The following is a 115343-nucleotide window of genomic DNA, read 5'->3' on the forward strand; positions in this document are numbered from 1 at the left end:
ATGCTTTTTCTACATCAGACAGATCAATCAATATGTTGGAGGTAGCTGGCATAGGCTACGCTTCGGCAAAGCTGGCAAAACCGTTTTCAATAGCTGCCTTGTGCATTCTAGAAAGCTTTTCGTAGGAAATTGGATACTTAACTTGATCCTTTTCCACTTCAAAAACCTTGTTTTCAATAGAAACATTTTCTTTCTCTGTTTTGCTAGAATCCTTCACGCAAAGATTAGCTAGAGCAGTTAAAACAGGTGCAAGCTTTCGTCTTGATCCGTGCAGTTTGGGAAGTAGTTTTTGGACAATAGCGATATCCAACTTAGCATCTTCATCCAAGTTCATGTCAATCTTACCCAAGCGGTCGATTAGTTTGAGAATTTCCGTGGCTGGTCGATATCCGAACTCGGCTCCTACTTTTTTCAGTTCAACAAAGAAATTACCCAATTCTTGCTTGACCACTTCCATTCCCTTTGAAGGAACTGATTTATCCATGGCCTTTTCCAAAAAGCTAAATGCCATTTTTGCACCTTTCGATTCTAGTTCTTCAATGTTTACTTCTCCGACTTGATCCAAGAAAGAGTTCATTTCCTCAGGAGTAATCCGGAATTCAATAGTATTGGCCCGATCCAGAACTTTGGGGCTAAACATATGAGTGGTCTCATCAATATTTACAGTGCCAATAATAAAAAGATTCTTAGGTAAATCTATTTTTGAATTAATTCCGCTGATGGGATTATTTTCTTTATGTATTGGAATTTTCTCACCCGACTCCATAACACTTAGAAAATCAGCAAAGTATCTTTCAACATGACTTAGGTTCATCTCATCTAAAATCAAAAAATATGGGAGGTCTGGATTTTCATTTGCTTCAATAAAGAGATCCAAAGCACCATTTTCTGGTTTTACATACTCTTTTCTATCAAGTGCATTTGGGTAACCTAATAGTGGTTCGCGATTGGTCCAGTCAGCACCAACAGGAACAACTTTATATTGATTTTTTGCTTCACATATCCATTTTACAAAAGCTTGTGCAAGTTTGGTTTTTCCGGAACCAGAAAGGCCTGTGAGAATCAAGAATGATTTAGCCATTAATGATCCAACGAATCTTGTCACCAGTTTCTTTTCAAATATTAATTTTCCTTTTTTTAAATAGGAATGAAATGCATTCAAATCAAACTCCTCCTGTGATTTATCGTATTCTGCATTGATTTTTTCTCCTTTAATTAGTCGATAGAGTCTTTCCGGACAAGGTGTCAAATAAGCTCCTTGTCTCAACTCTAAATTGGAAGTGTAAAAAACCTCTGAATCCTCAGATATTTCTCGTAAAACCTTTGCATTCAAATCATTTAGAATTCGACTTCGATGAATTTGATTCTCAAAAATCTGGAATTGCTTTAATGGGATTAAATATGCCGGACCCTCCCAATTAGTTCCTTCAATTCCTTTGGTTTCAATAACGTTTGAACTCGCCACACTTTGACCGATAAAAGCCTTATTATCCACCAAATGGAGGATGATATCTCCTTCCCGAACCAACCTCATGTTTTTATAAATATCAGCACCTCGTTTATCTTTTGTTGGCGACCACAATGCTTTTCCTAAAGAACGATCACCTTTTGTTCTATCAGGTCGATCCTTCACAATAGTTTTTTCAATCCAAATATTCATGGTTTCTGGTTTAATGTATTTTTTTGGTTGGATTAAAAAATCATTCTCGGTAAGAATTTTAAAAGGGATTTCGACATTATTTCCAAAGTCTTCTAATGTTAAATCTTTCCCACCTTTAAGTTGATTTGCAATCGAAAGAACTAAAATTGGAGGGTATTTTTTTTCTTCATAAATCAAATCGTAGGTAGATGAATGTCGTCCCTTTTTAAGTGCGGGATTATTATTTATTTCTCTAATTGCTTTAATTAATTCATCTCTAGAAAAAGACTGTCCCATAATATTTTATAAAAGTTTTTAAAAAGTGGATTACCTTAAGCCAACTCCCTTAAATCCACAGGCACCACTCTAGAAACTCCTGCTTCAATCAAGGTAATACTATAGATAATATCCGTGCTGGCTAGGATTTGCTTGTGTTGAGAGATGATGAAAAGTCATCTTTTTTTTCAACAAGCTTAAAGATATATGGAAACCTAAAAACTTAAGGTCCATTTATCAGAAAAACTAAAAATTAGTTACTATTTCAAATATAATCACTCGGATTTCCTTTTAATTAACTCCTTCAATCCAATTCCACCTCTCTAGAACCTTCAGCCTTTATGTCATTATAAATTTGTACCTTAAACTTTCTTTACTGTTTAGCGGGTAAGGGTAAGTAAATGAGGTGTTTAAATTCGTTTTATAGAGTGGGAAACCTCCTTTTTTTGCCCCACTTGGTGAATCCTCTTTTGTGCCGATTAAGAAATTATCAGCCATTCCCAAACAATAAACCGTGGTGTGCAACGACCACTCAAAGAAAACGGGGCGACACTTTAATTTTTAAGAGTAAAAACAACTAAACTTTAACCATGACAGAATCTAAAATAATTACAGTATTTGGTGCCACTGGAGCACAGGGTGGAGGGCTTGCAAGAGCTATTTTATCTGATTCCAACTCAGAATTTAAAGTGAGGGCAGTTACCAGAAATGCTGATTCTAACAAAGCAAAAGCTTTGGCCGAATTAGGAGCCGAAATCGTAGAAGCAGATATTGATGATGCTGTAAGCGTTAAAAAGGCGGTTGAGGGAGCTTATGGAGCCTTCTTTGTTACTTTTTTCTGGGAACATTTTTCAGCCGAAAAGGAATATCAAGAAGTAGCTGATTTCGCCAAAGCGGCCAAGGAAGCTAATTTGAAACATGTCATTTGGTCTACGCTGGAAGATACCAGAAACTGGATTCCTCTGGATGACGACAGAATGCCTACCCTACAAGGCAAATACAAAGTGCCTCATTTTGATGGAAAAGGTGCTGCGGATCAACTCCTGGTAGATGCTGGCTTACCTGTTACTTTGTTAAGAACATCTTTCTTCTGGGATAATTTTATCCATTTCGGGATGGGCCCACAAAAAGGAGAGGATGGAAACTATTACATCGCTTTCCCATTGGATGACAAGAAGCTATGTGGTATGGCTGCTGAAGATATTGGTAAATGTGCCTATAGCATATTCAAAAATGGTAATGGAGCTGTTGGAGAAATTATCGGTATTGTAGGAGAGAAGTTAAGTGGTGATGAGATGGCTGCAAAACTTTCAAAAGCATTGGATATCAATGTGATTTATAATAATGTAAGCCCAGATATGTATCGCAGCTTTGGCTTCCCAGGAGCTGATGATTTGGGCAATATGTTCCAGTTTAAAAGAGATTTTAATGAGGATTTTAACGCGGTACGTAGCGAAGAAGTGTCTAAGGAGCTAAATCCGGAATTGCAGAACTTCGACGAATGGCTTTCTGTAAATGCTTCAAGCATTCCGGTAGAATAATCGTTTGATAAAATTAAAGGCTGGCAAGGCTATTCCTCTACTTCATAATGTTAGGAAGGTTCTTGCCAGTCATTTTTTATGATACATTCAGGGTCGTGATAGCGGATTGATTTTTATGGACATTGGATCCTATCTGGGTGGATTTTATGAATTTTCTTTATAGGTAGTTATTGTCTTTTAATCCCAAAGGGATTTCATGTTTATAGGAAATAGGGTGTGAGATTGTATTCGACCCCGACGGGGTCGCATTTTCAAGAATTGACATTAACTATAAACATTGGACCCATTCTGGGTCATGGTAGGCGTTTGATTGTTATGATCATTGAATCAGTTCTGAATTTCAATCATTCCAATCAAATAAATATTCATCCTTAAATACTATTTGAAAATTCTTTAAAAACTCCTTGTATTCTTCTTGAAAGGATCGTTTCTGATGATGTTCCTTTTGATTTTGGATGTATGCAATCACATTATTCAAAGAAGATTGCGAATAAGAAAATGCGCCATATCCTTCCTGCCATTGAAATTTGATTTTATTTGGAAACTTTCAGTTTAACCAATCATTGGTAGATTTTTTAATTTCTCTTACCAAATCCGATAAACAACAATTAGGCTTCATACCTATAAGGAAATGGATGTGATCAGGCATTCCATTTATGGCGAGCATTTTCTGACCTTTATTAGAAACTATTCCTGTGATATATTTATACAATTCCTCCTCCAAACTATTAGAAATAAGAGAATTTCGACCTTTAACCGCAAATACAACCTGAATATAAATTTGTGAAAAAGTACCAGCCATTTTAATGTAACTTCTAAAGTTCAAAAAATTCAAAAATTTCTTATCAACAATATCCTTTAATAGTTAAGCCAACTCCCTTAAATCCACTGGCACCACTCTAGAAACGCCTGCTTCGATCATGGTAATGCCATAGATAATATCTGTGCTGGCCATGGTGCGCTTGTTATGGGTCACGATGATAAACTGGGACTCTCCACTAAAGCGCTGGATAATCTGGTTGAACTTATCAATGTTGGCATCATCCAATGGGGCATCCACCTCATCAAAAATACAGAATGGGGCTGGTTTCAATAGATAGATGGAGAAGAGTAGGGAAGTGGCAGTCAATGTCTTTTCCCCACCGGAAAGTTGGTTGATCGTCAATGGGCGCTTGCCCTTCGGCTTGGCCATGATCTCAATGGCAGATTCCAAAGGGTTATCTGGGTCTACTAACGTCAAGTCACAATCATCCTGCTCAGTAAAGAGGGAACGGAACACCTTGATAAAGTTCTCCTTGATCTTGCCAAAGGCATCTAAGAAGGTTTCCTTGGCTACCTGATCTATTTCCTTGATGGTATTCAAAAGCGATTCCTTGGCCTTGATCAGATCTTCCTTTTGAGTGGTAATAAAGTCATGTCGAATCTTAATCTCATCATAGGCTTCCATAGCCATTGGGTTGATCGGTCCAATTTTCTCCAATTTCTCTTTTTGCTTGCGTACCAGCTCTCGTAAATCATCCTCTTTGAAATCCAGAAACTCCTCGTCCAATTTGGGATTTTCCTCCATCAGCTGATCCAGGTCCAAATCAAATTCCACAGAAAGACGTTCTTTCATCCCGCTCATTTTGAGCTTGATTTCATTGATCGAATTTTGAAGCTCATGCAGGTGTTCATCATGCATCTCCTTGCTCTTTTGCAGACTTCGGATTTTTTGATCAGTTTCATCGATCAGCCCTCGATGGGCATAATAATCTTTTTCGGCTTCCTGAACGCCTTGTTCTATCCCTTCTTTTTCAGAATACAATTCAATCAACTCATCGTCTTTGACTTCGTTGTTTTGAAGTAAACCTTTGATTTCAGAATCCAAAGAACTCAATTCCGCCTGTGATTTTTCTATTCGTTCCTTACTGCTTTCATAGGCATTCTGCTTGAATTCAATTTCCTGATCCAAGGAATTCACACGATTGAGTTGCTGGTGATAGAGAATGTTCTCCTGATTGAATGCCTGGGATTTCTCAGTCAATCGAGCGGACTGTTCTTCTAGGTTTTCATTTAGGATTTCCAAGTCTTCATGAGCAGATTCATATTCAGCTTTTTCCTCGAATAATTGAGGTTGAATCTCGGTCAAACTTTCTTCCAAGCTGGCAATACGGTCTAAAATATCCTCGCGCTTATTCGCATTAGAGCTGAGTAGTTCTGCCAGTTGTTCTTTTTTGGTGCGAACGGAAACGTAATTCTGGTTGATCTCATTGATCTGTTGCTGACTTTCTTCCAAGACCTTTTTGTAGCTGACTTCTTTCAGCTTCATCAGATCCGAAAGCTTTTGATCCAAATTATTACGGGTAGCAGAAACCTTTTTGTTTAGATCCTTAATTTCCTTGTCCAGTTTTTCCAGATTTTTGGCTCTACCGATTCTCTTTCCTTCAAATAAGCCAACGGATCCTCCGGAAAGGCTGAATTTACGTTTCGTGAACTTTCCATTTTCAGAGATAAAAACTGAATCATTATCCTGAGGAAAATCCTTGTAATCTCCTTCCACAATGTAGACATTGTCCAAAATGAAGTTGATCAACCGACTGTATTTGACATCAAATTCAATGATCTCAGTCGCAGCAATAGCATTGGAGAATAGCTTGGTTTGACTTGGCTTAAAACGTTCAAAATGCTCCAAGACAAAGAAATTGGCCTTTCCTCTGGCGGCATCACTTAATAAGTGAATGGCAGCGATGGCTTGGGCTTCGGTTTCCACTACATAGTAGTTCATATAGCCCTCCAGGTAATTCTCAATAGTCACCCGGTATTTCTCATCCGTGGTCAATAAATCGGAGAGGAGCGGGGTGTCCTTACCCCATGAGTTGTTTTTCTTCAGGAATTTGATTGCCTCCGGAAAACCTTCCAAATTCTCCACCAAAGACTTGGTGAGGTTGTATTCGTTTTGTTTGGAGTCCAGCTTTCTGGAAGAAGTGGTCAATTCCTCCCGGATCATTTCGATGACCTTATTAGTGTCTTCTATCTTTTGATCCAGGTCTTCCTGCTTGGCTTTCTTACTTTCGTATTCCTGGGTAGCAGCGTCCAGTTCACCTTTCAGGGAAATCAATTTCTCCTCAAAGTCTACCAAGTTGGCTTCCTGGGAAGAATCATCAGAGGAAGTTCGTTCCAGTTCCTGTTTTAAGGTGGATAGTTGAATCTGCTTGATTTCCAGTTCCTTGGTGAGTTGGTATACTCGCTCCTTTAGACGCTCAAACGTGGCGTTTAAGGTTTTTTGTTTCGTTTGATGCTCGGTATGGACTCGCTTTTGGTTCTCGTAGGCTTCTCGAAGTTCTCCCACAATCAATTCCTTTTCTGCCAGCATTTTGGCTGCAGACTCCTGTTCGTGTTTCAGGGAACGAATGGAAAAACCTGCCCGATCATTGGATTTTCGATCTACTTCGATTTGTTCCCGAAGTTTTTGCGATCGATCCTCTAAAAAGCGGAGACGCTCATTTTTGATCTTTTTCTCCGATTCAAAAGTTCGGATTTTGTTGACATGATCATTCAAGGTTTTCTGACGGGAAGCCAGTAATTTTTCCTTGTTGATCAAATCCGATTTTAATTGATTCAACAGTGCTTCTTGATCCGCAATTTGAGTTTGCAACTGAAGCTTTTTGTCGCTTTCCTGCTCGATGTCCTTGGTGGTGGAAAGGAGGGAATTGGTGTATTTTTCAATACTTTTTTTGGCCAGATTGATACTGGCTGTTTTATAATCTTTTTTGATCTCAAAGTACTTAGCGGCTTGTTTTGCCTGCTTTTCCAAGCTCTTTAAGTTCTTTTCAATTTCATATAAAAGGTCTTCTACGCGATCCAGATCTCCATCGGTATCATCCAGTTTTCGCAAGGTTTCTTTTTTACGGTTTTTGAATTTGGAGATCCCTGCTGCCTCTTCGAAAAGATCCCTTCTGGAGTTGTTTTTGTCATTCAACAACTCGTCAATCATCTTGAGTTCGATGATGGCGTAGGAGTTGGAATTGATCCCTGTATCCATAAACAGGTTGGTGATATCCTTCAGGCGGCAGGTCACGCCGTTGATTTGGTATTCACTTTCCCCGGAGCGGTAGTAACGACGGGTAATCGTCACATGGGTATATTCGGTAGGAAGGAGGTTTTTGGTATTTTCAAAAGTGAGTGAAACTTCGGCCAAGTTAGAAGGCTTTCTGTTTTTGGTGCCATTGAAAATAACATTTTCCATCTTGTCAGAGCGGAGCATTCGGGTTTTTTGTTCACCCAACACCCAACGGATGGCATCGACCACATTGGACTTTCCACAGCCATTTGGTCCTACTACGCCAGTGATTCCTTTATCAAAATGAATCACCATTTTATCCCCAAAACTCTTAAATCCCTTGATCTCCAGCTTACTGAGCAGCATCCTTTTTTATTAATCTGAAATAAGGAACAAAATAAGATCATTTGGCAGATTGTCCAAGGATTTGAGGAATCTTGAAGGATGTTTTTATTGCAGTAGGTGGGTTCGATGAACAGTAGGCAGTCTCAGGTGACAGTGGTCAGTTCCAGTTGGTGGTGAGAAGTTAGAAATCGTAATTTTTTTCATCATTGCCTGCCAAGAGTCAGGCAAGCGAGGGAGGCACGACCGAAGCAATCTCGACGTATGAAACATCCTTGGAATAAATACATGGTGTTTATCAGGAAATCTCATTGTAAGATACCGGGATTGCCACGCTCCTTCGTCGCTCGCAATGACGGTGCGTGGCCAATTATATCAATAAAAAGAATTCGACTGAAATTAAAACGTCATTGCTACTAAATCATACATCAAAATCATATATCCTAAATCAATCCGTCTTTGTCCTCCAGCGAGATCTTATCAATCCCATAGGCTTTGTTGCGCTGAAGGGAAAAGGTTTTTGATCTTTTAAACCATGGGTTCCGCTAATCGCTTCGCCCATGTAGGCCCCGTTGGGGTCCTCTCGCAATCAACGGTAGTCTGCCTTTGGTAGGCAAGCTGTGAATTAAAACATATTTCCTACAAAATCCCCCTTGCCCCCTTTGTATTTTGAATCTGCTTCCATTTTTGATCCTTCTTCAAGGGGGAGTTGTTCGGCATTTCAAAAATTGACCAGTAGATCTGTTTCAGCTTTATGGTTTAAGCCTTCTGCTTTTACTCACCACTGCGACTGCTCACTGCGACTGAATACTGACCACTGGTTCAGTTTCAGCTTTCTAATTGAAGCTTTCTGCTTTTACTGACCACTGGCTACTGAACACTATGATCCCTTTCAGCCTTCTGATTTTCATGTTGCTTCGGCCTCCCTTAGATTGAAAAGCTGACAACTGCTTACTCTCAAAAAGTACCATCGGCACGAAACCTAAATCATACATCAAAAATCATAAATCCTAAATCAATCCGTCTTCGTCCTCCAGCGAGATCTTATCAATCCCATAGGCTTTGTTGCGCTGAAGGGAAAAGGTTTTTTGATCTATTATACCATGGGATCCGCTAATCGCTTCATCCATGGCTAATAAGCTTAGACCCCGCTGGGGTCCTCTCGCAATCAACGGTAGTCTGCCTTTGGTAGGCAAGCTGTGAATGAAAACATATTTCCTACAAAATCCCCCTTGCCCCCTTTGTATTTTGAATCTGCTTCCATTTTTGATCCTTCTTCAAGGGGGAGTTGTTCGGTGTTTCAAAAATTGACCTGTAGATCTGTTTCAGCTTTATGGTTTAAGCCTTCTGCTTTTACTGACTACTGCGACTGCTCACTGCGACTGAATACTGACCACTGGTTCAGTTTCAACCTTCTGATTTCCTAAGTCACTGCCTGCTAAAAACTGTCAACTCCAAAAAATATATTATCTTCCCTTATGGATTTAGGAAACATCATCTATCTCGTTGCGGTCATAATATATTTTATCTACCAGATCAGCAAAAACAAAAAATCAGGAGAGCCAACGGAGGAACAAGGAACATCTAAGGAAAGTCCCAAAGCTCCAACGACTTTTGAGGAATTGATGCGAGAAATCCGGGAAGCGCAAAACCCAAATCGTCCAAAACCTGCTCCTCAACCGAAAGCCCAACAAGTGGAAGTTGAGGAAATCAAGCCAGAACCTGTTAAAAAGAAATGGTATGAAGAGGCTGATGATGAGATTTCCTATTACGATGGTGCTTATGAAAAAGCAAAAACTGCAGCAGAGAAGGCAATTCCAATTTCCCAATTAGAGTTTTCAGAAATTGGAAAGCAAGCTTATAAATTACCAGAACGAAAAGTAAATCGATATGCTCAACTGATGAAAGACCCGCAGTCTGTAAAAGATGCAGTGGTCCTTTCAGAGATTTTAAATAGAAAGCATTTTTAAGATTTTACCAATCAATGGATTGGGATGATAATAAGATTGAGATCCTAAAGGTTGACTTTAAGCTTATTGATCCAATCTTTAATTTTTTTTTATTTCCAACGATCCAAAAAACATCTTGCTATCGTAAGTGTTTATATCTAAACAAAATCAGAAAACTATGGATCAATTATCAACCAATCAATCTGGTAAACTTACCAAATCAAGAAGAGAATTTATTGAGAAGTCTGGCTTGACAGCTGCCCTTACTATGTTTGGGATCGGGTTTTTTACCTCCTGCTCAAATTCTGACGATATGGAGCCAACAGGGAACACAGGTACTCCAACGAACCCGGGTACTGGAAGTGGAACTGGGATATCGGTGTCTGGTAATAAGATTACAGTTGATTTAACTATTCAAAAGGACTTGAATGCCGATGGAGGTTGGCTATTGATTACCAATGGGAAAACGTTGGTTTCTAAAGTGGGGAATGAGTTTTTCGCTCTTACTTCTGTTTGTACTCATTCAGGCTGTGATACCAATTGGAGTTTTACCAACTCTATCTACAATTGTGCTTGCCATGGATCCAAGTTTGATACACAAGGAAATGTGATTTCAGGTCCCGCTACTCAACCTTTAAAAGTTTATGAGACGGCAGTTTCCGGTAATATATTGACCATTACCAAGTAAACTACGGGGTATTAAATTGAAATTTTCTGATCCATAGATTTCCGATTTCCTCTTCAGATTCTAACTGATAGTTTTTTATTTTCAGCCAACTTTCCAGAAGATCCACATCAGCTTGCTCTTTAGGGTAAGCATGTTTGTAATACCCATAAATCAAGACCTCGATTTCCTTTGGAAGTTTCTTGTTCAGCTCCTGTAAAGACTCTATTGGAAAGAGCCGCTCTTGACTTACTTTATTTTCTGGCAACAAAATTTCACGGGAAAAATAGATAAAGTTATTTGTAATTATAATTCTCTCTTCATCAGCACCTTGTGTTAATTCATTTAGAGTGTTAGTTAAGTTTTGGTATTGTTTTAATTGTTTTTGATAATAAATTGAAAATAAAGCAGGTAAGGCCAAGACTATTCCCAATAGCGCAAATTGGAACGATCTTTTTTTAATCCATATCACAGGTATCAACGCAACTAAAAACAGCACTTGTTTAGCATCTTCCTGAATGGCAGAAATAATAATCCCTAAGCCAATCAAACTGATCAACGTAATTTTCCATTTTTTAGAGTTTTGCCAAGAATTCCAACCCAAAGTAATGAGACAGGCAAGGATAGGAATAAGGATGATCAGATGCCTCGGATTGAGATAAATAGGGTTATAAAATTCCAGCGTTGAACTCATCAGCCAGAACCCCAAGAGAAGACAAAGAAAAGCAAGTGCAAACTCAAGTTCAACAGATATTCGGAACTTCAATCCTTGATAGATGCCTGGAATCGCAAATATCAACCAAGGCCAATAAGCACGTTCTACAAAAGTAATAATCGGGGTAATGGTTAAGCGCTCTACAATTGCCCCTATACCTTTATCGGCATAGGTGTATTCAGAAATATAATGTCCCGCATTGATAGATGTAATTCTATAGAAGGGATCTCCAAATTGAATCCAAAAATAAGTGAGGTAAAGGCTAGCCAAAACTAGTCCGGAAGCAACCAAACTGATATAGAAAGAGGAAGGAAGGAATTTGTTTTTTAGATCGAAGAGGAATAAAAGGATCACAAAAGGAGCCAAGAAAATAATGGTTTCTTTCGTCAAAAATCCTACAAAAAGAGCTAGAACAAGAATTAATCCTGCTAGGACAGGTTGTTGTTTCCTATAGATAGCCGCAACTGGTATGATCGTGACCCACAGTACCAAAGAAGAATCAGGGTACACTTTTGTGATAAAGTGCATGAAATAAACTTGCGTACAAAACCAAATTGTGAGGAGCCAAGTCCAGGTTTTATCAGGTAAAACCTTGTATAAAATGAAAAGAGTGATCAGGTAGCTAAGCAGAGAATAACCAGAGATGATATGGGGATCCAGTCCAAAGAAGTATCTCAACAACCCAGCAGGGATATATGCTCCCCATCGACTGGAAAAATGGTAAGAATTGACCTCCATAGTTCCTTCCCAAAAGCTTTTGCCTGCTAAGATGTAGTAGACATCATCGCTGAAGGTAATCCCATCAAATCCTACCCACCAAAATCCAATCAAGAACAACAACCCCACAATTAGCGGTAGGTTTTGTTGTCGATTAGTAAGTAAGGTGACTGTTCTCATGGAGGGCTAAAAATAGGGAATTTTGTATACCAAAGCTCCTAGGTATTGAAGTATTGGAATTTATCCTTTTATAGACTGTTTGATAGATAGAGATTTAAAATTCAATAATTATAGTGGTCTGCTAGTTTTTAATTTTTGGGCAGAATTAACTCCCTCTTAGCAAGGGGGAGTTAGTTAAGAATTCCAAAATCAATTTTAGGAAATATTTAAATGTTTAACTTATAAGACTTTATGTCTAAAGACCTTGAATAGAATTCAAAATACTTTTTTAAAATTCGGATTTAGTAAACTCTTTGAATGAATCCTTTCTTATTGTTTGTGTAGGAACGACTCCCCCTTAGCAAGGGGGCTAGGGGGATTGTTTTCTTTCGACAATAACCGTCAAAAACTTTTTCACTTAGCGTGCTTTCTTTAGCTTTAAATCTAATTCTTGGAACAATGGCTCAAGCGGGAAAAATAGAACAACAAAAAATCTTACGAGTATTTAAACTCATCAACCTCCTTCAAGGGAATATTGGGAAACCAGTTCACCGACTAGCAGAGTTACTGGAGACGGATGAACGCACCATCTATCGATATTTTAAATTGTTGGAAGCATTGGGCTTTGAGGTTGTCAAAGAGTTCAGCAAATATAAAATCCAACAAAGACCAGGCATTGATCAAACTCTAAACTACGGCACCTTCTCCCAAGAGGAGAGTCAATGGCTGAAATCCATGATAGAAAGTCAAGGGAAAGGAAACTTGTTACATGATTCAATCCTACAAAAACTTCAAGTGCGGTCTGAAGTAAAAAAAGGATCCGAACAGCTATTTAAAGCGAATTTGGGACGTTTTGTAGATGAATTGGGTAAAGGGATACAACGTAAAACACAGGTATGGCTCAAGGACTATTATTCCTTAAGTAGCGATACGACCAGTGATCGATTGGTGGAGCCAGTTGCTTTTTCTTCTACCTATGAAAGCATCCATGCCTTTGAGCCGGAAAGTAAAACCATGAAGGTGTTTAAAATCGAACGAATAGGAGAAGTGGTGATATCTACCATGCCCTGGAAATTCGAAAGCAAACATCAGGTACCAGGCGCACAATTATTTGGTTTTTCTGGGAAAAGTAGGTTTAAGGTCAAATTGAAACTCTCCAAAAAGGCCTATCAGTTAATGATGGAGGAACATCCAAATGCTAGACCTTTTATGGATGTAAAGAATAGGAATCAATATTACTTTGAAGGTGAAGTGCCCCAGTTGCCTGGTTTAGCAAGATTTATATTGGGATTACCCGGTGAAATTAAAGTAGAAGAAGGAGAGGAGTTGAAGGCTTATTTAAAGGAGCAATTGGAGCGAGCTCCCTATTAAATAATACCTCAAAAACCATTTTCCCCCGCAAGGTCAAGCAATATTCCAGCTACATTGGGAGGTTGGATGGGAAAACTACAATGAGGGAACAGCTTTGAGAGTTTATTAATAGGCTAAAAGGCAATTGAATAGTCAAGCAGAGTGGAGTAAAAAACTCAAAGTCCTCGAATCCGCTTGGACTGACAAAAAGAATAGATATTATATCGCCGAAGGCCTATTTCAGCAACCGAATGAAGCTGTATTTCGCTCAGGTTATTTAAAAAACAAAAGCCCTGAATCATCACAATTGATTCAGGGCTTTTTTCAATATCTAAGTCTTAAAGTGACTTTGTAATCTTATTTATTTTCTTACTCAAATTAGAAATTGCTTTTGCATAACGTCTATCCCATTCTTCTAATTTTTCTGTCCGGTTGATGGCTACTTCATATTGGATACCTGGCAAGATCCAAGAAGCATAACCTGAGAAAGGATCATTACATACATATAAGGATTTGTACCATTCTCCATAGTACATCCCTTTCGGGTCAATCCAGCTTTTTTCTAAGCCAATCAACTTTTCATTGATTTTCTTCAACTTTTTATCAGAAACAGATCCTTTGGCCAATGCAGCATTCAAGGCTTTTTGATAAGATGTAGAACTTACTTCAAGTTGTGCCAAAGCGGCATTTGCCTGATCAAATTCTTGAAAATCTGGAGCGATGGTTTGCACATTTTTCACAGCATTTTCGAAATGCCCTTTAAGATCCTGTGCATATCGAGGTACATCATAAGGAATCACATCTCCATTGGCTAGTCTTAAAGCTACCAGACCAAATACCTGAGCAACAGTACCCCCCATTTTAAAGCTAGGATCCACGAATTTGCTGTAGTAGTGGAAATTATCATAGTTGGAATGGTAGGGAGTCATTCCTCCAGTTCCACCACCTAGACTTGGTACGCCCACATGCATGTAAAAGGCAATATGGTCAGAACCACCACCCAAATTACCCATTCTAGGCTCTTTATTTTTTCCTGCCCAAACTTCATAAACTGTTTTGGAAGAATCTGGATAAGCTACATCTTTCGCTGCATCCATGATGATTTTCTTTAAGGTAGGAGCAGCGGAGGCACCAAAGTTTCTTCCATTCACTCCACCGTCAAAATTCATATAGGCTACTGCATTTGCCTTTAGCTCATCTCTCATATGTTCCACCCATTCGGTAGAACCAATCACTCCTTGCTCTTCTGCATCCCAATGACCGATCATAATGGATCTTTCTGGAGCTTTTCCTTCTTTCACCAATTTGCCTATGGCCTCAGCTAAGGTAAGTAGCATAGCAGTACCTGAATTCGGATCAGTAGCTCCAAAGCTCCAAGCATCAAAATGGGCACCTAAGATGATCCATTCATCAGGATATTTAGAACCTTTGAATGTTCCCACCACATTATTCGCTCGGATAAAATCAACTGGTTGATCCACCATTACACGAACTTTCAAATCAGAACCACCTTCGATCTTATAATCAAAAGGTAAACCACCCTGCCAAGCTTCAGGAACAGCCTGACCTTTCATTCTGGACAAGATTTCTTTGGCAGCACCATATCCTATAGGTGTTACTGGGATGGTATGAAAATCAACCTCTTTTGGATCTAATCTTTTTACTTTTTTATCGCCGTCTAAAGGCAAGGCTGGCTCATTGGGAGTCAATGGATCTCCAGTCCAGTCCAAGGTCAACATGGATCCTCTTTGGATGGTAGTTTCATTGTAATAAGGACCATCTGGATAAACCTCTCCTCTTACAAAACCATTGTCTTTAGGATCAGTGTAGACCACTAGCCCAATAGCTCCGGCTTCTTCTGCATATTTGGCTTTATATCCCCGGAAGTTGCCCCCGTATCTAGCGATCACCACTTTTCCTGTCAAGTCAACACCCATTTCTTTGAGCTTCGCAAAGTCTTCTCTTGTACCATAGTTGACATACACCACTTCGGCTGTAACATCACCGGAACCAGAGAACGCGTTGAAACCTAAGTACAATCTCTTATCTGCTGAAAAAGGATCTTCATCTAAAATAGCTTCCTGTTGAGAAAGTGTCATTTTCACAGGAGATACAATTTCCAAATGAGATTCTCCCGGGTGATTGGGAAGGTATACATCATAAGGATACAATTTCGTATCCATACCTGCTTCAGTCATTACCTTGGCCATGTACTGCTGAACCAGTTCGTTTTCTGGTGTCCCTGCAATGTGCGGATTTTTAGTAATTTCTTTTAAGTGTACTTTGAAACTGCTAAAATCCACAGCATCCAGGTACTCTTTTTCAATGGCCTTTTGCTTCTCCAAATGACTTTGAAAAAAACCATCTTGGGCTTGAGCTGAAAGCGCCAAAGCCAAGCTTCCTAAAACCAAGGATTTCTTGGGGTTGAATTTAAATTTACTCATTGGTTAAAAGTTCTGAGACGGAAATAACCCCGTCAGATTTTTGGTTGATAATTCGTTTAGTTCTTAAATATCGATTGAGTTCGTACTCATCGAAATTGGGGCTATTTGGGTCAAAACTTGAGATTCTTACTCTACCTCTGGAGTGGATAAATTCATTGTTTCCAATCCACATACCTACATGGACCACTCGCTCTTTTTTATCTTCAGAGGCTTTCTCTCCAAAGAAAAGGAGGTCACCTACTTCTAAATTTTCCCAGTTTTTATCGGTATCTACTTCTTCTCCTTCATGAACTTGTTGAGAAGCATCTCTTGGAATTACCTGTCCGTTGAGGTAATAAATGGTTTTGGTAAATCCGCTACAGTCTACTCCTTTGATGGAAGTACCTCCCCATAAATAGGGCACGCCCAGCATTTGCTTGGCTGTAGAGATCAATTGGTCCGGATTGGTACTTCTAGTAGCCAACCAATCTTCCAGCAACAGACTTTCTTTAGACGGAATATAACCAATTCTACCATCCGGTAAGCTAACTTCCAGGTAATTATGATTTTCTCCTTCCAAGTTCAAAATATCTCCAGCTACTACATCCGAAACCATTTCCTCTTGTGCAGGACTGGTCCAAACATGGCCAGTTAATTTGGTATAAACTACTTTCGGTTGAACATGCCATTCTTCCAACTCTTCAGGACTCATCAATTGAATTCCGGCCCGATCCACCCATGATAAGTAGCCATCTGGAGTTTGAACCAAAAACCATCCTTCTGACTCTTTCAATACATTCAAAGGGGTGCCCATTAATGCTTGGGTAGCCAATTCTGCTGAATGCTTTGGGTTACTTCTGATATTGGCAACTGAAATGGTCACCAATGCTTTGGTATTATTTCCTAAAGCTTCTTCTGGTAATTGTTTGACTGCATTTACATATTTAATTTCCTGCTTGTTTAATTCAGCAAGAAAGTTTCCCAAACCTTCTATTTGATCCGTTTCACCTTTCAAAGAATCATTTTCAAATTGAATGTCCCAGAGTGCAACTCTTTTGTCCGGAGCTAATTCTGAGCGGTAAGTTTCAATTAAATTCTGTACTTCTTTGTCATGATTTTCTTGACAGGCAAAAGCAAGGGAGAGTAGGGGAATTAGTAAAGAATAATTTTTCTTCATGTGGGAATATAAAGCAAAAAAAAACTACAAGAAACCCCAACCTGACAGTTGGGGCTTAATGTAGTTTTATTGGAAACAATAGATCTTAATTAGCCTTTAGTCCAGGAGAACGATCCAAAAACTCTTGGTACAACCTGATATGTCTATTGGACAATGGAATTTTATATCCATTGATGAATACATGCATAATTTGGGCTTTCGTCTCAAATGGATCCTCGGTAGAAACGATCAAGTTGGCTACTTTACCAGCTTCCACAGAACCATACATATCTGATAAACCAAAGATTTCAGCTGGATTAATGGTTACTGCTTTCCAAGCTTCCTCTTTACCCATTCCATAAGCAGCAGCAAATGCAGCATGGAAAGGAAGATTTCTTACGTTTTCTTCTTCGTTGGTTCTAATTGCTACTTTCACACCAGCCTTCGCCATTTTGCCTGGATTGGTATATGCAGCATCATAACGATCCGACTGACGGGTAGGAAGTTCCTGTACAGGGCCTGCCAAAACTGGAATCCCTGCCTCGGCAATTTCACCCGCAACTCTCCATCCTTCAGCTACACCTGAGAAGATGAATTTTGCATCTTTACCTTCAATCCACTTCAACGCATTTTGGATGTCACCAGCAGCATTAACTTCGATCATCATCGGTAATTCACCAGAAATTACTTTTGCCATCTGGTCCATTTCTGGATAGTATTCTAAAGTAGCGCCTGCACTTTTAAGCTGATGATAGGTTTGGGCTTTTTCCCAAACCTCATTTGCTTCTTTTAGTGCTTTTTCATTATCCTTTTTGATGTCCTCATCAGATCTTCTATCAAATCTTCCTCTTCTAGCAGAAGAAGGGAAGTTCATCACTACAGCTTTGAAACCAGCATACATTTGATCCGGAGTATATCCTACTAAATTGATCAATGCAGCGGTACCAGGAAACAGACCCCCAGATGGGATGGTCAGGGTGGTAGTAACACCAGAAACTCGGGTAACCGGGATGGCTTCAGAATTAGGGTTGACTGCCGTCAAGGCCTGCATATTAGGAGATACATTCCCGACTTCAGAATAATCATTGGTTTCTGCTACTGAGCTTACTTCCACCAAACCAAGTCTGGTGCCACTGTCAATCATACCTGGATAGATAAACATTCCAGTACAATCGATCACTTCAGCTCCATCTGCGGAGATATTTGTGCCCACCTGGGCAATTTTTCCATCTTCTACCAATACCGAAGTATTGGACAATGTGCCTTTGGTGATGGTCACCACGGTTGCATTCTGCAACAAGAACTTTCCTGAGCGAGGTTTTACAAATTCCCCATCAATTTGAGCCATTGCCATTAGTGGCAAGAAGGCCATCAGGAAGGCGAAAAAGGCTTTAGTCATTCTTTTCATGTCTTCTATTGATTTTGGAGAATTAATAATTGGTGTTAAATAAAGTTTTAGAAATGTCAGAGAAATACAATTCGGTTCCCTGCATACACTGATGATCTTCTTCAATCATAAAGATGGGCTCTACCATTTCAGTAGGACTTACTCTAAGGCGTTGATCGTCTTCATCTGTTTCGATATCAAAGTATTTTACTCCATCTACGTAGGTTTGTTGAGGTTTTGCATATACTGATAAAGGATGGCCTTCAAAAATGACCAAATCAGCCTGCTTACCTACTTCAATGGAACCTACTTTATCAGCTATTCCCAATTGTCTCGCAGGGTTGATGGTGATCATTGAAAGCGCTTGCTCATCAGTCATTCCTCCATAACGTTGGGTTTTTGCTGCCTCATGGTATAGGTGACGGATTAATTCAGCTGAATCAGAGTTAATGGAGGTAATGGCTCCATTCTCAGTTAAGATAGCCGCGTTGAAAGCAGTAGAATAATACACTTCAAACTTGTAAGCCCACCAATCTGCAAATACAGAAGCTCCCATGGTGTATTCTGCAATTTCAGGAGCTACTTTAAAGCCTTCATTGGTATGCTGGAAAACCAGTTTGTCAATGCCAAAATCTCTAGCCACGTTAATCAACATGTAGATTTCATCAGCTCGGTAGGAGTGACAGTGAATGATGATTTTTCCTTCCAAAATATCTACCAAAGTCTGAAGACGCTCATCGTATTCTGGAGCTACCTCTGTATTTCCTTTTTGAGAGGAGGCTTGATTGTAATCTTCCCAAGCTTTCTTGTATTGAAGTGCTTCGTTAAATCCATTTCTTAGAATGGCTTCCACACCCATTCTTGTTCTTGGCTGGGTTCCTTTTCCTCTACCATGGACTCTGGTTGGGTTTTCACCTAAAGCAAATTTGATGGTTCTTGGAGCATCTTGCATGATGATATCAGCAGGATCTTCAGATCCCCAACGATGCTTTAAAGTAACATTTTGTCCACCCACCACATTGGCGGAACCATGCATTGCGTGGGAGATGGTTACACCACCTGCCAAAGCTCTGTAAATTCCTACTTCAAATGGGTTGACTACGTCTCTCATTCTTACCTCTGCCACAATAGGAGCAGTGGCTTCATTGACTACATCTAATGCTACGTGAGAGTGTGCGTCAATGATACCTGGCATCAGGTATTTTCCAGTGGCATCCACTGTCTCCACTCCGGAAGGAGCAGAAAGGTTTTGACCAACTTGCTTGATGATTCCGTCTTGAACCAAAACATCGGAATTTTCTAGAGTTCCTTCAGTTACGGTCAATACGGTTGCATTTTTTATCAGAACGCTACCTTTTTTGGTTTGAGCTGAAGCATAAGTAATACTCAGTCCCAACAAAGCAGCAAGAAAATAATTGAATTTTTTCATGTCTTTACTTGATTGCGATTAAGGTTGGGTTAAGTGTTGCTTTAAAGGGGAATGAACCGAATTGAGCTACCGACATGGTACCATCGTAACTTTCTCCTTCTACTTCTCCAGATACGTTAATGGTAATATCATTTCCTCCCGCATCAATATTGAAAGAGAATGTCAAGTTCTTTCCATTGACATTAATATCTTCTAAATCAGTATTTATTTTACCAGCTCCGGCAGGGTTGTCCAAGGAGATGGAACCTGAATAATTGGAGCCATCCTGTACAATTTCAAAAGTGCCTCCAGAGCTTCCAGCTGGTGATTCAGTTTCATAATTCCAGTTGCCAGCTACTTTAGCAGCACCTTCAGAATCTTCGTTGCCAGCTTTTTTCTTAGGTTTGGTATCAAACTCAAAAATATATCCATCAACCACCACATGTTTGATTTGGCTGTCCTTGGCAAATAGTTGATCAGTGGTAATCACCAAGTTGGCCATTTTACCTTTTTCTATGGTGCCTGCCACTCTGCTCATTCCCAATACACTTGCTGCATTGGTGGTTAATGCTGCAAGAGCACCTTCCTCACTTAGTCCATGCTCAATCATAGAGCTAAGAACCTTCATCACCTCACCAGACTTGGTGCCTTTGGTAGTGAATGCAAATGGCACTCCTGCTTTTTCTAATAATCCAGCCTGTTTGATCGCATTGTCATAAGCTTCCTGGACTCTGGAATATTGAGCTTTGGTAGCCTCATCTACTTCCTCTTTTTGAGCTTTGATCGCTTTATCATCAGGAATTTCCAAACTGATTAATACAGGTACGTTTGCTGCTTTAATCACATCGATCACATTGGCATAATCATTTAAGCCAGTTAAAATCAATTGGAAGCCCAATTCCTTCTGTAAGCTAATAGCTCTTCTAACTTCCAATTCAGACGGGGCAGTATACATCACTGGGATTTGTCCATTGATTACTTCCATCATCGCTTGGTAGGTAGGATTGAATTCAGGCCTCACTACCCCAGAAGTCGTCTGGTATTGATTGCTTCTTCCTTGCGTTAATTTCGTGTTTTGATAGATGTCTCTGAATTTGGCCATAACACCTACAGCAGTGCCTGGATACATTCCTCTTGCCCCTCTAAAACTAGAAACCAAGGCAGTATTCGTTTTCAATACATTGGTAGAGTATTCAGATCCAAAAACTACCACAGCAGCTTTTCCAGCTATCATTCCACCATCAGGTAAAATTTGAGCGATCGTAAAACCAGCTTTTCTGAAGTCTTCTACACTTTTGTCGTCAGCAGCATACTGATCCACAGCAGATCTCCATGGAGTTATACCAGCAATTTCATCAGGAGGGTTGGCCGAGACAAAATCTTTGGGTCTTTCTGGATCCTTAGGTGCAGTGATTCCTGCGTCACTTCCTCCATCTATAAATCCAGGGTAAATGAATAGTGAATCTCCCGCGATAACCTGTGCTTCTGATGGTAAGTTCAAGTTGGATCCTACTCCTTGAATAACTCCGTCCTTAATCAGAACCGTAGCTTTCGTTCCAGATGCGCCAGGTGCTGTGATTACTGTTGCGTTTGTAATTGCATAGGTGCTGGTGACGGGTTTTTTACCAGTAGGATCACTTTGTGCATAAAGAGAGTTGGTAGAAAACCATCCAGCGACCAATAAACCTAGAACACCCGCTTTAAGTAGTGTTTTTTTCATATTGATTGATGGTTAAACATATCTAGCAAGCTAACAAAAGGCTTCACAGAATCCTTTGTTAATTATTTTTTATGGCTATTTTTTTGATTAATGGCTATTCGAGGCGTTTGAAATACTATTTATTAAACTCCAAATACAATTGCAGTTTGAAAAAAATATTTGAATGGTGAATCCTTATTGTAATTAGTTTGAGAATATTATCTTTAACCACCAGTTCACCCTGATTATTATGAAAAAAATCCTGATTATTGAGGATGATTTATTGATTTCTAGCTTAGTGGAGTTTAGGTTGAAAAAAGATGGGTATATCACTCATCTTGTTCAAGACGGTAATGAGGGTACCAAAGCTATTGAGAGTTTTGATCCCGATTTAATCATTACCGATGTAATGATGCCTTTTAAAAGTGGTATTGAAATCATTCACTACGCTAGAAAAAATAAACCAGACACTCCCATCATTGTATTAAGTTCATTAGGGGAAGAGGAAAAGATTGTATTGGAAGCATTTAATCTCGGTGTTGCCGATTTTATTCCCAAGCCATTTAATCCCAATGAATTAGCAATTCGGGTAAAACGTATTATCAGGTAATATATGGGAAAACGGTCTACGCTAGTTTATTTTATTGTAGTATTATTTACGATTAATCTTGGAGAATCTTTCGCCCAAGACAGTTTGCCCTATAGGGATTCTACTAGCTTTTTTAAATTTTTAGAGCAGCAAGAGGAAATTCCTGCCTTGGTATACAGGTTTAAATTGGAACTGAAGGAAGGGTCGGAAGCCTTATTAGCAGATTCGACTTTCCAATTCAGTCAACTGGATAATTCTACATGGATATCCAAAACCTATCCTAATTTTTCATCTTGGTATGCTGCAGGGGCAGAATACCTTGCGTCTGACCCACCCTTACTTCAACCGGAATTTTTGGTATATGAAGAAGTTTCGGATTACCAAGCTACGCTAGATTATGTAAGTAACCTTTTGAGGAATCAAGATATTTTTATTCCTGAATCCAGTCTTGAAGTAGGTGATGAATTAGTGATGCTGGCCAATTTGGTTCCTTATGAGCCCATGGTAAAATATAGGTTTCATTTTTTCTCTGATTACAAATTGGTGATCGTGGTCAGTTTAATTGTATTCTTTTTAATTATGGCCATCGGAATGATCCTATTCATGGTGGTAATCAAAACCAGACATTCCAAAATCGAAGCCTTAAAAGAAAAATATGAAGCTCAAATCATCGGCCCTTTGTCCGAAGTGCTTTTTGAGAAGTCGGAAGAGGAGATTAATTTAATGACAGATGCTGATATCTATGCAATTTTTCCAGAAAAGGATTTTAAGAAAAAACTGTTTAAAGAAGTATTGATTGATAAAATCATCTCTTTAAATAAAAAGATGAAAGGGGATTTTAAGGATAAGCTAAAATCACTGTATAAAAAATTTAAACTGGATACCATCTCTTACAATAATCTTAAAAGTAAACGGTGGGATGTGGTGACTAGAGGATTGGTTGAAATTAATGAAATGGACGTGGTCGAAGCCTTACCAGTGGTGAGGGATTTGACCAATGCTTCCAATTTTTACATCCGATCTCAATCGATCGCAACGCTTTTAAATTTGTCAGAAAAGGTTGACCTCTCCACGATAAAAAAACAGTCCTACCCACTATCAAGATGGCAGCAAATGAATTATTTGCGGATAATCAAATACCTGCAAATTCAGAAATCCTTGAATATCGACACCCTTTTTTATGGTGAGAATCAAACGATTCGATTATTTGGATACAAGCTGGTAAGAATGCTTGGTAGGGTAGACTTGATAGGACAGTTAGCTGAAATTGCCCCAAATGTGGATGATGTGGAAAAAATAGAGATTTTAAAAACCTACAAAATCATAGGGATTCACACAGAGGCTACGTTTGTAAATCAATGTCTTAGGTCAGAAAATCCTGAACTCGTCGTAGCCGCAGCAAAAGCTTCCGGGGTAATTGGGGATCAAGTGTCCGCCCATATATTAATTGAGTTATTGAATGATCAACCCAGTTTCCAATTAAAGATGTTATTCTTAGATAATCTGATGAAGTTGGATCAAACCATGTATCAGGAATATATCTCCAAATCAAATGACTTGGAATTGAATCAAATACATGCTCACCTTATAGACCCTCTTTTACAGCATGTATAGTTTCCTATTTTATTTTCTGTTAGAAGTACTTGGGATTTTTTTCCTAGTAGTCAGTTTTTCGGTAATCATTATATACCTGACTACCATGTTTTTGAGTGCCTTAGAGTTAAGAGATCATTTACGAAGAAATCGATTTGCTGATTATCAGGACATCATTACTTCCCCCATAGCTCCAGGAGTTTCCATTGTGGCACCTGCCTTTAATGAAGGACAAAATATAGTTCAGAATGCTAAGAGTTTGATTTCCTTGCACTATGGTAAATTTGAAGTAATCATCATCAACGATGGTTCGAAAGACGATACCCTTCAAAAGTTGATTGATGCCTTTGAGTTGGTTAAAACCAATTATGCTTACAATTACCAAATTGAATGCAAACCAGTAAGAGGTGTTTATAAGTCAAGAAATGAATCCTTTAGCAAACTGTTGGTCATTGATAAGGAAAATGGAGGGAAGGCTGATGCATTAAATGCAGGGATTAACGTGGCTTCAATGGAAATCATCTCTTGTATTGATGTGGACTGTATTCTTTCCCATGAATCAATTACTAGGATGGTCAGACCTTTTATGGAGGAAACCAACAGAAAAGTAATTGCTGTAGGAGGAGCCATCGGTATTGCAAATAACTGTGACGTACAAGATGGGACCGTAACCAAATATCGGATTCCAAATACCCTGCTAGGAAGATTTCAGGTGATAGAATATTTCAGGGCATTTTTGATGGGAAGGATGGCATGGACAAGAATCAATGGACTTATGCTTATTTCCGGTGCTTTTGGATTTTTCAAAAAAGACTTGGTACTAGCCGTGGGTGGATATTTTCCTAAAACTGTTGGAGAAGATATGGAATTAGTGGTAAGAATACGTCGCTACATGGAAGAGCGGAAAATCCCATATAAAGTAGGGTTTGTTCCTGATCCGTTGTGTTGGACGGAAGTACCCGAAGATGAGTCTGTTTTGTCCCGACAGAGAAACCGATGGATTCGAGGTACTATCGAAACCTTACAACTTCATAAGGTGGTGAAACTTAACCCAAGGTATGGAGTATTAGGATTACTTTCTTATCCCTATTGGAGTGCATTTGAGAAATTCGCCCCCATTGTGGAGCTCTTGGGAGTTCTATACACCTTAACCTTGATCGTAATTGGGGATTTTAGTGCTTTTTATTTTATCGCACTGTTTTCCATGCTATATCTACTCTCCTTGTTGGTTTCCTCTTTTAGCATATTATATGAGCAAATTGCATTTCATAATTACAAGGATAAAAAAGACCTCAATAAATTAATATTCACAGTATTAATTGAACCATTTATCATTCATCCAAAGGTGGTTTTGTGGGGTTTGAGAGGCCATATTGACTTTATTAAAGGTAAAGGAGGGTGGGGCCAGATGATCCGGACCGGATTTAAGAAATCTGAAGACCGAAAGAATTTTGAACCAGAAACGAATGCCTAATCCATGAAAAAAAATGTATTCCTACTTCTTATTGCATTTTTAGGTTTCGGTTCTCTAATGGCACAGGATTCATTTGATCCTGATGAGTTACTGAAAGAAGCGAGAACGCTCATATTTGACAAGAAATATCAGGAGGGAAGAAAAATTGCATTTAGGGCTTTGGATAAATATCCAGATTATGCAGATATTTTGATTCTCGTGGGAAGAAGTTATGCCTGGGAGGGAAAGAATGATTCTGCATCTATTTACCTGGAACGTGCGATAATTGCGTCTCCTACTTATTCAGATGGGTATTCTGCCTATTTGGATAATTTGATGTGGGCAGGAGACTATGATCAAGCCGATGAAGTGCTTACTAAAGCAAAATCAAACTTCAATGAACAATTACCGGATGATTTGAGGTATAAAGAGTCTCGTTTGTATTATTTCAGAGAGTCTTATGATGAAGCCTATGCCATTGCAGAGGAGCTTTTTGAAAAGGACTATAATCAAGAAGGATTATTGGGTTATATGAATAACCTACAACGCCTAAGAAGAACCAATGCTGTCGGAGTCACTTATGATTACGATAACTTCAATGGTGCTATTTCCCCGTGGAATACCTTTTCATTTTATGGAAGAACAAGAACTAAGCTGACGGGGTCTTTAATTGCAAGGGTAACACAATCTTCAAGATTTGATTCTCAAGGAACCTTATACGAGTTGGATGCTTATCCCTCTTTGGGAGAAAAGGCTTATGCCTATATTAATATTGGAGGTTCTGGAGCAAGTTTCTTTCCTAAGTTCCGATTCGGAACTTCCATCTATTTCAATTTGAATAAAGCTTGGGAATTAGAAGGAGGGTATCGTTATCTTGGCTTCTCAGAAGCCACCCATATTATCACGGGATCACTGGGTAAATATGTAGGAAATTGGTGGTTGAATTTACGTGCCAACGTAATTCCTTATGACGGAAAAGTAAGTACATCAGCTAATTTTCAAGCCAGATACTATTTCAAAACTGCTGAAGACTTTTTCAGCATTCAATTGAGTTCTGGAGTATCACCAGATGAAGAGAATAGAGATCAAAGCCAATTATTAAATTCCTATCGTGCCAGACTGGGGTATCAGCAATTGATTAGCCCTCGTTTTTTGATCTCTGCTTTTACTGGATACAGCAAGGATGAGATCAGTTCGGATAACTTTCGAAATGACCTCAACTTCACCTTAGGTTTGGAATATAGATTTTAAGGAACTCTTATATGATCTCAGAAGAATTAAAAATCTATCTAAAACGCACCCTGCCTATTATTGGCATTTTTGTGTTGTTTCCATTGATTAGTTATGGAATTTGGGAATTCTACCCAAAAAGAAATCTGAATTTACTAATCATTGACAAAACCGTTTTAGGGCCTGGATTAGTTGAACATAGCAGTTTGTTTTGGGTACTAAACCATCAGAAGTATACTAAAAGGGATCAGACTTTTTATGATAGGAAAGTAGATTACTTGGGTTATTATCCTGCTGGAGAGAAACCTAAACCAGAGATCAAAGATCTTTCCAAGTATTCATCTCAAATGATTCAGGATAAAGTATCTAATCTGGATTTGATTTTCATTACTGATACATATGGAGTAATGGAGGCGACAGAAAAAGTAGATAACAATTCAATCACTTTAGTTCCAAAGAAGATCTATGGAGGATTAGATGAAAAAGATATTGAGTTGATACGAGAGGCAAAAGATCAGGAGAAAACCATTGTAGCTGAATTCAATACCATGGCAAGTCCTACTTCCAAGGAGAATAGAACCGAATTTGAAAACTTAATGGGGCTTCAATGGACTGGTTGGATCGGGAGATATTTTGATGAAATGGACACCTTGTTGAATACAGAGCTTCCCAATTGGATGAAGTTTCAATACAAAAAACAGCATGATGGGAATTGGTTGCCCTCTGGACCCGGATTGATATTCATTCATGAAGACGGAAGGATAGAGGGGCTAACCTTTAAGGAAGATTTTCAGAATAAAATACCTCTTATTCGCTCCCAAAAGATTAATCCATTAAGTGAATTACTCCCTGAAGTAGTTCCCTATCCGGATTGGTTTGATGTGGTTTTGATTGAGCGGGATTATAAAGTCATTTCCTATTACGATATCAACCCCACATCTGAAGGGTTGGAAAAATTGAGAAGTATGGGGTTGCCAAGATTTTTTCCTGCAGCTGTAGTCAAAGACAATGGTAAAGGAAAGTTGTATTATCTGGCAGGTGATTATTCAGATTTACGTGTGGATTTAGGTTCCTCCCAGTTTACTGGTCTTCCATTTTTTTGGAAAGGTCTGCACTTGGTAACTGATTATACCGATAGAGAGAGCTTCTTCTGGAATTATTATTATCCTCTAACTTCGAAAATTCTGGAGGATGCCTATAGCTCCAAAAATTAATTCTCCGGAAAATCTTCAGGTAACAACTTATTAGTCTGAATCAGGTAATTATTCCGGTTTTTGAACTCTTCAAACTCTCCGGTCATCCTGTTGAGATTTTGGGTATCCACGATCGGATCAATATTCAATCTATCTGATATAAGGAATAATTGTCCGTCTGACAAGAAGTATTCTCCATGAATATAATCGAGTAGTTGATTTTTATTTCTCATCAAAGGCATGGCGATGTTGGACTGAAATGTTCTGGCGGTATCTAATACTTGACCTTGCCAGATCAACTCTTCCGGAAGGTTTAAATCTACTTGTTTCTCCAGGAAGGATAAGATCGATGGTGTGATTTCCCAATGTGAAACCACTCCTTTAAATGATTCTGGTCCTTTTAATTTTGGTGAATAGATAATTAATGGAACATGGAAGCGATCCAAACGAGTAGACATGGGAATTTCAGGAAGTCTGTGGTCACCCGTGATGATGAAAATGGTATTTTCAAACTCTGGCCTTTTTCTATATTCATTGAAGAAATCGCGAACTGCGTCATCCGCATAGAGCAAAGTCATATAAATATTCTCATAGGATAAATAGTCATTGACTTTGGAATCGCTGAAACCCAGTTCATTCGAAAGATAATTCCGTAGTTTAGGTTGATAGATTTCGGGATTGGGAACGATATAAGGGTCATGAGAGGTTTGAGTCTGAAAAATCCTTAACTGAGGAGAATCATCAGATTCTGGTAGTTTACTCAATCCATTAGAGAACATGGCTTTATCAGGGTAACCCCAAGAAAAACCAGATTCAGAAGGCGTTTTTTCATATTCAGGACCATAGCTCTGTTGATCCACAATTAAATCCACCTCTTGATAATCCAAGAAACTCCCTTCGTTATCGAAGTTTTGGTCTGCTCCAATAAAGAAATTCAATTCATATCCATTTTCTTTCAAAATACTAAGAATGGTTTCGTGTTTAGGATAGTTGGGAGAGAACTCCAAAAATCCATTTTTCCCAAAAGGCAAACCAGCCATGGTGCCAGGAAGTATACCAAATGTTCTACCGGTGGATGAAATTGCATTTTCCCATACTAAACTGGATACCGCCAAAGAATCCAAGAAAGGAGTGAAGCTCCCTAAATAGGCATCTCTACCGGAATAGGCTCTTCCTAAACTTTCAAATAAAATGAAGACGATATCTGGTTTGGACTCTAAGCTATCGAAAAAAGGACTTAATACATCAGGATATTCTGCTCGATGCACAAAAGGATAGATGTCATCAAAATAATCCTTTTGCACAATCAGATCATTGCCGGAAGGTCTCAGGTAAAAATCAAAGTAATAATTATCATCAAACATGAAGTAATTGAATGATGCTTGGGATAAAAAATGAGTTTTATTTACCTGAACATTGCTTTTATTCTCATTGGCTGAGCTGTTATCTGTAATAGGGAAGAATACATAGAAGAAAATAAACACATAGGTAACGCCACTGACTACCAAATAAGTTTTAAGTGATAGCTTGATGAATCGGTAACCTAAAGAAAGAATCAATCCAAGTACAACGGCTCCAAATACCCCTAAGAAAACCGTAAGAAAGTTTAATTGTCCTGAAGCTTGCACTGTAGCTAGTAAGTCTTCTAGACTATATGCGTAAACATCACTTCCTAGAGGGAGTAGAGTTTTTAGGAAATAAGATATGAGTGCTACATGGATGATGATGGTTAACACAAAAATCAATAGCGTTAAGCCCCTTCCAAGTTTAGGTGAAAATAAACTTACTACTAGATGAACCATAAGCAGCAAACCCATAAAATAGAGATACCATCCTACATCCTCCAGTAAGCTTTCTATGATTACATCAGATATGGTAAAATTTAATAAGTGATTACTAAAGACTAGTTTTAATTCTAAAATCCTGATAATCAGCATTATAAATAAAAACATAATTCCCATTCCCCAGAAGAATCTTAAGATGGTTTGGATTTTCAGGGGTAAATTGGACCTGATTTCGGCTTTTTGGGCCATAATTGATCTATAACTTTTTGAGTGAAGACTGAAAAGATAGGGCAAAATCGGGTATCTTCAACCTGACAAATCAATTATATGAGTAAAACAGATCTTCTATTTGAACTTTACAGCAATTTGAGCACAACTGGTGCGTTGACTTTTAGTTCAAAATCGTTAGTAAATAAAATGCTTTCATATTCTGATCTTTCAGATGCAAAACTAATTGTTGAAATGGGAGGTGGGGATGGAAGCATTACACAAGGAATTGTGGACCGATTGGCTCCTGATGCTGAATTGTTGGTATTTGAAATCAGTACTTCTTTTTGCGATGCTATGAAAAAGCAATTTCCTCAGGAAAATGTGAAAATCATTAACGATTCTGCAGAGAATATTCATCTATATTTAGATGGAAAAAAGGTGGATTATATTTTTTCATCCTTGCCCTTTAGTTTTATTTCACCAGAAATCCGAGATGAAATCTTAAGGCAAAGTAGAAGTGCGCTAAACAGCAGTGGATATTTCATTCAGATATGCTATTCCTATTTATTGAAAAGCCTATTCAAAAAGCATTTCAATTCTGTGAAATCAAGTTTTACTTTAAAGAATCTGCCACCGGCTTTTGTGATGATCTGTAATTAATAGAAATGGATATCCTGAAGACAGCCCTTATGGAAATGTGCAGGAAAAAGAAAAAGTCCTTCTTTTATCCAGATTTGATCATTCAAGAAATGTACCCGGAAGACTGGACACATTTCTATCCTGAGTTAGCGTTACTTATAGCATCTTTACTTCAGGGAAGCACAATTGAACTAGAAGGTCAACCATCCGAGGACTTATTTAAGGACATTGTTAACCGAACAATTAAAATAAGATGTTTGGGTAAACCTAAATCCTAAATCATCTGTTCTAATTCAAACATAAATGAATCATGGATAAGGATTTGAAATTGCCAGAAACAGAAGTATCCATTCCCGAAGGTTTGGAATTAATTACATTAGGCGCAGGTTGCTTTTGGTGTACAGAAGCAGTTTTTCAGAGATTAGAAGGAGTAAAGTCTGTAGTTTCTGGATATTCAAATGGTCTTATAGCTCAACCTACTTATGATCAAATCTGTACAGGTACAACAGGACATGCAGAAGTGGTACAGGTTTATTTTGATCCTAAAATCATCAGCCTACATAAGATTTTAGAGGTGTTTTTTGCCACCCATGATCCAACTACACTAAATAGACAAGGAGCTGATTCTGGTCCTCAATACCGCTCTGCCATTTATTATATTAATGAAACTCAAAAGTCTATAGCAATGGATCTCAAATCACAATTGAATGAGTCAAATGTGTTTGAAAACCCTATCGTGACTGAAATAGCTCCATTGTTAAGCTTTTATCCAGCAGAAAATTATCATCAGGATTTTTATAATCGAAATGGGCATCAGCCCTATTGCCAATTTGTGATCAAACCTAAAGTGAACAAACTGGAAAAATTCTTTAAGGAAAGTTTGAAATAATTATTAAAGTGTAAATATGCTTACAATGAAGCGAACAAGAGCCCAGGAATCAAGATCCGCCATTGAAAAGATGTATATCACCATGAGGCATCTATTCACTAGAGGTAGTTACAAGCCTATGGGGATTTCTGGTGAGAGTCTTGTCAATGCATTAATGGTGTTGAGCCCTGAAATCTATGGGACCATTACTGACACTGAAAAAATAGAATTGGATGGCCTGCTTTACGTGATGGAACGACTTCCTCGAGGTATTGAAGAGTGTCGCTATGTTCGCCTAATAAGCAGAGAAGGTTATGAAACTTCCCATTTGACTCCAATTGTCCCTCCAAAAAGAAAGAGAAACTGCTATCGATTAGATGATCATGTAATGTATGTGGAGATGACCAGAGGGAGATCAGATATCTATGATATTTTAACCCACCTGACTTTCTTGTACATTGAGTCGAAAAAAATTCTTAATAACAGTACGGATCCAAAAGGCAAAATCTCCCAAAACTGGATCATGTTAGAAGAATTGGTTAAAAAAGAAGATGCTGGTGAGCCATTTGAAAAAGAAGCCGCCAGTGCTTATTTGAGTCATTTAATAGGAAGGACGTTCGAAGAGACCATAAGTGCTGTGGATAAATTTGAAAAATCCTCCAACTCCAATAGTCTTTTTAGCATAGTCTACCACATGGGTAGACTTGCTTTAGAGGAACAGACTAAAAACTTGGATAGGGAAATTTCTTTTTCGGCCACTTTGAGAGAACGGGTAGGACACCATGTATATGGTGAACTTTGGGCAAGGAGAATAAAATTAGCCCTAGATGAGCATGAACTCCTCAAAAGACCTATTCATGTTATTTCGGCTAATCTTCATTCGGTACTGAACACCATTTATGGACACCAGCTATTAAGCCTAAAGAACTATGAGGAAATAGAGAAAGTGGTGATGGATATTAGTGTAAATGCCAAATCCAATAAAGGTAAAGCCATTATTGATTATGCCAAAAAGCATGGTTTCATTGATTTACCAGATGAATCTGGGACCAACATTGGCGTTCAAATTATTGATACGGCATTACTGGAGAAGGATGAATTGATCCCCGGAGTCAAATTACCGAAAGAGGAGGAGAAAAAGCCTGTTTTTGTGGTCATGGATTATGCATTTGGAGAGCAGGCTTATGAATGTTTCGATGAACTCTTAAAACCGTTTAACAAAGGAAAAAAATCTATTCCCTTAAACGTAGAGTCTACCAGTATCATGGGAAAAGCAGGAATTCTTTATGGGGGAAAAGGTGACCTAATGATTCCTAATTCACATATTTTTGAGGGCACAGCCGATAATTATCCTTTCAAAAATGAATTGAAGAAATCTGATTTTGAAGGCTATGGTCTGGGTGTTTACCAAGGGGCTATGATAACAGTGCTGGGTACTTCTCTTCAAAACAGGGATATTTTGACCTACTTCATGAAGTCTAGTTGGAGTGCAGTAGGACTAGAAATGGAAGGTGCCCATTATCAAAAAGCCATACAATCTGCCTCTAAAATCAGGAGGAGTATCAAATCCAATGTGAAAGTGCTTTATGCTTACTATGCTTCTGATAATCCTTTGGAAACTGGAAGCACCTTGGCTTCGGGTGCTTTGGGAATGGAAGGGGTAAGGCCCACTTATCTGATTACCTATAAAATTTTAGAAAAACTTTTCGGCTAATTCCAAACATAAAGTTAACAGTCCCTTGCGATTTTCGTCTTGGATGTATCTCGTAAACTGATCGGATAAGCAATGGGTAAACTCAGAATCTTTCTACTTCTTTTCACCGTTGTTTTTGTTTTTCAAAGTTGTCTTGAGGGCAATGAAAACAGAAAAGAGTTTTACTGGAACCAAACAGGGTGTGCGGATCCATGGCTGGCAATTAATCCAGAGGGTGGTTCCGAAAATCAGATTAGTAAAGACCTGGTCAATTATTTGCAAACTGAGGGAATTAAGAATGCCCGAGTACTCAAGTTTAAATCTGAGGATCCCATAGCTGTTTGCTTGGCATGTACCTGTACCACAGGAGTTCGTATTTATGTAGAAGTTCCCACCAAGTACAGTTCAAAAATGATTGATTTAGGTTTTGTAGAGGCATAAAAAAAGGTTGTCTAATACGCTTTGAATTGTCATATTGAACTGAGTCGAGCTATGAGAAATCCAAGGTAGTAAATAGACAACCTCTTTTAGATTTTATTGCAAGTTTGAATTAATAGGAGGAGGCCCAGCTGGAATCATACCTTTGTAGACATAATCTCCTAAATGTTCTTTAAAATCTGCTTTTACTGATTCCACCAATTCTGGATTTTGGAATAAATCAACCATGGTCATCGATAAAGCTTTCGCAGCGTAGGCCATTCCTTTGTGTCCTATGGACATTCCTCCTGCAGCAACTACCGCCCATGAATGCCATGGAGTTCCATTGGGAGCTGTTGTCGCTGACAATCGAATGGTCGGTACTACATAGCTTACATCCCCAACGTCTGTACTTCCTCCCATGCTATGTTCTGCAGTTTCTTCCATCGGTTCAATTGTTGAAACCAATCCAATTTGAGGTTTTCCGGTAGCTTCTTGGATTTTCTTAGCAAATTCCTGCTCTTCTTCTGTATAAGAAATAGGCCCTAAAGTCTCCAGATTCTTTTGAAGTGCAGCGGATCCTGTTCTATTCACCAAAACCTCATGTACACCTGAAATTAAACTTACCTTGTAATCTACATTTGCCATGATTGCGGCTCCTTCAGCCATTTTCTGCACTTGCTCATATACTGGCATCAATCCATCACGACTACTGTCTCTTACCCTTACCCAAATTCTGCTGTAATCTGGAACCACATTGACTACCTGACCGGCATCCTGGATATGGTAATGAATTCGAACGGTAGGCTTAATATGTTCTCGGTAATAGTTTATTCCAGTGGTGTATAGTTCTAATGCATCGGAAGCACTTCTTCCGTTCCATGGATCGGCAGCAGCATGAGCCGATTGCCCGGTAAATTCAACTTGGAAATCTACTAAAGCCAATCCTTTTTGAACTGCTGTTTTTGTTTCAGCAGCGGGATGCCAGTCCATCACCACATCTACATCTTCAAATAGTCCTGCTCTGATCATCCATAATTTACCGAAGAATTTCTCTTCTGCAGGAGTACCATAGAATCTAACGGTACCCTGAATTTTTCCTTCTTCAATCAAATCTTTGATAGCCGCAGCAGCTCCAAGCGAGGCAACTCCGAATAAGTTATGTCCACATCCATGCCCAGGAGCATCTTGATGTAACGGACTTTTATAGGGTACTTTATTTTGAGAAAGTCCTGGTAATGCATCAAATTCTCCTAGGATTCCAATAATAGGAGATCCGGAACCATATTCAGCTACAAATGCGGTTGGTATTTCTGCCACTCCTCTAGTGACTTTGAATCCTAAACTTTCTGCATAATCGGATAGAGCTCCTGCAGACTGGGTTTCTCTAAATGCGATTTCCTCAAAAGACCAGATTTTATCACTTAAGTCTGTAAGATCTACGTACCGCTCATCCACAGACTGGATTACCTCTTGTTTTAAGGGATTTGGTTTTGATTTTTTCTGTCCAAAAGCAGCACCTCCTACCAATATGACTGGTATAAGTAAGAGGTTTATATAGTATTTTTTCACTGTTCTAAATTGATTGGTTGATAAAAATTGAAAGGCTATAATGGGCTTTGTTTACCAGGCGATGCCATAATCATCGCCGTAGTCACTGGATCCTCCCCAAAAACTACCATGTTTCCAGTCAAACCAGATGGCATTTAAGGGGCCTGAGGTTTTATTCCATAATTCCAGTTTATATCCTTTTTTTGAAAGCTCCTTACTAATCCAATCTGGGGTATCTTTTCTAAGCACCATGGCCCCAGGTCTTACCTGGTGATCTCCAAAAGAACTTTGCATTTGGTAAGAGTTGAAGTTAGCTGCTTCTGTTGCTTCTTGTACATCCATATCAAACTCTACGATGTTCAAGAATAATTGTAAAAGATTTTGATCCTGAGAATCGCCGCCCTGCACCGCGAAGGCCAACATAGGTTTTCCATCTTTCAATGCCAAGCTTGGCGTTAACGTCACTCTAGGTCTCTTTCCTGGTTCAGGTAGGTTGTATGGATTTAGGTTTTCATCCAATACGAAACTCTGCATTCTTTGTGATAATCCAACCCCCGTATTGCCAGCTACAACAGCAGGAACCCATCCACCACTTGGAGTAACGGATACTACCCAACCTTCTGCATCAGCAGTTTCCACTGAAGTCGTTCCACTTTGAAAATCTGCTAAAAACTGTTCATCCAAAGTACTGTTGAATTGAGAGGGTTCAAGTGCTGCAATGGAAGCTTTGTTTTTATTCAAAATGTCCAAATAGGGATTGGTTTCCCCTTGAAATGGATAAGGGTCTCCCGCAGTAATGCTCGGATCATTTACATCTCCGATAAGCTTTGCTCTTTCTTTGGCATATTCTTTAGATAATAAACCTTCCATAGGAGAATCTACAAATGCTGGGTCACCGTAATAGAAATCTCTGTCTGCAAACGCTAAATTCATCGCTTGGTAGACCGTATGAATATAATTAGCCGAGTTATACCCCATTGACTTCAAGTCAAAGTTTTCTAGGATGTTCAAGGATTGAAGCAACGCCGGGCCTTGAGTCCATTCCTGCAACTTATAAACATCAATTCCTTTGTAATTTACATGCAAAGGTTCTTCAATCTTTACAGTCCAGTTAGCCAAATCTTCCTCAGTAAAAAGTCCTCCTTGTTCTCTAGTCCCTCTTACAATTTCTTTAGCAATATCTCCTTTATAAAATCGGTCGTAAGCAGCATAAATAGCTTCTTTTCTAGATTTACCTGCTGCTAAAGCTTCTTTTTCTGCTTCAACCAATTTGGATAGGGTCTGGTACAAATCTTCTTGGACAAAAATCTCTCCTGGGGAAGGAGCTTCTCTTTCTTCCCCAAGGTGAGGTAAGAAAATCTTTTTAGAATAAGGCCATCCTTTGATTCTAGCCTTTTGCGCTTCCATCGCATTGGCTGTTTGTGCCTCGATTGGGTAACCTTTGGCTAATTCCATGGATGGTTTTAAGATTTGTTCCAAGCTCATGGTTCCATACTCAGCCAACATAGTCATAATTCCACCTGGTGTTCCTGGAGTGGTTGCAGCCAAAGGACCATACTGAGGAGGATAATCCATTCCTTGGGATTTATAAAAATCAACAGTCGCCCCAGTAGGAGCATATCCAAGTGCATTAATAGCAATAACTTTCTTTTCAATAGGATGGTAGATTAGCGCTTGAGTTTCTCCGCCCCAAGACAAAACATCCCACATTGTAGAAGTTGCCGCAATCATGGCGCAAGCTGCGTCCACGGCATTTCCTCCTTGTTGGAATATGCTAGCTCCAGCGGTAGCTCCTAATGGCTTACCCGTAATGGCTACCCAGTTCTTTCCATGCAGAATCGGTTTATTGTTAGGTGTAGTGCCGGCTCCTAATCCGGGAAGGCCCTGTCCTCTCACATTCAATGAAGTGAAAATCAGAGCAATCAAGTATAACTTTTTCATGAAATTTGATATATGTATGTTGATTTAATTGGTATCTGTATCTTCTAACAATTGAGTCATAATAGGTCTAAATCCAGGGAATTTAGAATTGTAATAGGTGAATAATTGAAATAATCCACTGGGTTCTTTCAAGTCAATGCCGTTTTCGTTGGTATAATTAGCCATCTCATCTGCTAAATCTCCAAACAAGGCAAATATTTTTTTACGTCCTTTTGGGACTTCTATTACATCCTCGCCTTTCAGGAAATAGTACACATTTCTTTTGATGATTTGATCATTTCTATTTCCAACCATCAAAGCTGAATTATAATTAGATTCTTTGAAAACTGCCATCGTTCTTCTCATGAGCGGTAATTCTCCATCCACTAAAACTTCAAAAAAGCCAGCAATTGGAGCACCTTCATCTTTGAAATCCATTCCATTGACAAAATATCGGGGTACTTTATAAGTAGAATCCACCCAGACGAAATTTTGGATCCGGAGTCCAGGCATGACTGATACAAGATTGTTCTCAGGCTCCATCAATTCAAACATGTTGGATACTATATTATAGCGTACTCTAAACCCTTCCAATACCTGTTGATCCCTGTAGAGCAGGAGGGAAGCGCTATTCCATTTCAAGTCTAAATAATTATTGCCTTCCAGTTTTTTGGGTTCAGGAGGAATTCCATACACCATATTCCCTCCAATCATATTGGGCCGGTCATTAAACAGGTTGGTGATATTGTTGGCTCGAATCGTTTTTTGCAAAGCAGCACCTGAACCTTCAGCTCCAAATTTGACCATGTAAAGATCTCCTAAATCCAGATCCTTAGTCAGGTTAACGTTCTGCTCAAACTTGTTATAGCCTGGTAGATTTAAAGCTAAGGTGTATTTATCTCCCACTATCTGGTCAATCATAAAATTCCCACCTTTACTTGAAATTTCCCCAAAGGCTGTCCCACGCAGCGTCACACTTACGCCATCTAAAAACTCTTTGGTATCAGCATCCATTATTCTTCCTTTTATATGAAAAGTCTGACCAGTCACAAGGATGACATGGAAGAAAGACATGAGTACAAATAAGAGCTTAGGTAATAGCTTTATTAGGAAGGTATTCATGATTTGGGTTTTTAGGGATTTATTAGAAATATAACTCAAATTGATGTAATGATTTCAGTTTTTCACTGGATACAATTTATATTTTAAGAATTCAAGAAGAATGTAAAGTAAAAAGCCTATTTTGCCTATATGCCTAATATTGGCTTATATTTACACAAATTAAACTGATTGTTTACCAGTTTTTTACACTTTGAAAATCACACCAACCATTGGATTTCTCTTCTTTTAATTTTGAACCTTCCTTGCAGGAAGGCCTAGATGCCATGGGTTTTGAAAACCCCACACCGATTCAAGAAAAAGCAATACCTGTTATTTTAGAAAATAAAGACCTGATCGCTTGTGCGCAAACAGGAACAGGGAAAACTGCAGCTTTTATATTACCGGTACTTAATAAAATTTCTAAATCCGGTTCAGATAAGCTTAATACGCTTGTATTAGCTCCCACCCGAGAATTAGCGATTCAAATCGATCAACAAATTCAAGGCTTTTCCTATTTCCTTGGTATAAGCTCTATTCCTATTTATGGTGGGGGAGATGGGATTGTTTGGGAGCAGCAAAAGAAAGCCCTAGAGACAGGAGCAGAGATAGTAGTGGCTACTCCTGGAAGGTTAATTGCTCTCCTTGCAGGTGGCAAGATGGACTTAAGTTCACTGCAACATCTTATTTTAGACGAGGCAGACCGCATGATGGATATGGGCTTTTCGGATGATATCTTAAAAATAGTCAATTATCTTCCTAAGGATCGGCAGACAATTCTTTTCTCTGCAACCATGCCTTCCAAAATCCGCCAATTCAGTATGAAAATATTGAATCAACCTGAAGAAATTTCTATTGCATTAGGTAAAACTGCGGAGGGAGTTTCCCAATCCATGTATTCTGTTTACGATTCACAAAAAGAAGAACTCGTCAAACATATACTTTCCCAAAAAGCCTTTGAAGCTGTGATTATTTTTGCTTCTACCAAAGAAAAAGTAAAGGGGCTGTATAAAGCTTTACGAAAGCATTTTGATGTAGAAGCATTTCATTCTGACTTAGAGCAAGTAGACCGGGAGAAAATAATGTCTGCTTTTAAAAATAAAGCAGTGAAGATTTTAATTGGAACAGATATTATTTCCAGAGGCATAGATGTAGTTGGAATAGAATTAGTCATCAACTTTGATACGCCAAGTGATCCCGAGGATTATGTTCACAGAGTAGGAAGAACTGCCAGAGCGGATAAAGAAGGAGAGGCCATCACCTTTGTTAACCCAAAGGATCAGCAAAAATTTGCTAGGATTGAGAAATTGATTGGAATGTCCATTACTCAAAATCCATTACCTGAAGGTTTTGATAAAGGTCCAGAATATAGTGGTGAATCTTTTAAATCCAATAGGAAGTTTGATAAACCAAATAGTCCCACATTTAAGAAAAACTCTGGCCACAAAAAGAAATTTCCACCCCGTCAAAAGCCTAAAAAGGAGTCTACACATGGTAAGTTACCATCTGGGCAGAAAGTGGAATCTCCAAAAGCTAATGAAGCTTCTGGAACCAAACCTTCCCATGAAAAATCGAATAATGGTAAATTTGGTAATAGAAGAAATGTAATTGACCCTTAAGTTCTTGAATTCAGATTGTATTTCTAAAGTACTTCAGGTAAATTGAAGTACTTTTTATTTTTAAAGGCATCATCATGCAATCTGTTAAATACAAGTCTAGGGGACCTACTGTTTCATTTTTACAAGAGATACTAGGAAAACTGGGATTTCAACTTCCTAACACTGGATATTTCGGCTTAGAAACTGATCAAGCTGTAAAAGAGTTTCAGTCTAAAAACAACTTGGTGGTAGACGGTAAGGTTGGTGTTAAAACTTGGACTTTGTTACTAGCCAAAGCCAATCCAAATCATGCTTTTGGGAATAAGTTTTTAGGAGAGCAAGACCTAATGCAGTTTGCTCAGCAATATGGATTGGAACTATCCTGTGTCAAGGCCGTGAATGAAGTAGAAAGTAGTGGGAGAGGCTTCCTGATCAATGGGATGGCAAAAATACTTTTCGAAGGCCATGTGTTTTGGAGACAATTAGAGGCAAGAGGGATAGACCCTTCGGAGCTTTCCAATATTGGTAATCAGGACATTTTGTATAAAAAATGGACAAAAAAATTCTATTTATCTGGTACACGGGAATATGATCGTTTAGAAAAAGCAATCAACTTAGGGCCAGACCCCAGAATAAAATCAGCTGCTTTATCTTCTGCTTCCTGGGGTAGTTTCCAAATCATGGGATATCATGCCACAAAGCTTGGGTATCCTAGTGTAGAGGTTTTTGTGGATGAAATGCAAATACATGAACGGAATCATTTAGAGGCTTTTGGGCGATATCTTAAGACCTATGGTTGCCTACAGTTTCTAAAAGAAAAAAACTGGGCTGGGTTTGCTAATTGTTATAATGGATCAGGATTTGCAGAAAATAAATACGATGTAAAATTGGCAGCTGCCTATGAAAAATATTCTTAACCAAAATCCAATTAAATGTTATTGAATGAATTAATTAAACTTTTTGAACGGGATATAGATAGACTTTACAAGGAAATAGATGCTTATTCTGATGAAAAAGTCCTTTGGGAAATTGAGAATCAAATAAGTAATTCAGCTGGAAATCTTTGTCTTCATTTGTTGGGGAACCTTCAGGCTTTTGTTGGGCATGAGTTGGGAGGTTTCGACTACTCGAGAGATCGTGAGTTTGAATTTGCAGGAAAGGATGTTCCTAAGTCACAATTATTAAGCGAAATCACCAAATTAAAGCGAATTATGGTGAGTAGCTTAGAAGGAATGGATGAAGCCTTGATTGATAAAAATTATCCTATTGAGGTTTTTGGTAGACCTATGACAAACGAATACTTTTTAATCCATTTGTATGGACATTTTAATTACCATTTAGGGCAGATAAATTACCATAGAAGGATCTTACAACCCTAAAAAAAGGCCCCAAACGTTCATTCGGGGCCTTTTTGATTGATAGTGGTTATTATTTTTTAATACAAGGTTCTAAATCTGATCGTACCTGGAATTGTTTTCAATGCATCTATAGCATCCGGAGAATAAGCCTTATCAATGTCGGTAATCACATATCCTATCTTCTCGTTGGTCTTTAAGTATTGCCCTACAATATTGATTTCATAATTAGCCAACACTTGATTGATTTTTGCCAATACACCAGGTTCGTTCATGTGGATATGAATAAGCCTGTGTGCATCCTGCAAAAATGGGAGTTGAATATTTGGGAAATTCACAGAGTTATAGGTATTGCCTGTATTGATGTATTCCATGATTTTTCCAGGAACAAATCGTGCGATATTTTCCTGAGCTTCCAGCGTACTTCCTCCAATATGTGGCGTTAAAATGGTGTTTGGCAAACCAATTAATTCAGAAACGAATGGTTCTGAGTTGTTTTTAGGTTCTTCAGGGAAAACATCTACTGCACAACCTGCCAAATGACCGGAAAGAATGGCTTCTTTCAAAGCAGCTATTTCTACCACATGACCTCTACTAAGGTTCACAAGAATCGCTCCTTTTTTCATTTTAGCGATTTTCTCCTTATTAATGATGTTTTTATTGCTTTTACGCCCATCTACATGCAGGGAAATCATATCACAAGTACTCAGCAATTCATCCAAAGAGTCTAATTTTGTTGCGTTTCCTAGTGCTAATCTTTCAATTACATCATAATAGAACACATTCATTCCCATACTTTCGGCAAGGACAGAAAGCTGGGCTCCAATGTTACCATAGCCAACAATTCCCAATTTTTTTCCTCTTATTTCAAAACTACCACTGGCAGATTTATCCCATTTTCCTTGATGCATGGCAACGGATTTATCTGCAAAATTCCGCATTAGAAATATAATTTCTGCAATGGCCATTTCTACTACGGATCTGGTATTGCTAAATGGGGCATTGAATACAGCAATCCCCTTTTCCTGACAAGTTTCCAAATCAATTTGATTAGTGCCAATACAAAAAGCACCAATGGCGATCAATCGATTAGCATTCTCCAAGACCTTCTTGGTGATGTTGGTTTTGGATCGAATACCGATGATCGATACATTCTTGATTTTCTCACAAAGCTCATCTTCGCTCAATGCAGAACTGATGACTTCTACATCGTAGCCTTCTTCTATTAACAACTCTACCCCGATTGGGTGGACATTCTCTAAAAGAAGGACTTTGATCCTACTTTTTGGGTATGAAAACTTCGTGTTCAATTTATTGATATATAGTATTTCATCTAAACTTGGTGCAATATGATCTGCTTGGCTAGTTACTTTTGGTCGGGATACATTTTCGGTAAAAGCATAAAACTTATTTGCTAATCCAGAAGCTTTGATTTCATAATCAGTATAGCCATCACCAATCACATAAATATCTCCTTCTAAATTAATTCTTTTGATGGTTTCTGCCTTTCCTTTATTAGATGAAAGAGGATTTTCTCGATTGAAATCAACGATATTTCCTGCATCGTCGTAGACAAATTCATTGGCAAATACATTCTCCTTTTTGATGCCATAATCCCCTACAATAGGAATAATGAAATCCTTGAATCCATTGGAAATAATAAAGATATCTTCTGCATTTTCCTGAAGAAACTCTTTATTCCTTTCAAAAGACTTAGATACTTTTTTCTTTAAAGCATCAATTAAGTCATCTATTTGGGATTGTGTCGCATTTAAAATTTCAAGACGCTGAATTAAACTATCACGAAAAGTCAAGGAACCATCCATTCCTTTGTCAGTGATGTCTTTAATTGCTTGGAGTTTACGATCTCTTTCTGGATCATTTTCCAAGCTTATTTCACCTAGAATGTCCAATGCTTCCACCTGTGTGAAAGTACTGTCAAAATCAATGATAAATTTTTTGGTTTGAGGCATGAGCAGGGTCGATTTTTGAATCAGGCAGTAAAATTACAGTATTGTTAAAATTTTAGAAGCTTTATTGGAAAAATTGTTTCTATAAGTTTCACTTATAAATAGTATGGCAATAATTTTTAAAAGCAAAAGGCTATTTGGAGAGGGTTCAAATGATTGAAATCATCATTTAATTCTTTTTCGCTAGCATTGAATCCTTTATTTTTGATCAGATTAAATACTTGATGTTATGAAAATACCTTTAACCATTATTGCATTTTTAGCTTTATGTATTGGTTTTTCTTGTTCCTCTCCAAAAACTGATCGATCTGATTTGAATCCACAGGATACTGTAGCAGGAACCTATGGATCGGAAGTAATAGAAAGTAATATTATCAGTACTTCTGAAATGGTTCAAATCGTACAACATGAAGGAACATTTGAAGGGAAAATTTCAGGAGAAATTACGGAGGTATGCAGTCAAAAGGGCTGTTGGCTTAAAATGGATTTGCCCAATGGGAACAGTATGAGAGTGACCTTCAAGAATTATGAGTTTTTTGTACCTAAAAATTCTCAAGGATTTCCCATGATCTTGGAGGGAGTGGCGACGCTTACAAAAACAAGTGTGAAGACCTTACAGCATTACGCAAAAGATGCAGGCAAGTCGGAAGAAGAAATAGCAAAAATTACTGAGCCTAAAATGGAGATTTCCTTTGAGGCTGTGGGAGTAAAAATTAAAGATAAAGCCTAAGATGGCAATAGCATTAGACAATCTAAGAGTAGGTAGGGTATATAAGATGGTCAATTTAGGAGAAGTACGAAAGCTCGAGATTATTGATCGATTAAGTGACCAAAATTTCAAAGTAAAGGATCTGGATACTTTGGAATACTATACCATATTTGAATTGCTCCAGTGGGGCAAAGGAAAAGATTATGACCTGGATGAGCTCCGGTAATTCATCTCCCAAATTTCAATATGTGATTTTCAACACAGATTTTTTTTAAACGAAGGGATACCTTTATCCAAAACTATTATAATGAGTAATAAAAGTGGTTTCCAGGCAATGCTTGGAGCAAAATGTCCTCAATGTAGAACTGGAAATATTTTCCCTGTTTCCCCATTTAGTTTCAGGAAGCTTTCAGCCATTCATAATACTTGTCCACATTGTCAAGCCAATCTCAATCCTGAACCGGATTTCTACTATGGAGCAATGTATATAAGTTATGCATTTTCAGTAGCATTGGTTATTACCGCGCTTACTGCAATCAATGTACTTGTTGAAGAACCAGAGCTTTGGATGTATCTCGCTACGGTGGTGGTAGGAAACCTGCTATTATTTCCAGCCATGCTCCGGTATTCAAAAGTATTATATCTCTATGGCTTAGGGAAACTGAAATACAAAGGTGATTAATCTCCTAAATATTTTTTTGGATTAAGCACCAATAGAAAAAGGCTTACCGTAACGATTAACAGGAAAAACAGTGCAGGAACTCCAGCGATAACAGACAAAATCCTGACACCATCGATGCCTGAAAATAAAATCATGATCCAGGCTAGGAATGCGATCAGTGTTCCCCATATAATCTTCAAATTGGTATCTGACTGGAATGGATCTTTATTGATTTTCTTCATGCTCAGACTTGCCAAAGCATCCGTACTGGAATCAGCTGCCGTAACGTAGGAAATGAAAATAGCTAAAATAAACAGGTAGGAAAACAGCTTGAAATAGCCTAAGTCCTCAAAAACCTGATAGATAATGGATTCTGGTCCTGAAGTTTGAAATAGGTTTTGATAAAATTCAGGTTTGAGAATAGCAAGATCTAAAGTTGTTCCTCCAAAAACTCCCATCCATATCAAACAAAATAACACTGGAAGGAACCAGTTGAAAATTAGAAATTCCCGAATAGTTCGTCCATACGCGATTTTACCTAGAAAAATAGCTGTAACTGGCGCCCAAGCCATCCACATAGCAAAATTAAAAACAGACCAATCGTAGGTCCAAGAAGATCCTGCTCCATTCCACTGTAAACTCAAATCGAAAAAATTCTTTCCATATTCGATAAAGCCCATTTTTAATGAACTCAAAATCTTTCCTCCTTCTCCGAGAAAAACGAAGAGCAGTGCAATTAGAATAAAGAAGAAGAGATTGATTAAGGAAAGATTTTTGATCCCTCTTTCAATCCCTGTAGAAGAGGAAATCACAAATGTCAATAGTATTACCAGAGTAATAACTCCAGACAAAATCCCCATATTCCAATCAGGAAATAGTTTGAGAAAGCCGCCTGATAAACTTAAGATACCTGCCCCTAATGCTCCCGCCATTCCAGCAACTAAAGAAAACAAGCTAATTCCATCAATAATATTTTCCCAGCGCTTGTTAAGGTTCGAACCTAACAAAGGTCTCGCAGCCAAGCTAATGGAGGGTTTATTTTTATTCTGATAAAAAAATAAACTAAAGGTCAGAGCTGGGACAACGTAGATAGCATAGGGTGTAAATCCCCAGTGAAAGAATAATGCACCTAGAGAAAAATCTGCTGCTGCGACAGACTTGCCTTCGAGATTTTTGAATTCGGGAGGAAACAAAAAATGGGATAGTGGTTCTGCACTTCCCCAAAATAGAATCCCAACGGCAATGGTGGTACATAAAACGATGGCAAACCAGCTCAATCTAGGTAATCGCGGCTGGGCATGCTCTCCGCCTATCCTTCTATTCCCTATGGGTAAAAAGAAGGTGACCAAGACAATGATCGTCATTGCAAAGGATACCCAGCTGAATCCTAAACTAAAATTAGACAATAATGCTTGTTGAATCTGTTCAACAAAATTGATAAAGGAATCAGGAAATAGGATGCTGAATAATACTGCTAGGATTAATAATATGAATGAAGGCCAAAATACCCAAAAACGGATGTTGAATTGAAAAAATTGTTTCACCTTCCTCATAGACTCTTAAGGTAGTAGATTTTGAATAGAAATGGTTTTACAAAAGTGGATAATCCCAGAAAAGATTTAGGGGAATTTATAAAAGTTCTAAATTTATTTTTCAATTAAAAATTGAAATAAAACACCATAAAACATTGTATTTAAATGTTTTATATATTTTTAAAATACTCCATCAAAAAAATATTGTGAATATTACTAACAAAAACGTATGTTTTACTAAACAATAATTACTGATCATCCGTTATTTCAATCTATTAACAAGGAAAATGGAAAACATTTTACGAAAATTAAAAGTTGAGGTAAACGAAAATTTATTCGTGAAGGACCCATATAGCTCGGAGTTAGGTAATGCCATTTTACAAGTAGGTTCCAAACTTATGTTAGAGCTAGGTATGGAGGATTTTACATTTAAAAAATTAGCTACAGAAATTGGGGTTTCAGAACCGGCAATCTACCGGTATTTTGAAAACAAGCATAATTTTTTATTGTACCTAACTGCTTGGCATTGGGCATGGACAGAACATAATTTAGTATATGTAACAGCCAACTTGAAGAATCCGGAAGAACGCCTAGAAATAGCCATAAAACTATTGGTTGAGGGGCCCATGTTTGTGGAAAATGAGTTTTTGAACCCTATTGAAATTCGAAAAATTGTTACCAACGAATCTCTGAAAGGTTATTTAACTAAAAGCGTGGATTCAGAACATGAAAATGGAATTTATGCTCAATTGTATACCCTAGGGGAAAGAATCGCACAAATTATTAGAGAAATAAACCCTGCCTACAAATTTCCTATAACTTTGGTTAATATAGTTATGGAAGCTAGCCTACTTCAATCTTTCCATGCAAAACATCTTCCAGGAATGACAGAATCAAATTTAGATAAAGAAGGAAGATTTCAATTCTTTCATCATTTGGTAGCAAAAACCATTATTCATGAATAGCACAGGATCTATGACTCCCCTGAAGAGGTTTTTTAGTCTTCTTCAAGAAGAAAAGAATCAGGTCTACGGGATCTACTTTTACGCCATTTTAAATGGGATAGTGGCTTTATCGCTTCCTTTAGGAATTCAAGCTATTTTGAATTTCATATTAGGAGGAAGGATCACCACTTCATGGGTACTATTGGTAATTGTAGTAGCCATTGGAGTTGCTTTTGGCGGGTTTTTACAAATCTCTCAACTACAAATAACGGAAAAACTTCAACAAAGAATTTTTTCCAAATCTGGGCTTTCATTGGCTTATAGATTACCAAGGGTAAAGACTGAAGTACTTCATGGAGAATATGGCCCGGAAATAGTCAATCGATTTTTTGATACTGTAAACCTTCAAAAGGGAATATCAAAACTGTTGGTTGAATTTACTACGGCAGTGTTGCAAATGATTTTTGGACTCTTACTCTTGTCCTTTTATCATCCCACTTTTATTCTCTTTGGAGTCATTTTAATTGGAATTCTAGTATTGATTTTCTATTTCACCAGCCCGAAAGGCATGGCGACAGCACTAAAGGAATCTTCCTATAAATATCAAACAGCTTTTTGGCTTCAAGAAATAGGAAGAACACTCAATACCTTCAAATTAACTGGTAATACCAGACTCCCGATTTTGAGGGCAGATAAGTTGATTCAAAAGTACGTTGATTTTAGAACGAAGCATTTTTCGGTATTGATTCTTCAATATAAAATCATGATCGGCTTCAAAGTCCTTATTATAGCCAGTTTATTAGTAGCGGGGAGTCTTTTGTTGATTAATGAACAAATCAGTATCGGACAATTTGTTGCAGCTGAAGTCATCATCATTTTAGTAGTCAACTCTGTAGAAAAAGTGATTCTTTCTCTTGAGACAGTTTATGACACCTTGGTAGCTGTAGAAAAGTTAGGAGTGGTGATGGATCTTGACTTAGAGAGAAGTGAAGGCACAGATAAATTAGTAGTATCAAAACCAGAGGGTTTGAAGTTTGGAATGGAGCATGTAGTATTTCAACCTTATGATGCCATTAAGCCCATTATTAATGATATTTCTTTGACCATTAACCCAGGAAAGAAAATCGCAATTACCGGTAGAAGTGGAAGTGGGAAAAGTGCGCTATTAGCTTTATTAAATGGCTTGTATGAAGAATATCAAGGAACGGTTATGATTAATGACCTTTCAATGGATATGATTCAATTGGATAAATTCAGGGCAATGATTGGTGATTGTCTTCAATTTGGAGAGTTGTTCCATGGGACTATTAAAGAAAATATCTTGGTCGGAAGGGATGTAGACCCAATACAATTTGAAGAAATCATCGAATTAGTAGGTCTTAAAGAATACCTCTATCAATTACCGGACGACCTAAATACCGAATTGCTACCGGAAGGAAGAGGTCTATCAAGGTCTGTGGCCCAAAGTATTTTGATCGCAAGAAGTTTGGTAGGGAGTCCTAAGGCAATTATTATGGAAAATGCCCTTCGACATGTTAATCCTGAAATCAAACCAAAAATTGTAGATTATTTAATGTCAGGAAGTTGGACTCTATTAATGGTGACTGAGGATCCTTATATTTTACAGAAATTGGATGAAATAATTATTTTGGATTCCGGCAAAATCCTAAAACAGGGATCCTATGAAGATTATATACAATACACGAGAAATAATTAAACTATTATGCTGAATATTTCCAGCAGTAAAATCAAAGATCGGATTCCTTTTAGCGGTGCTAAAAGTTTGATTATGACTTTACCAGAAAAGCAAAGTCAAAAGAGAATACGCTTACTAGCGTGGTTGATTGCTGTCGTATTTATATCTCTATTTCTTCCCTGGACTCAAAGTATTCGATCCAAAGGATATGTAACAGCTTTAAGACCAGAACAGCGGGCACAAACCATTCATTCAATCATAGCGGGTAGAATTGAAAAATGGTACGTGACGGAAGGGGCTTTTGTAAATAAAGGGGATACCATTCTGAGAATTTCTGAGATAAAAGACGAGTATTTTGATTCAATGCTTTTACCGAGAACTCAAATGCAAGTAGACGCGAAAACCCTTTCTGCAGAGGCTTACAAGGAAAAGGTTGGAGCGCTCCAAGCACAACTACAAGCATTGCAAGAAAATAATGTTCTGAAAATTCAACAAGCAGAGAATAAGTACAAAATGGCTGAATTGAAAGTTCAGTCAGACAGTATCAAGTTCCAGCAAGCGAAGGTTAATTTTGATATTGGAAAGCAACAGTTGGATAGGGCGGAGCAACTATATGCAGAGGGATTGCGATCTTTAACTGATTTAGAATCAAGAAGGTTGAAGTTCCAAGATGTACAGGCAAAATTATTATCGGTAGAAAACGACTATTTAATTAGTCAAAATGAGATGATATCAGCTAAAATTGAGCTGAATACCATTGATAATGAATTTAGAGATAAAATAGCAAAAACTCGATCTGAGATTTACACAGCCATGTCCTCACAATATGATGCTGAGGCTACAACCACCAAGTTGGAGAACCAATATTCCAATTATGAGGCAAGAACTGGGTTTCGTTATATTCTAGCCCCACAGAATGGTTACCTGGCGAAAGCAATTCAGGTCGGAATAGGTGAAACAATAAAGGAAGGAGAACAAATCCTGAATATTATTCCTTCGGATGCAGATTTAGCAGTGGAGATGTACGTCCAACCTGTAGATTTACCATTAGTAAGGGTTGGCAATAAAGTAAGGTTTATTTTTGATGGCTGGCCTGCGATCGTATTCTCTGGATGGCCAAGAATATCAAACGGTACTTTTGGAGGTGTTGTAGTAGCGATTGATCAATATGCAGGAACAAACAATCAATACAGAGTATTAGTCGCTCAGGATCCTGAAGAAGAAGCATGGCCAGAAATGTTAAGAATAGGATCTGGTGCTGATGGAATTGCTCTCCTAAACGATGTTCCAGTTTGGTATGAACTCTGGAGACAATTGAACGGATTCCCTGCGGATTATTATACGAGAGATCAAAAAGAAGCTGTTGCTTCAGAAGGAAAGAAAAAATGATGAGAATTATACTTTTCACCTTCCTTTTCAGTACCTGCTTTTTCCGTGCTTATTCACAGACCACGGATACCTTAAATTATGACTCCTTTTTAGCTTGGGTAATAGAATATCACCCAATAGCTACGCAAGCTGAACTTCAATTACTCATGGGGGATATGGAGGTTAGATCTGCAAGAGGAGGATTCGATCCTTTGGTATATGGAAATTTAGATAAGAAGTCCTACAGTGAAACCTTATACTACAATAAGCAAGAAGCTGGAATCAGTATTCCCACTTGGGCTGGAATTGAATTAAATGGTTCTTTTGAAAGAAACAATGGGAAATATTTAAACCCTGAGTTTAATGTACCTTCAGATGGATTATTTGCAGCAGGGGCTTCAGTTAATCTAGGTCAGGGTTTAATTTTGGATCAAAGGAGGGCTACATTAAGACAAGCCCAGATTTATCAGGAATCCACAGAGTCACAAAAGCAAAAATTACTGAACAACCTATACCTTCAAGCAACTGATATGTATTGGAGGTGGTCCTTGGCTCATACGAACCTAGAAGTATTAAAGGAGGGTGTCGAACTTGCTGAATTTCGATATGAAGCAGTAAAATCAAGTTTTAAGTATGGAGATCTGCCAGCAATTGATACAGTTGAAGCATTTTCTCAAGTTCTAAATAGGCAATATAAATTGCAGGAAGCTGAAAACACGTTGTTTTCTGTTACCCAGGAGCTGAACACGTATTTATGGGATGATGAAGGCAATCCCATAAATTTAAATGAAGGGATTGTACCTGAACCTTTGGAGACAAATAGTTTAGGAATTTTGAATGTGGAAGAACTTCGGACTTTTGTCGCCAATCACCCCGAATTGCAATTAGTAGACTTCGAGTTGGCCAGTTTAGATGTAGAAAAAAGGTTAAAAGCTCAACAGATTATTCCAGTAGTCAAATTGAAATATAATTTCCTCACCGAAAATCTAAATGATTTTGAAGGAGCAGGATTTTTTGAAAATAATTATAAATGGGGGCTTTCCGTTTATACGCCTTTACTTTGGAGAAAGTCTAGAGGAGCAGTAGGTTTGGCTAAGGCAAAAATTTACTCCAAAGAAAATTCTAGGGATTTAAAAGAAATTCAACTCAGGACCAAATTAGAAAGTGAAATAAATAATTTTTCTAATTTGAATAGACAAATTACCACCTACCAACAAAATGTAATCAATTTGGAAACCTTACTACAAGGTGAAATGAGACGTTTTGAAATAGGAGAGAGTAGTTTGTTTTTAGTGAATGCCAGAGAAGTATCTGTATTTAATTCTATTTTGACTTTGAATGAATTAATCAGTAAAAGAAAAATAGCCTATGCAAAAACAAGATATGCTGCTGGCTTAGGATTTGAATTGTAATTATTTGATAATTAATAATATATGGCAGCTTTTGTATTGGTGGAAGTAGATATTCACGATCCTGAAAAATATGAAGAATATAAAAAATTGACTCCGGAATCAGTCAAAGATTTTGGAGGAAAATTCATAATTAGAGGTAATCCAATTCATGTATTAGAAGGTAAGTGGAATCATGACCGTTTTGTAATGTTGGAGTTTAAAGACAAGGAAACTGCAGAAAAATGGTACTATTCTGAGAAGTATACAAAAGCTAGAAAAATTAGAGAAAACGCAGCCTCAGCAAACTTTTTTATTGTAGAATCGTAATGTTTGGCATTTTTATTGGTATGAAATACATATTACTATTCATTATCTAAAATTTATACAATTTTAAACCAAATTTTAGGTGATTAATTATGTTACTAATTATGTTTTTACCCACTACCAATTCTTAAAAATATGAAAAATTCAATGTGGTCTAAACTAGGCCTAATGAGTCTTGCCGGCTCCATGTTCGTGAGTGCTTGTACTTCTGTAGAAGAACCCGCACTAGTTCAACCAGCTTCCCAAACGGAAGTATTGACATCTCCAGAAACTCTAACGGATGGAAATGCTAGAAAAAGAGTAGAAAGAAATTACTTTGAAAGATTTACCAATCAACTCTTTGCCGTACCTATAAATGAAGATCCTAGTTTGCCATTTCCCGCCTATTTTCCAGGTTCTGGGGAAGGCAATTCCAGCCATATGGGTAAAGCATACACGTTTTTGAATCAATATGCCTTTTTTGGTCCAGATGGTTTGCAAACAATTGGTGCCCCTGTCACTCAATATTTTGCTGAAGAATTGGAAAACATGGGGATTTTTGTTGACAATGACGAAGTAAGTTCCATTACTACTGATGGAAAAGGAAACTCCGTATGGTTTAAAAACATCAATAATGTTGTAACTCCAGTTAGTGATGAAAGAAGTGAATTTATAGCTGAAGTAGAGATTATCGGCGGAACAGGTAAATTCGAAGGTGCTACTGGGGAAGGTACTGTAGTAGGAAATTTCAACCCTCAGACTGGTGCAGGTTCAAGTACCATTCAAGGTAGAATAGAATTTTAATCACCCTTAGTTTAGTTAAAAGGGCGGCCATGTGGCCGCCCTTTTTGCTTATAAGGAAACTCCTCTTTTCCAAGGGATGAAATCGTAGTTTTTCTTTTGTTCTGCTTTTGTTTTGATCTTACCTGAAGCTACTTCAATAATTAAATCCAACAGCTTCTCGGCACAGCTTTCGATAGTTTCCGCTCCAGAAATTATTCCACCAGTATTAAAATCAATGATATCCGGCATTCTAGCGGTCAGTTTATCATTGGTAGCCACTTTGATTACTGGACAAACTGGATTTCCTGTTGGGGTTCCCAAACCCGTTGAGAATAGGATAATGTTGGCTCCACTTCCAGCCAACCCAGTAGTGCTTTCAACATCATTGCCTGGTGTACATAATAGATTCAAACCAGGGACTTTGACATATTCTGTATAATCCAATACATCAGAAACTGGTGCTGTTCCACCTTTTTTAGCGGCTCCACAAGATTTGATGGCATCAGTCAGCAAACCATCTTTGATGTTTCCAGGACTTGGGTTCATATCAAATCCACTGCCGACGCGTTCGGCAGCATTGGCATATTCATCCATTAATCTGATGAATTTTTTTGCAACAGTAGGATTTACACATCGATCGATGATAGGTTGTTCAGCACCACATAACTCCGGAAATTCTGATAAAATTGCCGAACCTCCTGAAGCCACCACCAAATCTGAAACACGTCCTAAGGTAGGGTTGGCAGAAATTCCAGAAAAACCGTCTGAACCCCCACATTCTAATCCAATAACCAATTTTGAAATGGGGGCAGGAGTTCTCTCGATTTTGTTGGCCTCTATCAAGCCTTTAAATGTTTCATTGACTGCTTTTTGAAGCAATTGGTCCGTAGTGCCTTCGGTTTGTTGTTCGCAAACCACCAATGGCTTCTGAGACCCTTTTTGAATTTTGTTCAATCTATCCTGAAGGATAGCAACTTGTGCATGTTGACATCCTAAACTCAAAATCGTAGCACCCGCTACATTTGGGTGATTAATATATCCAGCCAGTAAAGCACAAAGTGTGTCAGAATCTCCTCTAGTACCACCACAACCACCATCATGAGTTAAAAATCGAATGCCATCAATCTGTTCAAAAACCCTAGAATTTGTATCAATTTTTGACTCCGAAAGCGATTCCGTAATTTTTTCATTTTGATAAGCTGCAACCAGGTTCCTTACTTGGTTTTCATAGGGATTTGTAACAGCAAAACCTAAGGCTTTTTCAAAGGCATCTTGCAATAATTTCACATTGGTATTCTCACAAAAAACCATCGGCAGAACGAGCCAGTAATTAGCTGTACCTACTTGACCATCAGATCTTTGGTATCCTAAAAATGTCTTTTCTTTGATTTTTTCTGTTGTTGGCTTATTCCAATTATAAGTAGTTCCTTGTTCCCTAAATTCACGAATTTTATGTTTAATATTATCTAAGGTAATCGCTTCTCCTACCTGAATTGATTTTGTAGATTCACCTACAATGGTTCCATACATTAAAACCTCTTCACCCGAATCAAATTCTTTTAATGCAAATTTATGTTTTGCAGCTACTTCGCTGATTATGTTTCCCTTATACCCGTTTAGATCAAATGTGTCACCTATTTTCAAGTCAGTTAATGCTACGCCGACATTATCCACAGGGTCTAAACAAAGTGCTTTGTTTATCATATTTTTATTTCATTAACTTAGTTTCCAACAATGAAATTATAGAAAATTAATTCTTCAATGAAAAAAATTGTTTCTCTAGGCGAAGTGATGCTTCGTCTTTCGCCGCCATCAAGTCAGCGGTTTTTTCAGGCTCATCAACTTGACTTGGAATTTGGAGGTTCAGAGGCAAATGTTGGAGCAGCATTAGCATTTTGGGGACATCACGTCATTCATCTAACTACATTTCCAGATCATGAAATAGGGTTGGCTGCAGCTGCTAGTTTAAGGCGTTGTGGGATTGATACTTCATTTATCCAATTTACCGAAGGAAGGATCGGAGTTTACTTTTTGGAACAAGGAGCCATGCAGCGAAGCTCAAAAATAATCTATGATCGAGCGGACTCTGTCTTTACTAAAGTCGATTCAAGCAAATTTGATTGGGATAACATTCTGAAAGATGCGGATGCTTTGCATTGGTCAGGAATTACTCCTGCTTTATCCCAAGAATGTGCGGATTTTGCTTTACGTGCTTTAGAAGAGGCAAGCAAGCGAAACATCACGGTTTTTGGAGATTTAAACTATAGAAGCAATCTCTGGAATTATGGTAAAAAGCCTCATGAAATTATGCCAGAATTGATGACTTTTACCAATGTGATGATTGCAGGAACCCGTGACTTTAATAATTGTCTCGATGAAAATTATGAAAAATTTGGGGAAGCAAAATCTGAATTATTCAAAAAATTTAAAAACCTTAAATACATTGCCAACACCAAAAGAGAGTCTTTGAGTTCTTCGCACAATAAAATGTCAGCTAAAATTTATTCACACGATCAAACCTTTCCTTCCAAGGAATATGATTTGCCTCAAATCGTGGATAGAGTAGGTACAGGTGATGCATTTGCAGGAGGGTTAATTCATGGATTATTGACCCATGACCCATTACAAGCCATAGAATTTGGTATGGCTGCTGGCGCATTAAAACACAGTGTTCCAGGTGATGTACTTTTATGTTCAGAAGACGAAATACAGGAATTAGTAATTGGAGAGTCCATTGGAAAAATTAAACGATGATATGAGAAACCCGAGTCCTTTTATTAAAAAAATGTATGCAGCAGGTGTCATGCCGATATTTTTCACACCTGATGAAACAAAATGCCTTAAAATGCTGGAAGTAGCCTATGAAGGTGGAATCAGAGTAATCGAAATGGTGGATCGTGGGGCAGAAGCAAAAACAATTTTCCCTGCTATTAAAAAAGCGGCTGATCAAATGCCTGGTTTGAGCTTAGGCGTAGGAACCATCTATGAGCCAAAACAGGCAGAAGTTTTTTTAGATTTGGGGGCTGAATTTATTGTTGCTCCAGTGATGAACCCCAAACTAGGGGAGTTTTGCAGGAATTTGGATATCCCGTGGATTCCAGGATGTGGCACAGTTTCCGAAGTGTACTTTGCTCAGGAACTTGGAGCAGAGTTGGTGAAAATATATCCTGCTAATATACTAGGAACTGATTTTGTGAAGGCAGTTCATGCAGTTTTGCCTAAAATTGAATTGATACCCACAGGAGGCGTAGAGCCTACTGCAGAAAGCTTAAAGTCCTGGTTTGATGCAGGAGTTTGTTGTGTAGGAATGGGATCACAATTATTTAGAAAGGATTTAATTCAAAAAGGAGATTTTGAACAAATCAAAAAAATGATTCAGTTTACCACAGGATTAATCGAAACCATCAGGTCATAGAAAAGGGGATTTAAAATCCCCTTTTTTTATTATAAATCCGGTTGAGGTGTCATTCTCAAATATGGTTTAATCACTTTGTGTCCTTTAGGGAATTTTGCAGGAATGTCCTCATTTTTGATCGCCGGAGCAATCACTACATCTTCTCCTTGCTTCCAGTTGGCCGGTGTGGCAACAGAATAGTTTGCTGTCAATTGAAGAGAATCGATCACTCTCAATAATTCATTAAAATTTCTTCCTGTACTTGCTGGATAGGTGATGATCAATTTGATTTTTTTATCATTTCCAATCACAAAAACAGACCTCACTGTGAAATTTTCATTTGAATTGGGATGTATCATATCGTAGAGGTTTGAAATCTTTCTGTCTTCGTCCGCGATGATTGGAAAATTGACTTCAGTGTTTTGGGTTTCATTGATATCAGAAATCCATCCTTTATGACTTTCTAAACCATCGACACTCAAGGCCATTACTTTTGTATTTCTCTTTTCAAACTCTTTTTTAAGCTTTGCTACAGTGCCTAATTCAGTTGTACATACTGGAGTATAATCGGCTGGGTGAGAAAATAAAACACCCCATCCATCTCCCAAATACTCGTAAAAATTGATTGTTCCTTCAGATGTTTCAGCAGTAAAATTTGGTGCTACATCTCCTAGTCGTAATGCCATTTTGAAAATAATTTAAGCTATTGAAAATTGATATATTTTTAAAACGTCACTCAGAATAGTTACGTTCACCTAATTCAACTTTTCTTTATTAAACATTTTTAATGCATCCACTTTGTTCTTTCAATACGTAAATAAGGTGAGTTTTGAAGTAAGACATTTCTGATACAAACAGTTCTGGATCGTTAAGAATTGATAATTAGAACATATCTTTCGGGTGCTTGTTTAACTTATGTATAAGTTTGATTGGCTAAAAGATTTAATTTGATTTGATGAAAAAAGGAATAATAATATTTCAAAAGAATTTAATACCTGGTAGAGTAAAGTCCCGAATTGCAGAAATGGTAGGGGATCAAAAAGCATTAGAAATTTACCAAGTATTGGTGAATTATACTCACCAACAAGTAGAGCATTTGGAATGTAAAAAGTTGTTGTATTTTTCAGATTATGTGGAAAACAGCTTCGAAAATGATAAGGAATACCAGGTTTTTATCCAGTCTTCCGGTGATTTAGGTCAAAAAATGGGAGATGCTTTTAAAGATCAATTTGAAAATGGTTTTGATCAGTTATTAATTATTGGAACGGATTGTGCTGAAATTACTTTGGAAGTAATAGAAAAAGCCTTTGAAAAGCTAGAAAACTCCGAAGTCGTGATTGGTCCTGCAAAAGATGGGGGGTATTATCTTTTAGGAATGAAACGCTTTATCTCAGGACTATTTTATGATATTCCCTGGAGTAGTGCAGAGGTTTTCAATCAAACTTGTAGCTACCTTATTACTCACCAAATCTCTTTTGATTTATTGCCTACACTTTCTGATGTAGATTATTTAGAGGATTGGGTAAAAGTAAAAGAGAGACTGATGCACCCTCAATCAAAATAACTAGTTAATCCCTTTGAGTTCTTAAGAATGATCTTCAAACACCCAATTTCCAAAGCTCCCTTAGTTTTCATTATATTCCTATTTCTTTCATCATCCGCATGGGGTCAAGAATCGACTGTCAGTCAAAACTATGATATTGTTGTCGCTGGTTTTCGAATAGGGGGTATGACTGCCCAAAAGATTCAAAGTCCTAAAGAGACAAAGTTTGAAATCAATAGTCTGGTAGATTTCTGGTTTTTTGGAAGAGTTCATGTTGATTTTTTACAAAAAGCAGAATACTTGAATGGTCAACTTCATGAAGCCTCAACTGTTTCCAATTCAAATCGAGGTAATTTCCAAACAAATGTAAGCTGGAATAATGATCATTACGTGGTAGATGCCAATACTTATAAATATGAGAATAATGAACCGGTCAACCAACCGATTTATTCCAGTCCTGCCAGGCTATATTTTGAGGAACCCAAGCATGGAGACATTCTCCTATCAGAGAATTTTGGTTTAGTAACCACTGTGGTTGAGGATGAACCAGGAGTATATTCAATTGAGGTAAATGGGAACACCAATACTTTTTATTATGAAGAAGGTGTATTACAAAAAGTGGTTTTAGAAAACTCCATCAAAAATTATGTGATTAGAAGGTCTGATGATTGATGAGGAAACCATTTCTGTTATTATCCCTACTTACAATGAGGCGGGTAACTTAAAAGAATTAATTCCATTAATCAGGAGGGAAGAGGATCCAAAGATTTTAGAAATTATTGTGGTGGATGCTCAGAGTTCTGACGAAACACAACAAGTGGCTGAAAATTTAGGAGTTAAGATTTTTAAATCAAAGAGGCGTTCAAGAGCACATCAAATGAATTTGGGAGCGAAGCATGCAAAAGGCTCTATTTTTTATTTTGTACATGCTGACACCCGACCGTTCAAAGGATTTGCGAAAGATATCTATGAAAATTATTTAAGGGGTAAACTTGCTGGTTGTTACCGATATAGTTTTGATAGCACTCATATCTCACTAAAGATTAATGCATGGTTTACACGTTTTAATGGAATTTTTGCTGGAGGTGGAGATCAAACCCTTTATATTACAAGCAGTCTTTTTGAGGAATTGGAAGGATTTAATGAAAAATACACCATTATGGAAGATTTTGACCTTAATAGAAGGATCAGAAAAATCTCCGGTTTCCACGTTATCCCAAAAGAAGTAATCGTTTCTGCGAGGAAATATGAGGAAAATGGATGGTTAAGAGTTCAGCTTGCAAATTTGGCTGCATTCATACTTTTTTTATTGAATTCAAATCCAGAATCAATCAAAAGTCTATATTGTACTTTATTAAAACAACAGAAGACTTAGTAATTAAATCGGAATGAGCAAAGCAACCATTAATGGCATTCAACAAGTAGGTATTGGAGTAAAGGATGCTAATGAAGCATGGAAGTGGTATAGGAAAATTTTTAAAATGGATGTTCCGATTTTCCAAGACAGTGCCGAGGCAGCATTAATGACTCGATACACAGCAGGGAAAGTTGAAAAAAGACATGCCATACTTGCTATGAATATGCAAGGAGGAGGTGGTTTTGAAATTTGGCAATTTACATCCAGGACTCCTACTGGTCCAGCAAAGAAAGTTTCATGGGGTGATTTGGGAATTCTTGCAGTAAAAATCAGATGTAAAGACATCCAAGAGACCTATGATTTTATGAAGTCTGAAGGAGTCAACTTACTTGGAACACCATCCAAAAACCCAATCGGCGTTCGGCATTTTTATTTGAAAGACCCTTATGATAATGTTTTTGAGATAGAAGAAAACCAATCTTGGTTCAGCAAAAATAAAGACTTAACCGGAGGCGTTTCCGGAGTAGTAATTGGAGTAACTAACATTGAAAAATCCCTTCCATTATATCAGAGTATTTACCAGCATTCTGAGGTCTTAATTAATGAAACCAAAGAATGGGAAGACTTTGCTCCTTTAATAGAGGAACAAGAATCTTTTTCAAGAGTGATTTTAAGAAGCTCTGAGAATAGAACAGGGGCTTTTGGAAAATTACTATGCCAAACCACTGTTGAATTGATTTCTGTCAATAATTCAGCTCGAGAAAAGATTTATGAGGGAAGATTATGGGGTGATTTAGGTTTTATTCATGTTTGTTTTGATGTCAATGGAATGAAAACCCTCCGAACTAACCTAACTGATTCAGGATTTCCATTTACGGTAGATAGTAATAATGGGTTTGACATGGGAAAAGCAGCTGGGCATTTTGCATACATAGAAGATCCTGACGGAACATTGGTAGAGATGGTAGAAACCCATAAGATCCCAATTATGGAAAAATGGGGATGGTACCTTGATCTGAAAAAAAGAAAACAAGGGAAAACACTTCCTAATTTTATTGTGAAAATGCTTTCCCTCAATAGAGTCAAATCCTAACTAGGATTTAGTAATTTTCATCAATAGGTCGAGCAATCTGTTAGCATAGCCGGCTTCATTGTCATACCAGCCTACTACTTTGACCATAGATCCCTTGGCAGAGGTTAATTCCGAGTCAATGATACAGGAATGAGGGTTTCCTATGATGTCCATAGATACGATGGGGCTATCTTCTACTTCTAAATAGCCATTTAAATAGGAATTACTTGCTACTTTGAAAGCTTGATTGACTTGAGCCACTGTTACCTCTTGTTGCAGTTCCACGATGAGATCAGTCAGAGAACCATCGGGAACAGGAACCCGCATGGCAGAGGCTTCTACTTTTCCTGCAAGCTTGGGAAGCACAATATCTAAAGCTTTACCCGCATTAGTGGTAGTAGGTATAATAGAATAAGCTGCTGCTCTAGCCCGTCTTAAATCACGGTGTGGTGCGTCGTGTAGATTTTGATCGTTGGTGTAGGAGTGGACGGTGGAAGCAAAGCCTTTTACCAATCCAAATTGTTCATCTAAAACTTTGACCATAGGAGCAAGGCAGTTGGTGGTGCAAGAGGCATTTGAAATGATGCGTTCTTCTCCTGTTAGAATCTCATCATTCACTCCCAATACGACCATTTTGATACTTGGGTCTTGTGAAGGAGCTGAGATAATTACTTTTTTTGCACCTGCTTTTAAATGTTTTTCCGCTCCTGACCGATCAGTGAATCTTCCCGTACATTCTAAAACCAGATCAATTTCCAATTCTTTCCATGGTAATTTTTCTGGATCAGATTGTCCAAACAGTTGGATAGTTTTGCCATTTACCACTAATTTGTTTTGATCCAAAGAGATTGAAGCCTCTGTTTTACCATGGACTGAGTCGTACTTCAACAAATGTGCGATCGCTTGGGGATCTGCTAAATCGTTAATTGCGACTAAATTAAGAGATTTGTTTTCTAGGATTAATTTGGCAGTGTATCTACCTATTCTGCCAAAACCGTTGATGGCTATTTTTTTTCCAGGAGTTTGGTTCATGGATCTGATTTGAAATTAAACCTAAAATTAGTCAAAAGACTGTAATCCCCTCGAAGAAAAATTTTATTCCTTTTAACTCAGGATTTTAGCAAAAAACCAAAGAAATTTTGGAGGGGGAATTGGGATTATAAAATGAACCTTCTATATTTGCAAAACCATTTCGGAAAGCAGGTATTTCAGCAATCAAAAATGGTCCGTTCGTCTAGGGGTTAGGACGCATCCCTTTCACGGATGAAACACGGGTTCGATTCCCGTACGGACTACAAATAGTTGAATATCAATAAGTTATCAACTGTTTTTGAAATACCTTGCTGAATGGTCCGTTCGTCTAGGGGTTAGGACGCATCCCTTTCACGGATGAAACACGGGTTCGATTCCCGTACGGACTACTAAGACCAAAAGCTCAATCCCCGTATGGTCTAAATCCATTTTTGTTTTATGGTTGTTAGTGGTTAAAGTGAACCAAAATCCCGGTCTATGATCGGGATTTTTGTTTTTATAAGGATCATTTTTTGAACGGAGATGTGAGCTCATTGATTTTCATTATTTTGTGGCATTGTTCAAATTTTAATGCCTCAACCCAAGATGAAAAATACCTATGCCAAATACCTATTGGCGGCTGCTATTCCTGGTTTTTTTGCATGTCAAAGAGAAAAAGTAGACTTGCGCGAAAAAACACTTACGAAAGAAGAAATAGCGAACATGGCCCAAGTGGCTGAAACACAAATTAGTCCCACCCTTGCCGAAGGGCTTGAACTCAAACTTTGGGCTGTAGATTCCCTGGTATATGACCCTATTTCAATTCAAGTTACGGATGATGGTAGTTTGTACTACACACGAACAAACCGTCAGAAGAACTCTGAATTTGATATTAGAGGGCATCAAGATTGGGAAATCGAATCTATCAGTTTACAAACTATTGAGGAAAAGAGATCCTTTTTGCAAAAGACTTTGTCTCCTGAGATGTCTGATAAGAACACATGGCTTGCTGATGTCAATGGTGACGGTTCCCATGACTGGCGAGACATGACGGTAGAGCGTGAGGAGCTTTATAGGTTGGAAGATAAGGATGGAGATGGATTTGCAGATTATTCTCAATTGATGGTTCAGGATTTCAATGATGTGACTACAGACGTTGCAGGTGCTTTATTGAAATTAGAAGACAATTTATTTATTGGTGTAGGACCTGATTTATGGAGACTTTCCGATACCAATAATGATGGGATTATGGATGAGAAGGAGTCTATTTCACATGGATACGGAATCCATATCGGGTTTGGAGGCCATGGGATGTCAGGGCTTGAATTAGGTCCTGACGGAAGAATTTATTGGGGAATCGGTGATATTGGATTTAATGGGAAAGGTCCAGATGGGAAAGAGTGGAAATACCCCAACAGAGGGGTGATTGCTAGAGCCAATCCTGATGGAAGTGATTTTGAAATCTTCGCCATGGGAGTGAGAAACACCCATGAATTTACATTTGATCAATACAATAACCTGATCTCCGTGGACAATGATGGTGATCATGGTGGAGAAAGTGAACGCTTGGTTTACTTGGTAAATGGTTCAGATACTGGCTGGAGAACCAACTGGCAATTTGGAAAGTACCGGGATTCTGAAAACAATACCTATAAGGTATGGATGGATGAAAAGTTGTATTTACCAAGACACGAAGGCCAAGCAGCTTATATCACTCCACCGATTCAAAATTATGTCAACGGACCAACCGGAATGGTATTTAACCCAGGTACTGCTTTGGCGCATAAATGGAAGAACACATTTTTTGTAGCTTCTTTTGTTGGAAATCCAACGGCCTCGGGAATACACGCTTTTAAACTGGAGCCTGATGGAGCCTCTTTTAAAATGTCCCAAACTGAAAAAGTGATGGGGGGAGTATTGGCCACTGGACTTGATTTTGGTCCGGATGGATCCTTATACTTTGCGGATTGGATACAGGGTTGGAATACCAAGAATTATGGTAGAGTTTGGAAACTGGATGACCCATCCGGAAAAAATTGGGAAGCTAGAAAGATCACTGCCCAAGTAATCAACACTGATTTTAAAACGCTTACCGATGAAGCCTTAGGAGAATATTTGGGTGATGAGGATATGAGAATTAGGAGAAAAGCCCAGTTTGAATTAGCTAAAAGAGGGGAGAAAGGCTTCCAGATATTTGAAGCAGCTATCAATCAGAAAAACAATCAGCTTGCCAGAATCCATGCCATTGTAGGTATCAGCCAACTGGCTAGAATGGATAAAATGGATTATGCGGAGTCTCTAGTTGCTTTATTGCAAGATTCAGACCCCGAAATCAGAGCCCAAGCTGCAAAATGGATAGGAGATATTAAATTTAAAGAGGCAGGAAATGCCTTGATGCCTTTGTTAAGCGATTCAGAAATCAGAGTTCGATTCTTTGCTTCAGAGGCATTGGGAAGAATAGCATATGAACCTGCGATTGAGGGTTTGATCAATGTATTAAAGGAAAATAATGATGAGGATGCTTTTTTAAGGCATGCAGCGAGCTTGGCATTGGCTAGAATCAATAAAAAAGAACCATTGATCGCCTTGGCCTCTAATCCATCTCCTGCGGTTCGTTTAGGTGCTGTTTTGGCATTGAGAAGAATGGCTGAGCCAGGCATAACTGCATTCCTTTCCGATTCCGATGAGTACATCGTAACTGAAGTTGCCAGAGCCATTAATGATGATTTTTCTATTGAGCCAGCTCTTCCTGCCTTAGGCGATTTATTAGTGACTACTTCCTTTCAAAATGAGCCATTGATCAGAAGAGTCATAGGAGCAAACCTTCGTGTGGGAACTGAGAAGTCTCTGGAAAATTTAAAAACTTACATCTCTAAGCCTAGAATTAATCCGGTTTTGAAAGCAGAAGCTATCGCAACTATTGGTACATGGGCCAAACCATCCGTTTTGGATAGAGTAGATGGAAGAAACCGTGGAGCAGTTGAAAGAGATTTAGCACCTATTCAAGCTTCTGTAAGTAACTCATTAATAAGGTTGCTTTCTGACCAAAGTGATCTTATTAGAGTAGAGGCAGTAAGGTCTATTGGTAAATTGAAAATTTCGGAGGCTGAACCTAAACTAATATCTATTCTAAAAAATGACCCGATAGATCCTGTTCGTGTTGAAGCTATTCTAGCATTAGCCAAAGTGAGCCCAGAAAATATTTCTGGTCCAATCGAATTGGCAATGAATGATAAATCTAAAGCAGTAAGGGTGGTAGGATTGGACTTATTGACCAAAACCGATATCTCTGATGATTTAATGGAAAATCTATTGAAAGATGTGATTCAAAATAGAACCATAGAAGAAAGACAAGCTGCGTTGCTAAGTTTAGGAAATCTTCCAAACTCTGCTAATCTAGAAATTTGGAATTCCTTATTGGATGATCTGAAAGCCAATAAACTTCCTAATGAAGTGATGATTGAATTGGAGGAAGCTATCGCAGAAACAGGATCAAAAGAGCTCAAATCAAAGTATGATCAAATCCAACAAGAAAGAACCGGAGGTGATCTTGTCGCTCTATATAGTGGAGCTCTTGAAGGGGGGAGTGTTCGATCAGGCCGAAGAATTTTCTTCCAAAATCAAACGGCTCAGTGTATCCGATGTCATGGATATGATGACATGGGAGGAACTGCAGGGCCACATTTAAATGGGATCGCAAATAGACTCTCTAGAACACAAATCCTAGAAGCTTTGATTGAACCAAGCAAGCGACTTGCCCCTGGATATGGATTCGTTCAACTTACTTTGAAGGATGGTAGCGCAGTCAATGGAACCTTGATGGAGGAAACTGAGGAGGGATTGGTAATTAAAGAAGCCTCAAAACCAGAGCGATTAATTCCCAATTCTGAAATTTCTGAGCGAAAAAATTCTCCTTCCAGTATGCCGGATATGAAAGCAATTTTGAGCAAAAGAGAAATCCGGGATTTAGTAAGCTTCGTGAGTACGATGACAAAAGAGTGGGAGTAATCCGCTCGATTGAATTTATAGTAAAAGAAAAGGAGGCAGAATCTGCCTCCTTTTCTTTTTAGTCGCCTAATTGTCACTGTTTATTTCTGATCTAGAAGTACGTTTCACATTTCAACTTTGCTCGATATGACATTAGGAACGCTTCACAATCAGAGCTTGGAGTAATAGTCGAAAAGGCTCTTCATATTGATTTTGAACCAACTCCTTTAGTTAATTTGTGTCTTTATTAATTCAAGAATTCATCAAATGTCAAGCTCACGAAATACATGGTTCCAATGGTTGGATTTCCCCAAGCTTGCGTATATCCATTACTAAACAAGTTGGAACCACCTACTTTTAGGATCGATTTGATGCTTTTCAATTTATAGCTTACTTGAGCATCCAAAGCGCCATATGCTGGCACCACAGATAGTTGTTGGCTTGAAACAGGAGCATTTACAAATGAAGATTGCCAAGCAAACTCACCTTGCCATCTATAAGTGATAGCAAATCCCAAATTGTCAACTACCTCTCTGTTTCCAAAATTAAGCACATATCTATACTCTGGAGTGTTAAAGCTTGGTTGGAAGCCAGTCTCCGCTAATTCCTCTAAATTAGATAGGGTATTGTAAGAAACGTTACCTCCAATGGTGTAGCCTTTTGGCAGTTTATAATCCAAACTGGCTGCCCATCCCCAAGACTCAATAATCTCGGTCCTATTTACTGGAAGCCCATAAACATTTCTCGAATTAGGAATCGCTCCGATCAGGTTCAATCCAGTAAGAGCATTGGGTCCTGCCAAGCCTGCATCTGTTTTATCTTGGACCAGCACTTGCAACCCATTGAAGTTTTCGAATCGATTGAAATATGCATAGGCATCCACTAATAAGTTATTCCCCCAAATTCCTTTATAGCCCACTTCAAAAGACTTGACTCTTTCAGGTTTGAATTCTTTGATTTCATAAGGCTGGAGTTGGTTAATATTGGCAGTAGAAGCAAATAAACCAATTGCTTGAATTATTGCTGCAGGGGCATCGGCTGGATCGATGATTCCTTGTTCTATAAGACCTTGAACATATTCTATAGCCTGAGATTGAATTGCTGGATCTTGGGCAGATTGTTGTACCGCAGCACCAAACTTGGTCACGTTCGCCAAGGTATACCCAGGATTGTTATTGAGATTATAACGGTCCGCAAATAAGGGCAGGCCACCAATCAATCTTGCCTGAGGAGTATTTAAATCTATATACTGATCTTGGTTCGTTGGGATACGAAAACCTGTTTGATAGGAAGCTCTAAAATTATGGTTTCCTACCGTATAAACTCCCGAAATTCTTGGAGACCATTGCCCCGCGAAATTTTCGTTTTTATCGTATCTGGCAGAAGCAGTCAATTTGAAATGGTCATTGAAGAATCTTTTGGATCCTTGAATGTATCCACCATATTCATTGATGTTGAATTCATCCCCGTTTTCATCCAATGCGAAAATGGTTCCATTGGAGTTTAAGCTGTAAATTCTATAGTTGGCACCTACTACGAATTCGGCAAACTTGATTTGTTCAGAGAAGTTGTAGGAACCTTCAAAATGGTAAAGATTACTACTGTCTACAAATCTTGCCCCAACACCATTTTGGTCGCCTGGAATTGGCTTCGAGGAAACTTGTCTCAATGCATTTTGGAATTCTGAAGTACCTGGAATATATCTCCCTTGATCAGCAAAAGCTCTAGCAGCCAAATGAGCTTGATCGGCAGGGAGACCAGCACCTACTGCCTGAGCATAAGCACCAACGTATTCTGGAAACCATTGGGTACTGGCTTTCCAAGCTTCATTGATTCCTTGTGCGGCCGTACCAACTGCAAAGGCATCACCAGAGCGTTCTTGGGTAGTATAAGCTCTCAAATACCAGTTAGAAGCTCTTAATTCAGCTTTGTATTGTCCGATGGTAAAGTCTTTTAGGGAATATCTATCTGCTCCGGTATAAACTGTAGTTCCGAAGCCTAGGTTTCCTTGTAACACTGCTTCAATATTATCATTGATTCGATAATGCAGTGCAGCATTCATCTTGATGGATTTGGTGCCATAATCAGCTAAATCGCGCTCTAAATAGCCTGTTCTGGACACAAATGTATTTGGAATTAAAGGTAACGCAGCATCTGGAAGTACACCGGCTGCTACCATTGCTTGAGCAATGGACTGCATATTTACATTAGTTTCATCTCCATATATATTGACTCCATTGTAAGCTGGATTATTTCCAGGGTTCCCTGTTTCAATGGTAGACCCATTTAATAAGGATTGATCTCTAAAGTCATTTGCCTGCCAATCGTCTGCAGTCAAATATTCAAAGTTCACTTTGAAGGCAAACTTATCACTAATGGCTTTTGCATAACGTGCGCTGAAATTATAAAAACCTGTGGTAGGATTGGATCTGTTGCCTTCATCCATAATACCAGTCTTCAGGTTTGCAGAAAGTCCCTGGTATAAGAATGGGCTTTTAGAATTCATCAACAATATTCCATTGATCGCATTAGGACCATAAAGTGCTGATGATGCACCTGGAAGTAATTCTACGCTTTCCAGATCCAATTCAGAAATACCTACAATGTTCCCCACAGAGAAATTCAAACCAGGTGCTTGGTTATCCATTCCATCGATCAATTGTACGGTTCTTACATTTCCGTTGGCATTAAAACCACGGGTATTGAAAGATTTGAATAGGAGGGACTGTGTACTCATTTCCACTCCCTTCATGTTATTGATGGCATCGTAAAAGCTTGCTTGCGGCGCATCTCGAATCGCAATGATATCCATTTTCTCAACAGATACAGGAGATTGCAACACACTTTCTTCCATTCTGGAAGCAGAAACTATTACTTCCTGACCAAGGATGGATGTTTCTGTCATTTGGATGTCTAAATTACTAACACCACCCGTAACTTCTACTTCCTGAGTATTATAACCTACCATAGAAAATACAAGAGTAAATGGAGGCTCTTGGTCTACGCTTAGGGAAAAATTACCAGAAAGGTCAGATATAGTTCCAATCACTTTTCCTTTCACAAGAATGTTAACTCCTACTAACGTTTCTTGCGTATCAGCATCAGTTACCACACCAGAAACCATCGTTTGGGCAAAAACCCTGAAAGTACTTATGGAAACTAAAAGGAACAGCGTTAAAACTACCCTCTTCAAATTTGGAGTAGAATTTCTCATATAGAATATTGGGTTTTAATTAAATAAGGGGATTAAGGTTTAATTTCATCTGAAATTTGGCCCAAATAGCAAATAAAAATTGAATTTGTATACTTATTTAATTGAATAGATTATTAGAAAAAAAGTAGCATTAGAGGAAACTGAGCACATTTTTAAAGAAAATTTAAAAAAAAATGGAAGATCATTACCAATCTTATTTGCGAAAATTCATTTTGTTAAAAAAAACAAAAAATATTATTTTTTTTATTGATCTACATCAACAAAAAAAGCCCGTTTATTAAGCGGGCTTTAATTTATTTACTTGAAACTCTATCTACTTTGTATTTTTATTTTCCTCATTTACATGCCTAACCAACCGGTCACACAAATCTTTAATTTCTTCGGACATGTATTCATCACCGGTACTATTAAGAATCGTTTGCCCCATACCTCCTAGAATATCAATATAAAATCTCTTCATTTCTACCACGGACATATCTTCAGTCCAGAGATCAATTCGTAGGGTACTTTGATTGAGGTTGTCCCAAATATTTAAACTAATACTTTTCGTAGATTCCAGCCCTTCATTTTCTTTATCAGAAGCATCCCATGTAATGGCTTTTGGAAGACTTTTCTCGTCTAATTCAATTTGAAATTTAATATCTGATTTTTTCATTCTTGGAAATTTTTCTGGTAAACCCTTGGATCTTCCAGAGAGTTCAATTGCTTAAATATTTATTCAAAATACCATTTCTGGTACTTCTCCATTAATTATTAATTTACCTGAGGTTTTCGACTTGATATCTTCCACACTAACCCCTGGAGCTCGTTCTTTCAGAATAAATCCTCCAGCAGGATGTACTTCCAAGACCGCTAAATCTGTGACTATTTTCTTCACACAGTGTACTCCTGTAATGGGAAGGGTACATTTAGGAAGTAATTTGGACTCTCCACTTTTTGAACAGTGCTGCATCGCCACAATAATATTTTCGGCAGAAGCCACTAAATCCATAGCACCTCCCATTCCTTTTACCATTTTACCGGGAATTTTCCAGTTGGCAATGTCTCCATTTTCAGAAACCTCCATTGCTCCCAGAATTGTCAAATGCACATGTCCCCCTCGAATCATTGCAAAGGATTCTGCTGAATCAAACAGTACTGATCCTTTTAGCATACTAATGGTTTGCTTTCCTGCGTTGATTAAATCCGGGTCCACATCTTCTTCTTTTGGAAAGGGTCCGATCCCCAACAGACCATTTTCAGATTGGAGTACAACTTCCATATCGTCGGGAATGTAATTGGCTACTAGGGTAGGAATACCAATTCCTAAATTTATATACTGCCCATTTTTCACCTCTTTGGCAATCCGTTGAGCTATTTGATCTTTACTTAACATGGATTTTGGGTTTAGTTGGAAACAGTTCTTTTCTCTATTCGCTTTTCATAATTCTTGCCCTGGAATATGCGTTGAACATAGATCCCAGGACAATGAATCTCATTAGGGTCTAATTCGCCTACTCCTACCAACACTTCTACCTCAGCAATACAGATCTTTCCCGCTGGAGCCATGATGGGATTAAAGTTTCTGGCCGTCCCTTTAAAAATGAGGTTCCCGGCAGTATCTCCCTTCCAAGCTTTGATAATGGAAAAATCAGCTTTTAGTGCGCGTTCCATAAGATATACCTTGCCATCGAATTCTCTGGTTTCTTTCCCTTCAGCCACTTCCGTCCCTACTCCTGCAGGTGTAAAAAAAGCTGGAATTCCTGCTCCTCCTGCTCGGACTCTCTCTGCCAAGGTACCTTGAGGAATAAGATCTACTTCTAATTCTCCCTGAAGTAATTGACGTTCAAATTCAGCATTTTCACCTACATAGCTGGAAATCATTTTTTTTACCATATGCTTTTTGAGGAGGAGTCCTATTCCAAAATCATCCACTCCAGCGTTATTGGAAACAATGGTTAAATTATTTATATCCAGATCCAAAAGTGCAGATATACAATTTTCTGGAATTCCGGAAAGTCCAAAACCTCCCATCATCAGCATAGCACCGGAAGGAATATCAGCTACTGCTGCCTTGGCGTCTTTCACTGTTTTATTGATCATAACTTTGGGTTTATAGTAAAGACTTGGCCAATTTCTGATCCATGGCCAGTTGATTTTTCAATTCTTCAAGATTGTCAAATTTCCGCTCTTCCCGTAAAAACTCCTTCAAATAAATCGTGATCTGCTTATCATAAAGATCCCCAATAAAATCAAATAAATGCGCTTCTACGGTTTTTTTGGTACCACCTACTGTGGGTCTATTTCCAATGTTCAACATCGCTTTGAACAAGGAACCATTCACCAATGCTTCCACCGCATACACCCCATCTTTGGGAATCAATTTATAGTCATTCGGGATATGGATATTTGCTGTAGGAAAGCCAATGGATCTACCTATTTGTTGCCCTTTAATAACGATCCCATTTAATTCATACGGACGACCAAGGGAACTGGTCGCTCTTTTTACATTTCCGGTTTCTAAAGCAGTTCGAATTTTTGTGCTAGAAACCCCAATTTCATCCACATCTTGACGAGAAATTTCCTCTAGTTCAAAACCAAATTCCTGATGATGCTCTTTTAAATACTCAAAACTTCCTTCCCTGTTTTTGCCAAAACGATGATCATATCCTATGACCAGCTTTTTGGTATGGATTTTCTCCATCAATACTTTATCTATAAACTCCCTTGAGCTTAATTGGGAAAATTCCTTGGTAAATGGAATGGTAATTAAGTGGTCGATCCCAAAATATCTTAATAATTTGGTCTTCTCCTCAAAGGTGCTCAACAACCTCAAATTATGTTCATCGGGATAGAGCACCAATCTTGGATGTGGCCAAAAAGTAATTAAAACGGTTTCTCCCTGTATATTCCGGGCGATTTCTCGGATTCGCTTTAAAATCTTTTGATGTCCTAAATGTACTCCATCGAAGGTCCCACTTGTTACTACCGGATTGGGAATATGAGGGATATCACTTAGTCCTTCGTAGATTTTCATCGTTTTATTGTTGAATTATTCAGCTAGATGCCGAGACTTGATTTCTTCAATCAAAGCAGGAAGTTCCTTTGCTTCCGATAATTTGAAATCCCCAATTCTAGTCCTACATAAGGCACTCATATAAGCACCAACTTGTAAGATCTCTCCAAGATCACGTGCAAGACTTCTGATGTAGGTACCTTTTGAGCATGAAATCCGAAAATCTATTTCTCCAGCCTCAAACCTAGTAATCTCAAATTCACGAACCTGCACCAAACGGGGTTCCATTTTGACGTCTATTCCTTTCCTAGCAGATTCATATACTCGTTTTCCATCTACTTTGATTGCGGAATGCATGGGAGGTATCTGAAGAATATCTCCTGACAATTGTTTGACTGCTGACTCCACTTCTTCTAAAGTAATATGAGCAGGATCTGCTACAGGAATGACAGGTTTCTCAAGATCAAAGGATTCTGTGGTAGAACCAAGTACAAAGGTTCCCGTGTACTCCTTTTCCTGCCCCATAAAACCTTCAATCTGTTTGGTCATTTTACCAGCGCAAACGATTAAAAGACCAGTGGCTAAAGGATCCAAAGTCCCAGCATGTCCCACTTTTTTGATTTTGAGTGCATTTCTGACTTTTTTGACTACATCAAATGAAGTCCATTCCAATGGCTTATTAATCAAAAAAACTTCTCCGTAGGGTTGCTCTTGCATGCTACAAATATAAACCACTTACAATTGCAATGATACCTGCAAATAAACAGTAAACAGCAAAATAGCTGAGTTTGCTTTTTCTAACCAAAGAAACCATCCAAGTACATGCGAGAATTCCGGAGATAAAAGCAGCTAAAAACCCAGCGCTCAAATAACCTATTCCTTCAGTTTCCATGGATAAACCTCCGTCCAAAATATCCTTTGCGATCTTTCCTAAAATCAAGGGTACCACCATCAAAAAAGAGAATCTTGCAGCTTTGGATTTATCTACTCCTAAGATAACAGATGCTGAAATCGTTGCTCCAGATCTAGAGATTCCTGGGAGAATAGCAATTGCTTGGGCAATCCCAATTTGAAATGCTTTAAAGTAAGTAACAGGTTGATTGGTATTTTTGGCTTTATCAGCTAAATAGAGTAGGAGCGCAGTCAAAACAAGCATAAACCCTACAAAAACTACACTTCCACCAAAAAGGGTTTCCAACTGTTCTTCAAATGCCAAACCTACCACGGCAGCAGGTATCATTGAAAGAAGAATTTTGACTACAAATTGAGTTTCTTCATTCCATTTGAATTTGAACAAGCCAATAAGAATCTCTGCAATGTCTCTCCTATATACAATGATGGTACTGAGTGCAGTGGCAAAATGAACTACAATTGTAAACATCAAACCTTCTGCAGGCATTTTACTCTCACCCAATATAGCTTTTCCTAGTTCCAAGTGTCCACTGGACGAAACCGGTAAAAACTCCGTCAATCCTTGAATGATTCCAAGGATGATCGCATCAATAATCTCCATTGTTAATTTTTCTCGGTTTTAGCGAAAATGGCGTAAAATTCAAAAATAAAACCTGAGAGCGTGACGATTGGGCCTAATGTCAAACCAAGAAAACCATTTCCATGGGGTTCATTGTCTAATCCAATAATGATAAACCCGATTACAATCAACGCAAAGCCAATGGCCATGAGCTGATAATTTTTTTTAGAGAAAGGAAAATGTGATTTGCTCATGTTAATATAATTCGTCTAACGACATGTTTAAATACTTATTTACAGCTCTTAAGGTACTCAATGCAGATAAAACTCCTCCTACACCCACTAATACTGCAAAGAGCATTAACAGCATTTGTTCATTGTGTAATAGCCCAAATCCTTCAATATTTGCCTGGGTGTATTTAACTAAGCCAAATAAAATCATCGAAGCAATAGCTCCCGCCAACATCCCAAAAAACCATGCTCTTGCAAGAAATGGTTTTCTGATAAATGCTCGGGTGGCACCCACTAATTGCATGGATCTGATCAAAAATCGTTGGGAAAACAATGCCAAACGAATGGTATTATTGATAAGCATGATCACTGTGATAATCAAAATGAGGATGAATCCTCCGAGCACCAAGCTGACTTTCAATAAATTCTTATTGATAGAATCAACCAAATCTGTCATATAAGAAACCTCAAAAATTCCCTCAATGGATTGGAGTTCAGCAACAATGGCATCTAATTGTTCTGAAGTTTGGAATTCCTCAGCAATTGTAATGACAAAACTATCTCTTAATGGGTTATCTTCCAGGAATTTAGTAAAGTCTTCTCCAGTACTTTCTATAAACGTAGCTGCTGCTTCCTCATCCGATATAAACCGAAGCCCTGTGGTATCACTCTTTTGGAGTATAAAGGGGCGATTTTCTAAATTCTCTTTAATTGAGGTAATTTCTTCATCCTCTAAATTCTTATCTAAAAACACTTGAACCTCAATATTCTCGCGGATCATGCTGGTCAGTGATTTCGCCTGTATCAAGATCACTCCAAACAGACCAACAATAAAAAGTGAAAGGGTAGTACTAAATAAAACACTTCCAAATTTGAAGTGTCCAAGTATTTTTTTCTTCCTAGGTTGGTTTGCCATAGATTTAGTTTTCTGGTCAAAAATAATCAGCCTATACCTTATAACCAATCGAAAATCAGGAAAGGATTGGAATCACTTTCTCTTTTGTAATACCAAAAACCTGATCTGTTGGTTTAGGCTTTATCAAAGCTAACCCTGTAAATCTTCCAAAAGCGGGTAGAATTAACTGATTTGGCTTATAATAAAAGCAAGAAAGACGTATAGACTGTCTTGCTTTCCCCACAAGTCTTATGCCCGGATGTATATGTCCACATAAATTTATTTTCTGTTCTGCAATTACATCTAAAGGTTCATGTGATAGAATCAGGTCTTCTAACTCAATTGGACTTTTATAAACACTAAAAGCTGAATGGGTATAGAAGCTCGAATCCAATATGTCATGGTTGCCTAATACCAAGTGAAATTGAACCTGAGGAAACCTTCCCAAAAATTGATTTAATACTTCCCATTGCCCATTCCAATCACTATGAAATAAATCACCCAAAAAATATACATGTTGTGGATGATAGCTTTTAATGATCAACTGAAGGTTGGCAAGATCTTCTAGGTGTATAGGTTCTGGAATAGGAATTCCTGATTTTCTAAAATGACTTGCTTTCCCAAAATGTAAGTCAGCAATGAAAATGGAGTTCAAAGAAGGTACCCAAACTGCTTTTTCTTTTAGTAAAATAAGTTTTGTTTTCTGGAAGTTTATCTGTGAAATCACTATTTTCAAGAGGTGTCTTTATTAGTAATGCAATTAGCAGCCTAATCTATTTAATATTAGAATATCAATTTGATCAATTTTATGAAAAAGTGTCAACTAGCTTCAGTTTTATTTTTGGTGTTGATCATTTCTTCATACAATAGTTACGCACAATCTGATTCCCCGATTCTTGGAGTTTGGTACAACACTGAGAAAACAGCACAGATTCAAATAATGAACAACGGTGATCAATATCTTGGGAAAATCATTTGGTTGGATAATCCTGACAAAGATGGGGCCCCTATCTTAGATAATGCAAATGAAAAGAAAGAATTAAGGAGTCGTCCTGTTATGGGCTTGACGATATTGGAGGGTTTAAAATATGAAGATGGAATATGGAAAAATGGAAAAATATATGATCCAAATTCAGGTAAAACCTATTCCTGTGAAGTAAAGCTTAAAGGAAAAGAAAAATTAGAAGTGAAAGGTTATCTGGGTTTTTCTTGGTTAGGAAAAACTGTAGAATGGACCAAAGTTGAAAATAAATAAGGCGGTGAAATCACCGCCTTATTTATTTTCCAGATAGAATGAATGTAAGAAATAGGAAAGTTGCTCAAATTCAATCAAGAATGCGTCATGTCCTGCCGTTGAATTGATTTCCTTATAAGTTCCTTTTTTCGCATGTTGGGAAATAAATCTGGATTCTTCTGGCAAAAAAAGTAAGTCAGAATTTACACCAATTGCCAATATTCTTGCTTGAATTTCACCAAGGGCTTTTTGATGACCACCTCTTTTCCTTCCAAGATCATGACTATCCATGGTTTTACTTAAAATCCAGTAGGATAAAGCATTAAATCTTTTCGTAATCTTGTTCCCTTGGTACCTTACATAGGATGATGCCCTAAACCCATCCAGTTTTTCCTCAGTATCTAATTGCTTATTCTGAAAGTCATCTGGATGTCTATAACTCAACATGGCCACGGCTCTAGCAGCTTCCAACCCCTTGATCCCAGCATCTTCTTTTTGTTCTCCCCAAGATTGGTCGGCTTCTATTGCCATTCTTTGTGCCTCATTCAATCCAATAACCCATGGACTACTTTTAGAAGTAGATGCCAATATTACCGCATTTAAAAGCCTTTTTCCCAATAAATAAGCCCATTCTAAGCCAACTTGCCCACCCAAAGAGCCTCCAATAAGTGTATGGATTTTTTCGATAGACAAATGTACCCGCAACCGTTCTAGACTTGTAGCCAAATCCCGCGTAGTCAATTCAGGGAAATCATAATAAAAGATGTTTCCATTTACTGGATTCACACTTAAAGGACTAGTAGAACCATAACAAGAACCTAATAAATTTGCGCAGATGATGAAATGTCGGGAAGGATCAAAGAATTTGTCTTCACCAATCAATCCATTCCACCAATCTGCTGCATTGGAATCTCCTGTCAAGGCATGAATGACCCAGATTACATTTGACCCATCTTCATTTAACTCCCCATAGGTTGTATAACTTAAATCAAACTCTGTAAGGATTTCACCTGACTCTAGTTCTAAAGGGGTACTTGAATGAAACAATTCCTGGGACATGGTAATCGTTGCGAATTGACTTTTTAAATTCATTAATACTTATAATTTTTCAAATGCTTGTTGCAAATCTGCCTTGATATCATCAATGTGTTCGATACCAACCGAAACTCGCAATTGGGTAGGGGTGACACCTGCTGCTAATTGTTCTTCATCAGATAGCTGTTGATGAGTGGTCGCAGAAGGTTGAATAATTAAGGTTTTGGCATCTCCCACATTTGCAAGGTGAGATACCAGTTCAAGACTATTGATAAAGGTGGAAGCCTCTTCTTTATCTCCTTTTATTTCAAAGCTTAAAACTCCACCAAAACCATTTCTTAGGTATTTTTTAGCTAAAGCATGATAAGGAGAAGAAGAAAGACCAGGGTAGTTAACCTTTTGAACTTTTGGATGAGCTTCTAGCCAGGTAGCCAAAGCCAGGGCATTGTCTACAGTCCTTTGAACTCTTAAAGAAAGAGTTTCAATTCCCTGAAGCAGTAAGAATGAGTTGAAAGGAGAAATTGCTGGTCCAAAATCCCGAAGTCCTTCTACTCTTGCGCGGATTGCAAATGCTATGTTAGGAAGGCCCAGTGGGTTATTTTCTCCAAATACTTCCCAGAAGTTTAATCCATGATATCCTTCTGAAGGTTCAGAAAACTGTGGGTATTTTCCATTCCCCCAATTGTAATTTCCCGCATCAATGATAATCCCCCCAATAGAGGTACCATGTCCTCCAATCCACTTGGTTGCGGAGGAAGTGACAATATTCGCCCCATGCTTTATGGGTTGGAATAAATAACCACCTGCACCAAATGTATTATCTACTACCAAAGGAATATCATGATTTTTTGCCAAAGCAGAAATGGAATCGAAATCAGGAATATTGAATTCTGGATTTCCAATGGTTTCCAAGTAAATGGCTTTAGTTTTCTCATCAATCAGAGATTCAAAAGAAGCAGCATCATTTCCTTTGGCAAATCTTGCATCTATGCCTATTCTTTTAAAAGCGACCTTAAACTGATTGTAAGTACCTCCATATAAAAATGAAGTAGAAACAAAATTGTCTCCCGCACTCATGATATTGTTTAAAGCCAAAAACTGCGCTGCTTGACCTGAAGCAGTAGCCACAGCTGCCACTCCACCTTCTAGGGCTGCCATCCTGTTTTCAAACACCTCTGTAGTAGGATTCATGATCCTGGTATAGATGTTTCCAAATTCTTTTAGCCCAAATAGGTTAGCGCCATGCTCAGCACTATTAAACACATAGGAAGTGGTTTGATAAATAGGGACAGCCCTTGCATTGGTAGCAGAATCAGGCTGGTGACCAGCATGTAATTGAAGGGTTTCAAATTTTAAGTTTGACATTGTTATTAGGGATTTAATGAAAAGATAGGGTAGTGGGTACCCTTAAATAATAAAAGATTTATACAAAATAGGGGATGCGACAAAACCTGCCTTTGAATCCAAAGGATGTTCTTTTTCCAAAAACGGAAATTAATTAAAACTAGAACCGATAAAGGGAAGAGATTAAATCCAACGTTCATGTCGCAAAGAATTTATAGTTCCATTTGAGACCTTCTCAAATGGCAGGAATTGGCACCTTGGACTTTCCAGGTTGCCAGAGGGTCTATGAGCCTGTCTCTCGCCTCTTCTTTATAAATCCTAGCACTTAAAAAGTGAAGGATGCTGCAAATAAATAGCCCTTAATTTGATTTTCAAAACAAAATCTGTTTTTAAAGACTAAATATTTCTAAATAATCTTATCTAATTGATTCGGGTCGTATCTAAAAATAGGATGAATATTTTCAAAATCAGGCTCAATTTTTATCAATTCAGATACCTTTCCATTTTCTAATCCATACACCCAACCAAAAATGTGTGGAGCATTTCTTGTTTTCCAAGCTTTTTGGATAATCGATGTTTTGATGAGGTCTTGGCATTGTTCAATAACATTGTATTCCACAAGCTTATTGATCTTACTTTCCTCATCTTCAATAGCGTCCAATTCTTCACTGTAAGTTTTATAAACCTCCTTGATGTTCCGAAGCCACTTATTGATTAATCCAAGATGATTATGCCCAAGAGCTGCACTTACACCACCACATCCATAATGTCCACAAACGATAATATAATCTACCTCTAATACCTCTACGGCATATTGTAACACACTCAATAAGTTTAAGTCAGTATGAACTACCATATTGGCAATATTCCTATGTACAAAAATCTCTCCTGGGTCAGTCCCAGTGATCTCATTGGCAGGAACACGACTATCTGAACATCCAATCCATAAGAACTTAGGCTTTTGCTGTTTTGCCAATCGCTCAAAGTAAGCACTGTTGGTTTCAGTCATTTCTTCAGACCATGCCTTATTCTGTAGTAATAGTTTTTCGTAAGGGTTCATGCAGTTTTAGTTAATTTATAACGGAAGCCTTCCGTAGTAACTTCAATATTTTTTTCCATTGAGGTAATGATAAAATCATTCAATACCTCTTGGATGTCATGATCTATAAACCGGGCTTTCTCTGCGTTGATAATAACCTGACATCCATTAGGGATTTTGGAAAGCTCTTTCATCAAAGGCGCTTTATTCAAAAAGCTTACATCTTTTTGTAATTGCACTAAATAGTTGCCATTTAATTCTGTAAATCTGATTGATTTTTGGAAGTTGGTCTTAATTACAAAGAATAGTCCAAAAGCCATTCCTATCCCTATTCCAACCAGTAAATCCGTAAATAGAATAGCTAACACTGTCACGACGAATGGAATAAATTGAGACCATCCTTTTTCATAAACTGATACAAAAATGGCAGGTTTGGCAAGTTTATACCCGACTAAAAATAGAATAGCAGCTAAACAGCTTAAGGGGATTTTATTCAATACTCCAGGTATTGCCAATATCAAAACCATTAGTAAGATCCCATGAAAAACAGCAGACATTTTTGTTTTAGCACCACTGGAGATATTTGCGGTACTTCTGACAATAACAGCAGTTACAGGAAGTCCACCAATTAATCCCGACACGGAATTTCCTATTCCTTGAGCCACCAGTTCTCTGGAGGAAGGCGTTATTCTTTTTTGTGGATCCATCTTATCTGCAGCATCTACACTCAACAATGTCTCAATAGAACCAATCACTGCTAAAGTGACTGCGATTACCCAAAAGGAACTTTCTGTGATTAAGGAAAAATCCGGAAAAGTAAGAAGGTTTCCTAACTCACTGAAATCAGATACTGTAGGAATGGTCACTAAATGTTCTCCATCCAACGTCCACTCTGGCTTCCAAAAAGAATAACTCGCATTAATCAAAATTCCTGAAACCACAGCCCATAGGGCACCTGGTACCAGCCCAAGGATTTGATGGTTCTTAATCTGAGGTTGCTCAAAGGCAATTAATATCCCCAAAGCTACTAACACAATAACAATGGCTCCCGGGCTATTGAATTCAAATGCATACCATATTTCTGAAAATGTATTATGATCATCACTTTGTAAAAAAGCCTCATCTCCCATGGTATCTTTATCGTAGCCCAAAGCATGAGGAATCTGTTTTAAAATCAATATTAATCCAATAGCTGTCAACATTCCTTTAATGACGGAATGAGGAAAATAATATCCCAGTACTCCAGCTTTGGCTAAACCTAAACCAAGTTGAATTAAACCAGCAAAAACCAAACAAGCTAAAAAGAGTGGGAAGGTACCTAATGAAGAAATAGAGTCTAAAACAACAACTGTTAATCCAGCGGCAGGCCCACTAACACTGACATTAGAACCTGAAATTGATCCCACTACAATTCCTCCAACGATACCGGCAATCAAACCAGACATTGGAGGAGCTCCACTTGCAATGGCAATTCCCAAGCAAAGGGGTAGTGCCACTAAAAATACTACTAGACTAGATTTTAGATCATATTTAAGATTTTCTCCAAAAAGCATAAGTAAATTAACAATTGTCTAAAATTCAACTCTAGGTATACGTAAAACCTGCTCTAAAGTATCAATATTATACAATATTATTTCGCTTTTTTGAATTAATAAAGAAGATTAATTCAGCAAATCTTCAAATGATTGATCTATTTTATTAAAATTAAATCCTTCAACAGCACGATCCATTTTTGCTTGAATTTCGGTCAAACATAGGTTTCCAATACTACCTTCATGGGTATGAAAAATTTTACTTTGATCCGGAGAAAAATTATCTGATTCAATATCCAAGCCTACTTGTTTATAAGCATCTCTGAATGGCACTCCTTTCAAAACCAAGTCATTCACTACTTCCACAGAAAATACATGCTTATAAAATGGGTCTTGAAGAATTCCTTTTTTTATTTTAATAGACTTCAACATAAAAGTGCTCATTTCCAAACAATCTTTCATCGTTTCAATTGCTGGAAAAATTTCCTCTTTCAACAATTGTAAATCCCGATGATAGCCTGTAGTAGTGTTAGTCAATAATAGGTTGATCGCATTTGGAACAGCTTGAATCTGATTGGTTTTGGCTCGCATCAACTCAAATACATCTGGATTCTTCTTATGAGGCATAATACTACTTCCCGTAGTCAATTCATCTGGAAATGAAATAAACCCAAAGTGCTGGTTCATAAACAAACAGATATCACTTGCCAATTTATTCAAAGTACCTGCTAAGCCAGCAAGACCAAAAGCAATAGTTCTTTCCGATTTTCCCCTGCTATTTTGTGCATTAATTACATTATGATGGAGATCAGCAAAGCCTAATAATGAAGTGGTATAAGTTCTGTCTAATGGGAAGCTTGATCCGTATCCTGCCGCAGAACCCAAAGGATTCTTATTAGCTAAATCAAATGAGGCCTGAAGTAATCCCATATCCTCAGTAATGCTTTCTGCAAAAGATCCAAACCATAATCCAAAGGAAGAGGGCATGGCTAATTGGGTATGGGTATACCCTGGCATTAAATCTTCTTTATGTTTCTCTGATAAATGAAGTAATAAATCAAAAAGAGTAGTTGCTTCCTCAACTAAATTGCGAATCGCCGCTCGGTAGTAAAGTTTCAAATCCACCAATACCTGGTCATTTCTACTTCTTCCGCTATGTAGTTTTTTGCCTACTTCTCCATACCGTTCGGTAAGAAGAAACTCCACTTGTGAATGAACATCCTCTACTCCAGGAGCAATCGTAAATTGACCTTTTTCAATTTCAAAATAGATTTCTTTTAATCCTTTTTGAAGGATTTCATTGTCTTCTTTAGTAAGTAGTCCTACTTTAGTTAACATATGAGCATGCGCCATAGATCCTAACACATCAAAAGGAGCCAGAATTATGTCAAATTCAGGATCTCTTCCAATGGTAAAGTTTTCTACTTCCTTTTTATTTCCTGCTTCTTTCTGCCAAAGTTTCATAGTATATTTTAGAGAGCTCTCTTAACTAATTTTGAATAGGATTCCAGTATAGCGATATACATGGAGATTCCATTTTGAATTTCATTCAAATAAATAAATTCATCTGCTGTATGTGACCTAGCAGAATCGCCTGGGCCAATTTTTACGGATGGATAAGGAATCAAAGCCTGGTCGGAAAGGGTAGGGCTACCATAGGTTTTAATGCCCATCTCCTTTGCTATATCCAATATGGGATGACCTTCTGGTACATGGGAGGATTGTAGCCTCAACGATCTAGGTTTCAATTCACAATTTAAATTGGAAGACAACTCTTCCAATGCTTCCTCTAAAGTATAAGCATCGGTAACCCGAACATCCAAGATAAATTCACAAAGATCAGGAACCACATTATGCTGCTTTCCTGCCTGAATTACTGTTGCCGAAACTTTGGTTTTACCCAAAAATGGAGAGACTTTTTTGAATTGAAAATCCCGTATTTTGATCAAATCATCCAAAGCTAAGTACAAGGCATTAACACCTTCTTCTCGTGCAGCATGGCCAGCTTTCCCATAGGACTTCGCATCAATCACCATTAACCCTTTTTCAGCTACAGCCATATCTAATAGGGTAGGTTCGCCCACTATGGCCAGTTCACATGCCGGCAACTTGCTGATGATAGAGCCTATCCCATTAGGTCCGGAAATCTCTTCTTCAGCAGATAATATTACGATCAGATTAAAAGGTAATTCCTTTCCATACAAATGGCAAAAAGCAGCTATAAGACTGACCAAAGGACCTCCAGCATCATTACTTCCTAAACCATACAGTTTTCCATCCTCTTCAACAGGAGTAAAAGGATTCAATGTATATCCAGCATTAGGCTTTACTGTATCGTGATGGCTATTCAACCAAATCGTTGGTAATTCAGGATTATATGGATTGGCAAATGCCCAAAGATTGTTCCCTGATCTTTCAAAAGGAATAGACCTATTTGTAAAAAAACGGCCAAGAACAGCCGCTGTGTCATTTTCTTCTTTTGAAAAAGATTGCGTGGAAATCAGTTCTTTTAATAACTGAACAGCATCTTTATACAGTAATTTAAACTCTTTCACAATGTAGCATTTCGATCAATACAAATCATATCGATGGCGTTCAATGGTAGTTCCAGAAAGCTTCCCTTTCGTAGCCAATAAAAGATTTTCGGCTTTTCCAATCCAAACATGATTGACCCCTTTCATTAAGGCTTCAAATGCATTATCCAACTTTGGAATCATTCCAGAATGGATTACATTTTCTTTTTTTAGTTCCTGATAAATATCTTCATTGATGAGTGGAATGATTGAATTTTCATTTTTCTCATCTATTAAAACACCGCTTTTATTGAAGCAGAAATACAAATTAACTTGATGCTCGGCTGCTAAAGAGGTAGCTAGGGCAGAGGCAATACTATCTGCATTGGTATTGAGAAGCTGACCTTTTTGATCATGCGTAATTGCATTTACCACTGGAAGAAGTCCTCCTTGTAATAAATGATCAATGAGCTTCGTATTCACTTCTTTGATATCTCCAACAAACCCATAATCAATTTCTTTGACAGGTCTTTTGATGGATCGAATCAAATTACCATCCGCGCCAGTCATTCCAATCCCATTGACTTTTAAGGCCTGAAGTTTGGCTACAATTTGCTTATTAATCAAACCCGCATAAACCATGGTAACTACGTCCAAAGTATCCTTATCGGTGATTCTTCTACCATCTACCATCTCGGGCATCACTCCAAGGGATTCTCCAAATCGGGATGCCATTACACCACCTCCGTGTACCAGAATTTTATGCCCAGGGAATTTTGAAAAAAGGGCCAGAAATTCATCCAATTTTTCAGGAAAGTCGATGACATTACCACCGATTTTAATAATACTGATTTTCATAGGTCGAGGCTTTTATGGGCAATTAGGCTTAAATCAAATGGCTGATCACAGATTGAGCAGCGTATATTCTATTTTCAGCTTGTTTTTGGACAAGAGATCTTGGTCCATCCAAAATTTCATCTGACAATTCTACATTTCTTCTTACAGGGAGACAATGCATCACTTTTGCATTAGGCGCATACTTAAGATGCTTTTCTGTTAACATCCAAGAATGGTCTGTTGTTATTATTTTGCCATAATCATTAAAGCCTGACCAATTTTTAACATACACAAAATCAGCACCTTCCAATGCTTTTCTTTGATTATATTCTATAGTTGCTCCTTTTGTGAATTTTTCATCCAACTCGTAGCCTTGTGGATGGGTGATGGTTAAATCATGGTCCATTCCCAGAGTCCATTCTGCAAAACTATTTGCCACAGCATGGGGAATCGCTTTGATATGTGGAGCCCATGTAAGCACGACTTTTGGTTTCTTGATTTCTTTGGAATGCTCCTGAATGGTAATTTGATCTGCAAGGCTTTGTAATGGGTGGCGAATGGCAGATTCTAAGCTGATCACGGGAACTCCAGAGTACTTAACAAACTGGCTAAACACGAAATCACTCATATCTTCCTCTTTATTGGTCAAGGAAGGGAAAGCTCTGATAGCCAAAATATCAAAGAAAGTCCCCAGTACTCCTGCGGCATCTTTGATGTGCTCCACTGTTCCTTTATTCATGACGGCTCCTTCTTTCATTTCCAATGCCCATCCTTCTTTATCCATATTCAATACAATAGGTTCCACTCCTAAATTAGAAGCAGCCAATTGCGTAGATACTCTGGTACGAAGGGAAGGATTAAGAAAAATACAACCAATCCTTTTACCCATTCCTTTTTGGATATGAATCCTTGGATCGGCTTTATAGAATAGTGCTTGGTCAATTAATTGCTGACCAATTTCCTTTGATTCAAATTTTCTAAACTGTTGAATGAGGGGTGAACTAGAGTCCATTTACTTAAGAATAGGGGATTGAGCGAGAACTTCCTTTAATGCTGTTATAAACGAATTTAGCTGATTCCATTCGATATTTAAAGGCGGAAGTAATCTAATGGTATTTTTTGTGGCTGCACTTCCTGTGAACATGTGGTATTTCTTGACTAATTCGGATCTCACTGAGGCTGCATCTCTATCCAAATCAATACCGATCATCAAACCTTGACCACGAACTTCTACAATTCCAGGGATATCCTGTAGTGATTCTTTAAGCTGCACACCTAAGTCAGCAGATCTTTGGATCAAGTCTTCTTGCTCCAACACTTCGACCACTCCTAATCCGGCGGCACATGCCAAATGATTCCCACCGAAGGTTGTACCAAGTAATCCATAACTTGCCCTAAATTCAGGGGATATTAGGATTCCTCCTATTGGAAAACCATTTCCCATGCCTTTGGCCATACTAATGATATCTGGCTTGATGTCTTTTACCCATTGATGGGCAAAGAACTTTCCTGTTCTACCAAAACCTGATTGTACTTCATCCAAAATCAGTTTGACGCCAAAATCCTTCGCAATATGGGCTAATCCAGTCAAAAACTCTGGGGAAGGAACTTGAATACCTCCAACACCTTGAATCCCTTCAATGATTATCCCTGCGATATTGCCTTCTTTTACCCTTAATTCCACCGCTTGCAAATCTCCCCAAGGAAGAATTTGAAAATCCTCTCTGGCATTGCAAGGCGCAATGATTTTAGGATTGTCTGTTAATGCAACTGCTGCAGAGGTTCTACCATGGAATCCACCTGAAAATGCGATAAATCCTGATTTTCCAGTTTCAAAAGAGGCCAATTTAATGGCGTTTTCATTTGCTTCAGCACCGGAATTACATAGGAATAAATTGTATTCTGGATACCCGGAAAGGTTTCCTAATTTTTCAGCGTATTCTTTTTGAATAGGGATTTGAACAGAATTGGAATAGAAGGCAATTTTATTCAATTGATCTTCTATTCTTTTCACATAGTATGGATGAGTATGACCGATGGAAATTACTGCGTGACCTCCATACAAGTCTAAATATTCCTGACCTTGATCATCCCAAAGCTTTGCGCCTAGAGCCTTGACCGGAGTGACCGGGATCAAAGGATATACATCAAATAAATTCATTTTGAACAGTAGTAAAGAAATAAATGAGTAGGACCGAAGTCCATTTTCTAAAAAGCGATACTTTTCAGGTTTAAACCTGTTTTTTCATCTAATCCAAAGGCCAAATTGAAATTTTGTACTGCTTGACCAGAAGCCCCTTTCAACAAGTTGTCTATTGCCGAATAAACCACTAATTGACCCGCCTCTTTTTGAACATAGATGATGCACTTATTGGTATTTACTGCTTGTTTCATATCAATATCTTGATCGGAAACATAAGTAAACACAGCGTCTTTATAAAAATCCTGGTACACTTTTCTAGCTTCTTCTTCAGTTCCTTCAAAAGATAAATAGGTAGTTACCCAAATCCCCCTCGGAAAATTCCCTCGGTATGGAACAAAAAGCAATTTTGCATCAAAACCAGAATTCAGTTGACTAAATGTTTGCCTTATTTCTTTTAAATGCTGGTGTGTAAATAACTTATACACCGACATATTGGAAGATCTATAGCTGAAATGAGAAGTCTCTGCCAATTTTTTTCCAGCACCAGTACTACCTGTGATTCCAGATATATGAACCTTACCAGTAGCCCAGCCCGCAGCAATCGCAGGAGCCAATGCCAATTGGATACCTGTTGCAAAACAACCTGGATTTGCGATTTTTTTAGCCTCTTTGATTTTAGCTGAATTGACCTCAGGAAGACCGTATATAAAGCCATTGGACTCATCTCTGAAATCAGTTGATAAATCAATGATCACCGTTTCTTCAGAAAAAGGGTATTCCTCTAAGAATGATTTGGTCTGACCATGAGGAAGTCCCAGAAATATTGCTTGAATTCCGTTTGTATCTACTTCATCCGTGAATACCAGATCACAATCCCCGATTAAATCAGGATGAACCTGCGTAACTTTTTTTCCTTTTTGGCTATTACTGTGCACATATACCAATTCGCACACTGGATGATTTACAAGGATACGTAGCAATTCACCTCCAGTATATCCCGCAGCGCCTATAATAGCTGTTTTTATCTTATTCATTTTCTCCGTTTACCTTGTGGAAGATGGCAGTTTGATTCCCCAATATTCTGGTGAATCCTTTGACATCCTCAGCAGTGTATCCTTTATTCATCTCCCCATAGCTTCCAAATTTATTGGACATCAAATCATGATCAGAAATAATTCCTAATAACGTAAATCGGTAAGGTTGAAGTAGTACTCTAACTGTGCCTGAAACAAATTCCTGTGTGCTTTGCAGGAAGGCCTCCAAATTTCTCATTACTGGATCCAAGTAATGGCCTTCATGAAGGTGATTACCATAAAATTCAGCCTGTTGGTTTTTCCAGAACATTTGCCACTTGGTAAGCGTGTGCTTTTCTAACAATTGATGTCCTTTGATGATGACCAAAGGAGCTGCTGCTTCAAATCCCACACGCCCTTTAATGCCGATAATTGTATCACCTACGTGAATATCTCTTCCGATTCCATAAGGAGCTGCTAATGCCTGAACCTCAAGAATGGCATCTGTTGCATGCTCATAGGTCTTTCCATTTACGCCTACTAACTCGCCTTTTTCAAAGGTGATGGTAATTTCTTTGGCTTCCGTTTCGGTCACTTGTGTTGGCCAAGCAGATTCAGGTAAATAATCTGAAGAAGTCAAGGTTTCTTTACCTCCCACGGATGTCCCCCAAATACCTTTATTGATAGAATATGCTGCTTTTTCAAAATTCATAGAAACTCCATGCTTTTTCAGATAATCAATCTCCTCCTGTCTACTTAATTTAAGGTCACGAATTGGTGTAATAATTTCAATATCCGGAACAATGGTTTGAAAGATCATATCAAATCGAACTTGATCATTTCCAGCGCCAGTGGATCCATGAGCTACAGATTTAGCACCGATTGATTTGGCATATTCTGCAAGAGATTTTGCCTGGAGGATTCTTTCAGCAGATACAGATAGGGGATAAGTTTGATTTTTTAAAACATTTCCAAAAATTAAATACTTAATGACTTCCTGATAATAGGTTTCTACCACATCCAACACCTTAAAAGAAGCGATTCCCAGACTTCCAGCCCTTTCTTCAATAGTTTTCAATTCCTCAGTTGAAAATCCGCCAGTATTAACTAATACGGCATGAACTTCATACCCCAACTCTTTGGATAAGTGAAGGGCACAAAAAGTGGTGTCTAATCCACCACTATAGGCTAAAACAATTTTTTTCATCAGTTTTTAATTAGGCAATTGGTCTGGTAATTTTATTAAAAGATGCTGAATACAGAAGCTTTGGACTTATTGATTTTCAACATCACATATTTTTTTAATCTGACCCATCGGTCAAACAACTTAATCTCTTTTTTGAAATCCTTTCTTAGAGCGATTTCTTCCACGTGGTTCTTTTTTGCTTCTGGATCATACAGCATGGCGGTACAAAGACAATTTTGACGATTTTTACTCATCAAAATCTCATAATTGATGCAGCTTTGACATCCTTTCCAAAATTCATTGTCATCCGTCAAATCGGCATAGGAAACCGGAATATAGCCCAAACCTGAATTGATTTTCATAACAGCTGCACCTGTAGTCAATCCGAAAATCTTGGAGTCAGGATATTTCTTTCTACTTAATTTAAAAATTTCTTGCTTGATCATTCTGGCAAGTCCATATTTCCTAAATTCAGGAGCCACAATAAGACCTGAATTGGCAACGTATTTTCCATGACCCCAAGCCTCAATATAGCAGAATCCTGCCCATGTTCCATCCTGAGTTAAAGCAATGACCGCTTTACCTTCATCCATTTTTGTTTCGATGTATGCAGGGCTTCTTTTGGCTATACCTGTACCACGAGCTTTCGCAGAATTTTCCATCTCATCAGTGATGATGGTTGCGTATTTTTTGTGGTATGGCTCAGCCATAATGATTTTAAATGATATATTTTCCATGTTTGAATGCATGAAGGGTATCCCGAAAAGTTTCGGGGAATTTAGTAGAACAGGAAGAATTAGGCGAATATGTTCTCCACGTAGGAAAACGAAGTATAACAAAAAGGGTTAAACCCTAAAAAAGAACCTATACCTCCTCAAAGGAGTGAAAAATAACATAACAGGCTTCACTATTGCTACAGGAAGTGCATAGATAAAAGCTGGCGTTATGTGTGAAAAGGTGTTCATTCGATTCGGGGAGCAAATTTGAACTCTTTGAAAACTAATTGCAAGTAATTCTTTAATTTTTTTAAGGTTCATTGCAAAAGTTTTGCCATATCAATCATATCCACCAATAATTCCTGCTTGGGAGTTTTAACCAAATAAAATTTTGTCATGCATTTCCTGACATTTCTTTAATAGCTCTTACAAACTGATCCATGTCATTTTCAGAAGTGTACACATTAGGGGATATTCTACATCCACGTACACCTGAACCATTAATACCAACTGTATAAATCTTATATTTTTCCATTAAAATCTTAGCCATATCTACAGGTTCCACCGCATCTATGCCCACATTCCCGATACCACAAGACCTTTGAGGTTCCTTTGGAGTATTGACATTTACACCTGGCAAATCCCTAACCTGATCTGACCAATATTTTTGAATATACCTTAAGCGCTCTTCTTTTCGCTTACTGCCCATCTTGTTGTGAAAATCTATGGCATCAAGAACTGCCAAATCGGTAGAAACTGCATGGGTACCCGTATGATTTAAATTCAAGAGGGTCTCTTGATCCAATTCGTATGGTGCAAGCAAAGGTCTTATCTGCTGACTTTTCCCTTTTTTAACATAAAGCATCCCACAACCTAACGGAACACTTAGCCATTTATGAAGACTTGATCCATAATAATCACAATTCAATTCTGAAATATTGAAATCAAAATGTCCTACCGCATGCGCACCATCCAACATAATTTCAACTCCATAGCTATGAGCCATATCAGCAATTTTTCGAACAGGAAGAATATGACCAGTAATATTGACGATATGAGGCACCATCATCAATTTTGTTTTGGGAGTGATTGCCTGTTCGTAAACATCTACTATTTCTTCATCATTCTCAGGATGCATCGGAATATCGATACGCTTTACTTTAATGCCGTACCTTCTTTCGGCCAGCTCAAACATATTTAGTAAACTGCCATAATCCTGATTGGATACAATGGCTTCATCTCCTTTTTTCCAGGGATATCCAGAAATAATCAAATCAATTGATTCTGTTGTATTCCGAGTCAATACCACCTCTGCAGGATCCGCTCCAATTAACTCCGCAACTTTGGCAGCAGACTTAGCTTTATTATCCCATTGAACAGTTCTCATATAGCTAGAGGCGTGGTAATTTACATCCCTCAAATGCTGAATATACTTTTCCAGTGTTTCCTCTGGTAAGAAACAATAATATCCATTTTCTAAATTGATATAATCAGGCTTTAACTTATATGCAGCACGAATCTGATCCCAAATATCAGGCGCATTAAAATCTAGCTCATAAATGCTTTTAGCTTTTGCTTTTGAATTAAAAAGGGAACTTGAACTAAAGCCTAATAGGGCAAGGGATTTAATAAAGGATCTTTTATTCATGAGGTGGTTTCTTAGAGAATGTAAGATACAATCCATACGATTAAAAGGAAAATTGCCATCCACATGATCCAAGGGGATTTTTGAGGAAATTCAAATTGACAAATCGGACAAACTTTCGCATTTACATCTACTTCCATTGCACAGGAAGGGCATTCTTTGGTTTTCAATATGTTCCGTGAACTCTTTTGTTTAAAAATCTATTTGTACCTAAGTAAATTAAAATCTTATGAAAATTGAAATTTGGTCTGATGTAGTTTGTCCATTTTGTTACATCGGAAAAAGAAAATTGGAAAAAGCTCTAGATAAATTTCCTTATAAAAGCCAGGTAGAGATCGAATGGAAAAGTTTCCAATTGAATCCAGACCAAGTGACAGACCCTTCTTTAAACTCTTTGGAATACCTTTCCAAATCTAAAGGTTGGTCAATGCCACAAACCCTACAAATTACTGAGCAAGTGGTGGACATGGCAAAATCTGAGGGATTGGAATTCAACATGGAGCAAACCGTGGTTGCCAATACAAAAAATTCCCATCGACTGATTCACTTTGCGAAAGCTTCTGGAAAGGGGGCTGTAATGAAAGAACGTTTATTGAACGCTTATTTTACACAAGGAGAAAATGTGGATGATTTCGAAACCTTACAGAAGTTAGGTACGGAAGTGGGATTAAATGCCGGGGATATTAAAGAGATGCTTGAATCCAATAAGTACCATGAGGAAGTTGAAAAGGATATTTATGAGTCTAGACTGATAGGTGTTCAAGGAGTACCTTTCTTTGTTTTAGACAGAAAATTTGGTATATCCGGAGCTCAAGCGGATCAGGTATTTGACCAAACTTTGGAAAAAGCATGGGGCGATTTTATAAAAGAAAACCCTGAACTACAATTTGTTCAGGGCTCAGATGAGAATACTTGTGAAATAGATGGGGATTGTTAATTCCCATTTTTTTTTACCAAACTCCTCTGGTCTTCATTTGAAGTGTATAAACCGCATCCATTGCAGTTATAAACAGCGTCTTTCTGTCTAATGCCCCAAAAACTACATTGGCTGTCCATTTTGCTGGAACAGGGATATGAGCAATTTGATCTCCATTCCTATTGAAAACAGTTACTCCATCACCAGTTAAATATAAATTCCCTTTAAAATCAATAGTCATCCCATCGGACCCTTTTTCACAGAAGAGGGTTTTATTCGTTAGATATCCATCTTCCCGGATTTCATACTTATAGGTTTTATTTGCTCCGATATCGGATACATATAAAAATTCCCCGTCAGGAGTTCCTACGATTCCATTGGGTTTGACCAAATCATCAGTCACTTGAAAAAACTCCGACCGGTCTTCTGAGACAAAATATACATGCTGACCATCTTGCTCCATTTCGGGACTTCTATTTCCTTCCCAATATTCTCTAGGATAGAGAGGGTCTGTAAAAAACAATCCTCCTTTCGGACGAACCCAAAGGTCGTTTGGTCCATTCAATTTTTTTCCCTTAAACCCAGATAGAATTACCTCTTCATTTCCATCCTGATCAATAGACCAGAGTTCATTTTTCTCATCCGCACAAGTAATCAGGCTATTGTTTAATAAGAAATACATTCCATTTGACCTGCCTGCGTTTTCTTTAAAGAGGGTAATTTCATTACTTCCAGCAGACCATTTGTAAATTTTATTATTGGGCTGATCAGTGAAGAAAATATCTCCCATTCGGTTCACTGCAGGTCCTTCAGTAAAGGTAAAACCATCTTGTACTTTTACTAATTCAGCATTTCTTGCTACTACACCACCTCTTTCTTCAATTTGAGCCATTAAGGTATTGGAGACTATTAGCGCGGCAAAAATGAGCGTGTGTTTAATTGGGTTCATAAATATTAGTGATTATTTTCTTTCCATGGCTACTACTAAAAGATTTAAATCTTCACTGTAAGCCATTCTCGATATGTTTTGATGGGTATCAGACTGGATAGTTCCGATCAGTTCCCAGTTTGTATCTGTGTATTTTCTTTTATAAATATCATTTCCCTTTGCCATCAATAAATACTTTTTATCTAGCCAAATGAAATCTTGAGACCCTTCCAACCCAAAGTTATATTCTGCTCTTTCTCCTGTCTCAATATCATAACTTTTTAATAAATACGATTTTTGATCCGCAACATTACGAAAATCAGCTGTAGATAAATAGGTTATTTCACTGGTTTTTGGACGTTTCTTAATTGATCGAGCTACATTTGAATCAATATCTATTAAATCATTTCTCCCTCTGGCATAAACCAAATGGTTAGGATCTCCCAAAACAAACATCGCTGCTTTATTATCATACCAATCGTAATAACCTACTGGTTCAATGTCATCATATAAAAGCTCGGCAGGTTCAAAGCTAATTGGATATAACCAAATGCGTTGTTTCTTATCCGGCTCTGATACCACAGCTGAAATATACATTCCACAGTCTGTAATGGAGGGTGAATTTTCATTTCTGTCAGAAGTACGGCTCATGTTAGTAAACTTCTTAGAATTGAAGTTGTACACGATTATATCATAATTATCATTTTCATCAGCCGCGGAAAAAACCATCTGGTATTCATTGATGAAGCTGGGCTGATTATCATATTCAGGCCGGTCAGTCAAAGCATAGGCCGTTTTGGGGTGTATTTTGAGGTTACCGGATTTCCCTGATGTTTCTATGACCCAAAGGTCAAATCCCCCCTGAGCAATAGCAATTCCGGAAAAGCTGGAAAGACTAAATAGTAAAACAGTATATAGAATTTTCATTTTTTTCTAAAATTGATCAACCAAAGTACAAAATGCATGTTAGAAAGCTGTGAGTAAACTAAAATTGTACCATCCTCAACAGTTCGATGAACTGAGAAAGCAAGAAGATCCTCTGGCAGACCAAGTGGTCTTGGATCTAGTCAATACTCCTGAATTAAGTTTGGAAATCAATAAATGGGAAGTAATTCCTACTGATATTCCTACTCATTTCCCAACATCCCTCCATTCATTTTTCGAAGATTACAATAATCCTCCGACTATTCAAGAAAGAAAATCCTTGATTCAGGGACAAGCGTTTTTTAATAAGCGAGGAGATAATTATTTAGCCATGTTGGGTTTTTATTCTTTGCCCTATTGTTATGCTTTTGCAAACGGTGCCGAAGTACTTGTTAGATCTAAGAGAATACTAGAAGATTCAGGTAAGCGTTTAGGAGAAACAGCTAAGTTTCTTTTAGATGTATTCAAACCAGGAGCATTTATTGATTCAAATCAGGCCTTTCTCACTTGCGCTAAAATTCGATTAATCCATGCATACAGTAGATATTTTATTCATCATTATGCTCATGATTGGAAGCCCGAATTTGGTCAACCTATCAATCAAGAAGACTTAATAGGCACCAATCTCGCTTTTAGTTTATTGGTAGTTAGAGGAATGAGAAAAGTTGGAACTAATGTCACTAAAGAAGAAAGTGAGATATTATTGGCCTATTGGAGGTATCTAGGAAAATTATTGGGGATCCAAATTGAGTTTTGGCCAGAGACTACCAAAGATGCATTTGTTTTAGAGAAATTGATTCGAAAAAGACATTTGAGGAAATCATCGGCAGGAGAGAAGTTGATCCAATCTTTATTGAACTACTTTGAACAAAATCAACAAGAATCTCTTCTGAAGGGAAAATCAGAATCTCTAGTTTCATTTATGGTGGGTAAGGAAGCATCTCAAGCATTAGGTATTTCTTCTGAACCTATTTTTATTCCAGAAGTTGTGGGCTCCATTTTCAAACTATTAGGGTGGAAAAATTATGCAGGTAATAAATCCCACACTAGATTCATGAAAGACTTTGAATTGAACTATTATCAACAATTCGGAGAGGCCGTTTCTATTCAATTGCCTGAACGAAAGCGTTCATAATCGTACATAAATTTGTACGTTTACCACTCATATATTTTTTGTAACCTTCGAAATTGGGCTATTTAGGCAATGTTTTGGTAATGGCATCTTTTTCGTATCATAAAAGGCATGAAGGAAATAACACAACGGCTACATCGATTCCCCCTAGAGCTAGTATTCTGGATAGGAAGTTTGTTAGCAATCCTGATGCTTGAACCCGGAGCTGAGCCTCATCTGAGTCTTTGCCCTTTGGATCAACTGGGATTTAGTTGGTGTCCAGGATGTGGATTGGGAAGATCTATGAATCTACTTGCAAGAGGGGATTTTCAGGCTTCATGGTCCATGCATCCTCTGGCAATGCTTGCATACGTAGTGATTTTCTCTAGAATTTGGCAACTAATTAAAAACCTTAAAACAACACACAATTATGGCTAATGTATTGAGACATCTTCCTGAACTGGAAGGAATGGAACTGGGATATATCCAGGGATTGATGAAAAACATGGACGAAGATCAAGCATCTCTATTTGCACAAGTTTATAGAGCAAGAAGGAAAGATGCTCAAATGATCTTGATCCTTACTTTGCTAGGCTTCTTTGGCTTTGCTGGTTTACATCGATTTATCCTAGGACAAATAGGACTGGGTATTCTCTACATTTTGACCGTAGGTCTTTGCTTTATCGGTACAATCGTTGATTTAGTCAATTATAAAAGTTTGGCTTATGAGTATAACATCAAAGTAGCTCACGAAACCATCAACATGTTATCTACATCCTTTGATATGGGAACAGATCATAAAGAATAAAATCACCTTAACCACTAACGGAAAGACCTGAAGAAATTCAGGTCTTTTTTCATTTAATAAGGTCCTATACTACCAATACTTTTTACCATTCTTCCAAGTCTTGGTCTTCTTTTTCCGACTTAATTTGACCTTCTATTATTCCCAATTTTGTCCTTCCGATGTCAGAAATCAATAATTGAAACGAATTCAACTTCCTATGTATTTGCTGCAAGGTTTCAAAATCAGGATGCTGTACATGAAAAGGGATACTCATCAAATTCTCTTGCTTTTTTTCAAATGGAGGAGGAGGAGAGGCTCCAAAAAAATAAGGCCATAAGGTCTTGCTACAAGAAATCCCCCAATGAGTAATAGGATACTGATCAGAATAATTCTGCAAGCGTTCATTTATATCCTCAAAAAACTGTTCAGACTCTCCTAATCTAATTCTTGAACCAGCTCTTGATTTTCCTTTGGTTTTCAGATATTTAATCTGACTTTTACCTTGTTTTTGCCTTACCATATATGCCCTGAAAACTTTATGGTTGATCATTTCTCCATTATGAAAGTATCCAGTACATGCAATACCAGCCCGAATCATCACCAATGCCAAATGATAATCCTCTCTCTTGATTAACTCCTCATTTTCAATAAACTCTATTGACCAAGGTAAGGAAACCTTTAGCAACCACTCATTATTCTCACTATACTCCAATTGATGGGTTTCAGGTAAATAATTTTGTTTCAAGCCCATATCAAGGACTTTTTCCTGAAGCTCAGAAAAAATGGTGGAATTGATCTCTTGGTAATTTCCTGGGGACATGATTTGGATGACAATTCAATTATCTTTGTGCAAATAAACTGAAAATTTATGCAAGAGGAAACTCAAAAACTTTTTGACAAAATTTGTGACCCTAATGAAAAAGAAGCTTTCTATTTTGCTGAAAAGCTAGGAAAAATCAATACAGAGGAAGTTAAAGATAAACTGATTGAACTCGTCAAAGGCGACAATTGGGAAATTGCATATTTAGCTTGTAAAGCATTAGCGAAAACGAGTTTCAACAATGAGGCTTTGGAAGCTATTTTTATTGCAATTAGAGATAAGAAAAATCAAAAGAACCAAGGTGCATTTGTACAAGTTTTGGAGGAGTTTGATTTAAGTGAAAGCTTCGTCGATATTTTTAGAGTTTATCTATTTGGTAACTTTAAAGCTGAGACACTTGCCAAAGAATATTTAGATAGTGTGGAATTCGAAATTACCCCAAGAACCATTCGAAAGGCTGAAAAGCATTGGAACCATTACTTACATAATCCTGAAGACGAAGGAAGTTTAGCTATTAAAAAGGCAGAAGTCGAACCTATGTTGCTAGAAATGAAGGAATTATTTTCTGAATAATCGGCAACAAAATTACTGTTCTCATGTTTAAATAAACATGAAAAACATAGACTTTTTTGGACTTCATACTCAGTTTTTTCTCGATCATGGTTTCGAGATCCATCAGAACTATATGTTGTTTCAAAAAAGCTTTCCCATTGGAAACCAAGTAATTTTTGTTCATCACCATGAAGATTCAAGAGGAACATGTCTGGAGTACAACTTTGGTATCCGAATCCATCAGGTTGAAGAATTAATCCATGAATTTCTTCCCACTTTAAGTGGTTTTTCAGAGCGGTCTATCACTTTGGTTCAATCTCAAGATAAAATCAGTAAAAATGTTCCTCGATCATTTATTATTCATGGCGAGGAAGAATTAACTGATATGCTCCGCCGAGGTGAAGAATTTTTACTTTCTGATGGTATTCCTTGGTTAGATAAAATGATCGATCCTTTGAATCTGGAAATTGCTTTCTTTGAGAGAAAATCCAACTTTTTTAAATCCCATAATTTTGTTTACAATGCATTTCGTGCCACTGCTTTAAGCAAACTATTTAACCCGAAAGACTATCCTTATTTACGTCAGCTATTTTTGGAACATATTCAAGAAAAGCAAATGACACCCTTTACCATTGCCTCATTTTTAAAATTTTTGGATTACCTGAATAAATTAGATTAAGCCTTTCTTCTCACCCCTCTTACTGCTTCAGCTGAAATTGGATCCTCTGGCCATTCATGTTTGGGATATCTTCTTTTTAACTCTTTTTTCACTTCAAAATACCCATGTTGCCAAAAGCTTTTCAAATCCTGGGTTAATTGTACAGGCTTGAAGCCGGGCGATAGCATTTCTATTAATACAGGAATTTTTCCAGCATTAATCTTTGGTGTTTCCAACAACCCAAATAGTTCCTGTAGTCTCACCGAAAGAATAGGGATTTCTCCCTCTGAACGGTATTCTAATTTGATTTTGCTGCCTGATGGTACATCTATCGAAGTAGGAGTTAATTCATCCAAAAGTTGCTGTAATTCAAATGAAAGACTATTCTTTAAAATCTGAACTAGATTCAAATTTTTTAGATCTTCATTCTTTTTGATGTTCTGCAAATAAAACTCCAGCCATTTTTCGGGTGTTTCACAAAGCTCTGCTACGGACCAATTCGGCCATTCTTGGCTAGGATTCCATATTTTCAGCGACTGAACTCTTAAAATCAATTGTTCTACTGCCTCATTAAAATCCAACAAATATTCTCCCTCTTCCCGAATAGCTTCTAAAATAGCTTCTTTGACATTCCCTTCTGAATAGTTCGATAAAGGCCTAGTTCCAAGTATAATGGAACCTATCCTTATTTCAGAATGAGCCTGTAAACCACCTTTTTTCCGATCCCATTTTAAAACTTCCTTGGTTTTAAGCATAGGGGCCAAATCCTTAGGATTAATTGGCGCAGCCATCCAGATTTTACCCATTCCATCTCTTGCATCCACATGTGCCACAGCCAACCATGATTCATGTGCTAAATCATCTCGGTGTCCTATTTCAGCTATTTTACCATTCGCCAGTTGAAATTGGGCATTGTTACCAGGTCGAGCGGCAGCAATTCTTTCTGGATATGCATAAGCCAATAATAACCCTGTCATCCAAGGATCCACTGCTTTATTCTCAGGGGAGATTTTAAACATAGATCGATAAGAAGAGGCCAACTTTTCAATCTTTTTGATTCGGGGAATCGTCACTCCTCGTTCCCTATACCTTCTTAAGGCCTCAATTCTCAAGTTTATATCCACTCCAGATTCAGGTCCTAAAGGATCTCTTTCATCCAAAATCGCAGCTATATCTGTTCCTAATCCAAGTTCATCATGGCTCTTCGCATTCAATAACATATGTGCGATCCTTGGGTGTGTAGGAACACCGTGTATTGCTTTACCATGAGCTGTCAGGTTTCCATCTTCAATTGCCTCAATAGCCTCTAATGTCTTCTCTGCCAATAATAAAGTTCCAGATGGAGGAGGAGAGAACCAAGTCATTGTTCGAATGTCTTCTTGTCCCCATGCCTTCATATCTAACACCATTGGAGTAAGGTCTGCTTCCAATAATTCCGGTGTTCTAAATTCAACCATTTGATTTTCAATGGCTTTTGTCCAAAGTCTATAGGAATGACCTGCTGTTAACCTTCCTGCACGACCAGAACGTTGATCTGCTGAATCCCTGCTAATCCTATGTAATACGAGTCTGGATAAGCCGGTTCTAGGATCGAATTTGGAGGACTTTGCATAGCCGGAATCAACTACCACTTTGATACCTTCAATGGTAAGTGAAGTTTCTGCTATATCTGTGGACAATACAATTTTTCTCTTTCCGGAAGGGTCAGGAAGTATAGCTCTATTTTGTGCACTTGGAGAAAGTTGTCCATATAAAGGCAATACCAAATCCTTTGGCAAAGCATTTCTTAAAATAGATTCCGCTTTTTTTATATCTCCTTGACCAGGTAAAAAAACCAAAAAATCTCCTTGGTGCTGATGCGTGAGCGGAATCAGTTTGCGGGCAGTATCTTCTCCTATACTGTATTCGTCGACTTCCCCTAAATAAGCCACTTCTACAGGATATTGTCTTCCACTACTTTGAATGACTTGGGCTTTCAACAGCTCTGAAAGGGTAGGGGTATCGATGGTCGCAGACATCAATAAAATCCGTAAATCAGGTCTTAATACTTCTTGAATTTCTCTGCAAAGTGCCAAAGCAACTTCTGAATGTAAATTTCGCTCGTGGAATTCATCAAAAATCACCAAACCTACATTTTCCAAGCTATTATCGGAGTGCATCATCCGAGTCAAAATTCCTTCGGTGATGACTTCTAGTTGAGTATATTTGGATACCACAGATTCAAAACGGATTCTATAACCTATTAAATTTCCAACCTTAGTATGAGACATATCTGCCATCCGTTGGGCAATAGATTTAGTAGCCAAACGTCTGGGTTCCAACATGATTATCTTCTTCCCTTTTAGCCAGGGTTCCTCCAATAATGACAAAGGAAGCAAGGTACTTTTTCCTGCTCCTGGAGGGGCTTGAATAATCAAAGAGTTGGATTCAGAAAGGTGCCGCTTTACCTCAGAGATGATCTCTGCAACTGGTAAGTCAAAACTGTTGTATTCGAAATTTTGAACCATGAGGCTGCAAAAATAGGAGATTCTAAAGTAGGGAATACACTCTAAGCATTCAATTATGGTAATGGAAAGCAAAAATCAGGAAATGGTTTCAATCCTATAAGTTAAATCCATCCCTTTCAGAGTATATAAATTATTAGCTTAAAAGATGATTTTATGTACGAGTCCAATTTTAATACGGATATAGATGTTTTTGGAAGGAGTTTAGTTTTTCCGGAATTATTCTTGGAACTTTTGAAAAACACAATGTGATCTAGTTTCCTAAATTAACTAAAACCCTTTTTATCAATGAAAAACAACATAAGATTAGTTCAATTGATGCATCCTAAACACGGTCGTAGGATCGCAAAAGTTCAAGAGCCTGATTTGGTGCTTTTAAAAGACTTTGATTCCGTTTATGAACTTGCTGTAACAGCCATTGATACCAATCAAGGTTTGATGAATCTGATACAAGACAGAATTTCTGATGAAAAGCTGGACTATAATTCTATCTATTCAACTAGTGATGAATGGAAGCTGCTTCCTTCTTTTGATCATCCAGAATCTCCCTTTCAATGCCTAGTTTCCGGCACTGGGCTGACTCATCATAATAGCGCTTTAAATAGGCAAATGATGCATAGTGAGCATAAAGAACAAGCCACTGATAGTCTTAAAATGTATGAAATGGGCGTAAAGGGAGGAAATCCAAGTCCAGGCGAAATAGGAGTTCAACCGGAATGGTTTTATAAGGGAAATGGAGCAGTTTTAAGAGCGCATGGAGATAAACTTCTAATTCCTTATTTCGGGAATGACGGAGGGGAAGAACCGGAAATTGCAGGATTGTATATAATTGATAGAGAAGGAAATCCATTCAGGGTTGGGATGACGATCGGAAATGAATTTTCTGACCATGTGATGGAAAAAATAAATTATCTCTATTTAGCTCCATCAAAAATAAGGACCTGCGCGATTGGACCAGAATTGGTTATTGACGCGGATTTTGAAAGTATTTCCGGAGAAGTCTCGGTGTCCAGAGATGTGGAGCAAATCTGGAGTTCAAAAATCAATTCTGGTCAAAAGAACATGTGCCATAATTTGGAAAACTTGGAGTTTCACCATTTCAAATATGATTCTCACCGGATTCCTTTACAAGCACATGTCCACTTTTACGGTGCAGATGCTTTTAGTTTTGGAAACAAGGTACTACTCGAAGCTGGTGATCAAATGACCGTGGCTTGGGAGGGAATGGGAAGGCCCTTGATTAATTATCTGGAAAAAGAAAATAGAAATAACTACCAGCATGTTCGACAATTATAAACTACCTTTTTTGGATATTGAGTAAAAAAAAACCACGGGTAAATTCCCGTGGTTTCATTTTTTTTAGGACGTATACTTAAGAACCTAATTTTGCAGATGCCTTTCCATATTCCCATCTAATTTCAAAGCTGGATGGTTTCACTTCGTAAACCAATCGCTCCTCCATGGTAGAAGTTTGTTGGGAAGGAACACTTACTCTGAGCACATCTTTGCTAGAATCATAATCAAAGGCACCCCACTGCTTAGCAACTTCATTGAAAATAAATGTAGATGTATTTTCACCTGGGATTACAAAGAATCCATAAGTTCCAGCAGGCAACTTTTTACCTTCAACCATGATATCCTTGGTAGTGGTAAAGGTGGTGGCCTCATTCGCTCCAGCTCTCCAAACCTCTCCCAAAGGAACCAAATCTCCCCAAATCACTCTTCCTTTTACAGCAGGACTACTATAATTGATGGTAATTTTAGCATCACCAACAGTTCCTTCTGCTGTTTTAGCAGGACTTGGTTTTTCTTGTGCATTAGCAGCATATCCTACAAATGCCATTAGGATCATTGCAAAAAAGCTCTTTTTCAAATTCATTGTCATGTTATTTAATGGTATTTAGAATGGAAAATACAGAATTTATTCAAAATAGAATGTCTTAAACTGATATTTTAAAGAAAAATAACGGGATGCTAATGAAACAGGTTTTACAAAAGCATTTTAAAAACTCAATTAAAAAAAAACAGGGAGTTGAAAAGAATTCACCCCCTGTTTATAGGTTAATTTGAGCAAATAGATTTGGTATCCATTTTGCCCATAATTATTAATGAAGATATTATGAAGGAATCTTAACCCATGCCTCCTTGGCATTACTTTCTACAATTGCTTCACCTATAATTAATTCTCTCAAGCCGTCTGCAAAGGTTGGGAAGGTTGGTGATTCAGGCATTTTACCCTCACGAACAGCAGCATAGACCTCTTTAAATAATTGCTTAGAAGTATCGGGGAATCCTTCTTGGTGTCCACCTGGGAAACTCACCAATGAACGGGCACCTGCACTTACCAACGCAGGGTCTTTCATCATAACGGAATTTGGTTCATCTCGCTTTCCTATCCAAAGTTCATTTGGTTTTTCGGCATTGAATTCAAAGTTTGCCTTAGAACCGGAGATCTCAATATTCAATCTGTTTTTACGGCCCGCATTGATTTGACTTACAGTGATTGATCCTGTTCTTCCATTATCAAAACGTAACAATACGGTTGCATAATCTTCAGAATTTACTGGATACTCTTTATAATCAGAAGGATCCAAGGCTTTGCCAGAGAAAGTTTCAATCGCTTTCAAAGGTTTCAATCTGGTTTTGTAAACTGTAGAAAAATCAGCCATCACTGCTGTAATTCTCAAGCCAGTAACGTATTCTGTCATATCCAATAAATGGGATCCAATATCAGCTACGGCTCTTGATCCACCTGATTGTTCAGGCTCCAATCTCCAGTTATAGTCTGTGCGATGGAATAGCCAATCTTGCAAGTAAGAACCCATGACAGAATTTACCTCTCCCAATTCTCCACTTTCACGCATCACTTTCATCTGTCTTACCATTGGGTAATAACGAAGATTAAAGTGTACTGCATTGACCAATCCTTTCTCTTCTGCGATGGCCACCAATTCTTCAGCTTCAGCAATGGTATTGGCTAAAGGTTTTTCACAAACCACATGTTTGCCTGCCAATAAACAAGCTTTCGTTTGTGGGAAATGCAGGAAGTTAGGGGTACAAACATGAACCACTTGAATGCTGTCATCCTTCAACATATTTTCAAAAGTATATGCATTAGGAATACCAAGCTCCTTGGCTTTGGCTTCAGCTACTTCTTGATTTACTTCAACAAGACCTGAAACATGGATATTAGGAATTCTTCTTAGTGCCTCTAAATGTGCTGGACCGATAAAGCCGGTTCCTACAATAGCAGCATTGATCGTCTGGGACATAGGTTTTTTTAGGTTGAATTAAATAGATGTTTAAAACGTCAAATTAGGAAAAATGCTTCAAAAACAAGCCATTTATAAAATGTCATTTTCTTAAAAAAGCCTGTCGATTTTGCCCATTTCTTAAGTTTATTTTCAAAAACTCACTTCTATTCTCTGAAAATCAGCACCATCTATCCTTTATTAAGGCTTAATCCACCATTCTTCTCTTGTTTCAAGATTTTGATTCAAAATAATATATGACCCGATTTTCGGAACATATACAGGTAATTTAAGTTTCTCTGCTGACTTTAGAACACGTTCCACCGGATCAGTCCAAGAATGCATGGCAAGAGAAAAAGCCGCCCAATGGATGGGCATGATGACTTTGGCTTGAATATCCAAACCTGCTTGGGCTGTCTCCTCTGGCATCATATGAATCTCCTTCCATCGCTCATTGTATTGACCACATTCCATCATGGCAAAATCGAAAGGGCCATAACGCTCTCCGATTTCTTTGAAATGAGGGCCATACCCACCATCCCCACTAAAATAGATTCGGTCGGACTTTCCATGGATCACCCAAGATCCCCATAAAGTTGAAAATCGATTATTGAGCCCCCTTCCTGAAAAATGCCTAGAAGGTGTTAAGGCCATCTTCAACCCATCCACATCTAGCTCATCCCACCAATCCATCTCGTGAATTTTTTCGGATTCAATACCCCAAGCTTCTAAATGGGAACCTAATCCCAAAGGGACATAATAAGATTGAGTCTTCCCCTTCAATTTTTGAACAGAACCATAATCTAGATGATCATAATGATCATGTGAGAACAAAATCATATCAATGGATGGTAATTGTTCAATTTCTATAGGAAGCTCTTTGCTGAATCGTTTCTTTCCCAATATCGGGTGGGGAGCAGGTACTTCCCCAAGCATGGGGTCCAAAAGAATATTTTTACCATCTATTTGTAAGAGAAATGCGGAATGTCCAAACCAAATCAACCTTGTACTCAGGTTTGGCAAAGTGAGATCTACGGAATCAATTTTCACTATGGGAATATCGAAATCAGGAACTCTGGAAGGATCATTTTTAAAGAATTCCGGAAGCATTTTTATTGCCTTTCCAAAATCCATCTCCATGTTGGTTTCGATCAGGTTTTGAAATTCTCCATTGGAATAATGCTCCAATTTTTCAAATTCAGCTTTCTGCTCAGAACTAGGGTTGGCTCCAAATTGAGGGCTGAGACTTACAAAAAGGATTCCTATGATAATTAAGGTAAGGCATATGGAAAGAATTACTAATAGTAACCTTTTAATAGCCTTTAATGATTTTTTAAGCATTTATTTTAAGGGTGTTTTCAAAAATAGTGCAACAGGATAAACTCAAATCCTCAAATAAAGATGCCCAATCCTTAAAAATACTTCAAAATTCTTGGACCTTTCTTAAAATTCTTACTCGCTTAAATGCCATTCTCCCGAATACATTTCCATAGGCGGCTTTATTTACGTATTGAATTTCTTTAACTTAAGGTTCAAAAGACATAAATCCATGGCAACATTAAATCTAAAAATTAACGGTAGTACCCATACTGTTGATGTCGAAGAAGACACCCCCTTATTGTGGGTTCTTCGGGACCATCTTGGCTTAGTGGGTACCAAATATTCATGTGGAATTGCCCAATGCGGAGCTTGTACTGTACATTTAAACGGTGAGGCTATATTTTCATGTAGCATGCCAGTTTCAAGTGTTGGTTCGGATGAAATAACCACTATTGAAGGCCTATCCAAAGATGGAGACCATCCAGTCCAAAAGGCATGGGATGAAATAGATGTGGCACAATGTGGGTATTGCCAAGCAGGGCAAATTATGAACGCTGCAGCATTTTTAGATAAAAACCCTTCTCCAAGTATGGAGGAAATAGAAAATGCAATGAACAGAAATATCTGTAGATGCGGAACCTATCATAAAATAAGAGAGGCTGTTGCAAAAGCTGCTAAAATCTAAAAATCATGGCTACACTAACAAAAACAACTAGACGGGATTTTCTAAAGATAGCAGGTACTACAGCTGGTGGTTTATTTATAGGCTTTAACTGGCTGGCTTGCGATTCACCAAAAATGGAAGTCCTCACCGATGAGCAGGTACTTTCCCAAGCCAAAGGCTTTAATGCGTACCTTTCAATTGCACCAAGTGGAGATATCGTGATTTACTCACCTAACCCAGAGTTAGGGCAAAATATCAAAACATCATTTCCAATGGTGGTGGCAGAGGAACTAGATGCAGACTGGAAAAATGTTCGGGTCATGCAAGCAAATCTGGATCAGGAAAAGTATGATCGCCAATTGACTGGTGGATCTGGTGCTATGCCACATTCCTGGGAAAGATTGAGAAAAGCAGGTGCTACTGCACGATATTTATTAGTAGCTGCTGCAGCCAAAGAATGGGGAGTTCCGGCTTCTGAAATCACAACTGAGGCTAGTATGATCTACCATAAAGGAAGCGGTAAAGAAGCTAGCTATGGAGATATGGCAATCGCCGCATCTGGTTTGGAAGCACCTGAAGAGGTTTCCCTAAAAAATCCAAAAGACTTCAAAATCATCGGAACTCCAGTTAAAAACGTGGACAACCAAGCCATTTTTACTGGAAAACCACTATACGGGTTAGATTTCTACAGGGAAGGTATGAAGCATGCAATGATTCAAAGACCTCCTTTTGGAATGAAAATCAAATCAGTAGATGATGCTGCAGCCAAAAACGTAAAAGGCATTTCTGATGTCATGGTCATGGAAAATAATGTAGTCCTAATTGGGGATTCTACCTGGCCATTAATGAAAGCTAAAAAGCTTTTGAAAATAGATTATGAGGCAGACGGGCTTGTGGAAAGTTCCAGTGATCACGATCGTCTTTTCCGGGAGATGTTAGATTCTAACAAAGCGGAAGAAAGAAGGAGGGATGGTAACGTAGCAATGGCCTTTAAAAATGCCGCAAAGGTGGTTACAGCTGAATACCAATGTCCTTTCCTATCACATTCTCCAATGGAACCCATGAACTTCTTTGCGCATGTGAAGGAGAATTCTGCGGAACTAATTGGACCTACACAAACACCAGATAGAGCGGCTTCTGCTGCTGCAGAAATACTTGGCATTCCTAAAGAGAATATTACTGTGGAAATTACTCGCTTGGGAGGAGGATTTGGTAGAAGGCTTCGAGCAGACTATGTGGAAGAAGCGGTCAAAGTTTCTAAAGCCATCAATGCCCCGGTTAAAGTGACTTGGAGCAGAGAAGATGATATTACAGGTGGAGCATATAGACCCGCAGTAAGATATCGATTTGAAGCTGCCCTGGATGCCGATGGAAATATGATTGGCTATAAATTAAAAGGAGCTGGTATCAACGCTGGTAACAGCACACGTCAAAATAATTTTCCTTCTGGAGCAGTAGACAATGTGTTGATTGAAAGTATTGATCATAATTCGCCAATTACTACCAATCCTTGGAGAGCTCCAATCACCAACTTCTTGGCTTATGCGGAACAATCTTTTCTTGATGAGGTGGCTTTAGAAGCCAACAGGGATCCTGTGGAATTCAGGCTTTCTCTTCTAGAAAAGGCCAAAGCAAGTCCGGTTGGAGGAGAATTGGGATACGATGCGGATCGAATGATTGGAGTGATTAAAACTGCCGCTGAGAAATCCAATTGGGGGAAAAACCCAAATGTCAGTCAAGGTTTTTCAGTTTACTTCTCTCATAGAACCTATGTTGCGCAGGTAGCGGATATTGAAATGGAAAATGGATCTCCTGTACTCAAGAAGATCACAGCAGCAACGGATTGTGGGATGGTTATTAACCCAACCGGAGCTAACCATCAAGTAAGAGGTGGAATTGTTGACGGAATGGGACATGCGATGTATGGTAATCTGACTTTTGAAAACGGACTTCCTACTCAAAAGAACTTTGATAAGTATCGATTGATCAGAATGAAGGAAGTTCCTCAAATTGATGTGCATTACGTGGACAGTGGGTATGATCCAACTGGTTTAGGTGAACCTGCATTGCCACCGACGGGAGGAGCAGTTGCCAATGCCATTTACAAAGCGACCAAAAGAAGATTAAGAAGACAACCATTTATAGAGCAAGAAGAATTCTTTGATCTTAATTTGGAAATCAAACGTGCTTAAATTGATTTAATAATTAAAAAGGTGTCAAAATTACTTGACACCTTTTTTTTATGATTCTTTATAAGCTTAAATATCATCCATTCCCCTTTCAGGCCAATAGGGGCCTTTGAGGGTTAATTTGAGTGTTAATGGATCTATTAAAAAATCCACTTTCATTTCTTCTCTCTTTTGTTCATGAATTGCTAAACAGGCATTAAAATGTACCAAATCAAATTCCAGAATCAATCGACCTGAATTTTCAGTATAAAAATCCGGAACCTCTTTCAAAAGAACCTGCTCAACTACAGCTCCCTCTCGTTTGAAGTAATAAGAAAGAAAAATTCCTAGATCCTTTTGATTTTCCTCCAAAACAGAGGAAATAGTAGAAGATAAGGCTTTGCCATCTATCTTTTTAATCTGGAAACTCCATTTTTCTTGCATTTCAAAATTGTTTGAAAGTTATAAGCAATAAAGAGAATAGTTAACGAATTTAGTTCCTTGTCAATAAAACCTTTTAAAGCTCACTCTAAACTTCTAATTTAATTTGATGAATTACCCAATCTATTTAGATTACAACGCTACTACACCTTGTGCTCCTGAAGTTTTAGAGGAAATGTGGCCCTGGTTTTCACAACACTTTGGAAATGCAGCCAGTAAAAGCCATCCCTATGGATGGGTGGCAGAAGAAGCTGTGGAAAAAGCCAGGGAACAAGTGGCTAATTTAATAGGAGCAAGGTCCAAAGAAATCATATTTACTTCTGGAGCTACCGAGGCAATCAACTTGGCTATTAAAGGGATTTTTGAGGTATATGCAGGTGAAAAACAACATTATATCACCTGCCAGACAGAGCATAAAGCCGTATTAGATTGCTTTGGCGAGCTGGAAAAAAAAGGGGCAAGTGTCACTTATCTCTCTGTTCAAAAGGATGGAAGCATTGATTTAAATTTACTCCAATCTGCCATTCAACCAGAAACAAAAATGATTGCCCTCATGTGGGCTAATAATGAAACTGGGCTAATTCATCCTATTTCCGAGATAGCTCAAATTGCAGAGGAAAAAGGCATCATCTTTTTTACTGATGCAGTACAAGCTGCAGGGAAAATTCAGGTTTACGTAAAATGTGTTCACATGATGGCCATCTCTGCTCACAAATTTGATGGCCCCAAAGGAGTAGGGGCATTATTTATTAGACATAATCATAATCTCCCTAAACCAATTGGCCAGATTTCTGGAGGTGGGCATGAAAAAGGATTTAGAAGCGGTACATTGAATGTCACAGGTATCGTAGGAATGGGTAAAGCTGCTGAGGTAAAGCAAGGAATGATGAAGTCTGAATTTTCCAGACTTTCGCTGCTTCGCAATCAACTAGAGGAAGAGTTATTACAAATCCCTAAAACATATTTGAACGGAAGTCAAGAACATCGATTACCACATGTGACAAACATTTCCTTTGCAGGAGTAGAAGGGGAGGATTTACTTAGAAAAGTTTGCATGAAAGTAGCGGTCAGTTCTGGCTCAGCTTGTACCAGTATTTCACCAAAACCTTCACATGTGTTGAAAGCAATGGGGTTAGATGACAATCTAGGCAGGTCCACTTTACGATTTAGTCTAGGTAGACAAACCTCCGAACAAGATATTTTGGATACAATAGAGTGGGTAAGGAAATCAGTAAAGGACCTAAGGGATCAATAGATATTTATATTCCTTGAAAATACCTATAAAAATTTTGCCTATAAGTGCTGTCCTACAAATTCAAATCCCTCAAATCCGCCTCAGTGTCAACATCTGTTTTTCCTTTTGGAAAGGGGACAATTTCTAAATCATCCTCATGCGCTACTGCTATTTTTTTTGCGCCTTCATCACCGGTTAAAGACATCAATTCATCAAAATATGCCATTCCAAAAAGAATTGGAACACCAAAGGTTTTAGAATAACCACTGGCAATAATTCCTTTCCCTGTTTTTTCTTGAGTTGCGATAAGTTTATTAATCAACTTTGCATCCACAAAGGGTTGATCACAAAGCATCACGATTACTTGATCCACAGGATCTATCTTTTGAAGATATTCCAATCCTCTTATCAAGGTGCTGGACATACCTTCTTTCCAATTTGGATTAGGAATATTAGCGATGCTGGCACCAGGAAAAGTCTTTTTAATTTCATCTTTAAAAGCTCCGAGCACCAAGACCTTTTTATCAGCCTTCGAACCATTCGCTGCATCTATTGCATATTGAAGTAGAGTTTTATCCTTGTACCGTGCTATTTGTTTAGGGTAACCTAATCGTGAAGATTCTCCCGCTGCCAATATGATGATCCCTGTTTTCATTTTTATGAAAGTTCCTGATGAATAGGCCCTTCTTTTTCTTTAAGAAAAGACCCTGTTTTTCCTACTAAAACCGCTTTGATTTCAGCCAATACAGCTAAAGCAATTTCTTCTGATCCTTCGGCTCCTATGTCTAATCCCATGGGAGAATAAAGATGATCTTTCCTTACCGAAACTCCATTGATTTCTAACCTATGGATCATTTTCTCGGATTTTTTCTTCGGCCCTAAAATACCGATATACGGAATGTCGTAATCCATTAGCTGTTGCAATACTACGCATTCATATTCAAAGTTATGCGTCATTAATAAGGCAACAGTTTGGGAGTCTATGCTTAATTTCTCAACTGCTTCATTAGCAGGGGCCACCACAATTTCTTTAGCTTTTGGAAATCGGCCATAAGTAGCTTGATTGGGTCTCCCATCAATCAAAATCACTTCAAACCCTAAAATATCTGCTATCTGTACTAATGGAATGGTATCGTTCCCAGCACCAAAAAGTAATAAACGAGTGGCCGGTTTAATTTTTTCAAAAAAGATCTGAATTGAATCATGTTCAGGATAACTTTTTATTAAGCTACTTAACTGGGCTTTATCATTTGCTTGGCTACTAATCTGATTTAATAAATTGGTTTCTAATTGTTCTAGCTTTCCTATTTGCTGCCCATTTTTATAAAGAAGGATAGTCCCAACCTGTTCAGACTTGGAATTTTTAATAGAGAATAAGGTAATTAAAGTGCCTACGTTCCTATCTGAAAGTGCTGTTTTCAACAAGTTGACAGAGTTGGAAGCATCTTGATAATCAATCGGTTCGATCAAAACATGAATAATACCATTACAACCTAAGCCCACTCCAAATTTTTGATCATCCTCATCCGTGGTATCATAGGTGACCAACATGGATTTTTGTTGAAAAATTACCGATTGTGCTTTTCTAAGCGCATCTCCTTCCAAACATCCACCGCTGATTGCTCCAGTCAATTCCCCATCTTCTGAAACCAACATCCTTGCTCCAGGTCTACGGTAGGCAGATCCATCTACATGTACTACTGTTGCCAAAGCAATCTTCTTTTCTAACGTCTGGTAATGGTCATATGCTTGGATAATGGCTTGAAGTTCTTTCATATGCTAATCAACAGGTAATTTGTTCAAGATAACTTACCTCTATCTCTAATTCAAAATTTAACTTACGAATGGAATAAAAGATTTGAAAATTCTAATAATTTATTTGCAATATACTTCTTCGAATTGAACCCAATAAGTTAGGATATAGGGATTACCATCTACTTGATTTCAATTAGATGGATTCTAACTGAATGAATCTTGGAAAGAATGCCTCAATCATATGCTTTTTGCAAAGCGATTTTTTTAAAAATGTTATCTTTCTTTTTCTTTACTAAGTCTATGAAATCAAAGCAATTCATTCTCCCAATCCTCCTAATTCTCCTCACGTTTCAAAATGTCTTTGCTCAGCTTAGCAGCAGTGTAATCAAAGAGGAATCATTAAAAGAGTTAAGGGCTTCCTTGATGACTTTTCGAGAATATCTTTCTATACCCAATAATGGGAAAGTACCTTCAGACATTACAGCAAATTTAGAATGGTGTAAGCTTGCTTTGGAAAGCAGAGGATTCAAAACCAAAGACCTGATATCAGGTTCAGTTCCACACCTTTTTGCAGAAGGCACATTTGATCCAAAAAAGAAAACTATTTTGGTTTATATGCAAATAGACGGACAACCTGTGGATTCATCCTCTTGGAATCAGGAAAGCCCGTACATACCTGCGCTTAAAATGAAAAAAGGAGAAGAGTGGGAGGAAATTAACTGGAACTTACTTGAGGGCCCTATTGATCCAGAATGGAAGATCTTTGCTCGGTCTGCATCTGACTCAAAAGGCCCTTCTATGGTCTTTTTTTCTGCTTTGGATATCTTAGAAAAAACTGGAAACCAGCCTTCTGTCAACCTAAAATTTATTTTAGATTTTCAAGAAGAAATGAGTTCTCCGGAATTGGCTGATGTAGTTGCCCAAAACAAAGAACTCTTTAAGGCAGATGGAATTTTAATCATGGATGGTACCCGACATATTTCCAACTTACCTAATTTGACTTTTGGAGCCAGAGGAATCGCCACAGCTACTATTCGCGTATTTGGAGCCTCAAATGACCTACATTCAGGACAGTATGGAAATTTTGCTCCTAATCCTGTTTTCTCTCTAAGTAGGCTATTGGCAGCAATGAAAGATGAAAAAGGAAAAGTGTTAATTCCAGACTTTTATGCAGGAATACAGTTTTCCGAGGAGGAGATCAATAGTATGAATAAGGTTCCTGAAGACTCGGAAGAAATTGAAAATGATCTAGGATTTGCAGAAGCAGAGAAAGTAGGAAATTCACTTCAGGAAGCACTTCAGTTTCCTTCCTTGAACGTTAGGGGTCTACGAGCAGGGTGGGTAGGGAAAGAGGTAAGAACTTTGATCCCATCAGAAGCAGTAGCAGAAATTGATATGCGATTAGTCAAGGAAACACCGGCCCAAAGACAAATAGACTTGCTGAAGCAATTTGTGATAGATCAAGGTTTTCATCTGGTAAAAGGGGAGCCTACCATGGAAGAGAGAAAAACTTATTCAAAACTTGCATCCTTTGAGTATAGATTAGGTTCTGATCCATTTAGAGCAGAAATGGATTCCCCTTTTGCCAATTGGCTGAAGTCTGGGATGAATTACGTGTTTGGTGAGCAATACATTAATACCAGAACTACTGGAGGTTCTCAACCCATGGCACCATTTATAAATATATTAGGAGTACCAGCAGTATCTGTCCGAATTCCAAACCCAGATAATAGCATTCATGCTCCCAATGAGAATATTAGAATTGGAAATTACTTGGAAGGCATTCAAACGTGTCTAGGTATCCTTACCCAACCATTTCAATAAATGGGTAATCTAGATCTAATCGCATTTGGTGTTGTACTACTCACTGTAGTATTCGTTCTTAGAATTAGTAGGGTAAAAAATCGGATCATCGAAAAAATACTAGACTGGTTCCCGGCAATTCTTTTCGCTTATGTGATTCCAGCAGGCTTTACACATCTTTTCGGTTGGGATCTCTCTGAGGTTTACTTACATAGTTTAAGTCGCAACTGGATAATTCCCATTACATTATTAGCCGTGATGAGTGCGCTTCCTTTTCGCCAATTGGCAATAGTAGGGATCCGCCCATTGGTCCTGTTTTTTATTGGATCAGCAATTATTACAACACTCCCAATTTTCTTGGTTTTACTTTTTTCGAGTGTCGATCCAAATTCTTCAGAATTGTTTATTGGTCAAGGATTTTGGAAAGGGCTGGTCCCAATTGTTGGAGGATGGATTGGAGGAAGTACCAGTCAATTGATTTTAAAAGAACTAGCTCAAACTCCTGAATCGCTATTTCTTTCTGTGTTGGTTCTAGATAATATTTTGGTCAATATCTGGACCATTCTGATGTTTCAATTTATCAAAAAAGGAGAGGTATTCAATATCTTTTTTGGTATCAATGACCCAATTCCCGATCAGTCTGAGCTTAATTTGAAAAACAGTGGTAGGAAAATTTTTCCATTCGTCACGATTCTAATTTTCTTTGGGATTTCCTCCATCATTTTTTTCCTAAACATTTCCTTCTTGGGAATGGTCATTATTTTATCAATAATCGGATTGGCTTTAGGAAACCTAATCAAAATTTGGAACACTCGGTTTTCTCTTCAATTAGGAGGAATTTGTATTGTTCTAGTGATGGCTATCTTGGGATTAAGATTAGACTTCAGCAATTTAAGCTTACCCTTAGTATTTATACTAGTGGTAGTGATTTGGTTAGTCCTCCATTTTGTTGGTATGTTGATTTGTGCAAAAATCCTGAGATTAAATTTAGTTTGGGTTCCCATAGCCTCCATGGCAAACCTAGGAGGAATTTCCACTGCTCCTGCAGTCACTGCAGCATATCGAAAGGATTTGATGCCACATGCAATTTTGCTTGCTATCCTAAGTATGGTCACTGGAACTGGTTGGGGGATGTTGACTATATACCTATTTGAGCTATTAAATTAAATTTTCAATGCAAATACCAAGTCTGGCAGAAATAAAGAGAGAGTTAAGCTATTTGGATGAAAAAGAGCTAAGAGAATATATCATTGAATTAAGCAAGTTCAGTAGAGATAACAAGGCCTACCTATTCTTCAAACTTTACGGAAGGGACCAACCGGGACTTTATGTTCAAATGGTTCAAGAAGATTTAGAGTTGGAATTTCAAAATGCCCGGGGAGAACACTCTTATTATGCTAAGAAATCAGCTCAGAAGATTCGAAGAAAAATGAATAAGCTTTTAAGACTTAGTAAAGACAAAGCGGAACAGTTGGAGGTGCTTTTATTTTTCTGCGAACGAATGAAGGAATATGGCTTTTTAAGACATTCCAATACTGTAATAGAGAATTTGTACAGGTCTCAACTTTCTAAAGCTGAAAAAATCCTTTCAGGTTTACATGAAGATTTGCAGTTTGACTATCAAGGTAGAATAGAGGAATTATCATAAAAAAGCCCCTGAAAAATCAGAGGCTTCAATGGATTTGTACTTCCTTATTTACTTGGCCATGTCGCCCAAATCCCACAATGTCCAGCATTATCAGTTCTGTAAATTTCATGCTGGATACCTGAATAAGAAGCATTCATAACCGCTCTTGGAGAAAATTGGAATTCGCCATTTTTCTTGATAAATCCTGTTCCGAAATGTGCTTGGTCAAATCCATGGCCCATTTCATGAAGTGCCACAGTTTCTAAATCGATTTGTCCACCATCCGCTGCCCAAGGGAAATTGTCATTGTAATAGATCTCCTTTAAAGCTGAATCTATTTTACCATCACCATTCAAATCTGGTTCACCTCCATAAGAAAAGGTGAAGGTTACTGCCAAAATGAAATTAGAGCCTCCTGGAGCCAATAAGTCAAAAAATTCAGCAGGCATAAATCCTAAGTTAGAAACATCGGCAACTACATCTGGAATACTTGGAAATCCAAATAAAAACGCGACAATACCGTATGGGTCAGCCTCTATGGGCGTACGATACATCCCCATTTCAGAGCAGGAAACTTCTTCCCAAGTCCGGGCTGCATTTTCTAATGCACCAGTGGCATCACTTGTACTAATGGTAGAAGAAGATCTGGCCTCATCGATATAATAAGACATATCAGAAGTACCAAAAATCTTTCTGTCCGGATTAAAATGGAAATTCATCTGCTTACTTCCTTTATTGTCAAAAATGACGGTTCTTCCCATTTGTTCACTCCCAGGTGCGGTAATAAACTCTGCCTTCATTAATTTAACTTCCAACTCTTCCCCAGCAATTCTGGCATTTTCTGACTTAACATTTACCTTCATTGTTGGAACTTTTAAATCACTGTAAACAATTTCATCTGCCAATTTTTGTTGCCCCAAATCATTGGTCTCATCTAAATTTTGGCAACCAAAAAGAATGAGTCCAGAACAAAGTCCGATTAAAATTTTACTGTTTTTCATAAAAATATAATTTAGTTATAGATATTTAACTTATAATAATCATATTTAAACTTTAGTTATTAAAACTATTGAAAATTAATTTTCAAGAAGTTATGATGATATTGTACAAACAACCTATTAAATGACTTTAAACGGAGTCTCCTCAGTTAGTAAACGTTTAGCGTCAACAAGGTCTTTTTCAAACAATCTATTCAAATTATTACCTCCTAAATCTTCTAATCTACTTTCTATTTGGATACAATATTCTCCAGGCTTCCAGCTGATATTGGGACCAAATCGAATTGATTTTTCATGGATTCCTATTTCAAATTCACCTTTTATTGATGAATCATTCTCCCCCTTAATGCTAAAAATTTCATTTAATAGGGGATAGTCCAATAGCTCATTGAATTCGAGGATCAAAGAATCAAAAGTATTGGAAGATGGAATTTCAATAAGCCAAGTCAACAGTTCCCAAAAAGTACCGCTTATTTACATTCTCTGAAAAATAAAATTGAGGTCGCCAAATAAGAATCTAGGTCTTCAGATGGAGCGAACTCTAACGACATTGATCAAAAAAAAATGCCACATTTCGGTCCCGTACAATGGTTGGGATACTGAATGTGACATTTTTTATCGAATACTTATTATAGAGACAACCTCTTTAATTTAGTTTACTTTTTATCTAAACTGATTTTCTCAGGTAAGACTTCATTTAACTTTTTGAACTCTCCATTCAGGATTTCATTCAATTTAGATAAATGACCTTCTAATTCACCCGATAGTTCCTCAAAAACTACATAGGATGCATCAGTTGGTTTAGCCTGACCGGATTCCACACTTCTTTGTAATGAAGCCAAACGATTATTCAATTTGATAGGGAAGTTCAAAGGATCCTGACCTGATTGATTTTGTACTTGATAAAGATCTTCTTCAATTACTCTCATTTTCGAAAGCACCTCCTCAATTTGGGCTTTTACTTTAGCATTTGCTTTCACCTCATTGGCCTGAGCTCTAATATCCCGAATCAAAATAACTGCTTCATTTGCCTCAGACACTTTATCTCTGATCACCATTGCCAAGTCAAATTGTTCTTGAATATCTGCTGCTGTTACCCCCTCAAGATTTGGATCCATCTCCAATTTAAAGGAGGTATTTTTCTCCACATCACCAGTTTTCAAGGTAACATTATACTCTCCAATAGGAGCCATAGGGCCTCTCTGTGGACGAGCAGACCAAATGATCATTCCATCAAATACCGTTGCACCTGGATACCGCATATTCCATGTAAAGGTATTTAGTCCTTCTTTTAATCCTGGGTTACTTCTACCTTCTTTTTCTTTGGTTCCAGTATACGTATTGATTAAATTCCCCTCTGCGTCTTTAATTTCGATGGTTACAGACTCAGCTTCTTCTGGTAAATAATATTGAATGGCTGCATCGTATACACCTCGAATAGGATTGGCTGGTTTGAATAAAGCC

At 38.0% G+C, this 115343-nt stretch carries 101 protein-coding genes, 2 tRNA genes, 1 pseudogene and 1 riboswitch (2 of these 105 only partly in view); of the genes and pseudogenes, 49 read left to right on the forward strand and 55 right to left on the reverse strand.

Annotation, left to right across the window (positions count from 1 at the left end):
* Both JYB62_RS03785 and JYB62_RS03790 read right to left on the reverse strand, forming a co-directional pair.
* On the reverse strand, nucleotides 1–52 hold the 5' portion of the coding sequence (locus JYB62_RS03785; protein ID WP_205644098.1) for a DUF2357 domain-containing protein. Its footprint begins 2267 nt before the window's first position; the window shows 52 of its 2319 coding nt (coding positions 1–52); its start codon is at nucleotides 50–52; its stop codon lies beyond the left edge, outside the window.
* 3 nt (nucleotides 53–55) lie between these two features.
* Entirely contained in the window at nucleotides 56–1936 is a 1881-nt protein-coding gene (locus JYB62_RS03790; protein WP_205644099.1) for an McrB family protein, read from the reverse strand.
* Between the two features lie 569 nt (nucleotides 1937–2505).
* Here JYB62_RS03790 and JYB62_RS03795 point away from each other — a divergent pair.
* On the forward strand, nucleotides 2506–3456 hold the full coding sequence (locus JYB62_RS03795; protein ID WP_205644100.1) for an NmrA/HSCARG family protein: 951 nt from the start codon (nucleotides 2506–2508) through the stop codon (nucleotides 3454–3456).
* A 340-nt stretch (nucleotides 3457–3796) separates the two neighbouring features.
* Here JYB62_RS03795 and tnpA read toward each other — a convergent pair.
* Nucleotides 3797–4258: pseudogene (tnpA, locus tag JYB62_RS20155) on the reverse strand (IS200/IS605 family transposase).
* 63 nt (nucleotides 4259–4321) lie between these two features.
* Nucleotides 4322–7861, reverse strand: a complete 3540-nt coding sequence (gene smc, locus JYB62_RS03805; protein ID WP_205644101.1) for a chromosome segregation protein SMC — start codon at nucleotides 7859–7861, stop codon at nucleotides 4322–4324.
* Nucleotides 7862–9315: 1454 nt separating this feature from the next.
* Between smc and JYB62_RS03810 the strand changes: the two genes are divergently transcribed.
* Both JYB62_RS03810 and JYB62_RS03815 read left to right on the forward strand, forming a co-directional pair.
* Nucleotides 9316–9807 (forward strand): hypothetical protein, encoded by a 492-nt coding sequence (locus JYB62_RS03810; RefSeq protein WP_205644102.1) that lies wholly within the window; start codon nucleotides 9316–9318, stop codon nucleotides 9805–9807.
* 157 nt (nucleotides 9808–9964) lie between these two features.
* On the forward strand, nucleotides 9965–10474 hold the full coding sequence (locus JYB62_RS03815; protein ID WP_205644103.1) for a QcrA and Rieske domain-containing protein: 510 nt from the start codon (nucleotides 9965–9967) through the stop codon (nucleotides 10472–10474).
* 1 nt (nucleotide 10475) lies between these two features.
* Here JYB62_RS03815 and JYB62_RS03820 read toward each other — a convergent pair whose 3' ends face one another.
* The gene (locus JYB62_RS03820; RefSeq protein WP_205644104.1) at nucleotides 10476–12062 is read right to left on the reverse strand and encodes a hypothetical protein; all 1587 of its coding nucleotides are present in this window, start codon (nucleotides 12060–12062) and stop codon (nucleotides 10476–10478) included.
* 438 nt (nucleotides 12063–12500) lie between these two features.
* Here JYB62_RS03820 and JYB62_RS03825 point away from each other — a divergent pair, with 438 nt between their 5' ends.
* On the forward strand, nucleotides 12501–13412 hold the full coding sequence (locus JYB62_RS03825; RefSeq protein ID WP_205644105.1) for a helix-turn-helix transcriptional regulator: 912 nt from the start codon (nucleotides 12501–12503) through the stop codon (nucleotides 13410–13412).
* A gap of 317 nt (nucleotides 13413–13729) precedes the next feature.
* On the opposite strand, the gene JYB62_RS03830 is transcribed toward JYB62_RS03825, so the two are convergent.
* From JYB62_RS03830 to JYB62_RS03850, 5 genes are all read right to left on the reverse strand, one after another.
* Nucleotides 13730–15835, reverse strand: a complete 2106-nt coding sequence (locus JYB62_RS03830) for a M28 family peptidase (protein WP_205644106.1) — start codon at nucleotides 15833–15835, stop codon at nucleotides 13730–13732.
* Nucleotides 15828–16991: a C40 family peptidase gene (locus JYB62_RS03835; protein WP_205644107.1), complete on the reverse strand. Its 1164-nt coding sequence runs from the start codon at nucleotides 16989–16991 to the stop codon at nucleotides 15828–15830. Before JYB62_RS03835 ends, JYB62_RS03830 begins: the two co-directional genes overlap by 8 nt.
* Before the next feature lie 85 nt (nucleotides 16992–17076).
* Nucleotides 17077–18378, reverse strand: coding sequence for an amidohydrolase family protein (locus tag JYB62_RS03840; protein ID WP_205644108.1), 1302 nt, complete (start codon nucleotides 18376–18378; stop codon nucleotides 17077–17079).
* Between the two features lie 22 nt (nucleotides 18379–18400).
* Complete coding sequence (locus tag JYB62_RS03845; RefSeq protein ID WP_205644109.1) at nucleotides 18401–19786, reverse strand: amidohydrolase; 1386 nt, start codon at nucleotides 19784–19786, stop codon at nucleotides 18401–18403.
* A gap of 4 nt (nucleotides 19787–19790) precedes the next feature.
* Nucleotides 19791–21485, reverse strand: coding sequence for an amidohydrolase family protein (locus JYB62_RS03850; protein ID WP_243431434.1), 1695 nt, complete (start codon nucleotides 21483–21485; stop codon nucleotides 19791–19793).
* Nucleotides 21486–21714: 229 nt separating this feature from the next.
* Between JYB62_RS03850 and JYB62_RS03855 the strand changes: the two genes are divergently transcribed.
* The 5 genes from JYB62_RS03855 to JYB62_RS03875 are packed head-to-tail and all read left to right on the forward strand — an operon-like array spanning nucleotide 21715 to nucleotide 27543.
* A complete protein-coding gene (locus JYB62_RS03855) occupies nucleotides 21715–22074 on the forward strand; it encodes a response regulator transcription factor (protein WP_074224210.1) in 360 nt (119 codons plus the stop codon).
* Between the two features lie 3 nt (nucleotides 22075–22077).
* Nucleotides 22078–23667, forward strand: a complete 1590-nt coding sequence (locus JYB62_RS03860) for a hypothetical protein (protein WP_205644110.1) — start codon at nucleotides 22078–22080, stop codon at nucleotides 23665–23667.
* Nucleotides 23660–25120, forward strand: a complete 1461-nt coding sequence (locus JYB62_RS03865; protein WP_205644111.1) for a glycosyltransferase family 2 protein — start codon at nucleotides 23660–23662, stop codon at nucleotides 25118–25120. The genes JYB62_RS03860 and JYB62_RS03865 overlap by 8 nt, the downstream gene beginning before the upstream one ends.
* 3 nt (nucleotides 25121–25123) lie before the next feature.
* Complete coding sequence (locus tag JYB62_RS03870) at nucleotides 25124–26350, forward strand: YaiO family outer membrane beta-barrel protein (protein WP_205644112.1); 1227 nt, start codon at nucleotides 25124–25126, stop codon at nucleotides 26348–26350.
* Between the two features lie 11 nt (nucleotides 26351–26361).
* Nucleotides 26362–27543 carry a hypothetical protein gene (locus JYB62_RS03875; RefSeq protein ID WP_205644113.1) on the forward strand — a complete coding sequence of 394 codons (1182 nt, stop codon included), beginning with the start codon at nucleotides 26362–26364 and terminating at the stop codon, nucleotides 27541–27543.
* Here the strand turns inward: JYB62_RS03875 and JYB62_RS03880 are convergent.
* On the reverse strand, nucleotides 27540–29555 hold the full coding sequence (locus JYB62_RS03880) for an LTA synthase family protein (protein WP_205644114.1): 2016 nt from the start codon (nucleotides 29553–29555) through the stop codon (nucleotides 27540–27542). The genes JYB62_RS03875 and JYB62_RS03880 overlap by 4 nt on opposite strands.
* A gap of 78 nt (nucleotides 29556–29633) precedes the next feature.
* On the opposite strand from JYB62_RS03880, the gene JYB62_RS03885 reads away from it, so the two are divergent.
* From JYB62_RS03885 to JYB62_RS03905, 5 genes are all read left to right on the forward strand, one after another.
* Entirely contained in the window at nucleotides 29634–30176 is a 543-nt protein-coding gene (locus tag JYB62_RS03885; RefSeq protein ID WP_205644115.1) for a class I SAM-dependent methyltransferase, read from the forward strand.
* Nucleotides 30177–30181: 5 nt separating this feature from the next.
* The gene (locus JYB62_RS03890; protein ID WP_205644116.1) at nucleotides 30182–30433 is read left to right on the forward strand and encodes a hypothetical protein; all 252 of its coding nucleotides are present in this window, start codon (nucleotides 30182–30184) and stop codon (nucleotides 30431–30433) included.
* A gap of 32 nt (nucleotides 30434–30465) precedes the next feature.
* On the forward strand, nucleotides 30466–31044 hold the full coding sequence (gene msrA, locus JYB62_RS03895) for a peptide-methionine (S)-S-oxide reductase MsrA (RefSeq protein ID WP_205644117.1): 579 nt from the start codon (nucleotides 30466–30468) through the stop codon (nucleotides 31042–31044).
* Between the two features lie 25 nt (nucleotides 31045–31069).
* A complete protein-coding gene (locus JYB62_RS03900) occupies nucleotides 31070–32737 on the forward strand; it encodes a DUF6909 family protein (RefSeq protein WP_205644118.1) in 1668 nt (555 codons plus the stop codon).
* 72 nt (nucleotides 32738–32809) lie between these two features.
* Nucleotides 32810–33157 (forward strand): hypothetical protein, encoded by a 348-nt coding sequence (locus JYB62_RS03905; protein WP_205644119.1) that lies wholly within the window; start codon nucleotides 32810–32812, stop codon nucleotides 33155–33157.
* A gap of 93 nt (nucleotides 33158–33250) precedes the next feature.
* Here JYB62_RS03905 and JYB62_RS03910 read toward each other — a convergent pair whose 3' ends face one another.
* Genes JYB62_RS03910 through JYB62_RS03920 form a run of 3 tightly spaced genes read right to left on the reverse strand, consistent with a single transcriptional unit; the run spans nucleotide 33251 to nucleotide 37726 of the window.
* The gene (locus JYB62_RS03910; RefSeq protein ID WP_205644120.1) at nucleotides 33251–34705 is read right to left on the reverse strand and encodes an amidohydrolase; all 1455 of its coding nucleotides are present in this window, start codon (nucleotides 34703–34705) and stop codon (nucleotides 33251–33253) included.
* A gap of 51 nt (nucleotides 34706–34756) precedes the next feature.
* Nucleotides 34757–36625 carry a gamma-glutamyltransferase family protein gene (locus JYB62_RS03915; protein WP_205644121.1) on the reverse strand — a complete coding sequence of 623 codons (1869 nt, stop codon included), beginning with the start codon at nucleotides 36623–36625 and terminating at the stop codon, nucleotides 34757–34759.
* Nucleotides 36626–36649: 24 nt separating this feature from the next.
* Nucleotides 36650–37726, reverse strand: coding sequence for a carboxypeptidase-like regulatory domain-containing protein (locus tag JYB62_RS03920; protein ID WP_243431435.1), 1077 nt, complete (start codon nucleotides 37724–37726; stop codon nucleotides 36650–36652).
* Between the two features lie 209 nt (nucleotides 37727–37935).
* Between JYB62_RS03920 and JYB62_RS03925 the strand changes: the two genes are divergently transcribed.
* From JYB62_RS03925 to JYB62_RS03935, 3 genes are all read left to right on the forward strand, one after another.
* Nucleotides 37936–39321 (forward strand): DEAD/DEAH box helicase, encoded by a 1386-nt coding sequence (locus tag JYB62_RS03925; RefSeq protein ID WP_205644122.1) that lies wholly within the window; start codon nucleotides 37936–37938, stop codon nucleotides 39319–39321.
* A gap of 74 nt (nucleotides 39322–39395) precedes the next feature.
* Nucleotides 39396–40217 (forward strand): N-acetylmuramidase domain-containing protein, encoded by an 822-nt coding sequence (locus JYB62_RS03930; protein WP_205644123.1) that lies wholly within the window; start codon nucleotides 39396–39398, stop codon nucleotides 40215–40217.
* A 15-nt stretch (nucleotides 40218–40232) separates the two neighbouring features.
* Nucleotides 40233–40679, forward strand: coding sequence for a DinB family protein (locus JYB62_RS03935; RefSeq protein ID WP_205644124.1), 447 nt, complete (start codon nucleotides 40233–40235; stop codon nucleotides 40677–40679).
* 56 nt (nucleotides 40680–40735) lie between these two features.
* On the opposite strand, the gene serA is transcribed toward JYB62_RS03935, so the two are convergent.
* Complete coding sequence (gene serA, locus JYB62_RS03940; protein ID WP_205644125.1) at nucleotides 40736–42628, reverse strand: phosphoglycerate dehydrogenase; 1893 nt, start codon at nucleotides 42626–42628, stop codon at nucleotides 40736–40738.
* Between the two features lie 226 nt (nucleotides 42629–42854).
* Here serA and JYB62_RS03945 point away from each other — a divergent pair, with 226 nt between their 5' ends.
* The 3 genes from JYB62_RS03945 to JYB62_RS03955 all read left to right on the forward strand — a co-directional run bounded on the left by JYB62_RS03945 (nucleotide 42855) and on the right by JYB62_RS03955 (nucleotide 44016).
* A complete protein-coding gene (locus JYB62_RS03945; protein WP_205644126.1) occupies nucleotides 42855–43355 on the forward strand; it encodes a DUF4920 domain-containing protein in 501 nt (166 codons plus the stop codon).
* Nucleotide 43356: 1 nt separating this feature from the next.
* Entirely contained in the window at nucleotides 43357–43560 is a 204-nt protein-coding gene (locus tag JYB62_RS03950; protein WP_074224189.1) for a hypothetical protein, read from the forward strand.
* Nucleotides 43561–43641: 81 nt separating this feature from the next.
* On the forward strand, nucleotides 43642–44016 hold the full coding sequence (locus JYB62_RS03955) for a DUF983 domain-containing protein (protein ID WP_205644127.1): 375 nt from the start codon (nucleotides 43642–43644) through the stop codon (nucleotides 44014–44016).
* On the opposite strand, the gene JYB62_RS03960 is transcribed toward JYB62_RS03955, so the two are convergent.
* Nucleotides 44013–45548 carry a BCCT family transporter gene (locus tag JYB62_RS03960; RefSeq protein ID WP_205644128.1) on the reverse strand — a complete coding sequence of 512 codons (1536 nt, stop codon included), beginning with the start codon at nucleotides 45546–45548 and terminating at the stop codon, nucleotides 44013–44015. The genes JYB62_RS03955 and JYB62_RS03960 overlap by 4 nt on opposite strands.
* 266 nt (nucleotides 45549–45814) lie before the next feature.
* Between JYB62_RS03960 and JYB62_RS03965 the strand changes: the two genes are divergently transcribed.
* The 6 genes from JYB62_RS03965 to JYB62_RS03990 all read left to right on the forward strand — a co-directional run bounded on the left by JYB62_RS03965 (nucleotide 45815) and on the right by JYB62_RS03990 (nucleotide 52033).
* Nucleotides 45815–46492 carry a TetR/AcrR family transcriptional regulator gene (locus JYB62_RS03965; protein ID WP_205644129.1) on the forward strand — a complete coding sequence of 226 codons (678 nt, stop codon included), beginning with the start codon at nucleotides 45815–45817 and terminating at the stop codon, nucleotides 46490–46492.
* Entirely contained in the window at nucleotides 46485–48188 is a 1704-nt protein-coding gene (locus JYB62_RS03970) for a peptidase domain-containing ABC transporter (protein ID WP_205644130.1), read from the forward strand. Before JYB62_RS03965 ends, JYB62_RS03970 begins: the two co-directional genes overlap by 8 nt.
* A 6-nt stretch (nucleotides 48189–48194) precedes the next feature.
* Nucleotides 48195–49556 carry an HlyD family secretion protein gene (locus JYB62_RS03975; RefSeq protein ID WP_205644131.1) on the forward strand — a complete coding sequence of 454 codons (1362 nt, stop codon included), beginning with the start codon at nucleotides 48195–48197 and terminating at the stop codon, nucleotides 49554–49556.
* Complete coding sequence (locus tag JYB62_RS03980; RefSeq protein WP_243431436.1) at nucleotides 49553–50947, forward strand: TolC family protein; 1395 nt, start codon at nucleotides 49553–49555, stop codon at nucleotides 50945–50947. The genes JYB62_RS03975 and JYB62_RS03980 overlap by 4 nt, the downstream gene beginning before the upstream one ends.
* 21 nt (nucleotides 50948–50968) lie before the next feature.
* Entirely contained in the window at nucleotides 50969–51253 is a 285-nt protein-coding gene (locus JYB62_RS03985) for a DUF1330 domain-containing protein (RefSeq protein WP_205644132.1), read from the forward strand.
* A gap of 132 nt (nucleotides 51254–51385) precedes the next feature.
* Nucleotides 51386–52033, forward strand: coding sequence for a hypothetical protein (locus tag JYB62_RS03990; RefSeq protein ID WP_205644133.1), 648 nt, complete (start codon nucleotides 51386–51388; stop codon nucleotides 52031–52033).
* A gap of 48 nt (nucleotides 52034–52081) precedes the next feature.
* On the opposite strand, the gene JYB62_RS03995 is transcribed toward JYB62_RS03990, so the two are convergent.
* Nucleotides 52082–53716, reverse strand: coding sequence for a UxaA family hydrolase (locus JYB62_RS03995; protein WP_205644134.1), 1635 nt, complete (start codon nucleotides 53714–53716; stop codon nucleotides 52082–52084).
* 57 nt (nucleotides 53717–53773) lie between these two features.
* Here JYB62_RS03995 and JYB62_RS04000 point away from each other — a divergent pair, with 57 nt between their 5' ends.
* A complete protein-coding gene (locus JYB62_RS04000) occupies nucleotides 53774–54766 on the forward strand; it encodes a sugar kinase (protein WP_205644135.1) in 993 nt (330 codons plus the stop codon).
* A 1-nt stretch (nucleotide 54767) separates the two neighbouring features.
* Nucleotides 54768–55427: a beta/alpha barrel domain-containing protein gene (locus tag JYB62_RS04005; protein WP_205644136.1), complete on the forward strand. Its 660-nt coding sequence runs from the start codon at nucleotides 54768–54770 to the stop codon at nucleotides 55425–55427.
* A 29-nt stretch (nucleotides 55428–55456) separates the two neighbouring features.
* On the opposite strand, the gene JYB62_RS04010 is transcribed toward JYB62_RS04005, so the two are convergent.
* Complete coding sequence (locus tag JYB62_RS04010) at nucleotides 55457–56092, reverse strand: peroxiredoxin (RefSeq protein ID WP_205644137.1); 636 nt, start codon at nucleotides 56090–56092, stop codon at nucleotides 55457–55459.
* A gap of 269 nt (nucleotides 56093–56361) precedes the next feature.
* Between JYB62_RS04010 and JYB62_RS04015 the strand changes: the two genes are divergently transcribed.
* From JYB62_RS04015 to JYB62_RS04030, 4 genes are read left to right on the forward strand one after another with little or no spacing between them, the layout of a single operon-like run.
* A complete protein-coding gene (locus tag JYB62_RS04015; RefSeq protein ID WP_205644138.1) occupies nucleotides 56362–56970 on the forward strand; it encodes a TIGR04282 family arsenosugar biosynthesis glycosyltransferase in 609 nt (202 codons plus the stop codon).
* Between the two features lie 27 nt (nucleotides 56971–56997).
* Nucleotides 56998–57621, forward strand: a complete 624-nt coding sequence (locus JYB62_RS04020; protein ID WP_205644139.1) for a DUF6134 family protein — start codon at nucleotides 56998–57000, stop codon at nucleotides 57619–57621.
* Entirely contained in the window at nucleotides 57614–58324 is a 711-nt protein-coding gene (locus tag JYB62_RS04025) for a TIGR04283 family arsenosugar biosynthesis glycosyltransferase (protein ID WP_205644140.1), read from the forward strand. The genes JYB62_RS04020 and JYB62_RS04025 overlap by 8 nt, the downstream gene beginning before the upstream one ends.
* Before the next feature lie 13 nt (nucleotides 58325–58337).
* Entirely contained in the window at nucleotides 58338–59399 is a 1062-nt protein-coding gene (locus JYB62_RS04030; protein WP_205644141.1) for a VOC family protein, read from the forward strand.
* On the opposite strand, the gene gap is transcribed toward JYB62_RS04030, so the two are convergent.
* Nucleotides 59400–60410 carry a type I glyceraldehyde-3-phosphate dehydrogenase gene (gene gap, locus JYB62_RS04035; RefSeq protein WP_205644142.1) on the reverse strand — a complete coding sequence of 337 codons (1011 nt, stop codon included), beginning with the start codon at nucleotides 60408–60410 and terminating at the stop codon, nucleotides 59400–59402.
* A 191-nt stretch (nucleotides 60411–60601) separates the two neighbouring features.
* Here gap and JYB62_RS04040 point away from each other — a divergent pair.
* From JYB62_RS04040 to JYB62_RS04050, 3 genes are all read left to right on the forward strand, one after another.
* A tRNA-Glu gene (locus tag JYB62_RS04040) sits at nucleotides 60602–60673 on the forward strand.
* Between the two features lie 54 nt (nucleotides 60674–60727).
* Nucleotides 60728–60799 (forward strand) — tRNA-Glu (locus tag JYB62_RS04045).
* A 196-nt stretch (nucleotides 60800–60995) separates the two neighbouring features.
* Nucleotides 60996–64397: a HEAT repeat domain-containing protein gene (locus JYB62_RS04050; protein ID WP_205644143.1), complete on the forward strand. Its 3402-nt coding sequence runs from the start codon at nucleotides 60996–60998 to the stop codon at nucleotides 64395–64397.
* A 226-nt stretch (nucleotides 64398–64623) separates the two neighbouring features.
* On the opposite strand, the gene JYB62_RS04055 is transcribed toward JYB62_RS04050, so the two are convergent.
* The 10 genes from JYB62_RS04055 to pdeM form a co-directional block, all read right to left on the reverse strand.
* Nucleotides 64624–67590, reverse strand: a complete 2967-nt coding sequence (locus tag JYB62_RS04055; protein WP_205644144.1) for a TonB-dependent receptor — start codon at nucleotides 67588–67590, stop codon at nucleotides 64624–64626.
* Between the two features lie 313 nt (nucleotides 67591–67903).
* A complete protein-coding gene (gldC, locus tag JYB62_RS04060) occupies nucleotides 67904–68245 on the reverse strand; it encodes a gliding motility protein GldC (protein WP_205644145.1) in 342 nt (113 codons plus the stop codon).
* Between the two features lie 63 nt (nucleotides 68246–68308).
* Nucleotides 68309–68965 (reverse strand): 3-oxoacid CoA-transferase subunit B, encoded by a 657-nt coding sequence (locus tag JYB62_RS04065; protein ID WP_205644146.1) that lies wholly within the window; start codon nucleotides 68963–68965, stop codon nucleotides 68309–68311.
* A gap of 11 nt (nucleotides 68966–68976) precedes the next feature.
* Nucleotides 68977–69672: a CoA transferase subunit A gene (locus tag JYB62_RS04070; protein ID WP_205644147.1), complete on the reverse strand. Its 696-nt coding sequence runs from the start codon at nucleotides 69670–69672 to the stop codon at nucleotides 68977–68979.
* 10 nt (nucleotides 69673–69682) lie between these two features.
* Nucleotides 69683–70606: a bifunctional riboflavin kinase/FAD synthetase gene (locus JYB62_RS04075; protein ID WP_205644148.1), complete on the reverse strand. Its 924-nt coding sequence runs from the start codon at nucleotides 70604–70606 to the stop codon at nucleotides 69683–69685.
* A gap of 15 nt (nucleotides 70607–70621) precedes the next feature.
* A complete protein-coding gene (gene truB, locus JYB62_RS04080) occupies nucleotides 70622–71302 on the reverse strand; it encodes a tRNA pseudouridine(55) synthase TruB (RefSeq protein WP_205644149.1) in 681 nt (226 codons plus the stop codon).
* Between the two features lies 1 nt (nucleotide 71303).
* Nucleotides 71304–72098 carry an undecaprenyl-diphosphate phosphatase gene (locus tag JYB62_RS04085; RefSeq protein WP_205644150.1) on the reverse strand — a complete coding sequence of 265 codons (795 nt, stop codon included), beginning with the start codon at nucleotides 72096–72098 and terminating at the stop codon, nucleotides 71304–71306.
* Nucleotides 72099–72100: 2 nt separating this feature from the next.
* Nucleotides 72101–72310 carry a DUF3098 domain-containing protein gene (locus JYB62_RS04090; RefSeq protein ID WP_205644151.1) on the reverse strand — a complete coding sequence of 70 codons (210 nt, stop codon included), beginning with the start codon at nucleotides 72308–72310 and terminating at the stop codon, nucleotides 72101–72103.
* Between the two features lies 1 nt (nucleotide 72311).
* Complete coding sequence (locus JYB62_RS04095; protein WP_205644152.1) at nucleotides 72312–73202, reverse strand: cell division protein FtsX; 891 nt, start codon at nucleotides 73200–73202, stop codon at nucleotides 72312–72314.
* Nucleotides 73203–73257: 55 nt separating this feature from the next.
* A complete protein-coding gene (gene pdeM / locus JYB62_RS04100) occupies nucleotides 73258–73908 on the reverse strand; it encodes a ligase-associated DNA damage response endonuclease PdeM (protein ID WP_317194626.1) in 651 nt (216 codons plus the stop codon).
* Between the two features lie 81 nt (nucleotides 73909–73989).
* Between pdeM and JYB62_RS04105 the strand changes: the two genes are divergently transcribed.
* Nucleotides 73990–74436, forward strand: a complete 447-nt coding sequence (locus JYB62_RS04105; RefSeq protein WP_205644154.1) for a DUF2147 domain-containing protein — start codon at nucleotides 73990–73992, stop codon at nucleotides 74434–74436.
* Between the two features lie 18 nt (nucleotides 74437–74454).
* Here the strand turns inward: JYB62_RS04105 and JYB62_RS04110 are convergent, their stop codons facing one another.
* The 13 genes from JYB62_RS04110 to JYB62_RS04170 all read right to left on the reverse strand — a co-directional run bounded on the left by JYB62_RS04110 (nucleotide 74455) and on the right by JYB62_RS04170 (nucleotide 89421).
* Nucleotides 74455–75507 carry a homoserine O-acetyltransferase family protein gene (locus tag JYB62_RS04110; protein WP_205644155.1) on the reverse strand — a complete coding sequence of 351 codons (1053 nt, stop codon included), beginning with the start codon at nucleotides 75505–75507 and terminating at the stop codon, nucleotides 74455–74457.
* Nucleotides 75508–75513: 6 nt separating this feature from the next.
* On the reverse strand, nucleotides 75514–76815 hold the full coding sequence (locus tag JYB62_RS04115) for an O-acetylhomoserine aminocarboxypropyltransferase/cysteine synthase family protein (RefSeq protein WP_205644156.1): 1302 nt from the start codon (nucleotides 76813–76815) through the stop codon (nucleotides 75514–75516).
* Nucleotides 76816–77003: 188 nt separating this feature from the next.
* A riboswitch (SAM riboswitch) is annotated at nucleotides 77004–77112 on the reverse strand.
* Nucleotides 77113–77200: 88 nt separating this feature from the next.
* Nucleotides 77201–77854 (reverse strand): carbonic anhydrase, encoded by a 654-nt coding sequence (locus tag JYB62_RS04120; protein ID WP_205644157.1) that lies wholly within the window; start codon nucleotides 77852–77854, stop codon nucleotides 77201–77203.
* The gene (locus JYB62_RS04125; RefSeq protein WP_205644158.1) at nucleotides 77851–79386 is read right to left on the reverse strand and encodes a SulP family inorganic anion transporter; all 1536 of its coding nucleotides are present in this window, start codon (nucleotides 79384–79386) and stop codon (nucleotides 77851–77853) included. Before JYB62_RS04125 ends, JYB62_RS04120 begins: the two co-directional genes overlap by 4 nt.
* Before the next feature lie 108 nt (nucleotides 79387–79494).
* Nucleotides 79495–80829 carry an argininosuccinate lyase gene (argH, locus tag JYB62_RS04130; protein ID WP_205644159.1) on the reverse strand — a complete coding sequence of 445 codons (1335 nt, stop codon included), beginning with the start codon at nucleotides 80827–80829 and terminating at the stop codon, nucleotides 79495–79497.
* Nucleotides 80830–80837: 8 nt separating this feature from the next.
* The gene (locus tag JYB62_RS04135) at nucleotides 80838–81920 is read right to left on the reverse strand and encodes a M20 family metallo-hydrolase (RefSeq protein ID WP_205644160.1); all 1083 of its coding nucleotides are present in this window, start codon (nucleotides 81918–81920) and stop codon (nucleotides 80838–80840) included.
* A gap of 15 nt (nucleotides 81921–81935) precedes the next feature.
* Complete coding sequence (gene argB, locus JYB62_RS04140) at nucleotides 81936–82736, reverse strand: acetylglutamate kinase (RefSeq protein WP_205644161.1); 801 nt, start codon at nucleotides 82734–82736, stop codon at nucleotides 81936–81938.
* Between the two features lie 28 nt (nucleotides 82737–82764).
* Nucleotides 82765–83727: a Rossmann-fold NAD(P)-binding domain-containing protein gene (locus JYB62_RS04145; RefSeq protein ID WP_207758590.1), complete on the reverse strand. Its 963-nt coding sequence runs from the start codon at nucleotides 83725–83727 to the stop codon at nucleotides 82765–82767.
* Complete coding sequence (locus JYB62_RS04150) at nucleotides 83728–84876, reverse strand: aspartate aminotransferase family protein (protein WP_205644162.1); 1149 nt, start codon at nucleotides 84874–84876, stop codon at nucleotides 83728–83730.
* A 47-nt stretch (nucleotides 84877–84923) separates the two neighbouring features.
* A complete protein-coding gene (gene argC / locus JYB62_RS04155) occupies nucleotides 84924–85892 on the reverse strand; it encodes an N-acetyl-gamma-glutamyl-phosphate reductase (RefSeq protein ID WP_205644163.1) in 969 nt (322 codons plus the stop codon).
* The gene (locus tag JYB62_RS04160) at nucleotides 85885–87078 is read right to left on the reverse strand and encodes an argininosuccinate synthase (protein WP_205644164.1); all 1194 of its coding nucleotides are present in this window, start codon (nucleotides 87076–87078) and stop codon (nucleotides 85885–85887) included. The genes argC and JYB62_RS04160 overlap by 8 nt, the downstream gene beginning before the upstream one ends.
* A 35-nt stretch (nucleotides 87079–87113) precedes the next feature.
* A complete protein-coding gene (locus tag JYB62_RS04165) occupies nucleotides 87114–87794 on the reverse strand; it encodes a GNAT family N-acetyltransferase (protein WP_205644165.1) in 681 nt (226 codons plus the stop codon).
* A gap of 373 nt (nucleotides 87795–88167) precedes the next feature.
* Nucleotides 88168–89421 (reverse strand): aminotransferase class V-fold PLP-dependent enzyme, encoded by a 1254-nt coding sequence (locus tag JYB62_RS04170; RefSeq protein ID WP_205644166.1) that lies wholly within the window; start codon nucleotides 89419–89421, stop codon nucleotides 88168–88170.
* A 226-nt stretch (nucleotides 89422–89647) separates the two neighbouring features.
* Between JYB62_RS04170 and JYB62_RS04180 the strand changes: the two genes are divergently transcribed.
* On the forward strand, nucleotides 89648–90355 hold the full coding sequence (locus JYB62_RS04180; protein WP_205644168.1) for a DsbA family oxidoreductase: 708 nt from the start codon (nucleotides 89648–89650) through the stop codon (nucleotides 90353–90355).
* Between the two features lie 13 nt (nucleotides 90356–90368).
* Here the strand turns inward: JYB62_RS04180 and JYB62_RS04185 are convergent, their stop codons facing one another.
* Together JYB62_RS04185 and JYB62_RS04190 are read right to left on the reverse strand one after the other, a co-directional pair.
* On the reverse strand, nucleotides 90369–91283 hold the full coding sequence (locus JYB62_RS04185) for an SMP-30/gluconolactonase/LRE family protein (RefSeq protein WP_205644169.1): 915 nt from the start codon (nucleotides 91281–91283) through the stop codon (nucleotides 90369–90371).
* Between the two features lie 12 nt (nucleotides 91284–91295).
* Entirely contained in the window at nucleotides 91296–92189 is an 894-nt protein-coding gene (locus tag JYB62_RS04190; RefSeq protein WP_205644170.1) for a hypothetical protein, read from the reverse strand.
* Between the two features lie 49 nt (nucleotides 92190–92238).
* On the opposite strand from JYB62_RS04190, the gene JYB62_RS04195 reads away from it, so the two are divergent.
* The 3 genes from JYB62_RS04195 (at nucleotide 92239) to JYB62_RS04205 (ending at nucleotide 94105) form a co-directional block, all read left to right on the forward strand.
* On the forward strand, nucleotides 92239–93321 hold the full coding sequence (locus JYB62_RS04195) for an oxygenase MpaB family protein (RefSeq protein WP_205644171.1): 1083 nt from the start codon (nucleotides 92239–92241) through the stop codon (nucleotides 93319–93321).
* 108 nt (nucleotides 93322–93429) lie between these two features.
* Entirely contained in the window at nucleotides 93430–93735 is a 306-nt protein-coding gene (locus JYB62_RS04200; protein ID WP_205644172.1) for a DUF2752 domain-containing protein, read from the forward strand.
* Nucleotides 93728–94105, forward strand: a complete 378-nt coding sequence (locus JYB62_RS04205) for a TM2 domain-containing protein (RefSeq protein ID WP_205644173.1) — start codon at nucleotides 93728–93730, stop codon at nucleotides 94103–94105. The genes JYB62_RS04200 and JYB62_RS04205 overlap by 8 nt, the downstream gene beginning before the upstream one ends.
* Before the next feature lie 82 nt (nucleotides 94106–94187).
* On the opposite strand, the gene JYB62_RS04210 is transcribed toward JYB62_RS04205, so the two are convergent.
* A complete protein-coding gene (locus JYB62_RS04210) occupies nucleotides 94188–94904 on the reverse strand; it encodes a hypothetical protein (RefSeq protein WP_243431437.1) in 717 nt (238 codons plus the stop codon).
* A gap of 48 nt (nucleotides 94905–94952) precedes the next feature.
* Here JYB62_RS04210 and JYB62_RS04215 point away from each other — a divergent pair, with 48 nt between their 5' ends.
* Both JYB62_RS04215 and JYB62_RS04220 read left to right on the forward strand, forming a co-directional pair.
* Nucleotides 94953–95477 (forward strand): HEAT repeat domain-containing protein, encoded by a 525-nt coding sequence (locus JYB62_RS04215; RefSeq protein ID WP_205644174.1) that lies wholly within the window; start codon nucleotides 94953–94955, stop codon nucleotides 95475–95477.
* Nucleotides 95478–95514: 37 nt separating this feature from the next.
* On the forward strand, nucleotides 95515–96135 hold the full coding sequence (locus JYB62_RS04220; RefSeq protein ID WP_205644175.1) for a hypothetical protein: 621 nt from the start codon (nucleotides 95515–95517) through the stop codon (nucleotides 96133–96135).
* Here the strand turns inward: JYB62_RS04220 and hrpB are convergent.
* Nucleotides 96132–98621, reverse strand: coding sequence for an ATP-dependent helicase HrpB (hrpB, locus tag JYB62_RS04225; RefSeq protein WP_205644176.1), 2490 nt, complete (start codon nucleotides 98619–98621; stop codon nucleotides 96132–96134). The genes JYB62_RS04220 and hrpB overlap by 4 nt on opposite strands.
* A 285-nt stretch (nucleotides 98622–98906) precedes the next feature.
* On the opposite strand from hrpB, the gene araD1 reads away from it, so the two are divergent.
* Entirely contained in the window at nucleotides 98907–99914 is a 1008-nt protein-coding gene (araD1, locus tag JYB62_RS04230; RefSeq protein ID WP_205644177.1) for an AraD1 family protein, read from the forward strand.
* A gap of 76 nt (nucleotides 99915–99990) precedes the next feature.
* Here araD1 and JYB62_RS04235 read toward each other — a convergent pair whose 3' ends face one another.
* From JYB62_RS04235 to JYB62_RS04245, 3 genes are all read right to left on the reverse strand, one after another.
* The gene (locus tag JYB62_RS04235; protein WP_205644178.1) at nucleotides 99991–100503 is read right to left on the reverse strand and encodes a DUF2911 domain-containing protein; all 513 of its coding nucleotides are present in this window, start codon (nucleotides 100501–100503) and stop codon (nucleotides 99991–99993) included.
* Nucleotides 100504–100735: 232 nt separating this feature from the next.
* Nucleotides 100736–101890 (reverse strand): Gfo/Idh/MocA family protein, encoded by a 1155-nt coding sequence (locus JYB62_RS04240; RefSeq protein WP_074224125.1) that lies wholly within the window; start codon nucleotides 101888–101890, stop codon nucleotides 100736–100738.
* A 180-nt stretch (nucleotides 101891–102070) separates the two neighbouring features.
* On the reverse strand, nucleotides 102071–103210 hold the full coding sequence (locus JYB62_RS04245) for an MBL fold metallo-hydrolase (RefSeq protein ID WP_207758591.1): 1140 nt from the start codon (nucleotides 103208–103210) through the stop codon (nucleotides 102071–102073).
* 208 nt (nucleotides 103211–103418) lie between these two features.
* Here JYB62_RS04245 and JYB62_RS04250 point away from each other — a divergent pair, with 208 nt between their 5' ends.
* Together JYB62_RS04250 and JYB62_RS04255 are read left to right on the forward strand one after the other, a co-directional pair.
* Nucleotides 103419–103874 carry a (2Fe-2S)-binding protein gene (locus JYB62_RS04250; protein WP_205644179.1) on the forward strand — a complete coding sequence of 152 codons (456 nt, stop codon included), beginning with the start codon at nucleotides 103419–103421 and terminating at the stop codon, nucleotides 103872–103874.
* Nucleotides 103875–103879: 5 nt separating this feature from the next.
* On the forward strand, nucleotides 103880–106045 hold the full coding sequence (locus JYB62_RS04255) for a xanthine dehydrogenase family protein molybdopterin-binding subunit (RefSeq protein ID WP_205644180.1): 2166 nt from the start codon (nucleotides 103880–103882) through the stop codon (nucleotides 106043–106045).
* A 66-nt stretch (nucleotides 106046–106111) separates the two neighbouring features.
* Here JYB62_RS04255 and JYB62_RS04260 read toward each other — a convergent pair whose 3' ends face one another.
* A complete protein-coding gene (locus tag JYB62_RS04260) occupies nucleotides 106112–106465 on the reverse strand; it encodes a hypothetical protein (RefSeq protein WP_205644181.1) in 354 nt (117 codons plus the stop codon).
* A 106-nt stretch (nucleotides 106466–106571) separates the two neighbouring features.
* Between JYB62_RS04260 and JYB62_RS04265 the strand changes: the two genes are divergently transcribed.
* The gene (locus JYB62_RS04265) at nucleotides 106572–107717 is read left to right on the forward strand and encodes a cysteine desulfurase family protein (protein WP_205644182.1); all 1146 of its coding nucleotides are present in this window, start codon (nucleotides 106572–106574) and stop codon (nucleotides 107715–107717) included.
* Between the two features lie 52 nt (nucleotides 107718–107769).
* On the opposite strand, the gene JYB62_RS04270 is transcribed toward JYB62_RS04265, so the two are convergent.
* Both JYB62_RS04270 and JYB62_RS04275 read right to left on the reverse strand, forming a co-directional pair.
* Complete coding sequence (locus JYB62_RS04270) at nucleotides 107770–108351, reverse strand: nucleotidyltransferase family protein (RefSeq protein WP_205644183.1); 582 nt, start codon at nucleotides 108349–108351, stop codon at nucleotides 107770–107772.
* A 2-nt stretch (nucleotides 108352–108353) separates the two neighbouring features.
* The gene (locus tag JYB62_RS04275) at nucleotides 108354–109472 is read right to left on the reverse strand and encodes an XdhC family protein (protein ID WP_205644184.1); all 1119 of its coding nucleotides are present in this window, start codon (nucleotides 109470–109472) and stop codon (nucleotides 108354–108356) included.
* Between the two features lie 279 nt (nucleotides 109473–109751).
* On the opposite strand from JYB62_RS04275, the gene JYB62_RS04280 reads away from it, so the two are divergent.
* From JYB62_RS04280 to JYB62_RS04290, 3 genes are read left to right on the forward strand one after another with little or no spacing between them, the layout of a single operon-like run.
* Nucleotides 109752–111275: a M20/M25/M40 family metallo-hydrolase gene (locus JYB62_RS04280; protein ID WP_205644185.1), complete on the forward strand. Its 1524-nt coding sequence runs from the start codon at nucleotides 109752–109754 to the stop codon at nucleotides 111273–111275.
* Nucleotides 111276–112421, forward strand: a complete 1146-nt coding sequence (locus JYB62_RS04285; RefSeq protein ID WP_205644186.1) for a DUF819 family protein — start codon at nucleotides 111276–111278, stop codon at nucleotides 112419–112421.
* Between the two features lie 7 nt (nucleotides 112422–112428).
* Nucleotides 112429–112902, forward strand: a complete 474-nt coding sequence (locus JYB62_RS04290; protein WP_205644187.1) for a hypothetical protein — start codon at nucleotides 112429–112431, stop codon at nucleotides 112900–112902.
* Nucleotides 112903–112946: 44 nt separating this feature from the next.
* Here the strand turns inward: JYB62_RS04290 and JYB62_RS04295 are convergent, their stop codons facing one another.
* The 3 genes from JYB62_RS04295 to JYB62_RS04305 all read right to left on the reverse strand — a co-directional run.
* Entirely contained in the window at nucleotides 112947–113882 is a 936-nt protein-coding gene (locus tag JYB62_RS04295) for a M10 family metallopeptidase domain-containing protein (protein WP_205644188.1), read from the reverse strand.
* 117 nt (nucleotides 113883–113999) lie between these two features.
* Nucleotides 114000–114329: a hypothetical protein gene (locus tag JYB62_RS04300; protein ID WP_205644189.1), complete on the reverse strand. Its 330-nt coding sequence runs from the start codon at nucleotides 114327–114329 to the stop codon at nucleotides 114000–114002.
* 206 nt (nucleotides 114330–114535) lie between these two features.
* On the reverse strand, nucleotides 114536–115343 hold the end of the coding sequence (locus JYB62_RS04305) for a VPS10 domain-containing protein (RefSeq protein ID WP_205644190.1). 2255 nt of this gene lie beyond the right edge of the window; the window shows 808 of its 3063 coding nt (coding positions 2256–3063); its start codon lies beyond the right edge, outside the window — the gene reads right to left on this strand; the stop codon is at nucleotides 114536–114538.

This window comes from Algoriphagus lutimaris (assembly GCF_017051705.1).
In the GTDB taxonomy this organism is placed as follows: Bacteria; Bacteroidota; Bacteroidia; order Cytophagales; family Cyclobacteriaceae; genus Algoriphagus; species Algoriphagus lutimaris.

Excerpts from the sequence above, each read along its gene's own strand:
- JYB62_RS03790 (WP_205644099.1), bottom strand. The coding sequence starts at position 1,936 with ATGGGACAGTCTTTTTCTAGAGATGAATTAATTAAAGCAATTAGAGAA.
- JYB62_RS03795 (WP_205644100.1), top strand. The coding sequence starts at position 2,506 with ATGACAGAATCTAAAATAATTACAGTATTTGGTGCCACTGGAGCACAG.
- smc (WP_205644101.1), bottom strand. The coding sequence starts at position 7,861 with ATGCTGCTCAGTAAGCTGGAGATCAAGGGATTTAAGAGTTTTGGGGAT.
- JYB62_RS03810 (WP_205644102.1), top strand. The coding sequence starts at position 9,316 with ATGGATTTAGGAAACATCATCTATCTCGTTGCGGTCATAATATATTTT.
- JYB62_RS03815 (WP_205644103.1), top strand. The coding sequence starts at position 9,965 with ATGGATCAATTATCAACCAATCAATCTGGTAAACTTACCAAATCAAGA.
- JYB62_RS03820 (WP_205644104.1), bottom strand. The coding sequence starts at position 12,062 with ATGAGAACAGTCACCTTACTTACTAATCGACAACAAAACCTACCGCTA.
- JYB62_RS03825 (WP_205644105.1), top strand. The coding sequence starts at position 12,501 with ATGGCTCAAGCGGGAAAAATAGAACAACAAAAAATCTTACGAGTATTT.
- JYB62_RS03830 (WP_205644106.1), bottom strand. The coding sequence starts at position 15,835 with ATGAGTAAATTTAAATTCAACCCCAAGAAATCCTTGGTTTTAGGAAGC.
- JYB62_RS03835 (WP_205644107.1), bottom strand. The coding sequence starts at position 16,991 with ATGAAGAAAAATTATTCTTTACTAATTCCCCTACTCTCCCTTGCTTTT.
- JYB62_RS03840 (WP_205644108.1), bottom strand. The coding sequence starts at position 18,378 with ATGAAAAGAATGACTAAAGCCTTTTTCGCCTTCCTGATGGCCTTCTTG.
- JYB62_RS03845 (WP_205644109.1), bottom strand. The coding sequence starts at position 19,786 with ATGAAAAAATTCAATTATTTTCTTGCTGCTTTGTTGGGACTGAGTATT.
- JYB62_RS03850 (WP_243431434.1), bottom strand. The coding sequence starts at position 21,485 with ATGAAAAAAACACTACTTAAAGCGGGTGTTCTAGGTTTATTGGTCGCT.
- JYB62_RS03855 (WP_074224210.1), top strand. The coding sequence starts at position 21,715 with ATGAAAAAAATCCTGATTATTGAGGATGATTTATTGATTTCTAGCTTA.
- JYB62_RS03860 (WP_205644110.1), top strand. The coding sequence starts at position 22,078 with ATGGGAAAACGGTCTACGCTAGTTTATTTTATTGTAGTATTATTTACG.
- JYB62_RS03865 (WP_205644111.1), top strand. The coding sequence starts at position 23,660 with ATGTATAGTTTCCTATTTTATTTTCTGTTAGAAGTACTTGGGATTTTT.
- JYB62_RS03870 (WP_205644112.1), top strand. The coding sequence starts at position 25,124 with ATGAAAAAAAATGTATTCCTACTTCTTATTGCATTTTTAGGTTTCGGT.
- JYB62_RS03875 (WP_205644113.1), top strand. The coding sequence starts at position 26,362 with ATGATCTCAGAAGAATTAAAAATCTATCTAAAACGCACCCTGCCTATT.
- JYB62_RS03880 (WP_205644114.1), bottom strand. The coding sequence starts at position 29,555 with ATGGCCCAAAAAGCCGAAATCAGGTCCAATTTACCCCTGAAAATCCAA.
- JYB62_RS03885 (WP_205644115.1), top strand. The coding sequence starts at position 29,634 with ATGAGTAAAACAGATCTTCTATTTGAACTTTACAGCAATTTGAGCACA.
- JYB62_RS03890 (WP_205644116.1), top strand. The coding sequence starts at position 30,182 with ATGGATATCCTGAAGACAGCCCTTATGGAAATGTGCAGGAAAAAGAAA.
- msrA (WP_205644117.1), top strand. The coding sequence starts at position 30,466 with ATGGATAAGGATTTGAAATTGCCAGAAACAGAAGTATCCATTCCCGAA.
- JYB62_RS03900 (WP_205644118.1), top strand. The coding sequence starts at position 31,070 with ATGAAGCGAACAAGAGCCCAGGAATCAAGATCCGCCATTGAAAAGATG.
- JYB62_RS03905 (WP_205644119.1), top strand. The coding sequence starts at position 32,810 with ATGGGTAAACTCAGAATCTTTCTACTTCTTTTCACCGTTGTTTTTGTT.
- JYB62_RS03915 (WP_205644121.1), bottom strand. The coding sequence starts at position 36,625 with ATGAAAAAGTTATACTTGATTGCTCTGATTTTCACTTCATTGAATGTG.
- JYB62_RS03920 (WP_243431435.1), bottom strand. The coding sequence starts at position 37,726 with ATGAATACCTTCCTAATAAAGCTATTACCTAAGCTCTTATTTGTACTC.
- JYB62_RS03930 (WP_205644123.1), top strand. The coding sequence starts at position 39,396 with ATGCAATCTGTTAAATACAAGTCTAGGGGACCTACTGTTTCATTTTTA.
- JYB62_RS03935 (WP_205644124.1), top strand. The coding sequence starts at position 40,233 with ATGTTATTGAATGAATTAATTAAACTTTTTGAACGGGATATAGATAGA.
- serA (WP_205644125.1), bottom strand. The coding sequence starts at position 42,628 with ATGCCTCAAACCAAAAAATTTATCATTGATTTTGACAGTACTTTCACA.
- JYB62_RS03945 (WP_205644126.1), top strand. The coding sequence starts at position 42,855 with ATGAAAATACCTTTAACCATTATTGCATTTTTAGCTTTATGTATTGGT.
- JYB62_RS03950 (WP_074224189.1), top strand. The coding sequence starts at position 43,357 with ATGGCAATAGCATTAGACAATCTAAGAGTAGGTAGGGTATATAAGATG.
- JYB62_RS03955 (WP_205644127.1), top strand. The coding sequence starts at position 43,642 with ATGAGTAATAAAAGTGGTTTCCAGGCAATGCTTGGAGCAAAATGTCCT.
- JYB62_RS03960 (WP_205644128.1), bottom strand. The coding sequence starts at position 45,548 with ATGAGGAAGGTGAAACAATTTTTTCAATTCAACATCCGTTTTTGGGTA.
- JYB62_RS03965 (WP_205644129.1), top strand. The coding sequence starts at position 45,815 with ATGGAAAACATTTTACGAAAATTAAAAGTTGAGGTAAACGAAAATTTA.
- JYB62_RS03970 (WP_205644130.1), top strand. The coding sequence starts at position 46,485 with ATGAATAGCACAGGATCTATGACTCCCCTGAAGAGGTTTTTTAGTCTT.
- JYB62_RS03975 (WP_205644131.1), top strand. The coding sequence starts at position 48,195 with ATGCTGAATATTTCCAGCAGTAAAATCAAAGATCGGATTCCTTTTAGC.
- JYB62_RS03980 (WP_243431436.1), top strand. The coding sequence starts at position 49,553 with ATGATGAGAATTATACTTTTCACCTTCCTTTTCAGTACCTGCTTTTTC.
- JYB62_RS03985 (WP_205644132.1), top strand. The coding sequence starts at position 50,969 with ATGGCAGCTTTTGTATTGGTGGAAGTAGATATTCACGATCCTGAAAAA.
- JYB62_RS03990 (WP_205644133.1), top strand. The coding sequence starts at position 51,386 with ATGAAAAATTCAATGTGGTCTAAACTAGGCCTAATGAGTCTTGCCGGC.
- JYB62_RS03995 (WP_205644134.1), bottom strand. The coding sequence starts at position 53,716 with ATGATAAACAAAGCACTTTGTTTAGACCCTGTGGATAATGTCGGCGTA.
- JYB62_RS04000 (WP_205644135.1), top strand. The coding sequence starts at position 53,774 with ATGAAAAAAATTGTTTCTCTAGGCGAAGTGATGCTTCGTCTTTCGCCG.
- JYB62_RS04005 (WP_205644136.1), top strand. The coding sequence starts at position 54,768 with ATGAGAAACCCGAGTCCTTTTATTAAAAAAATGTATGCAGCAGGTGTC.
- JYB62_RS04010 (WP_205644137.1), bottom strand. The coding sequence starts at position 56,092 with ATGGCATTACGACTAGGAGATGTAGCACCAAATTTTACTGCTGAAACA.
- JYB62_RS04015 (WP_205644138.1), top strand. The coding sequence starts at position 56,362 with ATGAAAAAAGGAATAATAATATTTCAAAAGAATTTAATACCTGGTAGA.
- JYB62_RS04020 (WP_205644139.1), top strand. The coding sequence starts at position 56,998 with ATGATCTTCAAACACCCAATTTCCAAAGCTCCCTTAGTTTTCATTATA.
- JYB62_RS04025 (WP_205644140.1), top strand. The coding sequence starts at position 57,614 with ATGATTGATGAGGAAACCATTTCTGTTATTATCCCTACTTACAATGAG.
- JYB62_RS04030 (WP_205644141.1), top strand. The coding sequence starts at position 58,338 with ATGAGCAAAGCAACCATTAATGGCATTCAACAAGTAGGTATTGGAGTA.
- gap (WP_205644142.1), bottom strand. The coding sequence starts at position 60,410 with ATGAACCAAACTCCTGGAAAAAAAATAGCCATCAACGGTTTTGGCAGA.
- JYB62_RS04050 (WP_205644143.1), top strand. The coding sequence starts at position 60,996 with ATGAAAAATACCTATGCCAAATACCTATTGGCGGCTGCTATTCCTGGT.
- JYB62_RS04055 (WP_205644144.1), bottom strand. The coding sequence starts at position 67,590 with ATGAGAAATTCTACTCCAAATTTGAAGAGGGTAGTTTTAACGCTGTTC.
- gldC (WP_205644145.1), bottom strand. The coding sequence starts at position 68,245 with ATGAAAAAATCAGATATTAAATTTCAAATTGAATTAGACGAGAAAAGT.
- JYB62_RS04065 (WP_205644146.1), bottom strand. The coding sequence starts at position 68,965 with ATGTTAAGTAAAGATCAAATAGCTCAACGGATTGCCAAAGAGGTGAAA.
- JYB62_RS04070 (WP_205644147.1), bottom strand. The coding sequence starts at position 69,672 with ATGATCAATAAAACAGTGAAAGACGCCAAGGCAGCAGTAGCTGATATT.
- JYB62_RS04075 (WP_205644148.1), bottom strand. The coding sequence starts at position 70,606 with ATGAAAATCTACGAAGGACTAAGTGATATCCCTCATATTCCCAATCCG.
- truB (WP_205644149.1), bottom strand. The coding sequence starts at position 71,302 with ATGCAAGAGCAACCCTACGGAGAAGTTTTTTTGATTAATAAGCCATTG.
- JYB62_RS04085 (WP_205644150.1), bottom strand. The coding sequence starts at position 72,098 with ATGGAGATTATTGATGCGATCATCCTTGGAATCATTCAAGGATTGACG.
- JYB62_RS04090 (WP_205644151.1), bottom strand. The coding sequence starts at position 72,310 with ATGAGCAAATCACATTTTCCTTTCTCTAAAAAAAATTATCAGCTCATG.
- JYB62_RS04095 (WP_205644152.1), bottom strand. The coding sequence starts at position 73,202 with ATGGCAAACCAACCTAGGAAGAAAAAAATACTTGGACACTTCAAATTT.
- JYB62_RS04105 (WP_205644154.1), top strand. The coding sequence starts at position 73,990 with ATGAAAAAGTGTCAACTAGCTTCAGTTTTATTTTTGGTGTTGATCATT.
- JYB62_RS04110 (WP_205644155.1), bottom strand. The coding sequence starts at position 75,507 with ATGAATTTAAAAAGTCAATTCGCAACGATTACCATGTCCCAGGAATTG.
- JYB62_RS04115 (WP_205644156.1), bottom strand. The coding sequence starts at position 76,815 with ATGTCAAACTTAAAATTTGAAACCCTTCAATTACATGCTGGTCACCAG.
- JYB62_RS04120 (WP_205644157.1), bottom strand. The coding sequence starts at position 77,854 with ATGAACCCTTACGAAAAACTATTACTACAGAATAAGGCATGGTCTGAA.
- JYB62_RS04125 (WP_205644158.1), bottom strand. The coding sequence starts at position 79,386 with ATGCTTTTTGGAGAAAATCTTAAATATGATCTAAAATCTAGTCTAGTA.
- argH (WP_205644159.1), bottom strand. The coding sequence starts at position 80,829 with ATGAAACTTTGGCAGAAAGAAGCAGGAAATAAAAAGGAAGTAGAAAAC.
- argB (WP_205644161.1), bottom strand. The coding sequence starts at position 82,736 with ATGAAAATCAGTATTATTAAAATCGGTGGTAATGTCATCGACTTTCCT.
- JYB62_RS04145 (WP_207758590.1), bottom strand. The coding sequence starts at position 83,727 with ATGGACTCTAGTTCACCCCTCATTCAACAGTTTAGAAAATTTGAATCA.
- JYB62_RS04150 (WP_205644162.1), bottom strand. The coding sequence starts at position 84,876 with ATGAATTTATTTGATGTATATCCTTTGATCCCGGTCACTCCGGTCAAG.
- argC (WP_205644163.1), bottom strand. The coding sequence starts at position 85,892 with ATGAATAAGATAAAAACAGCTATTATAGGCGCTGCGGGATATACTGGA.
- JYB62_RS04160 (WP_205644164.1), bottom strand. The coding sequence starts at position 87,078 with ATGAAAAAAATTGTTTTAGCCTATAGTGGTGGATTAGACACCACTTTT.
- JYB62_RS04165 (WP_205644165.1), bottom strand. The coding sequence starts at position 87,794 with ATGGAAAATATATCATTTAAAATCATTATGGCTGAGCCATACCACAAA.
- JYB62_RS04170 (WP_205644166.1), bottom strand. The coding sequence starts at position 89,421 with ATGAATAAAAGATCCTTTATTAAATCCCTTGCCCTATTAGGCTTTAGT.
- JYB62_RS04180 (WP_205644168.1), top strand. The coding sequence starts at position 89,648 with ATGAAAATTGAAATTTGGTCTGATGTAGTTTGTCCATTTTGTTACATC.
- JYB62_RS04185 (WP_205644169.1), bottom strand. The coding sequence starts at position 91,283 with ATGAACCCAATTAAACACACGCTCATTTTTGCCGCGCTAATAGTCTCC.
- JYB62_RS04190 (WP_205644170.1), bottom strand. The coding sequence starts at position 92,189 with ATGAAAATTCTATATACTGTTTTACTATTTAGTCTTTCCAGCTTTTCC.
- JYB62_RS04200 (WP_205644172.1), top strand. The coding sequence starts at position 93,430 with ATGAAGGAAATAACACAACGGCTACATCGATTCCCCCTAGAGCTAGTA.
- JYB62_RS04205 (WP_205644173.1), top strand. The coding sequence starts at position 93,728 with ATGGCTAATGTATTGAGACATCTTCCTGAACTGGAAGGAATGGAACTG.
- JYB62_RS04210 (WP_243431437.1), bottom strand. The coding sequence starts at position 94,904 with ATGTCCCCAGGAAATTACCAAGAGATCAATTCCACCATTTTTTCTGAG.
- JYB62_RS04215 (WP_205644174.1), top strand. The coding sequence starts at position 94,953 with ATGCAAGAGGAAACTCAAAAACTTTTTGACAAAATTTGTGACCCTAAT.
- JYB62_RS04220 (WP_205644175.1), top strand. The coding sequence starts at position 95,515 with ATGAAAAACATAGACTTTTTTGGACTTCATACTCAGTTTTTTCTCGAT.
- hrpB (WP_205644176.1), bottom strand. The coding sequence starts at position 98,621 with ATGGTTCAAAATTTCGAATACAACAGTTTTGACTTACCAGTTGCAGAG.
- araD1 (WP_205644177.1), top strand. The coding sequence starts at position 98,907 with ATGAAAAACAACATAAGATTAGTTCAATTGATGCATCCTAAACACGGT.
- JYB62_RS04235 (WP_205644178.1), bottom strand. The coding sequence starts at position 100,503 with ATGACAATGAATTTGAAAAAGAGCTTTTTTGCAATGATCCTAATGGCA.
- JYB62_RS04240 (WP_074224125.1), bottom strand. The coding sequence starts at position 101,890 with ATGTCCCAGACGATCAATGCTGCTATTGTAGGAACCGGCTTTATCGGT.
- JYB62_RS04245 (WP_207758591.1), bottom strand. The coding sequence starts at position 103,210 with ATGCTTAAAAAATCATTAAAGGCTATTAAAAGGTTACTATTAGTAATT.
- JYB62_RS04250 (WP_205644179.1), top strand. The coding sequence starts at position 103,419 with ATGGCAACATTAAATCTAAAAATTAACGGTAGTACCCATACTGTTGAT.
- JYB62_RS04255 (WP_205644180.1), top strand. The coding sequence starts at position 103,880 with ATGGCTACACTAACAAAAACAACTAGACGGGATTTTCTAAAGATAGCA.
- JYB62_RS04260 (WP_205644181.1), bottom strand. The coding sequence starts at position 106,465 with ATGCAAGAAAAATGGAGTTTCCAGATTAAAAAGATAGATGGCAAAGCC.
- JYB62_RS04265 (WP_205644182.1), top strand. The coding sequence starts at position 106,572 with ATGAATTACCCAATCTATTTAGATTACAACGCTACTACACCTTGTGCT.
- JYB62_RS04270 (WP_205644183.1), bottom strand. The coding sequence starts at position 108,351 with ATGAAAACAGGGATCATCATATTGGCAGCGGGAGAATCTTCACGATTA.
- JYB62_RS04275 (WP_205644184.1), bottom strand. The coding sequence starts at position 109,472 with ATGAAAGAACTTCAAGCCATTATCCAAGCATATGACCATTACCAGACG.
- JYB62_RS04280 (WP_205644185.1), top strand. The coding sequence starts at position 109,752 with ATGAAATCAAAGCAATTCATTCTCCCAATCCTCCTAATTCTCCTCACG.
- JYB62_RS04285 (WP_205644186.1), top strand. The coding sequence starts at position 111,276 with ATGGGTAATCTAGATCTAATCGCATTTGGTGTTGTACTACTCACTGTA.
- JYB62_RS04290 (WP_205644187.1), top strand. The coding sequence starts at position 112,429 with ATGCAAATACCAAGTCTGGCAGAAATAAAGAGAGAGTTAAGCTATTTG.
- JYB62_RS04295 (WP_205644188.1), bottom strand. The coding sequence starts at position 113,882 with ATGAAAAACAGTAAAATTTTAATCGGACTTTGTTCTGGACTCATTCTT.